This is a genomic window from Mycobacterium sp. NPDC050441 (assembly GCF_040655355.1).
Classification (GTDB): Bacteria; Actinomycetota; Actinomycetes; order Mycobacteriales; family Mycobacteriaceae; genus Mycobacterium.
Map to the genome: position 1 here is coordinate 230,002 of NZ_JBFAJS010000004.1, position 112,744 is coordinate 342,745.

General features: G+C 66.3%; 115 protein-coding genes and 1 pseudogene (2 of these 116 running past the window's edge). 65 read left to right on the plus strand and 51 right to left on the minus strand.

All coding sequences use genetic code 11. From position 1 onward, the window contains the following. On the plus strand, positions 1-722 hold the 3' portion of the coding sequence (locus AB0I14_RS13965; protein ID WP_358021879.1) for a glycogen debranching protein. It extends 619 nt beyond the left edge of the window; the window shows 722 of its 1,341 coding nt (coding positions 620-1,341); its start codon lies off the left edge, out of view; it ends in the stop codon at positions 720-722. 5 nt (positions 723-727) lie between these two features. On the opposite strand, the gene AB0I14_RS13970 is transcribed toward AB0I14_RS13965, so the two are convergent. The 5 genes from AB0I14_RS13970 to AB0I14_RS13990 form a co-directional block, all read right to left on the minus strand. Continuing rightward, complete coding sequence (locus tag AB0I14_RS13970) at positions 728-1,210, minus strand: MarR family transcriptional regulator (protein WP_358021882.1); 483 nt, start codon at positions 1,208-1,210, stop codon at positions 728-730. A 76-nt stretch (positions 1,211-1,286) separates the two neighbouring features. Beyond that, a complete protein-coding gene (locus AB0I14_RS13975) occupies positions 1,287-2,024 on the minus strand; it encodes an amino acid ABC transporter ATP-binding protein (protein ID WP_358021885.1) in 738 nt (245 codons plus the stop codon). Next, positions 2,024-3,796, minus strand: coding sequence for an ABC transporter substrate-binding protein/permease (locus AB0I14_RS13980; RefSeq protein ID WP_358021888.1), 1,773 nt, complete (start codon positions 3,794-3,796; stop codon positions 2,024-2,026). Before AB0I14_RS13980 ends, AB0I14_RS13975 begins: the two co-directional genes overlap by 1 nt. A gap of 45 nt (positions 3,797-3,841) precedes the next feature. Then, positions 3,842-4,507: a GntR family transcriptional regulator gene (locus AB0I14_RS13985; protein WP_358021891.1), complete on the minus strand. Its 666-nt coding sequence runs from the start codon at positions 4,505-4,507 to the stop codon at positions 3,842-3,844. A 110-nt stretch (positions 4,508-4,617) separates the two neighbouring features. Further along, positions 4,618-5,436 carry an LLM class F420-dependent oxidoreductase gene (locus AB0I14_RS13990; RefSeq protein WP_358021893.1) on the minus strand — a complete coding sequence of 273 codons (819 nt, stop codon included), beginning with the start codon at positions 5,434-5,436 and terminating at the stop codon, positions 4,618-4,620. Positions 5,437-5,463: 27 nt separating this feature from the next. Between AB0I14_RS13990 and AB0I14_RS13995 the strand changes: the two genes are divergently transcribed. Beyond that, positions 5,464-6,396, plus strand: coding sequence for a hypothetical protein (locus tag AB0I14_RS13995; protein ID WP_358021896.1), 933 nt, complete (start codon positions 5,464-5,466; stop codon positions 6,394-6,396). Positions 6,397-6,403: 7 nt separating this feature from the next. On the opposite strand, the gene AB0I14_RS14000 is transcribed toward AB0I14_RS13995, so the two are convergent. The 4 genes from AB0I14_RS14000 to AB0I14_RS14015 all read right to left on the minus strand — a co-directional run bounded on the left by AB0I14_RS14000 (position 6,404) and on the right by AB0I14_RS14015 (position 10,098). Continuing rightward, entirely contained in the window at positions 6,404-7,309 is a 906-nt protein-coding gene (locus AB0I14_RS14000; protein ID WP_358021899.1) for an alpha/beta hydrolase, read from the minus strand. Between the two features lie 80 nt (positions 7,310-7,389). Beyond that, positions 7,390-8,481, minus strand: coding sequence for an inositol-3-phosphate synthase (locus AB0I14_RS14005; RefSeq protein WP_358021902.1), 1,092 nt, complete (start codon positions 8,479-8,481; stop codon positions 7,390-7,392). Positions 8,482-8,538: 57 nt separating this feature from the next. Then, positions 8,539-9,084 carry a PadR family transcriptional regulator gene (locus AB0I14_RS14010; RefSeq protein WP_055120968.1) on the minus strand — a complete coding sequence of 182 codons (546 nt, stop codon included), beginning with the start codon at positions 9,082-9,084 and terminating at the stop codon, positions 8,539-8,541. A 141-nt stretch (positions 9,085-9,225) separates the two neighbouring features. Continuing rightward, a complete protein-coding gene (locus tag AB0I14_RS14015; protein ID WP_358021909.1) occupies positions 9,226-10,098 on the minus strand; it encodes a DUF1707 domain-containing protein in 873 nt (290 codons plus the stop codon). Between the two features lie 69 nt (positions 10,099-10,167). On the opposite strand from AB0I14_RS14015, the gene AB0I14_RS14020 reads away from it, so the two are divergent. Genes AB0I14_RS14020 through AB0I14_RS14030 form a run of 3 tightly spaced genes read left to right on the plus strand, consistent with a single transcriptional unit; the run spans position 10,168 to position 14,904 of the window. Continuing rightward, positions 10,168-10,590, plus strand: a complete 423-nt coding sequence (locus AB0I14_RS14020) for a DUF5318 domain-containing protein (protein WP_036443617.1) — start codon at positions 10,168-10,170, stop codon at positions 10,588-10,590. Further along, positions 10,583-13,111 (plus strand): transglycosylase domain-containing protein, encoded by a 2,529-nt coding sequence (locus tag AB0I14_RS14025; protein WP_358021913.1) that lies wholly within the window; start codon positions 10,583-10,585, stop codon positions 13,109-13,111. Before AB0I14_RS14020 ends, AB0I14_RS14025 begins: the two co-directional genes overlap by 8 nt. Beyond that, positions 13,108-14,904: a glycosyltransferase family 87 protein gene (locus AB0I14_RS14030; RefSeq protein WP_358021916.1), complete on the plus strand. Its 1,797-nt coding sequence runs from the start codon at positions 13,108-13,110 to the stop codon at positions 14,902-14,904. The genes AB0I14_RS14025 and AB0I14_RS14030 overlap by 4 nt, the downstream gene beginning before the upstream one ends. Before the next feature lie 13 nt (positions 14,905-14,917). On the opposite strand, the gene AB0I14_RS14035 is transcribed toward AB0I14_RS14030, so the two are convergent. The 4 genes from AB0I14_RS14035 to AB0I14_RS14050 all read right to left on the minus strand — a co-directional run bounded on the left by AB0I14_RS14035 (position 14,918) and on the right by AB0I14_RS14050 (position 17,628). Further along, the gene (locus AB0I14_RS14035) at positions 14,918-15,517 is read right to left on the minus strand and encodes a hypothetical protein (protein WP_358021919.1); all 600 of its coding nucleotides are present in this window, start codon (positions 15,515-15,517) and stop codon (positions 14,918-14,920) included. Between the two features lie 56 nt (positions 15,518-15,573). Continuing rightward, a complete protein-coding gene (locus AB0I14_RS14040; RefSeq protein ID WP_358021922.1) occupies positions 15,574-16,215 on the minus strand; it encodes a hypothetical protein in 642 nt (213 codons plus the stop codon). 81 nt (positions 16,216-16,296) lie between these two features. Then, positions 16,297-16,851 (minus strand): hypothetical protein, encoded by a 555-nt coding sequence (locus AB0I14_RS14045; protein WP_358021925.1) that lies wholly within the window; start codon positions 16,849-16,851, stop codon positions 16,297-16,299. Positions 16,852-16,911: 60 nt separating this feature from the next. Continuing rightward, complete coding sequence (locus AB0I14_RS14050; protein ID WP_358021929.1) at positions 16,912-17,628, minus strand: hypothetical protein; 717 nt, start codon at positions 17,626-17,628, stop codon at positions 16,912-16,914. A gap of 121 nt (positions 17,629-17,749) precedes the next feature. On the opposite strand from AB0I14_RS14050, the gene rpsF reads away from it, so the two are divergent. The 6 genes from rpsF to AB0I14_RS14080 all read left to right on the plus strand — a co-directional run bounded on the left by rpsF (position 17,750) and on the right by AB0I14_RS14080 (position 22,183). After that, entirely contained in the window at positions 17,750-18,040 is a 291-nt protein-coding gene (gene rpsF, locus AB0I14_RS14055) for a 30S ribosomal protein S6 (protein ID WP_011783131.1), read from the plus strand. A gap of 69 nt (positions 18,041-18,109) precedes the next feature. Then, on the plus strand, positions 18,110-18,616 hold the full coding sequence (locus tag AB0I14_RS14060; RefSeq protein ID WP_166907350.1) for a single-stranded DNA-binding protein: 507 nt from the start codon (positions 18,110-18,112) through the stop codon (positions 18,614-18,616). A gap of 35 nt (positions 18,617-18,651) precedes the next feature. Next, positions 18,652-18,912 (plus strand): 30S ribosomal protein S18, encoded by a 261-nt coding sequence (gene rpsR, locus AB0I14_RS14065; protein ID WP_135459648.1) that lies wholly within the window; start codon positions 18,652-18,654, stop codon positions 18,910-18,912. An 11-nt stretch (positions 18,913-18,923) separates the two neighbouring features. Next, the gene (gene rplI, locus AB0I14_RS14070) at positions 18,924-19,379 is read left to right on the plus strand and encodes a 50S ribosomal protein L9 (protein ID WP_358021934.1); all 456 of its coding nucleotides are present in this window, start codon (positions 18,924-18,926) and stop codon (positions 19,377-19,379) included. Positions 19,380-19,872: 493 nt separating this feature from the next. Continuing rightward, positions 19,873-21,258 (plus strand): replicative DNA helicase, encoded by a 1,386-nt coding sequence (dnaB, locus tag AB0I14_RS14075; RefSeq protein ID WP_358021937.1) that lies wholly within the window; start codon positions 19,873-19,875, stop codon positions 21,256-21,258. Between the two features lie 175 nt (positions 21,259-21,433). Then, entirely contained in the window at positions 21,434-22,183 is a 750-nt protein-coding gene (locus tag AB0I14_RS14080; RefSeq protein ID WP_358021940.1) for an SDR family oxidoreductase, read from the plus strand. A 23-nt stretch (positions 22,184-22,206) separates the two neighbouring features. On the opposite strand, the gene AB0I14_RS14085 is transcribed toward AB0I14_RS14080, so the two are convergent. Then, positions 22,207-23,130, minus strand: a complete 924-nt coding sequence (locus AB0I14_RS14085) for a hypothetical protein (RefSeq protein WP_358021943.1) — start codon at positions 23,128-23,130, stop codon at positions 22,207-22,209. Positions 23,131-23,384: 254 nt separating this feature from the next. Between AB0I14_RS14085 and AB0I14_RS14090 the strand changes: the two genes are divergently transcribed. Further along, complete coding sequence (locus AB0I14_RS14090; protein WP_358021946.1) at positions 23,385-24,272, plus strand: hypothetical protein; 888 nt, start codon at positions 23,385-23,387, stop codon at positions 24,270-24,272. A 51-nt stretch (positions 24,273-24,323) separates the two neighbouring features. On the opposite strand, the gene AB0I14_RS14095 is transcribed toward AB0I14_RS14090, so the two are convergent. Continuing rightward, entirely contained in the window at positions 24,324-25,682 is a 1,359-nt protein-coding gene (locus tag AB0I14_RS14095) for an MFS transporter (protein ID WP_358021949.1), read from the minus strand. A gap of 6 nt (positions 25,683-25,688) precedes the next feature. Continuing rightward, entirely contained in the window at positions 25,689-27,740 is a 2,052-nt protein-coding gene (locus AB0I14_RS14100) for an AMP-binding protein (RefSeq protein WP_358021952.1), read from the minus strand. Positions 27,741-27,881: 141 nt separating this feature from the next. Between AB0I14_RS14100 and AB0I14_RS14105 the strand changes: the two genes are divergently transcribed. The 4 genes from AB0I14_RS14105 to AB0I14_RS14120 all read left to right on the plus strand — a co-directional run bounded on the left by AB0I14_RS14105 (position 27,882) and on the right by AB0I14_RS14120 (position 32,175). Next, positions 27,882-28,661: a DUF1906 domain-containing protein gene (locus tag AB0I14_RS14105; protein WP_358021955.1), complete on the plus strand. Its 780-nt coding sequence runs from the start codon at positions 27,882-27,884 to the stop codon at positions 28,659-28,661. A 22-nt stretch (positions 28,662-28,683) separates the two neighbouring features. After that, positions 28,684-29,442 (plus strand): evbL, encoded by a 759-nt coding sequence (locus AB0I14_RS14110; RefSeq protein ID WP_358021958.1) that lies wholly within the window; start codon positions 28,684-28,686, stop codon positions 29,440-29,442. 12 nt (positions 29,443-29,454) lie between these two features. Next, a complete protein-coding gene (locus AB0I14_RS14115) occupies positions 29,455-30,102 on the plus strand; it encodes a maleylpyruvate isomerase family mycothiol-dependent enzyme (protein WP_358021961.1) in 648 nt (215 codons plus the stop codon). A gap of 93 nt (positions 30,103-30,195) precedes the next feature. Continuing rightward, a complete protein-coding gene (locus AB0I14_RS14120; RefSeq protein ID WP_358021964.1) occupies positions 30,196-32,175 on the plus strand; it encodes a peptidoglycan-binding protein in 1,980 nt (659 codons plus the stop codon). Between the two features lie 10 nt (positions 32,176-32,185). On the opposite strand, the gene AB0I14_RS14125 is transcribed toward AB0I14_RS14120, so the two are convergent. Continuing rightward, positions 32,186-33,217, minus strand: coding sequence for a fused (3R)-hydroxyacyl-ACP dehydratase subunits HadA/HadB (locus AB0I14_RS14125; RefSeq protein ID WP_358021967.1), 1,032 nt, complete (start codon positions 33,215-33,217; stop codon positions 32,186-32,188). 122 nt (positions 33,218-33,339) lie between these two features. Here AB0I14_RS14125 and AB0I14_RS14130 point away from each other — a divergent pair, with 122 nt between their 5' ends. Beyond that, complete coding sequence (locus AB0I14_RS14130) at positions 33,340-34,557, plus strand: hypothetical protein (RefSeq protein WP_358022904.1); 1,218 nt, start codon at positions 33,340-33,342, stop codon at positions 34,555-34,557. Here AB0I14_RS14130 and AB0I14_RS14135 read toward each other — a convergent pair. After that, positions 34,514-35,089 carry a PadR family transcriptional regulator gene (locus AB0I14_RS14135; protein WP_358021970.1) on the minus strand — a complete coding sequence of 192 codons (576 nt, stop codon included), beginning with the start codon at positions 35,087-35,089 and terminating at the stop codon, positions 34,514-34,516. The genes AB0I14_RS14130 and AB0I14_RS14135 overlap by 44 nt on opposite strands. Before the next feature lie 103 nt (positions 35,090-35,192). On the opposite strand from AB0I14_RS14135, the gene AB0I14_RS14140 reads away from it, so the two are divergent. Next, positions 35,193-35,609 carry a nuclear transport factor 2 family protein gene (locus tag AB0I14_RS14140; RefSeq protein WP_358021973.1) on the plus strand — a complete coding sequence of 139 codons (417 nt, stop codon included), beginning with the start codon at positions 35,193-35,195 and terminating at the stop codon, positions 35,607-35,609. 40 nt (positions 35,610-35,649) lie between these two features. Here AB0I14_RS14140 and AB0I14_RS14145 read toward each other — a convergent pair whose 3' ends face one another. Beyond that, positions 35,650-37,515: a hypothetical protein gene (locus AB0I14_RS14145; protein WP_358021976.1), complete on the minus strand. Its 1,866-nt coding sequence runs from the start codon at positions 37,513-37,515 to the stop codon at positions 35,650-35,652. Positions 37,516-37,702: 187 nt separating this feature from the next. Here AB0I14_RS14145 and AB0I14_RS14150 point away from each other — a divergent pair, with 187 nt between their 5' ends. Beyond that, complete coding sequence (locus AB0I14_RS14150; protein ID WP_358021978.1) at positions 37,703-38,161, plus strand: hypothetical protein; 459 nt, start codon at positions 37,703-37,705, stop codon at positions 38,159-38,161. Here AB0I14_RS14150 and AB0I14_RS14155 read toward each other — a convergent pair. Further along, on the minus strand, positions 38,158-39,426 hold the full coding sequence (locus AB0I14_RS14155) for an NADH:flavin oxidoreductase/NADH oxidase family protein (protein ID WP_358021981.1): 1,269 nt from the start codon (positions 39,424-39,426) through the stop codon (positions 38,158-38,160). The genes AB0I14_RS14150 and AB0I14_RS14155 overlap by 4 nt on opposite strands. A gap of 104 nt (positions 39,427-39,530) precedes the next feature. On the opposite strand from AB0I14_RS14155, the gene AB0I14_RS14160 reads away from it, so the two are divergent. Beyond that, positions 39,531-40,460: a carbon-nitrogen hydrolase family protein gene (locus AB0I14_RS14160; RefSeq protein WP_358021984.1), complete on the plus strand. Its 930-nt coding sequence runs from the start codon at positions 39,531-39,533 to the stop codon at positions 40,458-40,460. Between the two features lie 3 nt (positions 40,461-40,463). Here the strand turns inward: AB0I14_RS14160 and AB0I14_RS14165 are convergent, their stop codons facing one another. Further along, complete coding sequence (locus AB0I14_RS14165) at positions 40,464-41,141, minus strand: TetR/AcrR family transcriptional regulator (protein ID WP_358021986.1); 678 nt, start codon at positions 41,139-41,141, stop codon at positions 40,464-40,466. Positions 41,142-41,189: 48 nt separating this feature from the next. On the opposite strand from AB0I14_RS14165, the gene AB0I14_RS14170 reads away from it, so the two are divergent. The 3 genes from AB0I14_RS14170 (at position 41,190) to AB0I14_RS14180 (ending at position 42,507) form a co-directional block, all read left to right on the plus strand. After that, positions 41,190-41,582: a nuclear transport factor 2 family protein gene (locus AB0I14_RS14170; protein WP_358021989.1), complete on the plus strand. Its 393-nt coding sequence runs from the start codon at positions 41,190-41,192 to the stop codon at positions 41,580-41,582. Positions 41,583-41,679: 97 nt separating this feature from the next. Next, complete coding sequence (locus tag AB0I14_RS14175) at positions 41,680-42,018, plus strand: metalloregulator ArsR/SmtB family transcription factor (RefSeq protein ID WP_358021991.1); 339 nt, start codon at positions 41,680-41,682, stop codon at positions 42,016-42,018. Between the two features lie 3 nt (positions 42,019-42,021). Then, positions 42,022-42,507 carry an SRPBCC domain-containing protein gene (locus AB0I14_RS14180; protein ID WP_358021994.1) on the plus strand — a complete coding sequence of 162 codons (486 nt, stop codon included), beginning with the start codon at positions 42,022-42,024 and terminating at the stop codon, positions 42,505-42,507. Between the two features lie 7 nt (positions 42,508-42,514). On the opposite strand, the gene AB0I14_RS14185 is transcribed toward AB0I14_RS14180, so the two are convergent. The 7 genes from AB0I14_RS14185 to AB0I14_RS14215 all read right to left on the minus strand — a co-directional run bounded on the left by AB0I14_RS14185 (position 42,515) and on the right by AB0I14_RS14215 (position 49,609). Next, the gene (locus tag AB0I14_RS14185) at positions 42,515-43,147 is read right to left on the minus strand and encodes a DUF305 domain-containing protein (RefSeq protein WP_358021997.1); all 633 of its coding nucleotides are present in this window, start codon (positions 43,145-43,147) and stop codon (positions 42,515-42,517) included. Continuing rightward, entirely contained in the window at positions 43,144-44,676 is a 1,533-nt protein-coding gene (locus tag AB0I14_RS14190; protein WP_358022000.1) for a hypothetical protein, read from the minus strand. The genes AB0I14_RS14185 and AB0I14_RS14190 overlap by 4 nt, the downstream gene beginning before the upstream one ends. Before the next feature lie 103 nt (positions 44,677-44,779). Beyond that, positions 44,780-45,565, minus strand: coding sequence for an MHYT domain-containing protein (locus AB0I14_RS14195; RefSeq protein WP_358022003.1), 786 nt, complete (start codon positions 45,563-45,565; stop codon positions 44,780-44,782). Between the two features lie 40 nt (positions 45,566-45,605). Further along, positions 45,606-46,190 carry an ATP/GTP-binding protein gene (locus AB0I14_RS14200; protein ID WP_358022006.1) on the minus strand — a complete coding sequence of 195 codons (585 nt, stop codon included), beginning with the start codon at positions 46,188-46,190 and terminating at the stop codon, positions 45,606-45,608. Next, complete coding sequence (locus AB0I14_RS14205) at positions 46,171-46,548, minus strand: DUF742 domain-containing protein (RefSeq protein WP_358022009.1); 378 nt, start codon at positions 46,546-46,548, stop codon at positions 46,171-46,173. Before AB0I14_RS14205 ends, AB0I14_RS14200 begins: the two co-directional genes overlap by 20 nt. After that, positions 46,545-47,000, minus strand: a complete 456-nt coding sequence (locus AB0I14_RS14210; RefSeq protein ID WP_358022012.1) for a roadblock/LC7 domain-containing protein — start codon at positions 46,998-47,000, stop codon at positions 46,545-46,547. The genes AB0I14_RS14205 and AB0I14_RS14210 overlap by 4 nt, the downstream gene beginning before the upstream one ends. Further along, entirely contained in the window at positions 46,997-49,609 is a 2,613-nt protein-coding gene (locus tag AB0I14_RS14215; RefSeq protein WP_358022015.1) for an ATP-binding protein, read from the minus strand. Before AB0I14_RS14215 ends, AB0I14_RS14210 begins: the two co-directional genes overlap by 4 nt. 930 nt (positions 49,610-50,539) lie before the next feature. Between AB0I14_RS14215 and AB0I14_RS14220 the strand changes: the two genes are divergently transcribed. Continuing rightward, entirely contained in the window at positions 50,540-50,806 is a 267-nt protein-coding gene (locus tag AB0I14_RS14220; RefSeq protein WP_358022018.1) for a hypothetical protein, read from the plus strand. 22 nt (positions 50,807-50,828) lie between these two features. On the opposite strand, the gene AB0I14_RS14225 is transcribed toward AB0I14_RS14220, so the two are convergent. Continuing rightward, complete coding sequence (locus tag AB0I14_RS14225) at positions 50,829-51,566, minus strand: SDR family oxidoreductase (RefSeq protein WP_358022021.1); 738 nt, start codon at positions 51,564-51,566, stop codon at positions 50,829-50,831. A 140-nt stretch (positions 51,567-51,706) separates the two neighbouring features. On the opposite strand from AB0I14_RS14225, the gene AB0I14_RS14230 reads away from it, so the two are divergent. From AB0I14_RS14230 to AB0I14_RS14250, 5 genes are read left to right on the plus strand one after another with little or no spacing between them, the layout of a single operon-like run. Further along, entirely contained in the window at positions 51,707-52,969 is a 1,263-nt protein-coding gene (locus tag AB0I14_RS14230; protein WP_358022024.1) for an NAD(P)/FAD-dependent oxidoreductase, read from the plus strand. A gap of 28 nt (positions 52,970-52,997) precedes the next feature. Further along, positions 52,998-53,438: a RidA family protein gene (locus AB0I14_RS14235; protein ID WP_358022027.1), complete on the plus strand. Its 441-nt coding sequence runs from the start codon at positions 52,998-53,000 to the stop codon at positions 53,436-53,438. After that, the gene (locus tag AB0I14_RS14240) at positions 53,435-54,109 is read left to right on the plus strand and encodes a DUF1028 domain-containing protein (protein WP_358022030.1); all 675 of its coding nucleotides are present in this window, start codon (positions 53,435-53,437) and stop codon (positions 54,107-54,109) included. Before AB0I14_RS14235 ends, AB0I14_RS14240 begins: the two co-directional genes overlap by 4 nt. Beyond that, positions 54,106-55,263 carry a M20 family metallopeptidase gene (locus AB0I14_RS14245; RefSeq protein ID WP_358022033.1) on the plus strand — a complete coding sequence of 386 codons (1,158 nt, stop codon included), beginning with the start codon at positions 54,106-54,108 and terminating at the stop codon, positions 55,261-55,263. The genes AB0I14_RS14240 and AB0I14_RS14245 overlap by 4 nt, the downstream gene beginning before the upstream one ends. 5 nt (positions 55,264-55,268) lie before the next feature. Continuing rightward, positions 55,269-56,672, plus strand: coding sequence for an aspartate ammonia-lyase (locus AB0I14_RS14250; protein ID WP_358022036.1), 1,404 nt, complete (start codon positions 55,269-55,271; stop codon positions 56,670-56,672). A 28-nt stretch (positions 56,673-56,700) separates the two neighbouring features. On the opposite strand, the gene AB0I14_RS14255 is transcribed toward AB0I14_RS14250, so the two are convergent. Further along, positions 56,701-57,609 (minus strand): LysR family transcriptional regulator, encoded by a 909-nt coding sequence (locus AB0I14_RS14255; protein ID WP_358022039.1) that lies wholly within the window; start codon positions 57,607-57,609, stop codon positions 56,701-56,703. A 47-nt stretch (positions 57,610-57,656) separates the two neighbouring features. Continuing rightward, a complete protein-coding gene (locus tag AB0I14_RS14260; protein ID WP_358022041.1) occupies positions 57,657-59,219 on the minus strand; it encodes an APC family permease in 1,563 nt (520 codons plus the stop codon). Between the two features lie 321 nt (positions 59,220-59,540). Here AB0I14_RS14260 and AB0I14_RS14265 point away from each other — a divergent pair, with 321 nt between their 5' ends. The 7 genes from AB0I14_RS14265 to AB0I14_RS14295 all read left to right on the plus strand — a co-directional run bounded on the left by AB0I14_RS14265 (position 59,541) and on the right by AB0I14_RS14295 (position 69,364). Further along, a complete protein-coding gene (locus tag AB0I14_RS14265) occupies positions 59,541-61,667 on the plus strand; it encodes an FAD-dependent oxidoreductase (protein ID WP_358022044.1) in 2,127 nt (708 codons plus the stop codon). Positions 61,668-61,675: 8 nt separating this feature from the next. Beyond that, entirely contained in the window at positions 61,676-62,044 is a 369-nt protein-coding gene (locus AB0I14_RS14270) for a cupin domain-containing protein (protein ID WP_358022047.1), read from the plus strand. A gap of 11 nt (positions 62,045-62,055) precedes the next feature. Continuing rightward, positions 62,056-63,537, plus strand: a complete 1,482-nt coding sequence (locus tag AB0I14_RS14275; protein ID WP_358022050.1) for an aldehyde dehydrogenase — start codon at positions 62,056-62,058, stop codon at positions 63,535-63,537. Positions 63,538-63,741: 204 nt separating this feature from the next. After that, the gene (locus AB0I14_RS14280) at positions 63,742-65,157 is read left to right on the plus strand and encodes a cytosine permease (protein ID WP_358022053.1); all 1,416 of its coding nucleotides are present in this window, start codon (positions 63,742-63,744) and stop codon (positions 65,155-65,157) included. Further along, positions 65,154-66,710 (plus strand): GMC oxidoreductase, encoded by a 1,557-nt coding sequence (locus AB0I14_RS14285; protein ID WP_358022056.1) that lies wholly within the window; start codon positions 65,154-65,156, stop codon positions 66,708-66,710. The genes AB0I14_RS14280 and AB0I14_RS14285 overlap by 4 nt, the downstream gene beginning before the upstream one ends. A gap of 11 nt (positions 66,711-66,721) precedes the next feature. After that, entirely contained in the window at positions 66,722-68,401 is a 1,680-nt protein-coding gene (locus AB0I14_RS14290) for an amidohydrolase (RefSeq protein ID WP_358022058.1), read from the plus strand. Between the two features lie 198 nt (positions 68,402-68,599). After that, complete coding sequence (locus tag AB0I14_RS14295; protein ID WP_358022825.1) at positions 68,600-69,364, plus strand: L,D-transpeptidase; 765 nt, start codon at positions 68,600-68,602, stop codon at positions 69,362-69,364. A 136-nt stretch (positions 69,365-69,500) separates the two neighbouring features. Here the strand turns inward: AB0I14_RS14295 and AB0I14_RS14300 are convergent, their stop codons facing one another. Next, positions 69,501-69,986: a hypothetical protein gene (locus tag AB0I14_RS14300; protein WP_358022061.1), complete on the minus strand. Its 486-nt coding sequence runs from the start codon at positions 69,984-69,986 to the stop codon at positions 69,501-69,503. Between the two features lie 231 nt (positions 69,987-70,217). Further along, positions 70,218-71,084, minus strand: coding sequence for a DUF732 domain-containing protein (locus AB0I14_RS14305; protein ID WP_358022065.1), 867 nt, complete (start codon positions 71,082-71,084; stop codon positions 70,218-70,220). Positions 71,085-71,297: 213 nt separating this feature from the next. Between AB0I14_RS14305 and AB0I14_RS14310 the strand changes: the two genes are divergently transcribed. Continuing rightward, positions 71,298-71,744 (plus strand): hypothetical protein, encoded by a 447-nt coding sequence (locus tag AB0I14_RS14310; protein WP_358022068.1) that lies wholly within the window; start codon positions 71,298-71,300, stop codon positions 71,742-71,744. A gap of 65 nt (positions 71,745-71,809) precedes the next feature. Next, positions 71,810-72,649, plus strand: a complete 840-nt coding sequence (locus AB0I14_RS14315; protein WP_358022071.1) for an SDR family NAD(P)-dependent oxidoreductase — start codon at positions 71,810-71,812, stop codon at positions 72,647-72,649. Here the strand turns inward: AB0I14_RS14315 and AB0I14_RS14320 are convergent, their stop codons facing one another. After that, positions 72,650-73,513: a class I SAM-dependent methyltransferase gene (locus tag AB0I14_RS14320; protein WP_358022074.1), complete on the minus strand. Its 864-nt coding sequence runs from the start codon at positions 73,511-73,513 to the stop codon at positions 72,650-72,652. Positions 73,514-73,673: 160 nt separating this feature from the next. Between AB0I14_RS14320 and AB0I14_RS14325 the strand changes: the two genes are divergently transcribed. Then, positions 73,674-74,819 carry a 1,4-beta-xylanase gene (locus AB0I14_RS14325; RefSeq protein WP_358022828.1) on the plus strand — a complete coding sequence of 382 codons (1,146 nt, stop codon included), beginning with the start codon at positions 73,674-73,676 and terminating at the stop codon, positions 74,817-74,819. A 14-nt stretch (positions 74,820-74,833) separates the two neighbouring features. Then, the gene (locus tag AB0I14_RS14330) at positions 74,834-75,301 is read left to right on the plus strand and encodes a hypothetical protein (RefSeq protein ID WP_358022077.1); all 468 of its coding nucleotides are present in this window, start codon (positions 74,834-74,836) and stop codon (positions 75,299-75,301) included. Between the two features lie 9 nt (positions 75,302-75,310). Here the strand turns inward: AB0I14_RS14330 and AB0I14_RS14335 are convergent, their stop codons facing one another. After that, complete coding sequence (locus AB0I14_RS14335; RefSeq protein ID WP_358022080.1) at positions 75,311-76,384, minus strand: alpha/beta hydrolase; 1,074 nt, start codon at positions 76,382-76,384, stop codon at positions 75,311-75,313. Positions 76,385-76,459: 75 nt separating this feature from the next. Between AB0I14_RS14335 and AB0I14_RS14340 the strand changes: the two genes are divergently transcribed. Next, on the plus strand, positions 76,460-77,356 hold the full coding sequence (locus AB0I14_RS14340) for a LysR family transcriptional regulator (protein ID WP_358022083.1): 897 nt from the start codon (positions 76,460-76,462) through the stop codon (positions 77,354-77,356). Here the strand turns inward: AB0I14_RS14340 and AB0I14_RS14345 are convergent. Then, a complete protein-coding gene (locus tag AB0I14_RS14345; protein WP_358022086.1) occupies positions 77,353-77,706 on the minus strand; it encodes a VOC family protein in 354 nt (117 codons plus the stop codon). The two genes, AB0I14_RS14340 and AB0I14_RS14345, sit on opposite strands and share 4 nt — an antisense overlap. 90 nt (positions 77,707-77,796) lie before the next feature. Next, positions 77,797-77,916 (minus strand): annotated as a pseudogene (locus tag AB0I14_RS14350) (LLM class F420-dependent oxidoreductase); the annotation flags it as partial. A 174-nt stretch (positions 77,917-78,090) separates the two neighbouring features. Here AB0I14_RS14350 and AB0I14_RS14355 point away from each other — a divergent pair. After that, on the plus strand, positions 78,091-78,870 hold the full coding sequence (locus AB0I14_RS14355) for an SDR family oxidoreductase (protein WP_358022089.1): 780 nt from the start codon (positions 78,091-78,093) through the stop codon (positions 78,868-78,870). Here AB0I14_RS14355 and AB0I14_RS14360 read toward each other — a convergent pair. From AB0I14_RS14360 to AB0I14_RS14380, 5 genes are all read right to left on the minus strand, one after another. Then, complete coding sequence (locus AB0I14_RS14360; protein WP_358022092.1) at positions 78,835-79,470, minus strand: TetR/AcrR family transcriptional regulator; 636 nt, start codon at positions 79,468-79,470, stop codon at positions 78,835-78,837. The genes AB0I14_RS14355 and AB0I14_RS14360 overlap by 36 nt on opposite strands. Before the next feature lie 7 nt (positions 79,471-79,477). After that, entirely contained in the window at positions 79,478-80,701 is a 1,224-nt protein-coding gene (locus AB0I14_RS14365; RefSeq protein WP_358022095.1) for an FAD-dependent oxidoreductase, read from the minus strand. Next, positions 80,694-82,859, minus strand: a complete 2,166-nt coding sequence (gene helR / locus AB0I14_RS14370; protein WP_358022098.1) for an RNA polymerase recycling motor ATPase HelR — start codon at positions 82,857-82,859, stop codon at positions 80,694-80,696. Before helR ends, AB0I14_RS14365 begins: the two co-directional genes overlap by 8 nt. 115 nt (positions 82,860-82,974) lie before the next feature. Then, positions 82,975-85,509 (minus strand): DUF3516 domain-containing protein, encoded by a 2,535-nt coding sequence (locus tag AB0I14_RS14375; RefSeq protein ID WP_358022100.1) that lies wholly within the window; start codon positions 85,507-85,509, stop codon positions 82,975-82,977. 89 nt (positions 85,510-85,598) lie between these two features. Beyond that, a complete protein-coding gene (locus tag AB0I14_RS14380; protein ID WP_358022103.1) occupies positions 85,599-86,072 on the minus strand; it encodes a carboxymuconolactone decarboxylase family protein in 474 nt (157 codons plus the stop codon). 116 nt (positions 86,073-86,188) lie between these two features. On the opposite strand from AB0I14_RS14380, the gene AB0I14_RS14385 reads away from it, so the two are divergent. Continuing rightward, the gene (locus AB0I14_RS14385) at positions 86,189-87,046 is read left to right on the plus strand and encodes an adenylate/guanylate cyclase domain-containing protein (protein WP_358022831.1); all 858 of its coding nucleotides are present in this window, start codon (positions 86,189-86,191) and stop codon (positions 87,044-87,046) included. On the opposite strand, the gene AB0I14_RS14390 is transcribed toward AB0I14_RS14385, so the two are convergent. Further along, entirely contained in the window at positions 86,997-87,692 is a 696-nt protein-coding gene (locus tag AB0I14_RS14390) for a cutinase family protein (protein ID WP_358022106.1), read from the minus strand. The two genes, AB0I14_RS14385 and AB0I14_RS14390, sit on opposite strands and share 50 nt — an antisense overlap. Positions 87,693-87,815: 123 nt before the next feature. Between AB0I14_RS14390 and AB0I14_RS14395 the strand changes: the two genes are divergently transcribed. Then, entirely contained in the window at positions 87,816-88,193 is a 378-nt protein-coding gene (locus tag AB0I14_RS14395) for a nuclear transport factor 2 family protein (RefSeq protein ID WP_358022110.1), read from the plus strand. Positions 88,194-88,244: 51 nt separating this feature from the next. Next, entirely contained in the window at positions 88,245-88,964 is a 720-nt protein-coding gene (locus tag AB0I14_RS14400; protein ID WP_358022113.1) for a CoA pyrophosphatase, read from the plus strand. Between the two features lie 3 nt (positions 88,965-88,967). On the opposite strand, the gene AB0I14_RS14405 is transcribed toward AB0I14_RS14400, so the two are convergent. Together AB0I14_RS14405 and AB0I14_RS14410 are read right to left on the minus strand one after the other, a co-directional pair. Then, positions 88,968-89,408: a flavin reductase family protein gene (locus AB0I14_RS14405; RefSeq protein ID WP_358022833.1), complete on the minus strand. Its 441-nt coding sequence runs from the start codon at positions 89,406-89,408 to the stop codon at positions 88,968-88,970. A 111-nt stretch (positions 89,409-89,519) separates the two neighbouring features. Beyond that, complete coding sequence (locus tag AB0I14_RS14410; protein WP_358022116.1) at positions 89,520-90,254, minus strand: TetR/AcrR family transcriptional regulator; 735 nt, start codon at positions 90,252-90,254, stop codon at positions 89,520-89,522. A gap of 56 nt (positions 90,255-90,310) precedes the next feature. Here AB0I14_RS14410 and AB0I14_RS14415 point away from each other — a divergent pair, with 56 nt between their 5' ends. Beyond that, entirely contained in the window at positions 90,311-93,187 is a 2,877-nt protein-coding gene (locus tag AB0I14_RS14415; RefSeq protein ID WP_358022118.1) for an RND family transporter, read from the plus strand. Here the strand turns inward: AB0I14_RS14415 and AB0I14_RS14420 are convergent. Then, positions 93,120-93,572 (minus strand): VOC family protein, encoded by a 453-nt coding sequence (locus AB0I14_RS14420; protein WP_358022121.1) that lies wholly within the window; start codon positions 93,570-93,572, stop codon positions 93,120-93,122. The two genes, AB0I14_RS14415 and AB0I14_RS14420, sit on opposite strands and share 68 nt — an antisense overlap. Positions 93,573-93,711: 139 nt before the next feature. Between AB0I14_RS14420 and AB0I14_RS14425 the strand changes: the two genes are divergently transcribed. The 16 genes from AB0I14_RS14425 to AB0I14_RS14500 all read left to right on the plus strand — a co-directional run bounded on the left by AB0I14_RS14425 (position 93,712) and on the right by AB0I14_RS14500 (position 106,218). Further along, on the plus strand, positions 93,712-94,713 hold the full coding sequence (locus tag AB0I14_RS14425) for a MoxR family ATPase (RefSeq protein WP_358022124.1): 1,002 nt from the start codon (positions 93,712-93,714) through the stop codon (positions 94,711-94,713). 7 nt (positions 94,714-94,720) lie between these two features. Then, the gene (locus AB0I14_RS14430) at positions 94,721-95,587 is read left to right on the plus strand and encodes a DUF58 domain-containing protein (protein WP_358022127.1); all 867 of its coding nucleotides are present in this window, start codon (positions 94,721-94,723) and stop codon (positions 95,585-95,587) included. Continuing rightward, complete coding sequence (locus tag AB0I14_RS14435; protein WP_358022130.1) at positions 95,577-96,050, plus strand: hypothetical protein; 474 nt, start codon at positions 95,577-95,579, stop codon at positions 96,048-96,050. The genes AB0I14_RS14430 and AB0I14_RS14435 overlap by 11 nt, the downstream gene beginning before the upstream one ends. Next, entirely contained in the window at positions 96,041-97,003 is a 963-nt protein-coding gene (locus AB0I14_RS14440; protein WP_358022133.1) for a hypothetical protein, read from the plus strand. The genes AB0I14_RS14435 and AB0I14_RS14440 overlap by 10 nt, the downstream gene beginning before the upstream one ends. Beyond that, a complete protein-coding gene (locus AB0I14_RS14445) occupies positions 96,979-97,917 on the plus strand; it encodes a vWA domain-containing protein (RefSeq protein WP_358022136.1) in 939 nt (312 codons plus the stop codon). The genes AB0I14_RS14440 and AB0I14_RS14445 overlap by 25 nt, the downstream gene beginning before the upstream one ends. After that, positions 97,914-98,600 (plus strand): hypothetical protein, encoded by a 687-nt coding sequence (locus tag AB0I14_RS14450; protein ID WP_358022139.1) that lies wholly within the window; start codon positions 97,914-97,916, stop codon positions 98,598-98,600. Before AB0I14_RS14445 ends, AB0I14_RS14450 begins: the two co-directional genes overlap by 4 nt. A gap of 48 nt (positions 98,601-98,648) precedes the next feature. Beyond that, positions 98,649-99,248, plus strand: a complete 600-nt coding sequence (locus tag AB0I14_RS14455; protein WP_358022142.1) for a TetR/AcrR family transcriptional regulator — start codon at positions 98,649-98,651, stop codon at positions 99,246-99,248. Positions 99,249-99,386: 138 nt separating this feature from the next. Then, complete coding sequence (locus AB0I14_RS14460; RefSeq protein WP_358022836.1) at positions 99,387-100,061, plus strand: hypothetical protein; 675 nt, start codon at positions 99,387-99,389, stop codon at positions 100,059-100,061. A gap of 153 nt (positions 100,062-100,214) precedes the next feature. Continuing rightward, positions 100,215-101,738: a MorD protein gene (locus AB0I14_RS14465; RefSeq protein WP_358022145.1), complete on the plus strand. Its 1,524-nt coding sequence runs from the start codon at positions 100,215-100,217 to the stop codon at positions 101,736-101,738. 16 nt (positions 101,739-101,754) lie between these two features. Further along, positions 101,755-102,594, plus strand: coding sequence for a CbbQ/NirQ/NorQ/GpvN family protein (locus AB0I14_RS14470; protein WP_358022148.1), 840 nt, complete (start codon positions 101,755-101,757; stop codon positions 102,592-102,594). After that, positions 102,594-102,722: a hypothetical protein gene (locus tag AB0I14_RS14475; RefSeq protein ID WP_264012348.1), complete on the plus strand. Its 129-nt coding sequence runs from the start codon at positions 102,594-102,596 to the stop codon at positions 102,720-102,722. The genes AB0I14_RS14470 and AB0I14_RS14475 overlap by 1 nt, the downstream gene beginning before the upstream one ends. Next, complete coding sequence (locus AB0I14_RS14480; protein WP_358022152.1) at positions 102,707-103,414, plus strand: hypothetical protein; 708 nt, start codon at positions 102,707-102,709, stop codon at positions 103,412-103,414. The genes AB0I14_RS14475 and AB0I14_RS14480 overlap by 16 nt, the downstream gene beginning before the upstream one ends. A gap of 100 nt (positions 103,415-103,514) precedes the next feature. Beyond that, positions 103,515-103,856, plus strand: a complete 342-nt coding sequence (locus AB0I14_RS14485) for a hypothetical protein (protein ID WP_358022839.1) — start codon at positions 103,515-103,517, stop codon at positions 103,854-103,856. After that, positions 103,857-105,104 (plus strand): cytochrome P450, encoded by a 1,248-nt coding sequence (locus tag AB0I14_RS14490; RefSeq protein WP_358022155.1) that lies wholly within the window; start codon positions 103,857-103,859, stop codon positions 105,102-105,104. A gap of 40 nt (positions 105,105-105,144) precedes the next feature. Beyond that, on the plus strand, positions 105,145-105,684 hold the full coding sequence (locus tag AB0I14_RS14495) for a hypothetical protein (RefSeq protein ID WP_358022158.1): 540 nt from the start codon (positions 105,145-105,147) through the stop codon (positions 105,682-105,684). Between the two features lie 111 nt (positions 105,685-105,795). Continuing rightward, the gene (locus AB0I14_RS14500) at positions 105,796-106,218 is read left to right on the plus strand and encodes a hypothetical protein (protein ID WP_358022161.1); all 423 of its coding nucleotides are present in this window, start codon (positions 105,796-105,798) and stop codon (positions 106,216-106,218) included. Here the strand turns inward: AB0I14_RS14500 and AB0I14_RS14505 are convergent. Next, on the minus strand, positions 106,197-106,844 hold the full coding sequence (locus tag AB0I14_RS14505) for a TetR/AcrR family transcriptional regulator (RefSeq protein WP_358022164.1): 648 nt from the start codon (positions 106,842-106,844) through the stop codon (positions 106,197-106,199). The two genes, AB0I14_RS14500 and AB0I14_RS14505, sit on opposite strands and share 22 nt — an antisense overlap. Positions 106,845-107,420: 576 nt before the next feature. Here AB0I14_RS14505 and AB0I14_RS14510 point away from each other — a divergent pair. The 3 genes from AB0I14_RS14510 (at position 107,421) to AB0I14_RS14520 (ending at position 109,869) form a co-directional block, all read left to right on the plus strand. Continuing rightward, positions 107,421-107,819: an STAS domain-containing protein gene (locus AB0I14_RS14510; RefSeq protein WP_358022167.1), complete on the plus strand. Its 399-nt coding sequence runs from the start codon at positions 107,421-107,423 to the stop codon at positions 107,817-107,819. Positions 107,820-107,930: 111 nt separating this feature from the next. Then, positions 107,931-108,887, plus strand: coding sequence for a helix-turn-helix transcriptional regulator (locus tag AB0I14_RS14515; protein WP_358022170.1), 957 nt, complete (start codon positions 107,931-107,933; stop codon positions 108,885-108,887). A gap of 76 nt (positions 108,888-108,963) precedes the next feature. Further along, positions 108,964-109,869 (plus strand): alpha/beta hydrolase, encoded by a 906-nt coding sequence (locus AB0I14_RS14520; protein ID WP_358022173.1) that lies wholly within the window; start codon positions 108,964-108,966, stop codon positions 109,867-109,869. Here AB0I14_RS14520 and AB0I14_RS14525 read toward each other — a convergent pair. The 4 genes in view from AB0I14_RS14525 to AB0I14_RS14540 are tightly spaced (at most 42 nt apart) and all read right to left on the minus strand, a layout consistent with a single transcriptional unit that may run on beyond the window. Then, the gene (locus AB0I14_RS14525) at positions 109,866-110,318 is read right to left on the minus strand and encodes a 6,7-dimethyl-8-ribityllumazine synthase (RefSeq protein ID WP_358022176.1); all 453 of its coding nucleotides are present in this window, start codon (positions 110,316-110,318) and stop codon (positions 109,866-109,868) included. The two genes, AB0I14_RS14520 and AB0I14_RS14525, sit on opposite strands and share 4 nt — an antisense overlap. Before the next feature lie 42 nt (positions 110,319-110,360). After that, positions 110,361-111,371, minus strand: a complete 1,011-nt coding sequence (locus tag AB0I14_RS14530) for a zinc-binding dehydrogenase (RefSeq protein ID WP_358022842.1) — start codon at positions 111,369-111,371, stop codon at positions 110,361-110,363. A gap of 8 nt (positions 111,372-111,379) precedes the next feature. Next, a complete protein-coding gene (locus tag AB0I14_RS14535; RefSeq protein WP_358022179.1) occupies positions 111,380-112,564 on the minus strand; it encodes a sulfotransferase in 1,185 nt (394 codons plus the stop codon). 12 nt (positions 112,565-112,576) lie between these two features. Continuing rightward, positions 112,577-112,744, minus strand: partial view of an SDR family oxidoreductase gene (locus tag AB0I14_RS14540; RefSeq protein WP_358022182.1) — the end only. The gene runs 582 nt beyond the window's last position; 168 of the gene's 750 nt are visible here — the last part of the coding sequence; its start codon lies off the right edge, out of view — the gene reads right to left on this strand; the stop codon is at positions 112,577-112,579.

Consider the following 112,744-nt stretch of genomic DNA (forward strand, 5'->3'; position numbering starts at 1 on the left):
ACGCGATCATCACCGACGCCACCCAGCGGCCGAGCGACCTCGAGTACGACCGGTACCTGTGGCTGCTCGAGGAGATGAAATCCGTTCGCTACGACGATGATCTGCTTCCGAAGGTGATGAGCTTCGCGGTCGAGGACGTGTTCGTCTCGGCGATCTTCTCGGTGGCCTGCCAGGTGCTCGCCGAGATCGGGGAGGACTACAAGCGCCCGCTCGCCGATGTCCGCGATCTCTACTCCTGGGCCGAGCGTTTCCGGGTCGGCGTTGTCGAGACCGCCGACGAACGTAGTGGTGCGGCAAGGGATTACGACGTCCGGGCGAAGAAGTGGGTGGCCACCGAGACTGTCGCGCAGTTCGCCCCGCTGCTGTGCGGCGGGCTGCCGCACGAGCGCGAACGTGCCCTGCTGAGGCTGCTGGAAGGCCCGCGGTTCTGCGGGCATCCGGATTTGAAGTACGGGCTCATCCCGTCGACATCGCCGGTGTCGCGGGACTTCCGGTCGCGCGAATACTGGCGCGGCCCGGTGTGGCCGGTGATGACGTGGCTGTTCTCGTGGTGTTTCGCGCGGCGGGGTTGGGCAGAGCGGGCGTCGACGCTGCGCCGGGAAGGGTTGCGTCAGGCCAGCGACGGGACTTTCGCCGAGTACTACGAGCCGTTCACCGGGGAACCGCTGGGCAGCATGCAGCAGTCGTGGACCGCGGCTGCGGTGTTGGACTGGTTGGGGTAGCCCGGCTACTCGGACTTGGCGTGGGCGGCGGCGGCCTGATCGTTCTGGCCGGCGAGCCGCTCCAACGGGGTCAGGGCGGCGGCGAGGGTCGCGAGGTCGTCTGAACTCAGGTTGGCCAACCGGGCGGCCAGATCGGCCCGCCGGGCGGCCAGCGATTCGCGGTGCTGCACCAGGCCGCGCGGGGTGACCTCGACGAGCACGGCGCGCAGGTCGGAGGGGTCGCGGGAGCGCTTGACCAACCCGAGCTTCTCGAGCCGGCGGATCGCCACTGTGGTGGTGGGGGTGCGTACGCGCTCACGGGCGGCCAGTTCGGTCATCCGGATCGGGCCCTGGTCGAGCAGGGTGAGCAGGATCGAGAGCTGGGCGAGTGTGAGCTCCCCGGCGGTCCCCTTGTTGGTGTCGCCGCGGCGCAGCACCGAGAAAACCTTGGAGAGTACGCGCTGCAACTCTCCGGCCAGCTCAGTGACCTGCAAATCGGGCTCTACCATAATTCGCTAGTCTAACCTGTCTGACGCTGCCAGGTTGTCAGCTTGTTGCGTTTGACCCAGGGGTTTCACGGCACAGTCACAGCACTTGGGACAGGAAGCGGCGCAGCCGATCTGTCTCGGCCGCTTCGAAGATCTGGTCGGGGGTACCCGACTCGACCACCTTGCCGTAATCCATGAACACCACCGAGTCGGCGGTGGATCGTGCGAAGCCCATCTCGTGAGTGACCGCCAGGATGGTCATCCCCTCGGCGGCCAGGTCGGCGATCAACTCCAGAATTCCCTTGACCAGCTCCGGGTCCAGCGCCGAGGTGGCCTCGTCGAAGAACATCACCTGTGGGGTCATGGCGAGCGCGCGTGCGATCGCGACGCGCTGCTGCTGGCCGCCGGACAGGGTTGTCGGACGTACATCCGCCTTGTGCCGCAGGCCAACCCGATCCAGCTGCTCCAGCCCCACGGTGCGGGCATGCTCGGGGCTGAGCCGCTTGAGCTTTCGCGGGCCCAGGGCGACGTTGTCGAGAACGGTCTTGTGCGGGAACAGGTTGAACTGCTGGAACACCATGCCGATGCGCTGGCGCAGCTGGTCGGGATTGTCGGCCAGCACCGAGCGCCCGTCGAGCAGGATGTCGCCGCGGTCGGGTTCGTACAGGCGGTTGAGGGTGCGCAGCAGCGTCGATTTTCCGGATCCCGATGGGCCGATGATGGCTGTCGTCGTGCCGGCAGGTACGTCCAGGTCCACCCCGCGCAGCACCGCGTTCGGTCCGAACGACAGTTGAATATCCTTGGCGGCCAGCGCGACTGGCTGCGGTGGCGTCATCAGATCATCTCCTGGGTGGTCGCCGGGGGGAGGGGATCTTCCTCGGCCGGGGGACGGCCTCTGCGTAGCCGGTTGTCGACGAAGTTCACCAGATGGGTGAGCGGGATGGTCAGCAGCAGGTAGAACAGGCCGGCCGCGACCAGCGGCGACAGATTGCCGGTCTGCGCGTTGAGATCTCGGCCCACCTGGAACAGTTCCCGCTGGCTGGCGACCAGGCCGAGGAAGTACACCAGTGACGAGGCCTTGAGCAACGAGATGAATTGGTTCATCAGTGCGGGCAACACCCGCCGGATGCCCTGCGGAACGACGACCAGGCGCATCGACGAGGCATAGCTGAAGCCCAGGGCGCGTGAGGCTTCCAGCTGCCCGGGCTCGACGCTCTGGATGCCGGAGCGGAAGATCTCGCCGATGTAGGCCGCTGCCATCAGCCCGAGCGCAGCGATGCCCAGCGGATAGGGGCTGTTGCCGGTGAGCGATCCGACCACCGGGCCGATGCCCAGTCCGATCAGCAGGATGATCACCACTTCGGGCAGGCCCCGGAAGATGTCGGTGTAGACCCGGGCCGGCCAGCGCAGCCACCGTGACCGTGAGATGCCCGCCACGGCCAGGACCATCCCGAGCACGAGCCCGATGATGCTGGCGCACACGGTCAGGATGAGCGTGTTGGGCAGGCCGGTGCGCAGCAGGTCGGGGATCGCCTGCTTGTAGAGATCCCAGTCCAGGAACGAGTCCGCCAGTTGCGCGAGTGTTGATCTGGGCGCCACCGGGCCCCCGGCGGCGGGTTTCTCGTTGGCGGCGGCGATCGCGGCGAAGTCGGGCAGCTTGGGAACGGGTGCGGCCTTCGAGCCGGGTTTCCAGCCGGGCGGTAGTGCCCGCGGCACCCAGTCGGAATACAGCTGGGCCCACGTCCCGTCGGCGATGACGGCGTCCAGTCCGGAGTTCAGCGCATCGATCAGCGGCCGGTTCTCCTGGGCCACCGCCCATGCCACGAAATTGTCCAGACTGAAGGTGTTTTCGATGATCTGCGCCGGGTCGCCGGGCTGCACCGTGCCCGAGGCCTGCTGTGAGGGTGCCACCCAGGCGTCGATCTGGCGGGTCTTGAGGCTGGCGTAGACGGTGTTGTAGTCGGGGAACTTCACCGGCTGCAGGTGCAGCGTGTCGATGACGTAGGCCTCCTGCACGGTGCCCTGCACCACGCCGATGCGCTGTCCGGCGGCGAGCTGGCCGAAGCCCGTGATCGGTGAACCGGTGGGCACCACGAGCGAGAAGTAGCCGAAGTCGTAGCCGTTGGTGAAGCCGACGGTGCGTCGCCGGGCGTCGGTGGTGGTGATCGACGAGGACGCCACGTCGAAGCGCCGGGAGGCGGTCTGGGCCAAAAGACCCGAGAAGTCCGTGCCGACGAAGTTGACCCGCAGGCCGAGCTTGTCCGCGATCGCGCGGAGCACCTCGTTGTCGAAACCGGTGAACTGGCCGGCCGAGTTGATGCAGATGCTGGGCGGCGCGTCCGACAGCGTCCCGACGGTGAGCACGCCGGGCGTGCCGAGGCCGAGGTTCTCGGGCCGGACCGCGTCCAGGGGTACGACGGTGGCGGTGGTGTATTTGTCGGCGCCGGGTCCGGTGGCCGCGGCGGCCAGGTTGGTGGGCAGTGCGCTGGCGCTGTCCACGCCGGGTGGCGCGCATTGGTCGACGTCGGCCCCGGCCGGCGCTGCGCACACCAGCCCGAGCAGCATCAGGACTATGGTCAGCAGCGCGGCCGGTCGTCTGGCGTCCATCTGATGCAACCTAGTGGGCGGGCGCCCGGGGATGAGCGATTCCGCTCACGGGGACCGCAAGTCGCCGAACACTCCGCGCCGGGTCAGCTCGGCGATCATCACCTCGGCCATCCGCTCGGCGCGCTCGGTACAGGCCTTGCGGGCGCCGTCGGGATCGCGGGCGTGGATCGCGGCGGTCTCCGCTTCGTAGCCGGCGAGAAAATCGGCTTTGGCCTTCGGGTAACTGATCCAGAACTCAGAGGGCGCGAAGCTCTTACCGGCGCGGATGGTGGCGTGTAGGCGCGGTCCGGCGTACTCGTCGTTGATCGAGTCGCGGAACACCCAGCAGGCCTCCTGGAAGGTCTTGGTGTCCTTTGCTGAACGCATCACGCGCAACGTGTCATCGAGGTGAGCGATGATGCGCGGAGTCGGGTTGGTGGCGCAGCGAGCCGAGGCGATGCCGTTGAGGAACCCGTACAACTCGTGATGCTCGGCCACGGTCGCTTCGTCGAACCGCGAGACGAACGCGCCGCGGTGATATCGCGTCGAGAGGATTCCGTCGTGCTCGAGCTGAACCACCGCCTCCTGGATCGGTACGCGGCTGAGCCCGAGGTCACGGACGATCTCGTTGCGGTCGATGCGGTCACCGGAACGCAGCTTGCCCGTCATCACCAGATTGATGATGTGCGTGACGACCTGGTCCTTCTCCTTGACCCCGTAGTTTTTCGGCACCCTTAGTAACTTCCCCTTTGAGTCGGGTCGCACACCCCCCGTGCGTTGGCGTTGCGCCAGTTTCTCACGTGCCCGCCCGATCGGTCAGGTGAGTCGGCTCAGCTCAGCCGCTAAACTTTGCGCGCCCGGCCGTCGCGCCAGCGGCAGAGGGCCTCGGCGGCGGTCAGATCGTAGTCCGGACCGTTTACTCCGACGGTGAGGATGCTGACCCCCAGATCGGCCAGTGCGTCGGCCTCGGCGAGCATGGCGTCGATACCGCCGGACTCCTGCACGCCTGCCGAGCGCTGCACGGTCGACGGATCGCGGCCCGTGGTGGCGCAGTGCTCGGCGAGTACCTCCGCCTTGCCCGGATAGGTGCTGCGGTCGACGAATGCGTGCCAGATGTGGGCGTGCTCGGCCACCAGGCGCAGGGTCTTGCGTTCGCCCTGACCACCGATGAGGATCGGGATCTCGCGGGTGGGCGCCGGGTTGAGCTTGGCCAGCCGGGCCTTGATGCGCGGGAGCGCCTCGGCCAGATCGTCCAGGCGGCTGCCCGCGGTGCCGAACTCGTACCCGTACTCGTCGTAATCCTTTTGTTTCCAACCACTTCCGATGCCGAGGATGAGCCGGCCGTCGGAGATGTGGTCGACGGTGCGGGCCATGTCGGCCAGTAGCTCGGGGTTGCGGTACGAGTTGCAGCTGACCAGTGCGCCGATCTCGATGCGCGAGGTCTGCTCGGCCCAGGCGCCGAGCATCGTCCAGCATTCGTAGTGCGCACCGTCGGGATCACCGTAGAGCGGGAAGAAGTGATCCCAGTTGAAGGCGATGTCGACGCCGATGTCCTCACAGCGGCGCACTGCGTCGCGGATATGGCTGTAGGTGGGGGAGTGCTGCGGCTGCAGTTGTACGCCGACGCGGATGGGATGGCTCACTTCTTCAAGGTTACTCATGGGTGATTCACGACATAGGCTGATCGTGTGCAGCGGATTGCGACATTGGCGCTCGCCGTGTTCCTGGTTGCGCTGCCGATCAGCGGGTGCCGGGCTCAGTCGGCTCCCACCCAGCAGGTCACCGGCAGCTCCGCTTCGGCACCACCGCGGAACCCGGTATCCGAACCGCAGTTCCCGCGGTTCGAGGATTTCACGGCGGTGCCTGAAACCCCTTACGTGAGGCCGTACCAAGGGGTGTCGTTCTCGACGCCGAGCGGCTTGGTGTGTGTTCTGGGCGGGGACGACTTCAATTGCCACGGGCCGATACCCGGTGCTCCCGGCGGCGCGAATGCGGTCGCGGTCAGACCCGATGGTGCGCCGTGGTTCCTGAAGACGGCAGATCCGAGCCCGCAGCCCACGCCGCCGCTACTGCCTCCAGGGTCGCGGCTGTCCGTCGGCTACGTCGACTGTGTGGTCGGGCCCGACGCGTTGACCGCATGCCGGGTGCGCGGCGAACCGTTGATCGGATTCGTAGTGCGTTCGGATTCCACCACTCTCACGCCCGTACCGCGTCTGCCCGCCGGGTTTCCGGATCCCCGGCAGTACGTGTTCGACTCGACGAGGGTCTACTCCAAGCACGGTGGCGGGAAGAACATCACCGAGTACTTCGCCGTCGACGGTGACCTGCGTTGTGAGATCACGTCGTTCTCCGGTGTCCGGACGAGCTGCCGAGGTCCGATGCCCGGCCGCAGCGACAATGTCGTCAGCCTGAACATCTCGGAATTGGCCTGGGGCCGAAGCGATACCGCGACAGATCCCGAGTACGCCGACCCGCTTCCGCACCTCGACCAGGGGAGGGTGGTCAGTAGCCGCGATCCCGCGGGATGGTGCATGGCACTGTATGGGGGCGGGGTTGCGTGCAGCGACGACGGAGGTCACGGTTTCGTGATCACGTCGACCGAAAGCTGGTCGTTCCCCTAGCCGGTCGCTACTGCGTGGGCCGGGCGTCGAGGATCGCGCGCAGCAGCCGCACGAGCGCGGCCGGCTGATCGCCCTGCACGGAGTGGCCGGAGTCGGCGACGACGTGGGTGCGCTGAAAGCCAGGTGCGCTATTTGCGAACGTCTCGGCGTCCTCGTCGTTGACGAAATACGAGTTGGCGCCGCGGATCAGGGTGGTGGGCATGGTGATCGCCGGGACGTCGTCCCACAACCCGTCGAACCCGTCACCCTTGCGGAACGTGTCGTACCGCCACGTCCAGGTGCCGTCCTCGAGCTGCTTGGAGTTGTGGAACACGCCGCGCCGCAACGAATTCCGGTCCCGATGCGGGGCGGCGGCGACAGTCACGTCGAGCATGGCCTGAAACGTCGGGAAGGTGCGGTTCTCCTGGACCAGGGCGACGGTGCCCATCTGCGCCTTGGTCATCTCGTTGTGCCGTTCGGGTGCCGACGGCGTGACGTCGACGAGTGCGAGTTCGGGTACCAGCCGGGGCTCGGTCGCCGCGATCCGCAGTGCGGTCAAACCACCCAGCGACATGCCGACCACCAGTCGCGGATCGGGGGCGTGGGTCTGGAGAACCGGAATCAGGCTTGCCGCATTCAGTTTCGGGCCGTAGTCGCCGTCTTCCCGCCACGCCGAGCGGCCGTGGCCGGGCAGATCCACCGCCAGGGCAGGCTCGCCGAGGCCGAGGATGACGGTGTCCCAGGTGTGGGCGTTCTGGCCACCGCCGTGCAGGAACACGATGCGCGGGGCGGCAGTGCCGAACTTCAGTGCGCTGATCGGCCCCTGCTCGATACGCTCGACCGGCGGCAGTGGGCCACCCGCACCGATCTGTTCGGCGTTCTCGTCAAGGAGCCCGAACTCGTCAAGGCCAATGAGATCTTCGTCGGCAACCACAATCGGACCTTACCCAAAACGACTAGTGGAGTCTCAGCCGTGATGACCACGGCCGAGACTCCACTAGTCGAAAGGAAAAACTAGCCCTCGATGAAGGTCTCCAGCTCGATGCGCGCGATGTCGTCGGCGATCTGCTTCGGCGGGCTCTTCATCAGGTAGGCAGATGCTGCCTCGATGGGGCCGCCGATGCCGCGGTCCTTGGCGATCTTGGCGGCGCGCACCGCGTCGATGATCACGCCGGCCGAGTTCGGCGAGTCCCACACCTCGAGCTTGTACTCCAGGTTCAGCGGCACGTCACCGAAGGCGCGGCCTTCCAGGCGCACGTAGGCCCACTTGCGGTCGTCGAGCCACGCGACGTGGTCGGACGGGCCGATGTGGACGTTCTTGTCCTCGACCTTGCCGGCCAGCGAGCCGGTCAGGTTGGAGGTGACGGCCTGGGTCTTGGAGACCTTCTTGGACTCCAGACGCGAGCGCTCCAGCATGTTCAGGAAGTCCATGTTGCCGCCGACGTTGAGCTGGTAGGTGCGGTCCAGCGTGACGCCGCGGTCCTCGAACAGCTTGGCCATCACACGGTGGGTGATGGTCGCGCCGACCTGGCTCTTGATGTCGTCGCCGACGATCGGGACGCCGGCGTCCTCGAACTTCTTGGCCCACACCGGGTCGGAGGCGATGAACACCGGCAGCGCGTTGACGAAGGCCACGCCGGCGTCGATGGCGCACTGGGCGTAGAACTTGTCGGCCTCTTCGGAGCCCACCGGAAGGTAGGAGACCAGGACGTCGACCTTGGCGTCCTTGAGCGTCCGGACCACGTCGACGGGCTCGAAGTCGGAGATCTCGATGGTGTCGGCGTAGTACTTGCCGATGCCGTCGAGTGTCGGGCCGCGCTGCACCGTCACGTTGGTCGGCGGCACGTCGGCGATCTTGATGGTGTTGTTCTCGGAGGCGAAGATGGCCTCGGACAGGTCGAAGCCGACCTTCTTGGCGTCCACGTCGAACGCGGCCACGAACTTCACGTCACGCACGTGGTAGGGGCCGAACTTCACGTGCATCAGGCCCGGCACAGTCGTGTTCTCGTCGGCGTTGTGGTAGTACTGCACGCCCTGGACCAGGGACGATGCGCAGTTACCGACGCCGACGATGGCGACCCGGATTTCTCCTGCGTGCTCAGACATGGACGATCTCCTTACTCGTTCTGTGTGCTCGGCCTGGGGCCTTGTGCGGGTCTGTGCTCATATGTTTTCCGAGCGCCCCTGTGCCGTACGTTCGGCCGCGATCAACTCGTTGAGCCATTTCACTTCTCGTTCGCTGGACTCCAGGCCCAGCTGGTGCAGCTGACGGGTGTAGCGGTCGAATGAACTGCTGGCCCGCGCCACGGCTTCGCGCAGACCTTCCCGACGTTCCTCCACCTGACGGCGCCGCCCCTCCAGGATTCGCATCCTGGCCTCGGCCGGGGTGCGGTTGAAGAAGGCGAGGTGGACACCGAACCCGTCGTCGGAGAAGTTCTGTGGCCCCGTGTCGGCGACCAACTCGGTGAATCGCTGCTTGCCGGCATCCGTCAGCTGATACACCCGCCGAGCGCGGCGCACCTTGGTCGGTCCCAAGGGTGCGGCGTCCTCGACGATCAGGCCGTCGGCCTGCATGCGACGCAATGCCGGGTAGAGCGATCCATACGAGAACGCCCTGAACGCCCCCAACAGACCCGTCAATCGCTTGCGCAGCTCATAGCCGTGCATGGGTGACTCGAGTAGAAGACCCAGGACTGCGAGCTCCAGCATCGAGAACACCCCTTTCGACAGATCAGATGGAATTGATCGCTACGACGGATCAACACCTCGCCAAACTGTATCGCGCCGATATATTTGGTGCCAAGTGAATGCCACGATTGTCACGCTGGAGTGGCTGCCGGCGCGGCCGGCTCACCTGCTGTTGCGGTACATCCCCTTGACGGTGCCGTCGGGGTAGAGGTTGATGGTTCCGCCCCCGAAGTCGCTGCTGACGATGACCGCGATGTCAACGATGTCGGGTGTCGAGGGATCTTCGGACGGTGTGATGCGCAGCCAGGTGCTCTTCACGTCGTCGCGTTTGGTGTTGAGCGTGTCGGGTGCGCCCCGCATGACAGCGAGAGCCTTCTCGTAATCGAATGCGGCGAGGTCGACGAGTCGGTCGTCGTCGTCGACGGTGTCGGGCGAGGAGCTCGGATCGCCCCAGCCACCGGTGTACCGGTAGTAGACCTTCTGGCGGTTGTCCTGTGGGTTGGGTCGGTAGAGCATGGCCGAGTCGGGGTCGATGTGCAGCTCATAGCCCGTGGTGTTGCCGAACTTCTGGCGCATCTGCTCGAACAGTCCCTTGACCCCGTTGAGTGATTGCAGCTGTGTCGGCGGGGTCAGCACCACCGGGTCGATGCCGTCGGGCACGGCCCCCGGATCGGGGTTGAAACTCAATGGCGAGGGGGTGTTTCCATACAGACCCCAGCCGATGCCGATGCCGAGTACGACCAGCACGACGGCCGAGGCCAGCCGCAGCCCCCACCCGGGGCCGCCCGGCTTGCGGATGCGGGGGAGACGCGGCTCGGTCAGCGTCGGCATCTTCACCGACGCATTGGCGTTCTGCAGGTCCTCGACCAGCCGGGCCAGATCCCCCAGCGTCGTGGCGTTGGTGGCCGCGGACACCCGCTGGCGGTGTTCCTCCATGGACAATTGGCCTTCGCCGAGCGCGTTGTCGAGCACCTTGCAGGTGTCGTTGCGATCACTGTCCCTGGCCCGGGTGATCGAGGTCTGCCTAGTTGCCACGCCGATGATCGTAGGAGGTGTGGCGCGGTCGCGCCTCGGTGTCCAGGGGGTCGACGTACTCTGGTCATCGTGCGATTGCAGAGACAGGTGGTGGATTACGCGCTTCGGCGGCGGTCCCTGCTGGCTGAGGTCTATTCGGGGCGCACCGGCGTCTCGGAGGTCTGTGATGCCAACCCCTACCTGCTGCGCGCGGCAAAGTTTCACGGCAAGCAAAGTTCGGTGATGTGTCCGATCTGCCGTAAAGAGCAGCTCACGCTGGTGTCGTGGGTTTTCGGTGATCATCTGGGCCCGGTATCGGGCTCAGCGCGCACCGCGGAGGAGCTGGTGATGTTGGCAACTCGTTACGACGAGTTCGCAGTCCATGTGGTTGAGGTATGCCGCACCTGCAGTTGGAATCATTTGGTCAAGTCATATGTCCTGGGCGCGCCTCGGCCGCCGAAGGCACGTGGCACTCGAGGCACGCGCAAATCGGCGCGTACGGCCAGTGAATAGCGAAGGGCGCCACAGCCGGTCAGCCAACGACATCCGTAGTGCGGCTGACCGCCTTGGCGCGCGCGAGAATCCGCCGCCCCCTCGGGAGAAGCGGCCGCCGGCCCGGGATGCGCGGCCACCGGCTGAGAATGCGCCGACGGGACGGCCGAATGGTCCCGCGGGTCGTCCCGGTCGTCCGGCGGTACCGCCCGACGATCGGCTCACCACGGTGCTGCCTCCGGTGCGTGACGGCGGGCCGGGCCCGCTCGACGTCGTCAGGGCGGCGATGGACGGCACCCCTCCGCCGAAACCGCCGCCACCCAAATCTCCCCCTCCGCCGCCCGGAAGCGGCCGTGGGTCGGGGCCCTCGGGACCGACCGGGCCGGGGCCGAAGCCGACCCGGCAGTTCCACATCAACTGGAAGCTGGTCCGACGCCTGTCGATAGCCGCGGTGGTGGCGATGATCCTGCTTCCGCTGGTGACCTTCGGTATGGCGTACATGATCGTCGACGTCCCGCAGCCCGGTGACATCCGCACCAACCAGGTGTCGACGATCATGGCCAGCGACGGCAGCGAGATCGCCAAGATCGTTCCGCCGGAAGGCAACCGGGTCGACGTCGGCATCGACAAGATCCCTGAGCACGTCCGCAACGCGGTGATGGCCGCCGAGGACCGCGACTTCTACACGAATCCGGGCTTCTCGTTCACGGCCCTGTTGCGTGCGATCAAGAACAACCTGGTGGGCGGTGATCTGCAGGGCGGGTCGACCATCACCCAGCAGTACGTCAAGAACGCGCTCGTCGGTGACGAGCGCTCCGGCATCGGCGGTCTGATCCGTAAGGCCAAAGAGCTGGTCATCTCGACCAAGATGGCCAGCGAATGGTCCAAAGACGCTGTGATGCAGGCGTATCTGAACATGATCTATTTCGGTCGCGGCTCGTACGGGATCGCGGCAGCGGCCAAGTCGTACTTCGACAAGCCGGTCGAACAACTCAACGTCGCCGAGGGCGCACTGATGGCCGCGCTGATCCAGCGCCCGTCGACGTTGGACCCCGCCGTGGATCCGGAAGGTGCTGCCGAGCGGTGGAACTGGGTGCTCGACGGCATGGTCGACATGGGCGCGCTGTCGGCCCAGGACCGGGCCGGACAGGTGTTCCCGCCGACCGTGCCGCCGGACCAGGCCCGCCAGAACAACCAGACGACCGGTCCGAACGGACTGATCGAACGGCAGGTCACCAAGGAACTGCTGGATCTGTTCGACATCAGCGAGCAGGCCCTCAACACCGAGGGTCTGCAGGTCACGACCACGATCGACCCGCAGGCCCAGAAGTCCGCCGAGGAATCGGTGTCCAAGTACATGGATGGCCAGGAGTCAGACATGCGGACTGCGGTGGTCTCCATCGATCCGCACGATGGCGCGGTCAAGGCCTACTACGGCGGCTCGGATGCCAATGGCTTCGACTTCGCCCAGGCGGGTCTGCCGACAGGTTCGTCGTTCAAGGTGTTCGCGCTCGTCGCTGCCCTGCAGCAGGGCATCGGCCTGGGCTATCAGGTTGACAGTGGGCCGGTCACGGTCAACGGCATCAAGATCAGCAACGTCGAAGGTGAAGGGTGCGGCACCTGCTCGATCGCCGAGGCCCTCAAGCGGTCGCTGAACACCAGTTACTACCGGCTGATGCTCAAACTGGAACACGGTCCCGAGGACGTCGCCAAGGCTGCACACGATGCCGGCGTCGCCGAGAGTTTCCCCGGCGTCGAGCACACGCTGTCCGAGGACGGCCAGGGCGGCCCACCGAACAACGGTGTGGTGTTGGGCCAGTACCAGTCTCGGGTGATCGACATGGCGTCGGCGTACGCGACGCTGGCAGCTTCCGGTGTTTATCACAAGCCGCACTTCGTGCAGAAGGTGGTGAACTCCTCGGGCCAGGTGTTGTTCGACGCCTCCAGCCAGGACAACGGTGAACAGCGCATCGACAAGGCGGTGGCCGACAACGTCTCGGCGGCGATGCAGCCGATCGCCGGCTGGTCGCGCGGGCACAACCTGGCCGGCGGGCGGGCGTCGGCCGCCAAGACGGGCACCAACCAGCTCGGCGACACCGGTGACAATCGTGACGCCTGGATGGTCGGCTACACGCCGTCGCTTTCGACCGCGGTCTGGGTGGGTACCACCGAAGGTGTGAACCCGTTGAAGACGCCATCGGGTGGACCGGTCTACGGATCGGGCCTGCCGTCGGACATCTGGAAAGCCACGATGGACGGTGCGCTGAAGGGTACCGACAACGAGACGTTCCCGAAGCCGACTGAGATCGGTGGGTATGCGGGTGTGCCGCAGGCCCCGCCGCCCCCGGCTGCTCCCGGTACGCCGGGCGGCCCGCCGATCGCGGTGATGCCTTCGGAGACCGTGATTCAGCCGACCATCGAAGTGGCCCCGGGCATCACGATCCCGATCGGCCCTCCGACGACCATTCCGATCGGTCCGCCACCGGGAGCTCCCGTTGTGCCCGGCGCGCCGGGCGTTCCGGTGCCACCGCCGCCTCCGTGACGGACCGGGTATCGCCGGCCCCGTCGGCCGGGCTGGATTCGCCGGCTCCGCCGGCAGAAGACCGGCGGAGCGCCGACGACCGCGACCTCCCCAGCCGCAACGACCGGCTGGCCGAAGCGCTGTCACAGACCGTGGGCGGACCCGTCGGCCGTCATGCGTTGATCGGCCGTTCTCGGTTCATGACCCCATTGCGGGTGATGTTCGTGATCGCCGTTGTCTTCCTGGCATTGGGCTATACGTCGAAGGCCGCCTGCCTGCAGACGACCGGCAGCGGGACCGCCGGCCAGCGGGTGGCCAACTGGGAGAACAACCGGGCCTATTACGAGCTGTGTTATTCCGACACGGTTCCGCTCTACACCGCAGAGTTGTTGAACCAGGGCAAGTTCCCCTACAAGTCCAGTTGGGTCGAGAACGACGCCACCGGCAAGCCGCGCATGCAGTACGACGGCAGTCCGGCGATCCGCTACATGGAGTACCCGGTGCTGACCGGGCTTTACCAATACGTGTCGATGTCACTCGCCAAGACCTATACCGCGTTGACGAAGCTGGTGTCGGTTCCGCTCGTGGCCGAGGTGGTGATGTTCTTCAACATCTCCGCGTTCGGTTTGGCGCTGGCCTGGTTGGCGACGATCTGGGCCACCTCACGACTGGCCGGCCGACGGGTCTGGGATGCCGCGCTGGTGGCCGGCTCACCGATCGTGATCTTCCAGGTGTTCACCAACTTCGACGCGCTCGCGACAGCCTCTGCGGCAGGCGCGATGCTGGCGTGGGCCCGGCGAAAACCGGTGTGGGCCGGGGCGTTGATCGGCATCGGTGTGGCGGCCAAGCTGTATCCGCTGCTGTTGTTCGTTCCACTGGTGATGCTCGGGTTGCGCACCGGGCGTCTGCGTGAGGTCGGCAAGACGGCGCTGACTGCGGTCGTGACGTGGTTGGTGATCAACCTGCCGATCATGGTGTTGTTCCCGCGCGGGTGGTCAGAGTTCTTCCGGCTCAACACCCGTCGCGGCGACGACATGGATTCGCTGTACAACGTGGTGAAGTCGTTCAGCGATTGGCAGGGCTTCGATCCGGACCTGGGTTTCTGGCAGCCGCCGACGGTGCTCAACACTGTCACCGCAGTGCTGTTCGCGGCGTGCTGTATCGCTATCGGCTACATCGCACTGACGGCGCCGCAGCGGCCCCGGTTGGCGCAACTGGCGTTCCTGGTGATCGCCGCCTTCCTGCTGACCAACAAGGTATGGAGCCCGCAGTTCTCGCTGTGGCTGGTGCCGCTGGCGGTGCTGGCCCTGCCGCACCGCCGAATCCTGTTGGCGTGGATGACGATCGACGCCCTGGTGTGGGTGCCGCGCATGCTTTACCTGTACGGCGAGGCCAACAAAGGCCTACCCGAGCAGTGGTTCACCATCACCGTGTTGCTGCGTGATGTCGCGGTGATCGGGTTGTGTGCGTTGATTATTCGCCAGATCTACCGTCCGGAACTGGATCTGGTCCGGCATGGCGGGCGCATCGACGACCCCACCGGCGGGGTGTTCGACCGCGCGCCCGACGCCCCGCCGCGTTGGCTGCCCGATTGGTTGCGACCGTCGGCTGACCGCATGCGGATCGAGCCGAAGCAGGAGCCCGTTGGCCCGGCAACGGGCGGGATCAGTGGTGATGCGGCGGATAACCCGGGTGCTGCATCGGATACCCCTGAGATGGTGGAAACAACGACTGAGGCGGGGTGTTCTGAGGTGCGGCGGGAGCTCACACCGTCTCCTCGAAGTCCAGGTTCCAACGCGCAGCGATCAACGTGAGGTTCGCGCCATTTCAACCCTGGTATGGCGGATAGTACTGCGGAGCAACCGGATTCTGCTTCGCCTGGAGCCACGCTTTCGTCGACGGAAGCATCGTCAGGACCACCGTCACGATCGGGAAGATGAAGATCAGCACCGCGATCGTGACGAGGCCGCCTGCGCTGGGCTCAGTGTTTGTGAATCCTTCGATCAGAAAGACCACACCGGCCAGCATGGTCGCGGCGCATCCTCCGGCGATGAGCCCGCGGCTGATCACCTTGTGCCGCCACAGCTGTATCGCTCCGATGATGAGCGCCAGTCCGGAGCCGATACACAACAGAGCAACCACGGCAGCTGGAATCTCGGAACGATCCTTGGAGATCATCATGACGATGATCAGTGTGCCGAAGAGGAGGCCGGCCAGACCGCCCAGTAGCGCCAGGATGGCGGCGATGATCCCGGTGGCAGCGCTTGGGGCGCTCGGCGGTGCCGGCTGATAGCCGCCGGGGTAGCTGGGTTGGCCGAACCCGGGCTGGTGCGAGTAGATCGGTGGTGGGGTCTCGAACACGGGCTGTTGCGAAAAGGCCGGCTGTTCGGGAAATTCCGGACCGTTGGGCCCACTGGGAAAGGTCACAGATCCCCCTGATCGTTGAAGATTGACCGATTCGCCGTACGCGGCCTGCGTTCGGCTCAGTGCGGATATGACGGATAGTTCTGCGCGGCAACCGGATTCGGCTTCGCTCGGATCCACCGGGCCGTCGGGGTCGCCAGGGCCAGCACGAGGTTCACAGTCGGGATGGCGACCAGGATCGCGCCGCCGATGACTGGGCCGAGATCAGGATTAGGGGTTTGCCGGTCGTGGACAACAAAGGCGCCGACGGCCACCAGGAAGATGACGATGCTTGGGGTGCAGGCGCCGACGACGAGCCAGCGCCCGAGCATCTTGCGTCGAAACAGCAAGATCGCTCCAGTACACAGGGTCAGGCTGTAGGCGAGGCCGATCAGTAGCCATACGAGAGCCATATCGTCAGCGTTGCCGGTGACCAGCTCAGAGGTGGGTATCGCGGTGAGACCGAGACCGACCAGGCCGAAGAGCAGTGCCAGGATTCCGGCGGTGATCGCGGTGGCACCGCTCGGGCTGCGGGGCGGTGCCGGCTGGGCACCGCCCGGACTGCCGGGTTGCTGTGGCCACCCCGGTTGCGGATATCCCGGTTGTTGTCCGAAGCCGGGCTGGTGCGAATAGATCGGCGGCTGGACCTGAAAACTGGGCTGTTGCGAAAAGCCCGGCTGTTCCGGAAATCCCTGACCGTAGGGACCACTGGCAAAGGTCACAGATCCCCCCGGAGTCTCGAAAGTTGACGAGTCCACTGTATCCGGACTGCGAAGGGCAACGTGGTGTCGGCGGTGGCCGGGCTAGGTTGCTGCGACCAGATCCTGTTTCGCCCGGATCCACGCCGCGGTCGACGGGAGCAACGCCACCACGAGCGTGGCTATCGGCAGCACCAGACTCAGGATTGCCAGGCCGCTGATGCCGTAGGACCCGTAGCGGGCTGTCGTGGCGAGATTCAGCCCGAGGCTGATCAGGCTGCCGAGGATGATCAATGCGGAGCCGATGACGATGAGACGACGGCCGATCATCCTGCGTCGCAACAGCGCCACCGTGCCGGCCAGGAGCAAGAGTCCGCAGGCGACGCTCAGCAGGGTCGCGAGGACGGTCAGTGTCAGCGCCCCGGGGGATCTGAGGGCCAGAGTACGTAATCCCGCGTCACCGGCCAGCGCGGCGAGTCCGCTCAGACCGGCGATGCCATTGCTGAGGGTCAGCAGGGCGCCGATCCCGGCCAGGACAGCCGTGAGGATCGCCGTGACCCCGCTCGTCGAAACCTCCGGCGAGGCCGCTGCTCCCTCCGGTTGGGGTTCGGCGAGCGGATGCTCGGGGTGTTGACCCTCGGATCCTTGGGGAGAGGTCACTGCTGCTCCGATCGTGGGTGGTTGGCGGGCGCGGACATAGGTGATTCGTAGATCCCCGGCTCAGCCGGGGTACGGCGGATAGAACTGGGGCGCAACCGGATTCTGCTTCGCTCGGATCCACGCAGCGGTCGACGGCAGCAGTACCAGCACGAGCGTCGTGATCGGGAAAATGACACCCACGAGATCAGCGCCTACGCCGCGGTCGTACTCGTAGTCTGCGATGGCCGAGGGTGTCAACGTGAGGTTGATCAGGGTGCTCAGAATGGACACCGCACATCCCGCGGCCACGAGCCAGCGGCCAATCATCTTGCGTAACAACAACGTCACCGTTCCGATCAGAAGCAGCACCCCGGCAACGATGTTCAGCATCGTGATGGCGATCAGTGGCGTCCACGCGTCCCCGGCGGCACCGGCTGCATCGGACGTTTCGCCGATCATGATGGAAAGTCCGAAGGCCATGGCGATGCCGCCGACAATGTTCGCCAGGCCGCCGAGGCCGGCAAGAACACCCGCGATGATGCCGGTGACCCCACTCGGTGAGGTAGGCGGCGCGGCCGGCAGGCCATAGGGCTGCTGTTGCGGATAGCCCTGCTGTGGGTAGCTCGGCTGTTGTGCAAAGGCAGGTTGCTGCGGATATCCAGGCGGCGGCGGATAGCCGGCCTGTTGTGGATACCCAGGCTGTTGGGGGTACCCGGGTTGCTGGGGAAACCCCTGACCGTAGGGCTCATTGGGATAGGTCATAAATTTCCCCCGATCCTCAAAGTTTGACGGGCTCACCTTATCCGGATTTCGCAGATCAGGGCGCTTTCGGGTAGCCTGGGCCGGTTGCCGACGCAGGCGACCCTCCTGCCACGGACACGCCGTGGCCGCAACGACCATAGGAGGTGATGGGTTCCTTATGCGTCCATACGAAATCATGGTCATTCTCGACCCGACACTCGACGAGCGCACCGTAGCTCCCTCGCTGGAGACGTTCCTGAACGTCATCCGCAAGGACGGTGGCACTGTCGACAAGGTCGATATCTGGGGCCGCCGCCGGCTGGCCTACGAGATCGCCAAGCACGCCGAGGGCATCTACGCCATCGTCGATGTCAAGGCTGAACCGGCCACCGTGTCCGAGCTCGACCGTCAGCTGAACCTGAACGAGTCCGTGCTGCGGACCAAGGTGATGCGGACCGACAAGCACTAAAGGCTGTCAGTCGTCGGCGGGGCTACGTAGGCTTCGCGCAAACGGACATGCCTATCCCAGGAGGATCTCGTGGCTGGTGACACCACCATCACAGTTGTCGGAAACCTGACCGCTGACCCGGAACTGCGTTTCACTCCGTCCGGCGCAGCTGTCGCCAACTTCACCGTTGCCTCGACGCCGAGGATGTTCGATCGGCAGAGCAACGAGTGGAAGGACGGCGAGGCGCTGTTCCTGCGGTGCAACATCTGGCGTGAGGCGGCCGAGAACGTGGCCGAGAGCCTCACCCGGGGTTCGCGGGTGATCGTCACGGGTCGGCTCAAGCAGCGTTCCTTCGAAACCCGCGAGGGCGAGAAGCGCACCGTTGTCGAGGTCGAGGTCGACGAGATCGGTCCGTCCCTGCGCTACGCCACGGCCAAGGTCAACAAGGCCAGCCGCAGTGGCGGCGGAGGCGGTGGCTTCGGCGGCGGCGGTGGTGGCGGCGGGGCTTCGCGCCCAGCCGAGCCCAAAGACGATCCGTGGGGCAGTGCGCCCGCGTCGGGCTCCTTCAGCGGGGCCGACGACGAGCCGCCGTTCTGATCAACATCGAAATTTTTGCAAGGAAGAGATAACCAATGGCCAAGACCACTAAGAGGCGGCCGGCACCGGAAAAGCCGGTCAAGACTCGGAAGTGCGTGTTCTGCTCCAAGAAGGGCAAGGGGCAGATCATCGATTACAAGGACACTGCGCTGCTGCGCACCTACATCAGCGAGCGCGGCAAGATCCGTGCCCGCCGGGTGACCGGCAACTGTGTCCAGCACCAGCGCGATGTCGCCATCGCCGTGAAGAACGCCCGCGAGGTAGCTCTGCTGCCCTTCGGCTCGTCGACGCGGTAGGGGGTAGACCAATGAAGCTGATTCTCACCGCTGAGGTGGAACACCTGGGTGTCGCAGGCGACGCCGTCGAGGTCAAGGACGGCTACGGCCGTAACTACCTGCTGCCCCGTGGGCTGGCCATCGTGGCCTCCCGTGGTGCCGAGCGCCAGGCCGACGAGATCCGTCGGGCGCGCGAAGCCAAGTCGATTCGTGGCGTCGAGCATGCCAACGAGCTCAAGATCGCGCTCGAGGGTCTGGGCGAGGTGTCGCTGCCGGTTCAGGCTGCTGCCGACACCGGCAAGCTGTTCGGTTCGGTCACCGCCGCTGATGTCGTGGCCGTGATCAAGAAGGCCGGCGGCCCCAACTTGGACAAGCGCACCGTGCAGCTGCCCAAGGCGCATATCAAGTCGGTCGGCACGCATCCGGTTACCGTCCGGCTGCACACCGGGGTGGAAGCCAAGGTGTCGCTGAACGTCGTAGCGGAGTAGTCCGTAGCGGAGTCACTCCGCCAGCACTCAATCGCCCGGGTGGGGACCTGTAGAGGTTTCCACCCGGGCGTTGCTGCATTCTGGCGAACTCCTTGCGGGAAACGCTGGACAGCGAACCTAACTCGGTGTTAACCCGGGCGGTCCCTGTGCGCAACACAACACGCCCGGGACGGCAACCCGGCACGACACGCCGAAGAACTTTCCATACACAATTACTCACCGGCAGTATGGGACCCTGACCTGGGAAAACAACACATTGTCGTGGAACTATCCACAGGTTCTCCCCAGAGGCTCAACACCGTGACCGACACCTATCCCCACGCCATCCACAGGTTGATCAACAGGGGTGGTTTCGGGCAGCGTCAGCAACGTCTACCGTGATGCGTCGCACCTCCGTCACGGAAGCCCTGTCGGAGCCTTGTTTTACAGTTGCAGTGCCGATTCGAATACATGTTCGGGACAATCGCGAAGTCTCGGAAGGGGGTGGGAGTCCGTGGCGGTTGTAGACGACTTGGGGCATCAGGATTCCGAAATGGACGGACCTCCGCCCGCGGAGGATTTCGGCCGGCAGCCGCCGCAGGACATGGCGGCCGAGCAGGCAGTCCTCGGCGGCATGCTGTTGAGCAAGGACGCGATCGCCGACGTGCTCGAGCGCTTGCGTCCCGGCGACTTCTATCGTCCGGCGCACCAGAACGTCTACGACGCCATCCTGGACCTCTACGGCCGGGGTGAACCCGCCGACGCCGTCACCGTCGCGGCCGAACTCGATCGCCGCGGGCTGTTGCGTCGCATCGGCGGGGCCCCGTATCTGCACACGTTGATCTCCACCGTGCCGACTGCGGCCAATGCCGGCTTCTACGCCGCCATCGTCGCCGACAAGTCGTTGTTGCGGCGGTTGGTGGAGGCGGGCACCCGGGTGGTCCAGTACGGCTACGCCGGGGCCGACGGTGCCGATGTCTCCGATGTGGTGGACCGTGCGCAGGCCGAGATCTACGACGTGACCGAGCGGCGGGCCTCGGAGGACTTCGTCGCACTCGAAGACCTGCTGCAGCCCACGATGGACGAGATCGACGCCATCGCTTCGTCCGGTGGTATCTCGCGCGGTGTGCCGACCGGGTTCACCGAATTCGACGAGATCACCAACGGCTTGCACCCCGGGCAGATGGTCATTATTGCCGCCCGACCCGGTGTCGGGAAGTCAACGCTGGGACTGGATTTCATGCGGTCCTGCTCGATCAAGCACCGGATGGCCAGCGTCATCTTCTCGCTGGAAATGAGCAAGTCCGAGATTGTCATGCGGCTCCTGTCGGCCGAGGCGAAAATCAAACTGGCCGATATGCGTTCGGGCCGGATGAGCGATGACGACTGGACCAAGCTGGCCCGCCGGATGAGCGAGATCAGTGAAGCGCCGCTCTACATCGACGACTCGCCGAACCTGACCATGATGGAGATCCGGGCCAAAGGCCGGCGCTTGGCCCAGAAGGCGGATCTGAAGCTCGTGGTCGTCGACTACATGCAGCTGATGAGCTCGGGCAAGAAATACGAGTCGCGTCAGCAGGAAGTTTCGGACTTCTCCCGAAGCCTCAAGCTGATGGCCAAGGAACTTGAAGTGCCGGTGATCGCGATCAGCCAGCTCAACCGTGGTCCCGAACAGCGCACCGATAAGCGTCCGCAGGTCTCGGACCTTCGTGAGTCGGGATCGCTGGAGCAGGATGCCGATATGGTTCTGCTGTTGCACCGCCCTGACGCGATCGATCGCGAAGACCCGCGCGGCGGCGAAGCCGACATCATCCTGGGCAAGCACCGAAACGGCCCGACGGCGAATATCACTGTGGCGCACCAGCTTCATTTCTCGCGGTTTACGAACATGGCGCGCTAGGTCGCAACGCTGGTGGCTCCTCAAGTTTGATGTCCAACTGGACATGAGCGTGAGACTGGGTGAATCGGCCCGGCATCTCCGGGCGTCCTTTTCGCAACCTCGGTGCACTGCGCGACGTAATCTGTGTTACCGACACCCAAGTCGGGGCGCGGCCGCGACGAAAGGTGTTCGCACAGTGAAGGTGACAGTGATGGGGGCCAGTGGCCTCATCGGGACTCTTCTCGTCGATCTCTTGACCCGGGAGGGCGAGGACGTGGTCGCCGCGTCCCGCCGTTCCGGTGCCGACGTGCGCAGCGGCGTGGGCCTCGCCAAGGCGATCGCGGGCGCCGACACCCTCGTTGACGTCACCAACTCGCCGTCGTTCGAGGACGACGAAGTGATGGATTTCTTCGTCGGGGCGACCACGAATCTGGTCGCGGCGGCACGGGCGGCGGGGGTGGCCCACTACGTTGCACTGTCGATCGTGGGCGCCGACGACCTGCCGGACAGCGGGTACATGCGGGCCAAGGTCGCCCAGGAGCAGATCATCGTGTCGTCGGGGCTGCCGTACACCATCGTGCGGGCCACGCAGTTCCGTGAGTTCGCAGCGGCGATCGTGGCGTCGATGGTTGTCGAGACCGACGCGGATGAGGACGACGAGCATGACGTACGGGTGCCGGATGCGCTGATTCAGCCGATCGCCGCCGACGAGGTCGCGGCCTTCCTGGCCGAGGTCGCGATATCACCGCCGCGTAACCACGTTGTCGACATCGGTGGGCCCGAGAAGATCTCGTTCGCTCGGCTGGCCCGGGAGGTGCTAGCCATCCACCACGACGATCAGCGGGTGGTGGTCGATCGGCAGGCGACGTACTTCGGTACGACGCTGAAGAAGGACAGCCTGGTCACCGGGGTCGGAGCGATGATCGCCTCGATCCCCTTCGACTGATCGGCTGCTCGCCGGAGTGTGGGTTAGATGTGCCCGCCGGGGAACATCGTCTTGACGGCCTGAGTCACGGTGTTGCGGGCGGCACCTGCGTCGCCGGGTTCCAGGGAGCTGATCACCATCACAAAGCGGCGTTCGAGCCCGATCGCTCCGGTGGACACGTGCAACTGGTTGGCGCCGCTCCAGCAGCAGAACCATCCCTGTTTGACCGCGACCGGCTCGGCGTAGAGCCCGTCCGGGATGCCGAAGCGCTGCGGGTATCCGTCGGTTCCCGTCGGCGTGGATTGCGCGAGGTTGTTCACGATCACACCGGCTTGTTCAGGGGGCAGTCCGCCACTGCCGTCCAACAGTTTGTCGTAGTAGCGGACCAGATCGCTTGCGGTGCTTTGCGTGACGTCCCAGTGTCCGTTGTACGGCGCGGTGGTGCCCGTCAACCCGTATCGCGCCACGATGCGTGAGATGATGGCGTTTCCTCCGCTGCGGTCCCAGAAGGTCTGGGCCGCTCCGTCGTCGGACGAGCGCAGCATGATGTCGAGCGACTTACGGTCGGCCGCAGTGAGTTTCGTCTCGCCCTGCGATTCCTGCAGCAGCAGATCGTCGGCGATGAACAGCTTCACCACCGAGGCGATCGGGAAGGGTTGGTTGGCGCCGTTGGAGATGATCTGGCCGGTATTGCGGTCCATCACCACGACTTCGATGTCGGCTCCGGACTTGGCCGCGTCGGCGGTGGCTTGACGGGTACGGGCATCGAGTCCGTCCAATGGAGCCGTGGGCTGGGCATCGAGTCCGTCCAGTGGCGTCAACGGGACATGCGGGGCGATAACTGGTGACTGGGGGACGCTCTCAGCCGGTGGCATGCCCCAGGCCGGTGCCGCACTGCCATTGACGAGCATCGCCACGCTGACGATTGCCATGCCCGTCATCGCCGGCTTCGACGGCCGCCTCCGCATAAGTCCTCCAAATGATCCATAGCCAGGGCAGCTGGGATGGACTCTGCGCCTGGCGGGGGTCCTAGCCTAACCGGCCGCCAGGGGATCCGAGAGCCGACGTGACGCGGGCCTCCCATCGCACGTGGGTTACCTGAGAACGGATTGATCGCGCCTCCGGGCGGCGATCAGGAGGCCAATCCGATGGTTTCCTCTCAATCGGCAGGCCGGCGTTTGCCAGAATGAGGATCCGTTTGCGGTCGACGAGGTTCGTGGGGATGGAAAAGGTGAAACTGCGTCCGAGCAGGGTATTCGTCATCGGCATGATCGCTGCCGTCGTCGGGAGTGGCCTGGTGGCATGTTCGCCACGATCTGCGCCGACCGCGCTGACGGCGGATGTGCCGTTGCAGTCCGGTAAGCAGACCATGCTCTCGTTCAACGCCTTCGACTATCGGGAGATGGGCGTCGACGCGAAGAACGTCCTCTACTTGGGCGGTACCGGCGGGTTTTCGACGGTTACCCCGGGGGCAGGTCGACCGACCCCGATGAAGCCCAGCGGCAATCCCCTCGTGTCGACGTTCGGGGTTGCGCCCGACGGCCGACTGTCCTTCGTCACTCCAGATGGTGCCGTGGAGACGATCGCACCCGGGTCCACCACGCCGGAACCGTTGCCCTTCGACAAGGTGACCAAGCACGGCCGGCTGGCAGTGGGCCGGGACGGCGCGGTCTACCTGGCTGACAACGAGCGCAACAAACTGTTGAAACTCACTCCCGGGGCGACCGCTCCCACCGAGCTTCCTGTCGAGATCGTCAACGGGTTGGGGCACATGGTGATCGACGCCGACGACACCCTGTACGCAGCCATGGACGGCAAGATCGTGAAGATTGCGAAGGACGCGAAGAACGCGGAGCCGGTGGCCGGGGTGCCGGACAATGTGGGCGGCCTGGCGGTGGACGCTGCGGGAAATCTCTATGCCACCGACCGGCAGGCGGGCACGGTGTCCCGGATGCCGGCTCGCGGAGGGGACTGGGTTCAGCTGCCGTTCAACGGACTTCAGCGCCCGTCCGACATCACCGTCGACGGCGAGGGCAACGTCTATGTGATGAACATGAACCTCCGTGCCACGGATACAAGAGACACCATCGTCGTGCTCGCCGCCAAGTGATCCGACATGGACAGCTGCGTGATGTGGAGCTGCAAGTGAATGGGAATGGCTTCAACGCTGGTTCCGGCTCACCCGAATCCAGACGGCCAACCCGGACGCCAACAATGCCACCGCGACGACGGTCAGAATCGCGTTGATACCGGCACCGGTTTCCATCCCACCGTGTTGGAGCATCTCCAGCACCGTGCCCGACACCGCGACGCCGACGCCGGCCAGTGTCACCAACGCTGTCAGGGTCACTCCCGCAGCCTCGCCGGCCTGTGCCGGCGGGACTACCGCTTGAGTGGCGACCGTGGTGAAGGCATACACGAATCCCATGGTGAGGCCGCACGCGGTCAGTGCACTCACATAGGCCACCGGAGCAGCGGAAACAGTCAGTGCGGCAAGGGAAATCGCCGCCACAGTACACCCGGTTCCCATCACACGGAGGGGCGAGAACGTTGCGGGCAACCGGCCGGAGAGCGTGCCGCCCAGCGCGGCGCCGGCCGACGGCCCCAGGAACATGACGCCGGCCATCAGGGGATCGAGGCCGCGGACCTGCTGCAGGTTCAGCGTGGACAGGAAGACGGTGACCACGTACGCGATGTTGGCGACCGTGCCGGCGACGACGAGCACCGCGAAGCCCGGATTGCCGAAGAGGCCAAGGTCGACGAGCGGGTGGCGCACACGCCGCTCGACAGCCACGAACGCGGTCAGCAGGCTGACCGCGGCGATTCCGGAGCCGATGGTCGCCGCAGACAACCAACCCCACGTGGGCGCACGATCGAAAACCAGGGTGAACAGGCCGATGCCTGTCGTGATCAACGCCAAGCCACCCACATCGATTCGGCGCGGCGCGTTTTCGTCGAAAGACTCGGGTATCGCTCGAGCTCCGATCACCAGCGAGACCAGCGTGAGAGGCACCAGTAGCCAGAACACCGCACGCCAGCCAACAGTGTCGGTCAGCACACCGCCCACCAGCGGACCGGCGGCATTCCCCAGCCCGGCGATACCGTAGGCCGTGCCGATGGCCCGGCCTGAACTGTCGGCAGGGAAGGCGTTGGTCAGGACGCTCACCGAGACCGGAAAGATCATCGCCGCCCCGATACCCTGCAGCGCGCGGAACCCGACTATCGCAGCCGGCGTCGGGGCCACGGCACACAGCACCGACGCCACCGCGAACAGTGCGATACCGGCCAGCAGCACCCGACGTCGGCCGAAGATGTCCGCCACGCGACCCGCGGGCACCATGAACGCGCCCAGAGTCAGCATGTAGATGCTGACCACCCACTGCATGTCGGTGATGCTGCTGTGCAGATCCGAAGCCATCCGTGGCAGTGCCAAATTCACTGCGAAGTAATCGATCTGAACGCAGAACAGTGCGACGGCGATAGCCGTCAGTATCCAGCGAGTACTGTGACGTCCCGCCACGGCGTCCTACCCGTCGAGCAGACTGCGTTTGATGATCTTGCCGGTGGTCGTGCGCGGCAACCTGTCGAGAAATGTGACGTCGCGCGGAATCGAAAAGCGGCTCAGGCGGTTTCGGATATAGCTTTTGACCATGTCTTGGTCCAGCGAGGCCCCTTCGGCAACGACGACGAACGCGGCGAGGCGTTGGCCGAATACCGGATCGGGAACACCGATCACCGCCACTTCGGAGACCTGCGGCAACAGCGCGAGTGCTTCTTCGACGGGCCGCGGAAACACGTTCTCGCCGCCGGAGATGATCATCTCGTCGTCGCGTCCGGCGACGAAGAGCCGCCCGCTGGCGTCGAGGTATCCGACGTCGCCGGTGTCCATGAGTTGGTCTTTGATGGCAGGTGACGCTGCGTTGGTGTAGCCGTCGAACAGCATGTCGTTGCCGACGAAGATGCGACCGACAGCGCCGATGGGCACGGGATTACCCGCCTGATCGAGTACGGCGACGCGGGTACCCAGCGGTGGCCGACCGGCGGTTGTCGGGGCGGCGCGCAGGTCGGTCGGGTCGGCGATCGTTGCCCATGACACTTCGGTCGAGCCGTAGAAGTTGTACAGAATGTCGCCGAAGGCGTCCATGAACTTGATGACGGAGGCTCCGGGGATCGGTGACCCACTGCTGGCGACCACCCTCAGCGACGACGTGTCGTATCGATCGATCACTGCGGCCGGCAACTCAAGAATTCGCTGCAACATGACCGGAACGGCGATCAAGACGGTGCAGCGTTGCTGCGCAATGGTTTTCAGACACTCTTCAGCGTCGAACCGTTCCATCAGAACGACCGTCGCGCGCAGCGCGGCACTCACCTGCAGCGCGGCCAGGCCCCAGGCATGAAACAGTGGCGCGGACACCAGCATCACTTCGTCGCGACGCAGCGGCATCCGTGACAGCATCGCGGCGATTGTGCCGAAGCCTTGTGGCGTGGGTCGGCGCGCACCCTTCGGTGTGCCGGTCGTGCCGGAGGTGAGGACGACGAGCTTGCCCGGCTGCTTAGGAGGGGTCAGCGGCCCGTTGTTGGTACCGGCCGAAATCAGGTCGTCGATCGAACGCCGCTGCTGTACAGCGGAAGCGGGGCGCGTCGCAATGCGTGGAATCTCGGCGGGGAGATAGCGCACCTGCTGCTCGAACTCCTCGTCGACGAATATGGCGTCGACGGCATGGCGGCGGATGATCTCTTCGATCGGGTGCGCGGCCAGGCCGGTGTTGAGTAACACGAGGTCGGCGCCCAGCTTGCTGGCCGCCACCATGCACTCCACCATCGCCGAATGATTGCGCGCGAGGATCGCGAGCTTGCTGTTTGCGGTGAAGCCAACTGTGGCGAGGCCGGAGGCAATGCGTGTGGTGCGCTCAGCAACTTCCGCATAGGTCGACTGCCCGAGGCCGTCGATCAGCGCAATGTTGCGGGGTGATCGTGCGGCGGCGGAGGTGAGGCCGCCGGCCAGTGTGAATCCCCACTTGGACAGGGAGTTGAGCTGTCGCAGTCCGCGATCCGGTCGGGATGCCCGCACCACGCCACTGACGACCATGGTCTTGGCGACGCTGAGCTGCAGTGAACGCATGTCGCCCATGTTCACGAGTAGCGACGATTGCTTACCGGCCAAATAGTCGGCAATTCGCTGCAGGCCGTCTCGGACCCAGTTCTCGACGGCGCTGTCGTCGATCTTGGCCAGGTCAGGGTGGAGCTGGCCGATAGAGAAGGCTGTCACTGCGATCCGGGTGTCGTTCGCCCCCGGGTTCAGCCGGATCGACACGCAACTGTCGGGCATCTGGGTGGCGTGGAGCAGCATCTCCCTGCCGGAGCGGCGAACTGTCAGGTGCATCTCGTGAACTACGACCGTGCCGCGGGGGGTGGAGAATCGGACCTCGAACTGCTGCGCGTGGTCAGAGATCTGCTCGCACGAGCCGAGTCCGCGAAAGAATCGCGGATACCGGTCGGGTGACTGCAGGATCTCCCAGATATCCGGACATGGGTGATCCAGCATCACGTCGAAATCAATCACGTCACGTCGCACGGTGGTCCTGCCAGTCGATCGTGTGTTCGCTCGGCCGCCAACTGAGTGAACACATTGTGGTTCATCTGCCCGCGGTACGGAGCAGTTCTGGCCCCAACGCCGTGACACTCACCCAATGCAGCAGGGGATACGCTTCCTTTCGTGACGCCATCCGCTTCACGGCGTGAAGTCCTCAGATATGCCGCTGTGCTCGCCCCTGCGCTGGCCGTCCCGGGTGCGTTGGCCGCATCAGCCGGTACACCGACGGCCTCCGCCGACGGTCTGCAACTGGTCGATTTCGCCGACCGGCTCGTCCAGCCCGAACAGATCAAGTCCGCCGGGTTCGGCGGGGCGTTGGTGTACGTATCCGAACTACGGCCCGGCGCCACGTTCGATTTCAAGCCCGTCACCCGTGACTATGCCGACCGGCTCCGGGCGACAGGCCTGCAGATCGTCAGCTGCTATCAGTTCGGCAAGCCGGGGTGGCCGACGCCGTCGGACTTCACCCGCGGCTACGACGGCGGAGTGGCTGACGCCCAGACCGCGTTGGGGCTTCATGCCGCGGCCGGCGGTCCGGCATCCGCGCCGATCTTTTTCAGCGTCGATGAGGATATCGACGCTGCGACGTGGAAAAGCCCGGCAGTCCAATGGTTTCGGGGAATCAACTCGGTCCTGGGGGTGGCCCGCACCGGAATCTACGGCGGCCGCCGTCAATGTGGCTGGGCGATCGCTGACGGCGTGGTCGGCTCCTCGAGCAGCCCTGGGCACCGCTGGGCCTGGCAGACGAAGGCATGGTCGCGGGGTGAGCGTGAGCCGGCTGCCGTGCTGTTCCAGCGGGAAGTAGTGACGGCGTCCGATCCGGGTTTCGTGATCGACGGTATTCATGTTGACGTGAACGACGTTCTCGCAGCCGATTACGGCCAATGGGATCTCGCCCGATAATGCACCAGGAGGAATCACTGTCATGACCAACACCGACATGCTGAACGCTGCCGCCGCCACCGGTACCGCGATGGAGCAGGCAGTCGCGATCTTCATGCTGCATCCGGAGAACTTCGGCGCCAGCATCGCCGCCGGCTACCAGAACCCGTTGGCGGGGTATGTCGCCGGCCGCGGCGGAGTCCTCGGTGAGGCCACCGGCGCCACGGTCAGCGCCGTTTTCGCAGTGTTCGAACCGACCGGCCTCGCCGCGATGTGGGATGAAGGTGTCGCGGTGCGGGGCGCTGTCGGTGCAGCACAACAGTATTGGGAGCAGGCCGCCGAGTTCGGACGCAAGTACCTGGCCGGTGTCCCGGGGCTGGATCGTATCTCCGAGTTGGGCGAGAAGATCATCGCCGCGACGCCGATCGCGGGGCTGCCCCTGTTCGCGGGGTGGCGCGCGATGCCGTTGGCCGACGACGCCCCGGCGCGGGCGCTGCAGGTGATGTTCGTACTCCGCGAACTGCGGGCGGGCGTGCACTTCAACGCCCTCACGATCTCGGGCATCGCCCCGGTGGAGGCGCACATGCTCAACAAGGGGCCGCAGTACACCGCGATGTTCGGTTGGCCCGAACCGTTCGCCGACTGTGAAGACAAGAAGGACCGATACGCCGCGATCGAGCAGGCGACCAACCGGCGGATGGTCGAGATCTTTGAAGCCACTCTCGATCCGGCCGAGGCCGGGGAACTTGCCCGGCTGAGCACCGAAGCGCTGGCCTCGTTCAAGGCCGGCGTCCCGGGCTGAACCGACCGATCAATGCGGTTGAGCCGGGAGGAACGGGAGCGGGTGTTCGCGGTGGTGGCCGACGAGCGCCGGTCGATCGCTGCGTTGGTCGAAGGACTGGATGCAGCCCAGTTGGCCACACCGAGCCTGTGCGCCGGCTGGGATGTCAAGACCGTTGCGGCTCATCTGGTCAGCGATTTCACCGACGGGTTCTGGGGGTTTCTGGCCAGCGGTGTCTGCCATGGCAACATCGACCGCGGCATCGACGCGCTGGCCCGCCGCCGGGCAGAGGCTTCACCGAGCGAGATCGCCGAGACGCTCCGCCGTCGGGCCGACTATCGACTCAGCCCGCCCATCACCGGTCCGTTGTCGGGCCTGACGGATGTGTTGGTGCACGGTGCTGACATGCGCATACCTCTGGGAATTCCGCATCAGCCCGATCCGCAGCACGTCGCACGGGTTCTCGATTTCCTCACCAGCCCAACACAATTCGGATTCTTCCCGCGCCGACGCCTCCGCGGTATCGAGTTGCACGACGACGACACCGGGCGAACGTGGGGTGAGGGCGAGGCCGTTGCCGGTCCTGGCGTCGCGGTCATGCTGGCGGTGTGCGGGCGCACCGTCGCATTCGACCGTCTGTCGGGTCCCGGACTGTCCGTCCTGCAGTCACGCCTGGGGTGAATCTCGAACACAGGTAGTGCGGTACTCACGACTTTCCGCCGCGACGCCGATTGACTTGCCTTCACGTACACGGCACGTGATGGGGGAGAAGTCATGCGACACGGAAGAGACAGCTTTTTCGTCGTAGGGGAGGGCATCCTGTCGGCCGAGAACGCCGCTGAGACGGCGTCGATCGCAGGAGCGGATCCGGTGCCGCATCTTTCGGATGTGGACGAGCTCAGACAGTTCCGGTTCTCGCGCATCGGTCCGCCGGGTGTACCGGCGAGTGTGGAACTCGTGACGGCGCTGTCCGGGGCGATCACCGCGGCGGCGGCCGATACCGATGGTGAGATCCCAGCGGGATTCACCTACCTGGGTCAGTTCGTCGACCACGATCTGACCAGGGACAAGACCGTGGGTGACCTCGGATCGGATGTGACCGTGGATGAGCTCGTCCAGGGGCGTTCTCCGGCACTCGATCTCGACTCGCTGTATGGCCATGGGCCTGCTGTCGATCCGCAGTTCTACACCGATGGACTGCATCTGAAGATGGGCACCACCGCGGCCATCGGCGACCTGCCCGCCTTCGATGGGCACGATTTGCCACGGGACCCGCAGCAGAGCGCCGCGCTGATTCCCGACCCCCGAAACGACGAGAACCTGGTCGTGGCCCAGACGCATCTCGCCTTCATCAGGTTCCACAACCGGGTGGTGGGCACGATTGCCCCCGGGCCGGTGGCGGCGATGTTCGAGGCAGCTCAAGAGCGGGTGGTCAAGCACTACCAGTGGATGCTGCGCACCGACTACCTGCCGCGGATCGTCGACCCCGGGATCGTCGAGGACGTATTCACCAACGGTCGCACCCTCTTCGAGACGTCGGTGGTACCAGGGGATGCTCCGACCATGCCCATCGAATTCTCGGTCGCGGCATTTCGGCTCGGCCACAGCATGGTTCGAGATGCGTACAACTGGAATCGGATCTTCGACAACGGTGGCGGAACCTTGGGGTTCCTGTTCAATTTCTCGGGTACCAGTGGTTCGCTGACCGGCCAGTTCCCGTTGCCGTCCAACTGGATTGCCGACTTCCGCCGGCTGTACGACTTCGCCGAGGCCGGGCGCCCCGACCTGGTTGTCCAAGCAGCCAGGTTCAACAAGGCACGCAACATCGACACCCGGCTCACCGATCCCCTGGCTCACCTGCCGGCCGGCTCGTTCGGCGAGGCGAATGCCCAATTCCCGCCGCTGCACGCCAATCTCGCCTTCCGTAACCTCATCCGGGGCAACATGGTGAAACTCGCCAGTGGCCAGCAGATGGCGAAATTCGTCGGTGTCACCGAGTTGAGCGAGAAGCATATTGTGGAGGGTGACGGCGGGGGAGTCGACTTCACCGGGCTGGCTCCCGGCCTGCGCACCGAGTTCATCGACAACACACCGTTGTGGCCGTACATTCTGCGCGAAGCCGAGCTCAACGGTGGTCGGCTCACCGGAGTGGGGGGCCGCATCGTGGCCGAGACCTTCCATCGAGCCATGGAAGGCAGTACGTATTCCATTGTGCGAGACCCTCATTGGCGTCCAACTCTGGGTCCCGACCCGCTGACCTTCCGGATGGTCGATCTGTTGCTGTTCGCCTTCGAGGGTCGCGCCGACCTACTCAACCCGCTCGGGGACGAGCCCGGTCAGCAGCCCGAGATCATCGAACTGAACCGCGGCGAGGACGGACCCTTCGTCAAGATCCTGCAGCATCTGTTGCGCGCGAGGCGGTTCGCCCTGTTGGCCGACGGCATCTTCGGTCCGATCACTGAACAGGCTGTGCGCCGGTTCCAGGGCAACCAGGGCATCGTCGTCGACGGCATCGTGGGACCAGTGACCTGGACTCGGTTGTTCATCACCGTCCGCCGCGGTAGTAAGGGCGAGGCCGTCAAGGGCGTGCAGGTCCGGATGAACCTGCGTCAGGCTGCGCCGATCGCCGTCGACGGAGACTTCGGCCCCCTCACCGAACAGGCCGTTCGGGAGTTTCAGCTCAGCCAGGGCTTCGATACCGACGGTATTGTCGGTCCGATCACGTGGCGCGGGTGCGTGTCCGGACCGGCGTAGCGTCCGGCTGTCAGCGGAAGCAGATGTTCAGTGTCGCCAGGCCGAAGATCTTCTTGCCATCGGACTTCGCCGCGAGCAAGACGACGCCGGTACGGGTCTCGGGGTCCAGAGACTTGATCTTTCCGCTGAACTCGATATCGCAGCCCTCCTTGGCCGACACGATCGCCGGCTGGGACAACCGCACCGCGTAGCGGGTAACGGCACCGGGGTCGCCCGACCATGCGGAGATGAACCCGGCACCCAGCCCCATGGTGAGCATGCCGTGGGCGATCACATCGGGCAGTCCGGCGAGCTTGGCGATGTCCTCGTCCCAGTGGATGGGGTTGGCATCGCCGGCCACGCCGGCATAGTTCACCAGGTCGCCGCGGGACAGTCGGGTGTGGTGCACCCCGAGCTCGTCGCCGACCTTCAGGTCATCGAAGGACAGTGTCCCGGGCGTGCGGGTGAGGCCCGCCTCGGAGATCTGCGCCGCCTCTTCGGGGCGCACGGTCTTCTGGTAATCGGCGTCGGATGCGCCCACTCCGGATAAGTCAACGTCGTGCATCATGGCGTTCTGGACGGCGGTCATCGTCGCCGGGTTGATGTCGTCGGCGGTGACGCCGACGACGGTGGTGTGCAGCGTGTGGACCCGCTCGCCGGCAGTGTCGGTGAAGGTGTTGGTGACGGTGATCAAGTCGCGGCCGGCGATCCTGCGGACCGACGTCAGTTCGATGTCGATCTTCAGCTCGTCGCCGGCCACGATCGGCCGGTGCTGCTCGAAGACTTCCTCGGTCTGGAGGTAGGTGTCGTACCCGACGACCACCGATTCGAACATGCGCCGATTGCAGGCCATGGCCGGGGTCGACGTGAAGGTCAGCGGCGCGACCAGTCCGGAGTACCCCAGCTTCGCCGCGGCGTCGACGTCCCAGTGTGCGGGGTGGTAGTCCTGCACGGCACGGGCGTACTCGCGCACCTTCTCGCGGCCGACCAAGTAGAGGCCGTCCGCCTCGTAGTAGTGGCCGACGCGGGCTTCGAGCGCCGATGCTTCTGGTGCTGCGGTCATGGATTTGCTCAACTTTTCTATCGGCTTGTTCGCTGAAGCCGACGAAACACACTAACGTCTGGCGACCGCCGCGAGCCACATCGGTGCGTATCCGGGAGGACCTCCGCAGATAAGGTTCGGCCATGTCTGGCGTGAGTAACCCCGAGTTGGTGTCTGCCTATGCGGCCCGGCTCAACCCGTCATTGCTCGGCAGGCACGCGGTGGCCTCACCGCTGGGCCTCTGGCTGTTGTTGGCGTTGGTGGGGCCGGCCGCAGAGGGGACTGCCCGGTGCGATCTCGAGGCCGCGCTCGGCACGACCGTCGATGACGCCGCCGCCCGGGCCGCCGCCCTGTTGAGCGACCCGCACCCGGCGGTGTCCGCGCTCGCCGCAGTGTGGGACCGCAAGCTCGGGCCGGCGTTCGACGACTGGGTGCGGACCTTGCCCGATGTGGTGGCGCGGGGTCCGGTGCCTGATCAGGCGCAGGCCAATGCCTGGGCGGGGGCCGGCTCGAACGGATTGATCAACCAATTCCCGCTTCAGCTCGACGAATTGACCAGGTTGGTGCTCGCCTCCGCGCTCGCCACCGACATCGGCTGGGCGCAACCGCTGGGTACCGCTAATGAACTCGGCGGGGCCTTCGGCGAAGTGATCGGCGCGGCGTTGACGTTCCGGGATGGAATCCAGCTGATCGTCGAGACCGATGCCGCCGGTCTGGTCGCGGTGGCTGCTCCGCCCTCGTCGTCGGCGCTCGATGTCTTCAGCGTGATCGCCGCGCCCGAGGTCGGGCCCCAGGATGTGGACACCGCCGCACATCAGGTGGCGGCGATGCTGCGGGGCGATGGTCGCGCCGCGCGGCGGGTACCGGTCGAGGACCTGGTCGACGGGCACGCGTGGACGGTGACCGAGCGACGCGAACGCCGGGTCGGGGGCCCGGGCGTCTATGCCGAGTGGAGTAGTTACCTGCCGGCCTGGTCGGCGACGAGTGATCACGACTTGAAGAGTGCACCCGGGGTACCCGAGGTGTTCGACACGCTCAGCGGCTTCGCGAGGCCCGAGGACCTGCCGGTGGAGTTCGGCGCCAGGCAGTCGGCTGTCGCTTCTTATACGAGAGAAGGTTTCAAGGCGGCGGCGGTGACGGCGATCGGCATGGTCGCCGGATCCGTGCCGCAGTTCCATGAGGTGTTGGTGCGCCGGATCGAGATCCGGTTCAACCGCCCGTACGCGGTCCTGGCCTGTGCGGACCGCTCGGACGGGCCGGCGGCCTGGCGCGGCGTACCGGTGTTCAGCGCGTGGGTCACCGATCCGCAGGAGACCGTCATCGAGGAGGTCGGTCCCCCGCGGCCAGTCGCTGTTCGATGACCTTCAGCGCATGGCCCGCCCAGTCGATGTTCTCTTCCTCGAAGCGGATTCCCCGCAGCAGGGTCAGGTAGGGGCCGATGCGCTCGGCCTCGGCCAGGTAGACGTCCTCGGTACGCCCGGCCAGAAGGTGGTCCTGCGTTCGCCGGTAGCGCGCGATTTTCGCGGTAGCCCATTGCAGGCGTTCGGTGAGCGAGTCGCGGACGGCTTCGATGTTGCCGGAATCCACTGCCTGGATCTGTACCAGGAGGTCTTCGCGGATCGCCCCAGGTTTCGGCGGCACCTCGGTGAACTCGAGCAGCGCCTGCCGCCCTGCGTCGGTCAGCGAGTACAGGCGCTTGTTCGGCCGCCGGTCCTGCTCGACGAGTCGGGCCGCGATCAGCCCATCAGCGGCCATGCGGTCCAGCTCGCGGTAGAGCTGCTGGGGCGTCGCCATCCAGAAGTTGGCGACCGACGCGTCGAACCCTTTCGCCAGGTCATAGCCCGATGCTTCGCCGTCGAGGAGGGCGGCCAGGACTGCGTCGCGTAGGGCCATGAGCCGATGCTAGCAGCGAAGTGATTAATCAAAATGTTGACTATGGGAACGTGTCGCGCCTAGCATCGCGGCTAGTCGATGAATTTGGGTGATGGAGGTTCAGATGCATCCTTTCCGGGAAGCCGTGGAGGCCCGTGACGAGGCCGCGATCGAGGCACTGTTGGCCGACAATGTCGTGTTCACCAGTCCGGTGGCCTTCAAGCCATATCCGGGCAAGCCGATCACCGCTGCGATCCTGCGCGCGGTGATGCGGGTGTTCGAGGACTTCCGGTACATCCGGGAGATCGCCGACGCTTCGGGTCACGACCATGCCCTGGTCTTCGAGGCCACGGTGGACGGCAAGAAGATCACCGGGTGCGACTTCCTGCACCACGATGCCGACGGCAAGATCGACGACTTCATGGTGATGGTCCGGCCGCTGTCCGGTGCGACCGCTCTGTCCGAAGCTATGGCCGCGCAGTTCGAGCGGATCAAACAGGAAGCCGCAGAACAGATCCAGCGGGAGTCCGCTACTGCCTGATCAGCGGCACGCCGCTCCGGCTGGATCAGCGGCACGCCGCTTACGGCCTGATCAGCGTCCCCGCGTCGGAAGCCGCCTTCTGCAGTTCCGGAATCGTCATGTCGGCGTAGTCGGCGTTGACCGGTCCCGACGGGTTTCCCAGCCACGGCACCACGCCGGGGTCCGGGGTGACGCCCAGGTGGTAGGCCTGGACGCCGGGCAGGTGGTACTGGAGGAAGTTGACCAGGATGTCCGCGACGAAGATGGCGGCACCGATCGGTCCGGTGTTCAACAGCGCAGCCGAGTTCATCAGCGGGATGGCGGCGTCGGGATTGCCGATCATCACGATCGACCCGTAGTGCGGCTTGGTTCCTCCGCCGGGCACATACTCCGGCATGAACGGCTGCAGGCCGGGGAGATCGGTGGAGAAATAGGCGGCGGTGTCGCCGTAGGTCAGGACGTTGACGAACCCGGAGTCGGCGCCGTTGCCCGGCACCGTGGAGTTGAGGCCGGGGCTCTCAAAACCGATGCCGCCCACGCCCGTCTGCTGCGCGACGTATGCGGCTTCCCAGCCGCCGAGCGAGTGCCCGGTGACGAAGATGTCTTCCTTGCGGTAGCCCTGAGCGATGGCCGCGGCCTCGACCTCCTGCTCGAAGGCCACTGAGTCGATGAAGGCCTGTGGTGGGGTGTCGGTGAAGATCACCTGCGTATCGGCGATCACCTGCGAGACCGCGATCAGCGGGTTGTGCAGGAGGTTCGTGCCACCCGTCGTGCCCTGGTAGGCGATGATGATCTGGCCATCGGGTGTCACCCACGTCTTGGCGGACATGCCCGTCAGCACATTGGTCGATTCCATCTGTTTGCCGTTGACCACGAACGGTTTCAGGTCGCCCGGGGTGCCGCCCCACACGTACGCGGCGGTCGCGGCGTTGAGGAACTGCGACACCGTCGGGGTCTTGCCGGTGGTGGGCCCGTTGTAGGTCATGGTGGGCGGCACCGGTTGCACGGCAGGAGTTTTGGTCAGCCCCAGCTGACCTTCGATCTCTCGGAACGCCGCGAAGAGGGCATCGTTGATCGGCGCGAAGTTGATCGGGCTCTTCGGGCCGTTGGCGGAGCTGGTGATGTCCAGCACCTGCAGCACCGTGTTGACGATGCGGCCGGGCAGCTCCGCGATCTTGGCGATCGGCGACAGCGGCTCGGGGGGTTCTGGGGTGGTCTTGGTCGTGGTGGTGACCGCGGCGACCTTGGCGGTCAGCGGGATCGTCATCGCGGTGATGTCGGGGACGGTTCGAACAACCGCGGTGAGATCCGGCAGGGTGGCCTTGTTCGTCGGAGCCGGTGCCTGCACCAAGGCCGGCACCTGCGCCCGCGACGGCACGGAGTCCGGGAGCGCGGACGGCGTGATCGCGGCCAGGCGCTTCGCGGTGGCTCGTGGCGAGAAGTCGGACTTGGCCGGTCGCGTGCCGTCGGCGCGGAGCGGGGCGTCCATATCGATGGCCCGGAGCGGGGCGTCCGGCTTGATGTCGCGTAGTTTTCCACGGACGAAGTCGGCGATCGACTCCGGCTGCGGCGTAGTCGAATTCGGCTTTGCCGTGGCGGTCTGACCGGTCGAGGTCTCGTCGTCCGACCGCGTGGCGTCAGGGGTTGTTGTGTCGTCGAGTTTCTGGTCGTCGGTCTTCGTGGGCGACGATGGCCGGTTCGGACGGGTGCCTTGCCGCCGGCTGACCGGCTTCTTGGGCCCGTGACTGGTTCCTGCACTCGATTGGCTCGACTGGCCCGATGAGCCCGATGTACCGGGGTCCGCCCAGGCCACGGTATGCGCGCTGGTGCCCGCGATCCCGATGCCGATACCGACGGCTATGACCGACAGGCCGTACCGCAGCGGTAGATGTCCGGCGTTTTCCGGGCAGCGTGAATCGTGCACCATTATCGATGTCCCCCTTGACATTCCCCGACGCTGTTCGCATCCGCCGGTGACGGGAATGCCGGCCGCCGCGAACACATGCCGGCTCAATATATGACAGCGGCCGATGTCATTCAGGCGTTTTGTTCGGCCCGGTGAGCGCTGCAGAATTTCCGATCCGGACCCGGCCCCGCCCGTCGTAGGGTCAGGTATGCGTTCACTCAGGGGTGTCGTCGGGGTAGCTGTTGGTGTGGTGTCGGCCGTGGTGTTGGCCGCGGGATGCAGCACGACTACGGGAACACCCGTCGCGCAAACCACCAGCGCCACGACGTCCTCGCGCGATACGTCCGCACCGACTCGCACGACGACCGAGTCGCCCAAGGCGGCGGAGCCGACCGGCACACCGGTCGGAACGGCGGTGCTGATGGTCACCGGCGGGACCGCTCCGGTGACGATCCGCTATCGGATCAACGGCGGTGCGGAGCAAACCGAGTCGAATGTGACGCTGCCGTGGGAGAAGAAGTACTCCGTGTACGAGAAACTGGAGTCGGAGGTTGCCGCCGATGGCGGGAGCGAAGCACTCGGCTGCTCGATCATCATGGATGGCGACAAACTCGTGTCGTACAAGACCGAGGTCAAGCCGGTGTGCAGCTTCTCGTACTGGGGTTAGCGATCTCGGTTCGCCGACGCCGTTCGTCGCGGGCGTGGGATGGCGGCCAGGCCATTGCGGCGCACGGTCGTCATGATGCTGAGCCACCACGGTCGATCTGGATTGGGGTCGAGACCGTTGGCGATCCGATGGATCTGGTCGGTATGCCACTGCACGTCGAGCAGTGCGTCAGCGGCATGCAGGTCGATGACACGGCCCAGCAGCGACCGCGCCGCGATACGTGGTGCCCCGGCGGCCGCGAAGTGCCCGGTGTCGTCAAGGAGATGTCGGGCGGCCGCCGGGTCGATGCACAGCGGGCGGCCGATACCCACCACGTCGCACGTACCTTCGGCGAGCGCTCGATCCATGGCGCCGCGTGACCGGAAGCCACCGGTGACGGCGAGCGGCACTGTGCCGGCGTGCGCGCGGACCCGCTCGGCGTACGTGAGGAAATAGGCCTCGCGCTCGCGAGTGCTCTGCCGCGCGGCAGTTCCCATCATCGCCGGCCGCTCGAACGTTCCGCCGCTGATCTCGATCAGATCGACCTGCTCGTCGGCGAGGCGGGCGACGACTCGCTCGGATTCGTCCTCGGTGAAGCCGCCGCGCTGGAAATCGGCTGAATTCAGTTTGATTCCCACTGGGAACCCGTCGCCGACGGCTGCCCGGACCGCGCGCAGCACTTCGATCGGGAAGCGCATGCGGCGTTCGAGATCGCCGCCCCATTCGTCATTGCGCCGATTGGCCAGCGGGGAGAGAAACTGCGAGATCAGGTAGCCGTGCGCGCCGTGCACTTGGACGCCGTCGAACCCAGCGTCCTTGACGATCGCCGCCGCGGTTGCGAAACGCTGTACGGTCGCTTCGATCTCGCCGCCGGTCAGCGCGCGCGGACGTGGCGCGCCCGGTATGGCGATCGCCACCTCACTCGGCGCGACTGGGCGGGTGCGTCCGGCAAGTGGGTTAGCTTGGCGCCCAGGGTGATTGAGTTGCACCCAAACGCACGTGCCGCCCCGCTTCGCGGCGCTTGCCCAGCGCGACAGCCGATCCCGATCGCGGTCGTCCTCGATCGCGACGTTGCGGGGCTCGGCCAGGTGGAGCCGGTCCACTGTCACGTTGCCGGTGACGACCAACCCGCAGCCGCTACGCCCCCAACGGTCGTAGAGGTGCTCCAGCTGCAACGTGGGAGCGTGCTCGCGATCGCTCAACTGCTCGCTGAGCCCCGCCTTCATCAGCCGGTTGGCCAGTGTCCGCCCGCAGGCCAGCGTCAACGGCTGATCGATCCGACTCATGGCGCCCGCCGGCTACGAAGAAACCGAGGCGGGATGCCCTTCATGCTCCAAGTATTGCATGATTCCTCAGTTTTTGTAGTTCCGTTCAGTATATGGTGACGTTCATGCAGACCCTCGCGGCGGCGGTACAACTCGAGGCCGTCCTCGGAGACGTTTCCGCCAACCTGTCGGCGAGCGAACGGCTCGCCGACGAGGCCGGCCGCGCGGGAGCGAAGATCATCGCACTGCCCGAATTCTTCACGACCGGCATCGGTTTCGTCGCCGAGTTGACAGACGCTGCACTGCCGCCGGACGGAGAGGCCACCGCGTTGCTCTGCGCGCTCGCCCATCGGCATCAGGCACTGGTCGGTGGTTCGTTCCTGTGCCGCGACCCGGACGGACACGTGCGTAACGCCTATGTCGCTGCCGGGCCCAATGGCGTGCTCGGTCGACATGACAAAGATCTACCGACCATGTGGGAGAACGCTTTCTACATTGGCGGGCACGACGACGGAGTGATCCCGAACGGGGACTACCAGGTCGGTGCTGCCGTCTGTTGGGAGCTGATGCGTACTGGAACCGTTCGTCGCCTGAGGTCGCGCGTCGATCTGGTCATGACCGGATCAGGGTGGTGGTCGGTTCCGGAGTGGCATCCGCGCGCCGTGTTCGATCGGTGGGAACGCGACAATTCCGCAACCGCGCGGACCGCTGCGGCCTCGTTCGCGAAATACGTCGGGGCACCCGTCCTGCACGCCGCACATGCCGGCGAACTGAAATGCCCGATGCCCTGGCTGCCCGTCGCGTACGAGGGCCACTTCGAGGGCTCGACCCTCATCGCCGACGCAAGCGGGGTGATCGTCGCCGAACGCCGTGCAGATGAGGGAGAAGGCGTGGTCCTGGGCGAGATCGAGATCGGGCGTCGGACACCGTCGCTCGAGCCACCCGCCGGGTACTGGCTCCATTCGCGCGGTGCGCTCGCCAGCGTCACCTGGAACTATCAACGCTGGCACGGAAGACGCTGGTACCGGCACCACATGGCAAATGTGAGGGGGTAACCCTCATGCCTTCAGCGCACCGCGAACCAGATCGCGACCGAGTTCCAGGCAATGCTCAAGTTGAGTGAAGCTGAGGGCGAGGTCATCTTGGCGCAACGCGAGCGCGATCACGCCGTTCCAGGCTCCCCAGAGAAACTGCATCGTCGTGGGCACGTCGACGTCGCGAATCAGTCCGGCGTCGCGCGCCTCGGCGAGGTCGGCCTCGACGTTGCCGACAATCCGCCTCACTCTGGCTGCGATCCGCTGCTCGGCATCTTCGAGCGTCCCGCCGCTTGCCGGCTCCAGCACGCGCAGTACGACGATCCTGAACTTGTCCGGATGGTCGAGGAAGAAGCGCAGGTAGCAGTCCCCGGATTGCAGCACGCGATCGAACGGCCCGAGATCACGGTCGATCCGGGCCATGTACTCCTCGTTGACGTCGAGCGCGCGCTCGACGAGCGCGAGATACAACCCGTCCTTCGACTCGAAATGGAAGTAGACGGTTCCGACCGAAACATCGGCCGCGGTGGCGATCTCGTCGACGGTCGTTCTCGTCAACCCCTTGACGGCGAACAGTCGCTCGGCGGCGTCCATGATCGGGCCGGCCGTCCGCATCCGACGACGCTGCGCCCGTTCGCTGAGACTTTTTTCCGCCATACCGAACGCTATCTGTCGAGCACCCGAGACCGGGAGCTGACCCACCGGAATGGCTCCGCTGCCCAGAAGTGCACCGACGATTGAGGAGGATTCGTGAACGAGGCTACCGAGACCCTGTTCGAGCGCTACCACGCTGCCTGGGTGGGGCACGATCCCGATGCCATCGCACGTCTGCACAGCGCAGGCTCAGTGTTTCACGTGCACGCGGGGCAGGAGCCCGCGCGAGGGCACGAGGAGATTCGGCAAGCGGCGGCCCGGGTCTTTGAACTTGTGCCCGACCTGGGCTTTGAGCCCGTGTCCTTGCGGGTGGGCGAGGACTACTGGGTGGCCGAGTGGAAGATGACGGGAACGACGCCCACCGGCGTGCCCGTCGAGATAGACCTGGTGGACGTCGTGTCCGTCGAAGAGGGGCTGGTCACCAGCAAGCAGTCCTATGTCGACGGCGCGGCCATGCAAGCCGCGATGGCCACCAGGGGTGCCGGCTAGGCATATCACGTTGCACGACAACGGGTCTGCATGTCGTCTGACGGTGGTGGTGGCGAAGCCTTGACAACATACAACCAATTGGTTGTATATTTGGACTGTGGCTGAGAGTGATGAGGACCGGGCGGACGCCCTGTTCCACGCGCTCGCCGACCGGACCAGGCGTGACATCATGCGCCGGGTCCTGGCCGGGGAGCACTCGGTTTCCGTGCTTGCGGCGAAGTACGACATGAGCTTCGCCGCAGTGCAAAAACACGTCGCCGTCCTGGAAAATGCCGGGTTGCTCGCCAAGCGTCGAGTCGGCCGCGAGCAGCTGGCCAGCGGCGACGTGGAGGCCGTGCGATCGGTTGCGTCCATGTTGACTGAGCTGGAACAGGTTTGGCGTGGTCGCATCGCACGTATCGACGAACTCATCGCATCCGATCCCGAGGAGGACTGAACCATGCCTGTGACCGATGTCCAACACGATCTCGACACCCTGACCCTGAGCATCACCGCCGACTTCGCCGCGCCCGTGGAGCGAATCTGGCAGGTCTATGCCGACCCGCGCCAGCTCGAAAAGGTCTGGGGGCCACCGACTTATCCGGCGACAGTGGTCGACCACGACCTCACGCCCGGTGGCCGCGTGACGTACTTCATGACCGGCCCGGAGGGAGACAAGTACGCCGGATACTGGGAGATCACTGCGGTCAACGAGCCGGCCGGCTTCTCCTTCGTCGACGGCTTCGCCGATCTGGACTTCAACCCGAACCCGGAGTTGCCGGCGTCGAAGAACGTCTACACGTTCACCGAACGCGACGGCGGTACCCGCGCGGTGTACGTGAGCACATTCGAGTCCGCCGAGGCGCTTCAGCAAGTGCTCGACATGGGTGTGGTCGAGGGAGCCTCGTCGGCGATCAACCAGATCGACGAGCTGATCGCGCTCTGATCCACCCTCACGGATAGGGCAGTGGTGCGGCATCCCGCGATTTCATCAGGTGCTCCATGAGCTGGATCTCCTGCGTCTGCTCGCTGACCATGGCCAGGGCGGTACGCCGGATCGCCTCGTTGGAGCCATCGCGGGTCTCGTCAAAGGCCATCTCGGCGCCGCCCTGGTGGTGGCGGGTCATCAATTGGAGAAACAAGGCTTCGTTGGCGCGGCCGGTTGCGCGCTGAAGGCGGGCCAATTCATCGGATGACGCCATTCCCATCTGCATGCCGGTGGGCTGTCCGGTGTCATGGTGATGGGACATGCCGTGCCCGGTGGCCGCTGTTGGCGCCGTGGGGTTGAGGGGCTGACCGGCCAGCTGCAACCACCCGACCATGGTGCCGACCTCGGCTTGCTGCTGAAGTCTGATTTGGTCTGCGAGCGTGCGTATTTCGGGGGCGGCATCCGCACTGAGCAGGTCGCAGATAGTGATCGCCTGCTGATGGTGGGTCATCATCATCTGCGAGAAGGTCACGTCGGCCTCAGACATCAGTGGCGGCGCGCTGCCGTGCCGATGGGATTCGGCGAATGCGCCGAGGAACGCGGCAGCGGCGGCGACTACGACGGTGCCGAATATTCGGGCGGGTACGGAAGCGCTCATCGTGGTGGGTAGACGGTCGGGTCCAGCTTCAGGGTCATGAATCCGTTGTCCGAACACGTGACGTAGAGCAGGTTTCCCCGGAACTCCGGCGGTGACATGCACCAGTCCGCGGAGAAATCGGCCGGCTGGCCCCAGCCCGGACGGTTGCCCAGCACGATGTCGGAAAGCTGGATCTTCCCGTCGAGGGCAGCCCGCCCCACTCCGAAGATTCCGGTCAGTGGCGGGGTCGCAAGAACCGAAAGATTGTAGACGTGAATCGAATTGGGCAGGTCTTCGTACTTCTTGTCGGACTGGGCCGGTGGGTTGAAGTAGGCAAGTTCCTTGATGTGCTCGGGGTCGCGGATGTCGAAGACCCGGATACCCGACTGGATCCATCCGCAGGCCAGAGCTGTCGGATCGTCTTGCCGGTCCACCGAGCAGTAGTGCGAGTCGTAGGCGAAGACACCGTTGAATCCGCCGCTGCTCGTCCAGTTGTCCATGTTCTCGGGCAGATTGATCTCGAGTTTGATGATGTTGCGCAGCTTGAGGTCAGTGGGGTCGGAGGCGTCGAACAGTTTGACGCCTCCGGAACCGAGTTCGTCGATGGTGAAGATGTGCGGTACGCCTCGGTAGGTGACGTAGACGCTGTGCTGGGCTTCCTGCCCGTCCACCCAGGCTTTGTGGCTGTATGCCGGAAGCAGTTGGTGCATGGTGAAATCAGGCGCTACCCGGTCCTGCACAGCCGAGGTGTCGAGCACCGTCAATCCGCTGAACTGCGACATGTACATGGTCCGCCCGTCTGGTGCGAAGCCCATGCCGTGCGAGGCCCAGCCGACTGGCGCGCTCCACACCACATGCGGAGCGGTCGGATCCGTGATGTCCACCGCGCTGTTCCAGATGATGCCCCCGGCCCAGTAGGTGTTGCCGTCGGGCGAGAAGTTGCCCTCGTGGGTCAGCATCGGGATACGTACGCCGGGAAGGGAACCGGCGCCCTCGTTGAGCAGCCGGGGGTGCCGACAGTCCTGTGAGATGTCGTAGATGGAGATGTAGCCGCCGCCGAACAACAGGGGAACACCGGTTCCGACCAGCAACCCCCGGCCCGCGTGTACTTTCAGGGACTCCCACGTTCCGCCGACCATCGCCGGCTCGGTGAGCAGATCGGCCTGGACAGGGTGGGCAGGATCGGATGCGTCGATCACCTGGACGCCGTTGGTGTAGGGCCAGGTAGACCCGACGTAGGTGCAGTTCTTGTATGAAGTACTCGTGATGCCGGCGCCGGTGCCCTGGTACTGGCCCACCAGGTCGATGTTGCAGTTGTAGCCGAGAGCGCTGCGGTGGTTCTCGCGGTCCTCGACCGGCACCTCGCCTTGCAGTCCGGTCTCGACCCGGTCGCCGGGGCGGCAGAGCGCCTTGTCGACGGCGGTCGGCCAGATGTCGAATCGCGTGTCGTATCCCGGCGGAAGCTCGGCGCGGGCCGCCGGGGATGGACCCAGTCCGGAGATGGCCACGAGAAGCGCGACGCATACCGCGCGGAGGAGGTTGTCCAGCATCGACCGCATCATGACATTGCGGAGGGCCGCGGCGGACAAAAACTGTCCGATTCTGCCAGTTTTTACAGTTTGGCGGCGAAGTGTTGCGCCCGTGGACGCCGGCCTACCGGTGCCGCCCGGCCGTCGCTGCCACCGGGCGTGACTCGGCTTCATCCTCGTCAGCGCTGCGATCAGGAGCCAGCATGACGGCGGTGATCGGGACGACGAGCGCGAGCAGGCCGATCACGAAGACCGGGAACAGGAACGAGAACACTTCGGGCCCACCGGGAACCGGCATCGTGTGATCGACATCGACGCGCACGGCCGCCATCCCGGTGTAGTGCATGCCGACGACGGCGACGCCCATCACCAGGCCGGCGACGAATCGCAGACCGCGCGACTCGAGGACGAGGGTGAACCACAGCGCGGCCGTGGCGGCGACCACGGCGATCACGAAGGACAGGACGACAAGGGTGGTGTCGTAGGTCATCGTGCCCTGCATCTGGACTGCCCACATGCCGGTGTAGTGCATCATCGCGACGGCGAGGCCGGTGATGACGCCGCCGGCGAGCAGTCGCCGCAGATCGAAGCTGCGGCCGATGGTGATCAGCCCGACGAACACCGCCGCGATCGCGATCACGGCCGACGCAACCGTCCAGCCGAGGTGGTAGCGGACCATGCTGTTGGGGATCGCGAAGCCGAGCATCGCGATGAAGTGCATCAGCCAGACGCCCACCCCGCCGATGGCGATCGAGGCCATGAGCAGCCAGCGGAGGCGATCGCGTCCATTGGTGGCCGTTGCACCGCAACGGGTACACGCCAGGCCGACGACCGATCCGGTCACCGAGACGATGTACGCCAGAAACAGCAGCCAGAGGCCCATGTCGAAGTGATGTACTTGGTGATTCATGATGGGTTCCTCGAGACTGTGAGACTGACGGGCTGTGGATCTAGAGCGCTGTGCTCGGAAGGCGTTCCAGCGCAAACGAGGTGATGGCGATCAATGCGTTCTTCGCCGAATCACGTTGCCGTGCGTCGACATTGATGATCGGTACGTGCGGCGACACGGACATCGCCTCACGTAGCTCTTCGATGGTGTGGACCGGGGAGTCGTCGAACTCGTTGACCGCGATCAGGAACGGCAGGCTGCGGGCCTCGAAGAAGTCGACGGCGGCGAAGCTGTCCTCGAGCCTGCGGGTGTCGACGAGCACCACGGCGCCGATCGCGCCGTGGACCAGGTCGTCCCACATGAACCAGAACCGCCGTTGCCCCGGTGTGCCGAACAGGTACAGCACGAGGTCGTCTGCGATTGTGATCCGGCCGAAATCCATGGCAACCGTGGTGGTTTCCTTGCCAGGGATCATTTCGAGGTCGTCGTGGCCCTGCGAGGCGTCCGTGACGAGGGCCTCGGTGCGCAACGGCACGATCTCCGACACGGCGCCGACGAACGTGGTCTTGCCGACGCCGAAGCCGCCGGCAATCACGATCTTCGTCGACGACACCGTGGCGCCGGAGTCAGAGTGCGCGTAAACCACTGAGGGTCCTTTCGATCAGTAGGCGCCGTTCTGCAACGGTCGAGCGGTCGGTCAATGTGGCGTGAACACGGAGGTGGCCGCTGTCCACCAGATCGCTCACCAGCACCCGGGCCACGCCGATCGGCAGACCGGCGTGGGCCGAGATCTCGGCGATCGACGGTCGGCTGCCGCACAGCCGGACGATGACGGCGGGTATATCGCCTGGCGCGCAGTCGAGTTCACCCGAAGCCAGCAAGGCCTCCACCGGAGCTTCGATCGGGATCTCGACCCGAGCCCGGGTTCGCCCGCCGGTCAGTGTGTACGGCCGGGCGCGGCTGGCGGTCTGCTTCTGCTCGGGTCTGTCCATGCTGAGCGTCATCGAGCTCCATGGGTGGAGCGCGGGGTCGCGTCCACGGTCTTGCCGACCCGGTCGACGAGCAGGGCCATCTCGTACCCCACCTGTCCGATGTCGCACGAGGTCGACGCCAGGGTGGCCAGATATGAGCCGTTGCCGACGCCCATCAACAGCAGGAAGCCGTCGTCCATCTCGACGATCGACTGGCGCACGTTGCCGGCCTCGAACAAGCGGGCGGCGCCGGTCGAAAGACTCGCCAAACCTGATGTCACGGCGGCCAATTGCTCGGCCCGGTCAGTCGGCAGGTGGGAGTTCGAGGCCATCAACAGCCCGTCGGCCGACACCAGGATCGCATGTGACACACCGGGCACGTCACGGACGAAGTTGGACACGAACCAGTCGAGGGTGCCGGAGGTCCCTGACGGTGTTGCAGCAGACCCCGCGGACCGATCATGTGGTTGCGTGCCGGTGTTCATCGATCTCCTTCGATTCGGCGGTGTGCTGCGTCGGTTTCGGCTCGGCCCCTGCGAACGCCGGCCAGTTGTCGGCTCAGGATGTCCCGGATCGCCGCGGGATCGTTGCCCCCGTTGGCCTTGGCCTGGGGTTCTGATCTTGCCTCATCGGGCACCAGGCGCGCTCCACGTTCGCGAATCGGAAGTCCGGATGCGGTGTGCCGCTTCGGTTCCTGCTCGACAGCCTTTGCCGCAGCTGCCCAGCCGGCGTCGGCGGAGCTGGACCAGACCCGGTTGCGGGATTCGGGCGCGGTGGGATCCATCAGCCACTCCGAGGCCATCCGCTCGAAGATCGGCGCACTCTCCAAGCTCTCCGCCTCGATGTCCAGCCACGCGGATTCGTTAGCCGGTTCGGCTGCGGTGCCGGCAGGCTCCGCGGCAGCCGGGGCGGAAGTCCCGGAGGTGAAGTACGAAAGCGGATTGCCGCGCTGCGGACGTTCGGGTTCCTCTGGGGCTGCGGCAGGGGCAGGGGCCGGGGCGGTCAGCGGATTCGGGGGAGCGGGAGTGTCAGCGGGATATCCATTGACACCGCTCGCACCGGGCGAGCGTTTCGGCAGCCCGTTGACGGTGGCCCGGACCGGGGTATCCGATCCCCGCTCCGACGGCAACGACGGTGCCTTGGAGCCGGTGGTCTCGGCGAGCGCCCCGGCGGCGGCGCTCGTGAGCGCATTCCGCCCGTTTTCGGCCGTCCGCGGCCGCGACTCTGCGAACGAACCGTCGCGGAGGTCATCGAGCGTCTCGCCGATTCCGATCGGTGCGACCAGCGTGCCGGGCAGGTGCACGCTCGCCGTCACGCCGGGCCGATCGGTCAACGCCGAGGTGGTACGCAGCCGCACCGTGGCTTCGTGACGTCGCGCCAACCGGCCGACCACGAAAAGCCCCATCCGTTTGGCGGTTTCGGAGGTCACCTCACCGCCGAGTGCAAGCCGTTCGTTTGCGGCGGTCAAGTCGTCCTTGGACATGCCGAGTCCTCGGTCGGCCACCTCGACCAGCAGCCCGGCGTCGACCGCGCGTCCCACGGTGACCAGTACCGGCGCGTCGGGCGGGGAGTAGCGCAGCGCGTTGTCGAGCAGCTCGGCGACCAGGTGGCCGATGTCGCCGGCGGCCGAGCCCGCGATCGACACGTCGGCCAGGTGTCCGACCTGCACCCGGCGGTACTCCTCGACCTCGGACATCGCGGCGCGCAGCATGTCGGGTAGCGCGACGGGCGCTGACGTGCGGTGGCGTTCCACCGTGTCGGCGAGGACGAGGAGATTGTCGCCGTTGCGGCGCATGCGCGTCGCAAGATGATCGAGGCGGAAGAGGTGATCCAGCCGGGCCGGATCCTCCTCGTCGAGCTCCAGCGTCTCGATGAGGGCCAGCTGCTCTTCGACGAGTGAGCGGCTTCGGCGGGACAGCGTTTCGAACATGTCGCCGATCTGCAGTCGGACGCCGTGCTCGCCGGCCAGACGGACAGCTTGGGAGTGGATGTCGTCGATCGCGCGCGCGAGCTGCCCGACCTCTTCATTGGTGCGGAACGGCAGTGGCTGGATTTCCGGTATGCCGCCGCCCTTGCTGAGTCGGTCGATTTCTTCGGGCAGCTCGACCTGCGCCACCTTCAGCGCGCCCTGGCGCAGGCGGCCGATCGACCGGATGAGGGAGCGGCCGACGGCGAGCGCGAACACGAGGGCGGCCAGAACCGCACCGAGGATGATCGCGGTGTCACGCAGGGCATCGGACCGCAGAGCGTTGGCGCGATGGTGCAACGTGCCGTCGAGGTCGGAGGACAGGCCCTGCGTCATCGTGCGATACCCCTCGACGCTTGCCCGCATCGCGCCGGTGAACGCGGGCGCGTACACGCTGTCGTCGGACGGCTGGGTATAGGTGGCGCGACGAACGTCGGACTCCTTGGACAGCGCCGTGACCTCGTCCGTGGCCGTCAGCCGGTTGAGTCGATCGATCGCGGCCGCTTCTGCGCCTGCCGCGTCCGCGACCTCGGTGCGCAGTGCTTCCGAATCGGCGAAATCGGGCGCGGCGATCAGGATCCGCTGCGTCGTCAAAGCGCGCTGCGCCGCGAGAGCGTCCACGAGCTGGTCTGCGAGTGGGCGCACGGTGCGGTCGTCCACGGTCGCGGTGGTCGCCGCGATCGCGGAGACGACGCCGGAGGCCACGTTCTGTGCCCGCTCGGCGATCACCCGCGGGGGCATCGGCCCGGATTTGATGTCGTCGCGCAACGTCTTGGCGGTGGAGGATGCCGTCGTCAGCTCGGCGGCGACGGTCGAGTCGAACTCGGCGGACTTGATCAGGGAGTCCAAGGACTTGGCGCTCTCGTCGAACTGTGCGAGCGGTTCGTCGATCGGTGCACCCGAGGCCGCGGCGTATGCCAGGCCGTCGATCCGGTCGACCAGCCCGACCGCGGGGACCACGATCACCGCGTTGTCGGAAGCGAGGTTGAGCCGCGAGGCGGCCGACAGTTCGTTGTAGATACGGACAGCCCCGAAGGTCGCCGCGAGCATGATCGGCAACACCAGGGTCGCCGCGACTTTCCACCGCAGCGGCCAGCTTTCGATCGACGCGCGAGACGTCCGAGTCACGGTCGGACGCTCATGTTCTCCGACGCTCGGATCATGTGCATCCACAGCCGTACCACCCTTCGCCGAGCTTATTGACGTTCTAGCAGGGGAGCTCGGCCACGGGCCAGGTTAAAGGATAGGTAACGATTACGCATCGACGGGGCTAACCGCGGCGCGTTCGCTGGCGCGCTTCCTTAATTTGTGCGCGGCCCCCACATGCAAGTTTCTTGCGAATGTAAGAATGTGGGTCGGTTCTTGTCGACGCCCGTGACGGACAGTCGGGCCGAGGCGGTGAATTCGGTAGCTGGAACCTGTGGGGGCGACGATGGAACCGCCGAGAAATCGAACAGCCGCGCCGGTGTCAGCGATCGGTGGGGGTCTCCCGGGTACCGCGAGGCGACCGGTGGGGCGGGTTGTGATCGGCACTCGACGACCCGCTGTATATACGGCAAACGAGTGGCCGGTTACCGGCCGGCCCGTCGCGCAGCTTCGGTGGAGCTCTCGGGAGATCTGCGCCGTGCCGTTGAGTCCCGGAAATGAATGGCCGGGCCCGAGTCGTCCCTGTTCGTCCGAACGGGAACTGCGTCTGACGGATTCCGCTGCACTGGAGGGTGATCCGCGATCAGGGCGGTTGGGCGGGTGCCGCCGATCGGGCGGTGGGGCAGGCTGGTGTCCTCCCGGGTTGCCGTATTGCGGTCCTGCGACCCGGCCGGGAGGCGGGGGTCATTGCGTCACCGTGACGCACTTCGGCTTGCCGGAGCAGTCACAGCAAACAATGTCAAATTCAGGAATGTGAATTACGTCTCTGTTCAAGCTCTTTGGATGTGTAAACGACGTTTAAGAGGGATCCTTAAGGAGTCCACGGCCAACTCGATGCACCGTCTCAGCTTGGCCGAGCACGCTTGGCACTGAGTATGAAGTGTCGTGAAGCTCCGCTGGAGGTCATTGAACATGGCGACAAAAGCTGCCGGCTCGACGGTCATCGAGCTGGCGACGCACCCACTGTGGTGTTCGTCGCAGCGATACGCCCGTGAGCTCGCCGCGGCCAAGCGCAGGCACCCGTCGTCCTATCGGCCTGACGATGAGGATGACGGGCTCGACCCCGAGTCCCAGCGTCCGTCGCAGTCCGGACTGCGGACCAGCGCCCGGGTGACGCCTCTGGCCTGCGCCCGGGTCCTCACCTTGAATGCCGCCCGTGGCGAGGTTGTCGCGGACTGACGCCCGGAAGATCCGCGTCGGGTCAGAGTGCGCGCAGGGCCCCGCCATCCACCGCGATGGTGCAGCCGGTGATGTAGGACGCTGCGGGCGACACCAGGAATGCCACGGTCCGGCCGAACTCGGCCGGCTCGCCGATCCGCCCCAGCGGGATGTTGCCGAGTTCCCGGGTGTCGGCACCGGCGCCGCGCGCGGTGTTGAACAGACCCGGCAGCAGGCTCACCACGCGCACGCCGCGCGGCCCCAGTTCGTCCGCGATGTCCTTGGCCGCCATTGCGAGTCCCGGGCGCAGCCCATTGGAGATTCCCAGCCCGGTCAACGGGGATTTCGCCGACGTCGACAGGACCAGGACGATCGCGCTGCCGTCGGGCATCATCGGCGCTGCGGCGCGGATCAGCCGGATCGCCCCGAGAAATACTGACCGGAAAGAACTTTCCCAATCGTCGTCGGTGGCGCCCAGTGCCGTCGACAGTGGTGGGCCACCCACGCTGATCACCAGTCCGTCGAGCCTGCCCCACCTCGCGACGGCTGACGCGACGATGCGTTCAGCCGCCTCCGGGTCTCCGTTGTCGGCAGCCATTCCCTCGACCGCGCCGGGCCAGTCGGCCGCGAGTCGGTGCACCGCAGCGCTGACTTTGGTTCCCGAGCGTGACGAGACTGTGACGGCGGCGCCTTCGCGGAGCAACTCGCGCGCCGACGCGTAACCCAGGCCGTCGCTGCCGCCGGTGACTACAAATGCCTTGCCGGACAATCCCAGATCCACGCCCTCAAGCGTAGAGCGCACCCGAGCCAGCGCATCGGATTCAGAGATGAAGTACATCGAATATATGCGCTGTACAGATGTGGGTGTGCGCTGAATCATGGATGCAACGAGCTAGTCCGTTTGAACATGTGGAGGTTGGGATGTCGACCCAAGAGACCGAGGTCCTCATTGTCGGCGCGGGCCAGGCCGGCATCGCGATGAGCGAGCATCTCGGTGTACAGGGCGTGCCGCACCTCGTCGTCGAGCGGGATCGGGTTGCCGAGCGCTGGCGGTCCTGGCGCTGGGATTCCTTGGTGGCCAACGGTCCGGCATGGCATGACCGTTTCCCGGGAATGGAATTCAATGTCGATCCCGACGGATTCGCCGGCAAGGAACAGGTTGCCGACTACCTAGCCGACTACGCCAAGATGATCGACGCGCCGATCCGCACCGGAGTCGACGTCACCTCGGTCCGGAAGTACAACGGCCGACCCGGATTCCGGGTTGAGACCTCCGACGGCGTCATCGAGGCGCGCTACGTCGTGGCCGCGACCGGCGCCTTCCAGAAGCCGGTCATCCCGCCGATCGTTCCCGAGAACTCCGGACTGCACCAGATCCACTCCAGTGGATATCACAATCCGCAGCAGCTACCGGATGGCGCTGTCCTGGTGATCGGCGCCGGGTCTTCGGGCGTGCAGATCGCCGACGAACTGCAGCAGGCGGGGCGCCGGGTCTACCTCGCGGTCGGCCCGCATGACCGGCCACCGCGCAGCTACCGAGGGCGCGACTTCTGTTGGTGGCTGGGCGTTCTCGGCAAGTGGGACATGGCGGCGCCGCCGGTCGGAGCCGAGCATGTGACCATCGCGGTGAGCGGCGCCCATGGCGGGCACACCGTGAACTTCCGTTCCCTGGCCGCCAGCGGGATCACTCTGCTGGGGATGGCGGGCGCATTCGAGGCCGGCGTGATGCGCTTCGAGGCGGATCTGCGCGCCAACATCGAGGCCGGTGACGCGAACTACCTGTCGATGCTGGACGAGGCCGACGCCTACATCGCCCGCAACGGAATCGACCTTCCCGAGGAACCACAGGCCCGCATCCTCGGTGCGGACCCCGACTGCATGACCAACCCTATCCGCGAACTGGACTTCGCCGCCGCGGGCATCACGACGATCGTCTGGGCGGTCGGCTTCGCGTTCGACTATGACTGGCTGGAGGTCGACGCCTTCGACGAGAAGGGCAGGCCGCTTCACCAACGCGGTGTTTCCACCGAACCGGGCATCTACTTCCTGGGACTCCCGTGGCAGTCCCGCCGCGGTTCGAGCTTCATCTGGGGGGTGTGGCACGACGCCAAATACCTTGCCGACCAAATCGCCATCCAGCGCAGCTACCTCGCCTACAAGGCGCCCGAGCAGTCCGCCGAATAGCCCGAGCCCCGAGAAAGGAATGCCGGCCATGACCGATATCGCCACACCGACCCACACCAGGATCCGGCCCTTCAACACCAAGGAGACCTACCCCGAGCAGAATCTGGACAACGACCTGTGCCAGGCCGTCGTCGCCGGTGGTGTGGTCTACCTGCGCGGGCAGATCGGCCAGGATCTCGACACCCGCGAGTCAGTCGGCATCGGCGACGTCGCCGCCCAGACCGAGAAGGCGATGAGCAACATCGCGATGCTGCTCGACGAAGCCGGCAGCTCGGTCAAGGACATCGTGAAGGTCACCGTGTACCTCACCGACATCCGGTACCGCGAGACCGTGTACCGGATCATGGGCCGGTGGCTCAAAGGCGTCTTCCCGGTCTCGACCGGGCTGGTCGTGGAGGCACTGGCCCGGCCCGAATGGCTGGTCGAGATCGATGCCACCGCAGTGCTTTCCGAGGGCAGCGGGAAATGACGTTCTCCCTGGTTGCCCGGGATCCCGGCAGCGGCGCGTTCGGGATCGTCATCTGCTCGTCGAGCCCCGCGGTCGCCTCGCGCTGCGCGCACACCCGGGCGGGTGTCGGGGTGGTCGCTTCGCAGAACGTCACCAACCCGGCACTCGGTGGACAGGTCCTCGATGAGCTCGCCGCCGGCACAGATGCCGATGCGGCGCTGAAAGCCGCACTGGCAAAGGAAGAGTTCCCCGACTATCGGCAGTTGACCGTCGTCGACACCCACGGCAACACCGCGGTGCACTCCGGCCCCAACAGCCTGGGCGTCCACACCCACCTCGAGGGTGATCAGGCGGTGGCCGCAGGCAACCTGCTCGCCGACGAGTCGGTGATCTCCGCGTTGCTGTCCGGTTATGCCGACAGCCCTGCGACTGCCTTCGAAGGACGGCTGCTCGATGGTCTGTGTGCCGCCCTCGCCGCCGGCGGTGAGGCCGGACCGGTGCACTCAGCGGGAATGCTTGTCGTAGAGGATGTCCCATGGCCTGTGACGGACCTACGAGTCGACCACTCCGAAGATCCGATCGGGGATCTCGCCGCGCTGTGGCAGTTGTGGCAGCCGCAGAAGAACGACTACCGCACCCGCGGCATCGACCCGACACAGGCACCGTCGTACGGGGTTCCGGGGGACCGGTGAGCACCGTCGATGCTGTCGTGGCCGCGCGGGTCGGTGGGGAGCATCCGGGCCTGATCGGGTTGTCACGCGATCTCTACGATCATCCCGAGATCGCCTGGGAGGAAGTACGTTCGGCGCGGCGGGTGGCCGGGGCACTGTCCGACGGCGGGTTTGACGTCACCGAACGTTTCTGCGGACTGGATACCGCGTTCGCCGCACGGATCGGCAGTGGGGATCTACATATCGCGTTGTGCGCCGAATACGACGCGCTGCCCGGTCTCGGCCACGCCTGCGGGCACAACCTGATCTCGGCGATCACCGTCGGTGCGGCGCTGGCCCTGGCGCCGGTAGTTGATGATCTCGGGTTGACGTTGTCGGTGATCGGCACCCCCGCCGAAGAGGGCGGCGGGGGCAAGATCGAACTACTCGAACGCGACGGTTTCGCCGGCCAGCACGCGGCGGCGATGCTGCATCCGGGCCCGGTGGATGTAGCGCGGGCGCAGCCGTTTGCGGTGTCGCACAGCCACATCGAGTACAAGGGAAAGTCCGCCCATGCCGCGGCGTATCCGGAACGCGGTGTCAATGCGGCTGATGCGTTCACCATCGCCCAGGTCGCCATCGGTCTGCTGCGCCAACAACTGCCGTCGTCGGTGCGGGTGCACGGCATGATGACCCGCGGTGGCGAGGCTCCCAACGCGATCGCCGAACGCACCGAGGGCCGCTGGTATGTGCGCGCCGAGACCCTGGCCCAACTTGCGGAGGTCGAGCCGAAGGTGATGCGCTGCTTCGAGGCGGGCGCGCTGGCGTCGGGCGCCGAGCTCACCGTGGTGCCGGAGTCCAAGCCGTACGCCGAATTCCGCACGGATGAGGAGCTTCTGGCCTGTTATGAGCGTCGCGCGACGGCGGCGGGCCGGCGGTTTGCGTCGGGGCCGGACACGATGATGGCGCGGGCCTCGACCGACATGGGCAACGTGTCGCAGACCCTGCCCGCGATCCACCCCTATATCGGGATCGACTCGTTGCCGGCGGTCAACCATCAACCTGAGTTCGCCGCAGCCACCCTCACCGCGGCGGCCGAGACGGCCATCGCGCAGGGGGCGCAGGCGCTCGCCGGCACGGTCGTCGACGCCGCCACCCACACCCCCATCCGTCGCCGACTACTCACCGCGGAGTGAAATCCATGTCCCTGACCCGTACCGAGCATGATCTGCTCGGCGATCATGAAGTGCCCGCCGAGGTGTACTACGGCGTGCACACCGCACGCGCGTGTGAGAACTTTCCGATCAGCGGGGTCCCCATCTCACGGCACACCGATCTGGTGATCGCGCTGGCCTCGGTGAAACAGGCCGCCGCCCAGGCCAATCTGCAGCTCGGTCAGCTCGACCCGCAGATCGCTGAGGCGATCATCGCAGCCTGTGTCGACATCCGCGGCGGTGCGTTGCACGACCAGTTCGTGGTCGATCAGATCCAGGGCGGGGCAGGCACGTCGACCAACATGAACGCCAACGAGGTGATCGCCAACCGCGCCCTCGAGATCCTCGGCCGCCCGCGCGGCGACTACGGCAGGATTCATCCGCTGGAGCATGTCAACCTGGGGCAGAGCACCAACGATGTGTACCCGACGGCGGTGAAGGTCGGGCTCGGGATGGCGGCGCGCGCGCTGGAGGCGGCCTTGCGGGGCCTGGCACAGCGGTGTGCCGCCAAGTCGGTGGAGTTCGCCGACTTGCTCAAGCTGGGCCGGACCCAGTTGCAGGACGCGGTGCCGATGACGCTGGGCCAGGAGTTCGGCGCGTTCGCGGTCACCGTGATCGAGGATGCCGATCGGCTTGGTGAGGCGATGGCGTTGATCGCCGAGATCAACCTGGGCGGCACCGCGATCGGCACCGGGCTCAACACCCACCCGCAGTACGCGGGGCTGGTGTGTGAGCAACTGCGTCAGATCACCGGCCTGCCGTTGACCACGGCCGGGGATCTGGTGGAGGCCACCTCCGATTGCGGGTCTTTTGTGCAGTTGTCCGGGGTGACCAAGCGTGCCGCGGTGAAGCTGTCCAAGATCTGCAACGATCTGCGACTGTTGTCCTCGGGCCCGCGTGCGGGCCTGGGGGAGATCAATCTTCCTGCGGTGCAGGCCGGCTCGAGCATCATGCCGGGCAAGGTGAACCCGGTGATCCCCGAGATGGTCAACCAGGTGGCTTTCGAGGTGATCGGCAATGATCTGACCATCACCATGGCCGCCGAGGCCGGGCAGTTGCAGCTCAACGCGTTCGAGCCGATCATCGCCCGTGCCCTGCTGTCTTCGCTCAACCACCTCACGGCCGCGGTCGAAGTACTCGGTGAGCGGTGCATCGAGGGCATCACCGCCAACGCCGACCGGATGCGTGAGGCGGTGCTGGGATCGGCCAGCATCGCGACCGCGCTCAACCCGGTGCTGGGTTATGAGGCCGCCACCGCGCTGGTCGCCGAAGCCATCGCCACCGGATCATCCATCCCCGACCTGGTCCGACGTTCCGCGCTGCTCGACGAAGCAGTCCTGGTCCGGATGCTCAGTCCCGAAAACCTCTGCCGCCCCAACGAACTCAGGTAGCGAGAGAGGTCTGCGCCGAGGATTGCGATCAGTCGGTGAAGATTGCGCGTGCGGTCTCGGCGACTGCACGCGCCCGGGCTGTGCTGCGCACCGATTGCAGCCGGGCCAGCACGATCGGCAGACCCGGCAGGTTGTCACGGATGGGCACGGCGCTGACGGCGCCGCCGTCATAGGTGCCCGCGTGTGCCGGTAGCTGGTTGAGGATCGAGAAACCGTGCCCGCGGGCCACCAGGCCGCGCACCGCCTCATAGCTGGCTGATCGATACCGGATTCGCGGTGTCACACCGGCTTTGGCGAGTATCGATTCGAAGTAGTCCCGGCTGTCGGGCAGGTCGAGCAGGACCATCGGCTCGTCGGCCAACTCGGTCAGTTCGATGGATTTACGCTTGGCCAGCCGGTGGTCGAGCGGCAACGCCACATACGGGGCGGCCACCCCGAGTTGCTCGGCGTCCACGCCGGCGCCGAGTCCCAGGTCGTAGGTCAACGCCAGCTCCGCGGTGCCGTTGCGCAGCACGCTGGGGATCGCGTCTGCGGACGTCTCGATGACCTCGACCTCGAGGTCGGGATGGCGAGCCGCGAGGTCGGACAGCAAGCGCGGCAGGACGAACGGGGTCAGGGTGACGAAGCAGGCCAACCGCACCGTGCCGTGCACCTGGTCGACGCTGCCGCTGGCGCTGTCGAGCACCTCGTCGAGGTGCGCCAGCAGAGCACGGGTATCGCGCAGCATGTCCTCGCCGGCGGCGGTCAACGCCAGCCCGCGGGCGCGGTGCCGGATGAACAGCTGTGTGCCGATCTGCTGTTCGAGCTGGCTGATGGCGGCCGAGACCGCCGACTGTGCGATGTGCAACTCGTCGGCGGCCTTGGTCATGGACAGATGAGTGGCGGCTTTCACGAAGTACCGCAGCTGAGTGAGCGTGACGTCGGGACGTCTGCGCATACCGGTACTCCCTACTTGCTCCTCTTCTGGGACGCGGGGTACCAGCATTACAGCTGTGCGGCTTCCTTACCAGGAACTCCGGTTTCCACGTCGTCCAGCGGTGCGGTGTCGGGGCGTTCGGCCCGCACCGGCCGGGCCCGCAGGTAGCCCACCGCGCCGAGGAGACCGAGCACCGCCAGGGTGCCCAGCGTGAACACCTCGAATGTCACTTGGCTGACGCCCCAGGTCTCCTGGAAGTCGTAATCGAGCCCGAACAGGCGCTCCAGGGTGCCCGGGAACACCGCGACCCACGAGCCCAGCGCCACCCACGCGAAGCACAGCCCGCCCAGGATGCGGAACCCGGTGTTGCCCGTGGGCACCCGGAACGGCCGCACCACCTCGGGGAAGCGGGTGCGCAGGCGCACCGCCGCGGGGATCGCGATCACGTAGCTCAACAGGAACGTGGAGATCGAAATGCTCAGCACCACAGCGAAGATCGATGCCGACGATCCGGTGACCTGCATGGCGACCAGGCAGAACACCGTGGCCACCGTGCCTGAAAGCAGGTTGACGCGTACCGGGGTGCCGAGCTCCGGATGGAACCGGCCGAAGAAGCCGCCGAAGAACGCGCCGTCGGCCGCGGCCATGGCCTGCATGCGGTCGCTGATGATCATCCACGCCGATCCCTGGGTCATCAGCACCACGGCGAAGATCACCGCGGTGGTGGTCAGCATCGCCGGAGCAGCCGGGCCGTACACGCTGAAGACCTTGGCAACGGCTTCCATGAGGCCGCCGATCCCGGTGATGTCGTCGGCGGGCAGCACGATCAGGATGGCGAAGATGGGCAGCAGGTAGGCGGCCGCGGCGATGCCCGCCGACCGGGCGATCGCGAAGGGAACGTCGCGGGCCGGGTTCTTCATCTCGCCGGCGGCGCTGTTGCCCGATTCGAACCCGAGGTAGGAGAACAGCAGCAGCGGGGTGACGCCGAGCAGGCCGCCGAGGGTCGGGGCGAAGTCACTGGCCGACAGTCCGGCGACGCCGTTGCGGAGCGCGTAGATCACGGTGGTGACGAGAAAGACTGCGAGGAAGAGGATCTTGAGGATCGCGCCGATGTTCGGGATCCATTTGCCGTGCTGCAGGCTGATGATGGCCGCCAGCACGGTCAGCCAGATGAACACGAGCTTGAACGCGTAGTCGACGAGCGAGCCGTGCTCGAAGGGTGTCACGTACGTGCTCCAGACCTCCGAGGCGATGAAGGCCATCGATCCGCCGACCCAGACCGGTTGGGTCACCCAGGTCAGCAGGGAGGCGATCGCCGCGGCCGGTCTGCCGAACGCCTTTCGGCACCAGACGTATACGCCGCCCTCGCCGGTGAACGCGGCGCCGGTCTCGGCGAAGATCAGGCCGTAGGGCACCAGGAAGAACACCGCGAGCACGAGCGCCCAGGTGAAGGTCTCGGCACCGAATCCGGAAACCTGACCCAGCGCCTCGATCGAGACGACGGCCGCGACGATCAGGAATACGATGTCGAGCCGGCCCAGGGATTTCTTGAGGTGCTTGACCTCACGCTCAGCCTGGGCGGTCTGCGACCCCACGGCCGGTTCGGATGCCGGATTAACTGCTGGTTCCACGACGACCTTCTGTTCTTGCTGTGGATGTGATGGCCCCCACACTGACGGGTGGTGCACGCAGCTGTAAAACATCAGTTTCCGTGAATCCGAATCAGAAATTCCGATGAAGTCTCGATGGGCCACCCGCGCATCGAGGCCCTTTGTCGGAGTCTCACCAGGCCGGGGATTGCATCGTCAAATCAGATGCAGAACCGCTGAAACCACTAGTTGACCTCTGTTAGTGATCGCATGACCATGGCTGATAACCGCGTGAGCCACGTCACGCACAGCCCCCGAAAGCGCACTGCGCCTGCCGTCTGAGAATTCTAGGAAGAGACCCCCATGCGAGACCCCCGGTACGACATCCTGTTCGAGCCCGTGAAGATCGGCCCGGTCACCGCGCGCAACCGCTTCTACCAGGTACCGCACTGCAACGGGATGGGCTACCGCGACCCATCGGGCGAGGCCTACATGCGCCGGATCAAGGCCGAGGGCGGGTGGGCAGTGGTGTGCACCGAGCAGGTCGAGATCCACCCCACCTCCGACATCGGTCCGTTCATCGAACTGCGTCTGTGGGACGACCAGGACATCCCGGCCGTCGCCCGCATCGCCGAGAAGATCCACGAGGGCGGCGCCCTGGCTGGGATCGAGCTGGCCCACAACGGCCTGAACTCACCGAACCTGATCAGCCGGGAAACCCCGCTCGGCCCGCAGAACCTGCCCGTGGTGTCGTGGAACTACGACCCGGTGCAGGCCCGTGAGATGACCAAGGCCGACATCGCCGACATGCGCTTCTGGCACCGCGAGGCGGTCCGCCGGTCCCTGCAGGCCTCCTACGACATCGTCTACGTGTACGCCGGCCACGCCATCGGCGGGCTGCACCACTTCCTGTCCCGGCGTTACAACAACCGCACCGACGAGTACGGCGGCAGCCTGGAGAACCGGGCCCGCCTGCTGCGCGAGATCCTCGAGGACACCCGCGAGATGTGCGACGGCAAGGCCGCGGTCGCCTGCCGCATCACGGTCGACGAATTGCTCGGCGACGAGGGCATCACCCGCGCCGAGATCGAGGACGTGATCGGCATGCTCGGCGAGCACCCCGACCTGTGGGATTTCGTGCTGGGCAGCTGGGAGGACGATTCGGTCACCTCCCGGTTCGGCCCGGAGGCCGAGCAGGAGCCCTACGTCCGCGGGCTGAAGGCGCTGACCACCAAACCCGTTGTGGGCGTTGGCCGTTTCACCTCGCCGGACATGATGGTGCATCAGGTCAAGACCGGTGTGCTGGACCTGATCGGAGCGGCCCGGCCCTCGATCGCGGATCCGTTCCTGCCGCGCAAGATCGAGACCGGCCATCTCGAAGACATCCGCGAGTGCATCGGCTGCAACATCTGCGTGTCCGGTGACTTCACGATGTCCCCGATCCGCTGCACCCAGAACCCCACCATGGGCGAGGAGTTCCGCCGTGGCTGGCATCCGGAGAAGATCCGGGTCAAGTCCAGTGACTCGTCGGTGCTCGTCGTCGGCGCCGGCCCGGCCGGCCTGGAAGCCGCTCGCGCCCTGGGCAATCGCGGGTACACCGTGAGCCTGGCCGAGGCCACCCGCACCCTGGGCGGCCGTGTCGCGCGCGAGTCGAAGCTGCCGAGCCTGTCGGCCTGGATCCGCGTTGTCGACTACCGCGAATCGCAGCTCGCCAAGCTCGACAACGTCGACGTCTTCATGCAGAGCGAAATGACCGCCGACGACATCATCGAGAATGACTTCAACCACGTCGTGGTCGCCACCGGTGCGGGTTGGCGTACCGACGGTGTCGGCCGCTGGCACACCAAGCCGCTGGAGATCAGTGAAAACCCAGCGGGTGCACAGATTCTTACCCCCGACGACATCATGGCCGGTACCCGGCCGCGCGGCCAGCGCGTCGTGGTGTTCGACGACGACCACTACTACCTGGGCAGCGTCATCGCCGAGCTGCTCGCCAAGGAAGGCCTCGACGTCACGCTGGTCACCCCGGCCGCGCATGTGTCGCAGTGGACCACCAACACCCTGGAGGTCGCCCGCGTCCGTAAGCGGGTGATCCGGGCCGGGGTCGACGTGCGGACCAACACTGCCGTCACCGCGGTTACCGCTGACGGTGTGCGGACCGCGTGTGTGTACACCGGCGACGAAGGCTCGCTGAGCGCCGACTCTGTCGTGATGGTCACCGCCCGGCTTCCGCACGACGGGCTGTATCAGGAACTGCTGGGGCGGCAGGCCGAATGGGCCGGTGCCGACCTGCTCAGTGTCCGTGCCATCGGCGACGCCTGGGCACCGGCCACGATCGCCGCCGCGGTCTGGTCCGGACACCGCTACGCCGAGGAACTCGACGAACCGCAGCCCGTGGGCCCGGTGCCGTACCTGCGCGAAACCTCCGAACTCGCAACCGAACCTGTCATCTACCTACCCATCACGCCGGTTCAGCCGGTGAACGTCTAAGGAGACATATGTCCAACCCCGTAGCCCTCATTCCCGCCGGGCCCGATGCCGTTGCGGCCATGACCCCCAGCAGCTACGTCACCCCCGAGACTCTGCGGGAAGGCAATCCGGCTGAGAGCGAGGCCGTGCACATGGCCAGCTCCGATGAGAAGTTCACCATCGCTTCGTGGCGTGCCGAGCCCTATGCCGAATTCATCGAGAGCTATCCCGGTGACGAGTACACCCGGGTGTTGGCGGGGTCGGTCACCCTGACCGGCGAGGACGGCGTCGCCCACACCTTCGGCGCCGGGGACTCCTTCACCCTGGCCAAGGGCTGGCGCGGCGAGTACCGGGTCACCGAGCCCCTGGTCAAGCAGTTCGCGATCTACATTCCCTGAGAGGCAGACAGATGACCACGCTCGATGACTGGACCCGCCTGGCCCAAGAGATCTCCCCGCGTACGGAGGTTTTCATCGACGGCAAGTACCGGGCCGCGGCTTCCGGGGCGACGTTCGACTCGATCAATCCCGCCACCGGTGAATTGATCGCGCCGGTGGCTTCTGCCGACGCCACCGATGTCGACGCCGCCGTGGCCTCGGGGCGGGCGGCCTTCGAATCGGGCGCCTGGTCGAAAACCTCGCCGTCACAACGCAAGCGGGTGCTGCGGGCTCTGTCCGACCTGATGATGGAGCACAGCGAAGAGCTGGCGCTGCTGGACTCGATGGATATGGGCAAGTTGGTCGCCGAAGCGCATGCCGTCGATGTCCCGTCTGCCGCAGAGCTTTTCGCCTTCTACGGCGAGGCGGTCGACAAGCAGGCCGGTGAGATCGCCCCCACCGAGCCGGGCAACCTCGCCCTGGTGACGCGGGAGCCGCTCGGTGTCATCGGTGCAGTGACCCCGTGGAACTTCCCGCTGGATCTCGCGGTGTGGAAGCTGGCCCCAGCCCTGGCAGCGGGCAACTCGGTGGTGCTCAAACCTGCCGAGCAGGCGCCGCTTTCGTCGATCCGGCTGGCCGAGCTCGCAGTCGAGGCCGGTTTGCCCGAAGGTGTGCTCAACGTCGTTCCCGGCCTCGGGCCCACCGCCGGTGAGGCGCTGGGCCGGCACCCGGATGTCGACGTCATCGCCTTCACCGGGTCGACCGAGACCGGCAAGCACTTCCTGCGCTACGCCGCGGATTCCAATGCCAAGCAGGTCTGGCTGGAGATGGGCGGCAAGAGCCCGAACCTGGTGTTCGCCGACGCCGACCTGGACTCCGCCGTGGACAAAGCCATCTTCGGGGCGTTCTACAACCAGGGTGCGGTGTGCTCGTCGAACTCCCGGCTGATGCTGCACGAGTCGATCGCCGAGGAGTTCCTCGCCGAACTGGTCAAGCGGACTGCAGATGTACGTCCGGGAAATCCGTTGGACCCGGAGTCGACGCTCGGCGCCTTGGTCGACGAGAACCACATGCGGCGGGTCGTCGGGTTCATCGACCGGGCCCGGGCCGACGGCGAGATCCTCACCGGTGGCACCCGCGAGACCGTCGGCGGCCGTGGCTGTTTCGTCACCCCGACGATCGTCACCAACCTGCCTTCGACCGCCGAGCTGATCACCGAGGAGGTCTTCGGCCCGGTGCTGGCCGTGCAGACTTTCGTCGACGAGGCGCAAGCGATCGCGATGGCCAATGACACGATCTACGGCCTGGCGGCTTCGGTGTGGACGCGTGACCTGTCGCGGGCACATCGGGTCTCGTCGGCGCTGCGTGCCGGCACGGTGTCGGTGAACACCGTCGACGCGCTGAGCCCGCAGACGCCATTCGGCGGGTTCAAGCAGTCCGGTTTCGGTCGCGACCTGTCGCTGCATGCACTCGACAAGTACACCGGTCTGAAGACGACGTGGATCGCCTTCTGACGAATATCCTTGCCTGCCAGTTATTTACGTCGAGAAGAAACAATGTGGAAACAATTCCTCAATGCTTTCGTCATCACAAAAATAGATGAATAACGCCGGAATTGTGCGTTTTATATTCGCAGCTACATCGCGAATACTGCTCGGAGTCGGAATTCAATTTCCGATAAGTCATCACAAGGTCTCGCAGAAGAGAGCAGCCGTCAGATGAACGAAAAAGCGCCGGTGTCCGCGCCGGTTGAACAGCGGACCATCGAACACGTCCCGGTCGACGAACGCCACGGCCGCGCCCGTGACCTGTTCACCGTCTGGTTCGGCTCCAACATCATGCTGCTGACCATCATCACGGGTGCGCTCGCGACCACGGTGTTCGGCCTGCCACTCTGGGCCGGCGCCCTGGCGATCGTCCTGGGCAACGTCATCGGCGGCGTCGTGATGGCACTGCACGCCGCCCAGGGTCCCCAGATGGGTGTGCCCCAGATGCTGCAGACCCGAGCGCAGTTCGGCTCCTACGGCAGCCTGCTGGTGGTCGTCCTGGTGGTGTTCATGTACCTGGGCTTCTTCGCATCCAACGCGGTGCTCGGCGGTCAGGCGCTGGCGAAGGTGACTGGTCTGCCCACCAACCTGTCCATCACCATCATCGGGCTGATCAGCGTGGTGGCCACCATCGTCGGTTACCGACTCATCCACCGCGTGACCGCGTTCCTCTCCGTCGTGGCGGGTGGAGCCCTGGTCATCGCGTTCGTGTGGATGATCGGGGTCAACGGCGTACCCGCGGGCACCTGGCACACCAGCGGATTCAGCTGGGCCGGGTTCATGGCCACCTTGTCAGTGGCGGCGCTGTGGCAGATCGCCTACGCGCCCTACGTTTCCGATTACACGCGCTACATGCCCAAGGACACCGGCCAGCGGGCGGCGTTCTGGGGCACCTACGCGGGGTGCGTGCTGGGCTCCGTGCTACCGATGCTGCTCGGTGTCCTGGTGGGGGCTGCGTTGCCGGACAACGACACCCTCGACGGGCTGTCCACGCTGACCCATGGGGTGAGCACCGGGGTGTTCGCGATCTTCGCAATCGGTATCGCGGCCACCAATGCGATGAACCTCTACTGCGGCTCCCTGTCCACGATCACGGTGGGCCAGAACCTGTTTCCGCGCTGGCGACCCGGTGCGGGAAGCCGTGCCGGGACCGCGATCGTGTTGTTCGCCATCGCGATTGTCCCGGCGCTGGTGAGCGCGGAGGACTTCCTGGCCAACTATGCGAACTTCCTGGCCCTGCTGCTGTGCGTGCTGATCCCCTGGACGGCCGTCAATCTCGTCGACTATTACCTGCTGCGGCACGGCGTCTACGACATCGATTCGCTCTTCGAACGTGACGGTGGGCGCTACGGGAAGTTCAACTGGGTCGCGATCGCGTGCTATTTCATCGGCATCGCAGTGCAGATTCCCTTCCTGTCGACCACGTTGTTCACCGGGGTCGCGGCCAACGCTCTCGGCGGTGTCGACATCTCGTGGATCGTCGGGCTGGCGATCATCTGCCCGATGTACTACCTGCTGATGCGTTCCAAGCTGTCCGCGCCGGTGGCGCGGCCGGTCGCTGCCTACGCGGAGGAGTCGGCGGCATGAGCCTGAGCGACTATCTGGTGATCGGCGGCGGAACTGCTGGATGCGTTGTGGCATCGCGTCTTTCGGAGGACTCCTCGATCACGGTCACAGTGCTCGAAGCAGGGCCCAACGACAAGGACGAGCCCCGGGCCCGGGACATCCGGCGATGGGCACAGATGCTGGAGAGCGAGTACGACCTCGACTATCGCAGCGTGCCGCAGCAACGCGGCAACTCCGGGATCAGGCAGGCCAGGATGCAGATCCTGGGTGGCTGCTCGACGGCGAACACGATGATCACGTGGCGCCCCCTGGCCGCCGACCTCGACGAATGGGCCGCGCTGGGTGTCACGGGTTGGGACACCGCCTCGGTGCACGAGGCGTTCGACCGGATCCTGGCCCCCGTGGAGCCCGTCGCCGACAAGGACCGCAACCCGTATGTCAGCGACGTGGTGGACGCCGCCCGGCGGGCGCTGGACCTACCCGCCCGCCGGGGCTGGAACTCCGATCCCGATTTCGCCGCTACCGGCGTCGGCGCGGGGTTCTTCGAAATCGGCTACACGCCGGCCAGTCACCTGCGGTCCTCGACTTCGGTGCACTACCTGCACGAAGCGATCGCCGATCGCGACAATCTCGTGGTCGAACACGGTCAGCATGCCGAACGGCTGCTCATCGAGGACGGCAGAACGGTCGGGGTGATCACCCGCGACGACGAGGGCAACCTCCGCGAGTTCCGGGCCGAACGCGAGGTCATCGTGTGCTGCGGCGCCATCGATTCGCCAAAGCTGCTGCAGCTCTCCGGAATCGGGCCCAGCGACGTGCTGGCCGCGGCGGGCGTCGAAACCGTCGTGGATTCCCCGGGCGTGGGCGAGAACCTGATGGATCACGCGGAGGGTCTCATCGTCTGGGAGGCCGGAGCCGATGTCCCCGACACCTGTGCGACGGGCTGGGACGCCGGTGCCGCGGTACGCCTGTCCGCCGTTGGTCCCGCGCGACCCGAGGTGATGATGCACTTCCCGGTCGAAGCGGTCGCCGACCACGCCGTCACCTACGGCGCGACGATGCCCGACCGCATTGTGTCGATCGCACCCAACGTGGCGAAGCCGAGCAGCCGTGGACGGGTATGGATCACTTCAGGCGATCCCGCCGAGAGTCCCTCGATCGACTACCGGTACTTCACCGACCCGGACGGCCACGACGAGTCGGTCCTCATCGCCGGTGTCCGGCTGGCCCGCCGGATCGCTGCGGCGGAGCCGATGGCCGATTGGATTGTCCGCGAAGTGTTCCCGGGTCCTGAAGTGCAATCCGACGCGGACCTGTCCGAGGCGTTGCGCGCGACCCACCAGACCGTGTACCACGTCTCCGGAACCTGCCGGATGGGCGCGGACGACGATCCGATGGCGGTGTGCGATTCCCGGTTGCGGGTGCGCGGCGTGGACGGTCTGCGAGTCGTCGACGCATCGGTGTTCCCCACCATCCCGTCGGTGAACCCGGTGGGAACCGTCATGGCGGTGGCCGAGCACGCCAGCGCCCTGCTGCTCGCCGACCGTCAAACCGTCAGCGCAGGACGAGCCTGAAGGGTCCAGCAATGGTTGATTTCGCTCCTCGCGTCGGCGGGTTCGCCGACCGCATCTTCACCAATGCAGCCGTATTCCGAACCGCCGGTGCCGACCCAGCCGATACCGTGGCCGTCCATGACGGCCTCGTCGTCGGCGTGAGCCGGGGCGTCGACCGTGACATGGTCGGAAAAGACACGGAGATAACTGATCTCGGCGGTACGAGCCTGCTGCCCGGGTTTGTTGACGCGCATGCGCACCCGGTCGCCGCCGGTATGGCGGCGCTACGATGCGATCTGTCCGGTCTGCCCCATCGCCGTGAGGCCTATCTCGCTGCCATCGCCGACTATTCCGCAGGCAATCCCGGCGGGACCGCTATCGCCGGTGCCGGTTGGTACGGTGACGCCTTTCCCGACGGGTTCCCCACCCGCCATGACATCGACTCCGTCGTCGCCGACCGGCCTGTCATCCTGACCAGCCACGACTATCACGGCGCCTGGGTCAACACCCGCGCGCTGGAGCTCGCCGGAATCACCGCGCGCACACCTGATCCCGTCGGCGGGCGGATCGTCCGCGATGCCACCGGCGAACCCACCGGCGTGCTGCTGGATCGCGGGGGTGACGCCGTCAACGCTCTCATCCCGGAGGTGACCCCGGAGTTCATGCGTCGCGCCCTGCTCGAGGCGCAACGCCGGTTGCATTCCGTCGGCGTCACGGGCTGGCAGGACGCCGCCGTGGGTGCGGAGTTCTTCGGCCTGAAAGACAACTTCGCCACCTATGTCGATGCCGACGAGGCGGGCGAGCTGACCGCTCGCGTGGTCGGCGCACTGTGGTGGGAGGCGGAGCGGGGCGCCGAGCAGCTCGGCGACCTGTGTGCGCGCCGGAGTCTCACGGGCCATTCACGTTTCACCGCGAGCATGGTCAAGGTCATGCAGGACGGCATCTGCGAGAACTGCACGGCCGCGATGCTGGCTCCCTACCGTGCGGTGGCCGGTCACGACATGCCCAGCGGCCAATCGTTCATCGATCCCGAGGACCTGCGCAAGGTCACTGCCCTGCTGGCCGGTGAGCGATTCGGGATCCACATGCACGCGGTCGGCGATCGCGCGGTGCGGGAATGTCTCGACGCGCTTGAGCATGCGATAACCGAGCACCCGCAGTTCGATGCCCGCCATCAAATCGCGCATCTGGATGTGGTCGATCCACACGACCTCCCGCGGTTCGGCCGACTCGGCGTCATCGCCAACATTCAGGCACTCTGGGCGCGACGGGACAAGGAGATCGTCGAACGCAAGCTCCCGCTGCTCGGACCGGACCGAGAACCCTGGCATTTCCCGTTCGCGTCCATCCAGCGGCACGGAGGCACTTTGGCCATGGGCAGCGATTGGCCGGTCACCGATCCGAATCCGTTGTGGGCCATTCATACCGCTGTGTACCGCACCGGCACGCATGCCGATCCGCACGCCATCGGCGACGGCGTCTTCGACACTCCGCTGCAGCAGCAGGAAGGCATCACGCTGCATTCGGCGATCCACGCGTACACCGCAGGGTCGGCGTATGCCAACCACCAGGACCGGACCGGGCGCATCGCCGAAGGCATGCTGGCCGATCTTGTCGTGCTCGACGGGGACATCTTCGCTGTGGAGGACATCGGGACGATGCGGGCTGTCGAGACCATCGTCGGCGGTGAGACTGTCTACCAGGCTGACTGACAGCCGCGGCGGAGAAGCACCAGCGTTCCTCGTGGCCGAAACGTGACGAATGCTTGACCGAATTGTCTACGTGTGACTACACATTCGGACGGCCGCGGGCCAATACCATGACATCGTTCAAGATCATGGGGGCATCGCAGAGGGATCGGTTTGATGCGCGCGGTAGTTCAGGGTGTTCTCGTATTGGTCGTGGTCGTCATGACCTATTTCTCTGGGAGTTCGAACAGCGTCGACACGGCGGCGGTGAGTCTTCCGCTGACGTCGACCATCGAATCGATCGCGCCCGCCGAGGGCGCCGTCGTGGGTGTGGGGCATCCGGTGGTGGTCACGTTCAAGAACGCGGTCACCAACCGCCCGGTCGTCGAACGCGCCCTCGGGCTCAAATCGACACCGGCGCGTACCGGCACCTACGAGTGGCTCGACGCCAATGTCGTGTCGTGGAAACCGGCCGAGTTCTGGCCGGCGCACAGCACCGTGATGCTGTCGGTGGGCGGCATGCGGACCGAATTTCAAACGGGCCCAGCGGTTATCGGTGTCGCGGATATCTCCGACCACACCTTCACCGTGACCGTCGACGGAATCGGTGAAGAGCCGCCGATCGATCTGCCGGCGCCGCACCATCTGCCGCACGCCGGCGAAGCGGGTGTGCTGCTGGCCTCCATGGGGCGTCCGGAATATTCGACTCCCGTCGGCACCTATGCCGTTCTGGGCAAAGAGCGCACCGTGAAGATGGACTCGAGCAGTGTTGGCATTCCCGTCGATGCTCCTGACGGCTATCTCCTGGATGTGGATTACGCGGTCCGCTTCACCCAGCGCGGTCTGTTCGTGCATTCTGCGCCTTGGGCCGTGCCGTCGATGGGGCTGGACAATACGAGCCACGGCTGTATCAGCCTGATCCCGGCTGCCGCCGAGTGGTACTTCAACACGGTGCACATCGGTGATCCGGTGATCGTCCAGGAGTAGCCAATCCTGCTGCGAGGCAAGCCAAGGCAGGCAGGTCGCCAAGCAGGCAAGCCCAAAGCGCCCCGTTACACCCAAAGGCACAGAAAAGGCGCCTGGCTCGTGAGCCAGGCGCCTTTCGCGACGCTAGGGGGATGGACTAGCCGGCGGCTCCCTCCGCGGGACCGGGCAGCGTCGGCGTGCCGGCGACCGGTCCGCCGCCGGGTGAAACGGTCGGCACACCCTTACCGGTCGCGGTACCGGCCGCGATGACCACCGGAGCAGCGATGGGTGCCGGTGCTGCGGGGACGGGAGCGGCGGCCGGTACGACCGGCACCGGTGGCGGTGCGAGGGGCACGGGCGGAACGATCGGTGGCGGTGGTGCCAGCGGCACCGGCGGTGGGGCAACCGGTGGTGGCGCCAGAGGTACCGGAGGAACGGCTGCGGGAGCAATCCCCGCGGCTTCCACTGCCGGCGCGGCGCACGGCGCACCGGGCGCTGCGGCCCCGTCGACGCATTTGTATCCGCCGGTCTTGAGTGGCAGCGCTGCCGCGTGCGGGCTCAGCGTCATCGCGGCCACCACTGCTGTCAGGCAAAATCCGGCGCCGACAGCAGTTTTGACGGTGATGTTGGCAAAGGTGGTCATCCCGAGAGACTCCCTTTTTCGTGCGGAAAATTACATCGGTGAAAATTGTGTCGAGCTGAACCGTAGAGCTGGCCGAAATCGGTGTCCACACAAGTTCTCAGATGGTTGCGGGGTTGACACGTGAGCGAGCTGTACTCGTGACCGCATCGTTGCCAACCGCCGGTGTTCGCCGTGATATGTAAGGTGCATCGACAGCGCAAAACGTGCGTCAGGGCGTGATTTTCGCAAACATCACTGGCCGAGCTGCATCAGAATGCCTTTGGCCACAAGCTGTTCGAAGCTATAGCTGAACTCGCCACGCCGGCCGACCGAAAGGACGTAGCGATCCTGGCCTTCGGTCAGCGGCACGGTGAAGGAGAAGGTGCAGTTGGCATTACCGCTCTTACCTGGCCCCAGCGTGGTGGTGGCCAGGACGTCGCCTTTGCCGTTCTTGACGGTGACGGGAGTGCCGGGGTTGACGTCGCCGTATCCGTTTGCGCCCTGGCATTTTGTCCCGTCGGAGACGATACCTTCGGCTCCGGAATTGTCGGTGAGTACGAAAGTGCCCGTGACGTCGGCTTTTTCGAGGATGTGGAAGCCTTGGGAGAAATGCGGGCAGAAGGTGTCGACGGCGATCTTGTCGGCGAGCAGGCCCTGCTGGGGTTCGCCGTCTTCCAGTTGGCGGCAGACCTGCCGACCGTGGGCGACGGCGTTGGCATCTGAATTGAACTGATCACTGAGCCCGGCATCCTTCAGTGCGTTGAGGTAGCCGGCTTCCGGCGAGGGTGGTGGCCTGCGGCCTGCCACCAACAAAACCCAGACCACAGCTGCGGTCATCACGATGATCACCGCGGCGGCGGTGGTCCCCAGCCAGGTCGCCCTGATGCCCGACGTCTTCAGTTCGAGGTAGTCGGGCAGCATCCGCCCGCCATCCGGGTCGGTCGATGCGCTTCTGCCGTCACGTACCCGATTCGTGGGATGCCCGGTGACGAAGTAGCGGCCTTCGTGGCGCGCGGTGGGGTCAGGGCGCCAACCGGTCGACGCGGACCCGTGGATCTGCCCACAGCGGCTGCAGGTGTCGGCAGTGTCGAGGGGTGATCCGCAATACGGGCAGGTCATAGCGGGCGATCCGCCACCGGCAATCGACAACGGTTCGTCAGCGTCATCGTCGGGCCATCTGTCATCACTACCCGTTATATGCCGGTCGGCCCGGTTGCACAGCGGGCCGCTGATATTGGCTGTGCGAAATGCCGTGGTGCGGGTCCGGCCGCCGCACATTTGGGGTAGCGCGGTACTCGCGCCCACCGGGCAGCGGTGCCCAACACTTCAGTGATGGCTGATGTCAAGCTCGTATCGCTCATCGCCGTAGACGTGGTGGTGGCGGTGGCGGCGCCGATCGTGGCGGCCGCGCGGTCGTCGTACTGTCCGCTCCAGGTCGGGGCCGCCCTCGTCGGGGTGTGGACCTTCCTGATGGTCTGGGCCATCCAGCATCATCGCAAGGCGGACCGAGAGCGGAACCGCACGGCGGTGCGGGATGCGATCGTCTCGGCCTTCGTCACGACCTACCTGATGGTCGTCAGTTGGAGCTTGTTCTCGCGGGCGGCTACGGGCCATGAGATGGGGAACCTGGACCCGCTCGCCCAAACCATGCTGGCGCATTTCACCTATCTGACCGGGATCGTGGTCGCTGCCCACGTCGGTGCCGGTGCACTGGAAGCGGTGGGTGCCAGGCGCTCGGGCAGTCAATCGGACGACGGGGGTGCAGGCACCCCCTCGTGACCTGCTGAGCAGTCGCACGAACCCCGGAAGCGGGGCCGCGGATCCGCCTGTATACCGTGCTTGCCATGACACGGGTGACAGTGATCACAGGCGGTGCAGGTGGCATGGGGTTGGCCACGGCCAAGGTTGTCGGCCGCGACCAGACAGTGGTGTTGTGCGATGTCCGGCAGGACCGCCTCGATGGCGCCGCCACCGCCCTGGGAGACCTGGGAATCGCGGCCAGGATCGTCAATGCGGACGTCACCGACCGGGACGCCGTCGACCGGCTGTTGGAGACGGCCGCAGGGCTCGGCACCGTCGGCGCGGTCATTCACGCGGCCGGGGTCAGCCCCAGCATGGGCGATGCCGAGTACGTGATGAGGACCAATGCGCTGGGCACGCTGAACGTGAACGAGGCGTTTTTCGCCGCCGCGGCCGAGGGCGCGGCGATCGTCAACGTGGCATCGATGGCGGCGCACCTGTTGCCCGAGGAAATCATTCCTGTCCAGCAGTTTCCGCTGGCGCTGCAGGACCAGGACCGGTTCCTCGGCGAACTGCTGGCGGCGTGCAGCATAGCCCCGGAAGACATGAGATCGGGCATCTCCTATGCCATCAGCAAGGCCTTCGTGAAGTGGTACAGCTCGTCGCAGGCTGAGCGGTTCAACGGTCGTGGCGTCCGGATCGTCTCGGTTTCCCCGGGCTCCATCGACACCGAGATGGGCCGGTTGGAGGAACAGGCCGGCGCAGGCGCCATGGTGGCCGACGCGGCCGTGCCGCGGTGGGGCAAGCCTGAGGAGATGGCTGATCTGCTGGCCTACTGCGCCAGCGAGCGGGCGGGTTACCTCACCGGGACGGACATCCTCAACGACGGCGGTGTCGTCGCCTCGATGCGGGAACGCGCCCGGTTGGCCGCCGGCATCAGCTAGTCAGCCGAACTCCAGCAGCGTGTAGGCGCCCCGAATCTGCTTGGTGGGCTTGAACTGCCAGAACGCCGGAAATGCGGTGCGGAAGAACCATCCGCGTCCGCTGGGCATCGGCAGGTCGTGCACGGCCTTGATACCGGGCACGGTATGGGCCAGGTTCGCCAACTCGGCGGGTGAAAGGCTGAACGGCATCGGTGGCACGCGGTAGTGCCGTGAGGACCGCATGCCATTGGGTGCGAGTTTCTTCACCAGCACAGGCGGCAGGTCGAAGATCATCTGTCCTCCGGGAAAACGCTTGGCACACTCGGTGATCAGGCCGAGCGCTTCCTCGGGCTGCAGGTACATCAGCAGTCCCTCCGCAGTGATGAAGACCCCGTCCGCGGCGTCCACCGTGTCCATCCAGCTGTAGTCCAGCGCGGACTGCGCCCGGGTGACGATGCGGTCGGAGGTGGGCAGCAGCTGCTCGCGCAGTTCGATGATCGGCGGGAAATCGACGGTCAGCCAATGGAAGCGGGCTCCGGGCAGTGACGCGTCGAGCCGCCAGAAACTGGTTTGCAGTCCCTCTGCCAGTGCGACCACCGTGGCGGATGGATGTTTGCTCAGGTACTGCCGGGCCGCCTTGTCGAAGGCCAGCGAACGCAAGGCCATCTCCTGCCCCTTGCGTCGCCCGAACTTGTCGAAGTCGAAGGCGATGGCGTCGGCCAATTGGACGGCCATGGGATCATCGATGATGGCATGGGGGTGACGGGCCTGAACGGCCCGGCCGTTCAGCGTCAGCAGTGCGGTTTCCGAAACGCCGGTCAAGAGGCCGGCATCGACCTTGTCGGGGACCGTCTCGGGGGTCTGCTCGCCGTCTGCGTGCTCCACGACGGCAACGCTACCGGCGGACGCGTAGTCGATGACTCACTGTGGAGTTGGGATCGCGTGTGCGGCGGGTACCCCCTTGATGCCACCGGTGACCAACACAGGAGATTGCCATTTGATTCGTAAGATCAAGCAGGTCAAGAGGAAAGACGACGGCGCCGGTGTGGGCCGTCGTGCCGCGTTCAAGCTGTCGCTGTTGATCACCGCCGGTCTGTCGGTGGCCAGGTCGCCGTCGGCCCACGCCCAGATCGACGGACACGGGGCCCGCTGGTCGCCCGAGCGGGCGCACCGCTGGTACGCCGCACAGGGTTGGCTGGTCGGCGCCAATTTCATTCCGTCGAACGCGGGCAATCAGCTGGAGATGTTCCAGGCCGAAACCTATGACCCGCAGCAGATCGACAATGAGTTGCGGATCGCCCGGTTGGCGGGGTTCAACACGGTGCGGGTTTTCCTGCATGACCAGCTGTGGGCACAGGGCCACTTGGGCTTTCAGAACCGGCTGGCCCAATTCGTTGCTCTGGCCTCGAGCCACGGCATCAAACCGCTGTTCGTGCTGTTCGACTCCTGCTGGGATCCATTTCCCCGGTTGGGGCCTCAGCGGCGGGCGCGGCCCGGGATACACAACTCGGTGTGGGTGCAGGGTCCAGGCGCGCAGCACCTGGACGATCATCGGTACCGGCGAACGTTGCGCGAGTATGTCGTCGGCGTGATCAGCCAATTCCGTCATGATGAGCGGGTGCTGGGGTGGGACCTGTGGAACGAGCCGGACAATCCCGCGGCCAACTACCGCGAGGTGGAACGACAGGACAAGGTGGCCCTGGTCGAAGAGTTGCTGCCGCAGGTCTTCGGCTGGGCGCGCTCGGTCGATCCCGTGCAACCGTTGACCAGCGGTGTGTGGGACGGCCCGTGGGCGGACCCGAAGGCGCGTAGTCGGATGGCCACGCTCCAGCTCGACCTCTCCGATGTGCTGACCTTCCACAGCTACGACCATCCGGAGGGGTTCGAGGCCCGGATCGGCGAGCTCGCGCCGATGGGACGACCGATCCTGTGCACCGAGTATCTGGCGCGGGGCGAGGGCAGCACCGTCGAGGGCGTGCTGCCGATCGCCAAACGACTCAACGTCGGCGCGTATAACTGGGGCCTGGTCGCGGGTAAGACGCAGACCTACCTGCCGTGGGATTCGTGGGACCGGCCGTACAAGGCGCCGCCGGGGGTGTGGTTCCATGACTTGTTCCATGCCGATGGCCGGCCCTACCGGGACGGTGAGATCGGCACGATCCGGAAGCTGACCGGACGGCCGTATCCCTGACGACGGGACTGACCATGACGGGTGAGAAGCGCACCGCGCCGGCGCTGTGGCTGTTCTTCCTGGCGTTGCTGTTCACCGGATGCTCGACACCCGACGCCTCGCCCACCGGGGACAGGTCGCCGGTAGGGCAGGTCTCCGCGGCGACGGCCGCCGAGTTCGGTGACGTGGCTCTGCCCGCGGGCTCCGAGGTGTTGGGCGCGGATTCAGACTCTGGCATCGACACCCGCTACCGGTTGGCGTTGCGGATGACCGCCGCACAGTTGCGCGAGTTGTTGTCCCAGTTCAAAGAACAACCCCGGGCCTCGGAGATTCCCCGCACCACACCGGTGATCGCCGGACCGCAGTTGTCCGACGCGCCGAATCCGCTCTACGCCCAGGATCGGGTCACCACGACGGCCGGGCGGACGGTGTACCGCGACATCATCGTCGACGAGCGGTCACCCGATGAGGTGTACGTGCACCTGTCGATGTTCACCACCTGAGTGGTGACCTCAGCGGCCCATCCGGCTGACATCGGCGATGGCGGCGACGAACTGTTCCGGCGCTTCCTGGGGCACGTTGTGTCCGATGCCGTCCAGAACGCGGTGTTCGTAGGGCCCGGTGTAGAGCGCGCGGTAGCCGGCCCCGTCCTTGGCTGCACCGTCGAAGTCGGATCCGATCGTGATCGTCGGCACGGTGACGGGCGGCTTGCCGGCCAGTCGTGCTTCGTCGGCGTCGTAGCGGGCTTCGCCGGGCGCCAGGCTGAGGCGCCACCGGTAGTTGTGCACCACGATGTCGACGTGGTCGGGATTGTCGAACGCCGGGGCGGACAGGTCGTAGGTGGAATCGTCGAAATGCCACAGCGGTGAGGCCTTGGTCCAGATCAGCCGGTTGAACTCCTTGGTGTTCTGGCGGTAGCCGAGTTCACCGCGCGGGGTGGCGAAGTAGTACTGGTACCACCAACCCAATTCGGCTTCCGGTACCAGCGGCTTGAGGTTGGCGGCCAGGTTGACGGTGATGTAACCGCTGACGGCGACCAGTCCCGCGCAGCGTTGCGGCCAGAGCGCGGCAACGTTGTTGGCGGTGCGCCCGCCCCAGTCGTATCCGCCCAGGACGGCGTTGGGGATGTTGAGCGCGTCCATCAGCGCGACGACGTCCCGCGCCAACGCGGCCTGCTGGCCGTTGCGCACGGTGCCGGCGGAGCGGAACCGGGTCGAGCCGAAGCCGCGCAGGTAGGGCACGATGACGCGGAAGCCCTGCTCGGCCAGCAGCGCCGAAGCGTCGGCGTAGCTGTGGATGTCGTAGGGCCAGCCGTGCAACAGGATCACCGGGTGACCGTCGGCGGGGCCCGCCTCGGTGTAACCGACGTTGAGTTCGCCGGCGTCGATCTGCTTGACCGGGTTCATGGTGTGCGACGGCTTCGAGGGGATCATGGCAGGTGGCCTCGACGATGTCGCAGGTTCGGGCGACGTGCCGCAGGCCGCCAATGTCGCCGCACCGGCGGCGGCCGCCGTGAGGAAGCCGAAATTCCTTCTGCTCAAACCATTCACCGTTGCTGCTCCTTCTCGCGGGCTCGTGCTGTCCATTTCACCGCCGCCTGGCCATCAAGTCCAACGATTGAATCTGATCAGCCTCATCGACGCGATAGATAGGCTGGCACGGTGGAGTTGAGACAGATCGAACACTTCATCGCCGTGGCCGGCGAGCTGAGTTTCACCCGCGCAGCTGAACGTGCGCACGTAGTGCAGTCGGCGTTGTCGACCTCGATCGCCAAGCTGGAGCGCGAGCTCGGGGTGGAACTGTTCGACCGGTCGCGGCAACGGATCAGTCTGACCGCCGCAGGGGAGGCCTTCCGGCCGCACGCCTACGAGGTCCTGCACGCGGCCCGCGCAGCGGCCGAATCCGCGGGCCAGTTCCGGGGATCGCTCATGGGCACCGTTGAATTCGGCTCGCTGATCTCCTATGGGCCGGTCAATGTCGGCCGCGCCCTCGGGGACTTTCATCGTGCCCACCCGTCCGTGCGGCTGCGATTGCGGCTGAGCCAGTCCGGCGCATCGGCCTATCTGGCTGCACTTCTGGAGGGCTCGCTGGACCTGGCCCTGGTATCGCTACCCAACCGGTTCCCGGCACAGCTCGATATGAAGCTGCTGTTCGAGGAACCGATGGTGTTCGTCTGCCGTGACGACCACGCCCTGGCCCGTCGTCGTCGCCTCGATCTTGGTGACCTGGCCGGCGAGGACCTCGTCGGCTTCCCACCCGAATTCGGGCTGCGGCGTCTGATGGATGAGGCGTTTCACCTCGCCGGTGTGCAACCGCAGACACAGTACGAGGTTCCGGCCGGGTTCGCCGCGATCGCCGAACTGGTCGGCAATGGCCTGGGCACGGCTTTCATGCCGGTGTCCGAGGCGCGGCGCTTCGGGGATCTGCGAGCTGTCGCACTGCGTGACCCGGCGGTGTGGCAGGTCTACCTCGCCGCCCCGCCGGTCGAGCGGATGACGCCGGCCGCGGCGCGGTTGGCCGAAACCCTGCTCGATGCCGCGGCTTCGGCGCCCGGCTAGCGGGCCAGCGGGCTGTAGAACACCAGGCCGTTGCCCTTGTTGTCGTAGACCACGGCGCGGCGTTCATGAGCGTCGTCGTACGGGTGCTTGATGATTCCGCCGCCACTGGCCTCGATGGCCTTGGCCGCACCGTCCACGTCGGCGGTCTTGATCCCGACCACGACCTGGCCTGGGATCGGATGGTCCACCGCGGTGGCCAGAGCAAGAGTGAGCGATCCACCGTCGAGCGCGGCGAAGTGCGCTCCGTCGCGGAACTTCAGTGGCATTCCCAGGGTTTCGCTGTAGAAGCGGATCGACTCATCCAGGTCGTCGGTCGACAGAATGATCATCCGTACGTCGTGGTCGCTCATCAGTTGCCTCCTATGGCTGAACGCTTTCAGGTTAGGGGCTGCACGGGTGCGGACATAGGGACCTTGGTCCATCTGGGTCCCCTGCCAGTTCTAGGGCACCTTTGGCGTGATCTCCTCGATCACCCATTGGGCGTATTCGAGATATTCGTCGACACCGCTCACCGCCGGCAGCGGCACCGCACTCACTGTGACGCCCTGTTCCCCGAGCCAGCACCACGGCTGCATCGTCGCCTTGAGTCGCAGCATGTGCGGCAGGTTGAAGATGAATTTCACCCGGGCTCCATTCGATCTTGCATGGGTCGGCGTGCAGAACTCTACATATATAGAGATTTTGTGGGGTAGGTTGTCCGGAATCAAGCCGAACCACAGGAGAGCTCGCCGACGATGACGCTGCAATTGGATCTGTCGCACCGGCGGGTGGTGATCACCGGCGCCGGACAGGGTGTCGGCCGCGGTCTCGCCGATGCCTTCGCTGCCGCCGGGGCCACGGTGCTGGTCAACGACCTCCGGGGTGACCGGGCCGAGGCTGTGGTCGCAGAGTTGCGAGAAGCGGGCGGGGATGCGGTTGCGGTGCCCTTCGACGTCACCGACTACGAGGCCGTCACGCAGGCAATCATAAGGACCGGCCCCGTCGACATTCTGGTCAACAATGCGGGCAATGCCGGGGCCGAGGGATTCGCCGCCCGGATGCCGTTCGCCGAAACCTCACCCGCGGAATGGAATCCCTTCCTGCAGGTGAACCTGTATGGCGTACTGCACTGCACGCGTGCGGTGCTGCCGACGATGGTGGAGCGGCAGTGGGGCCGGGTCGTGACGATCGTGTCGGATGCGGGCCGGACCGGGGACGCCGGCGGCGCGGTGTACGCGGCGGCCAAGGCCGGTGCCGCGGGTTTGACGCGGTCGATCGCGCTGGAGAACGGCCGCTACGGCATCACGGCCAACAACATTGCGCTGGGCACCATGCGAACCCCGCTCACCGAACCGCTGTGGGCTGAGATGGCCGACTCCCCGCAGGCCAAGGCGATCCTGTCGCGCTACCCGATCCGCCGGCCCGGGCTGCCCGAGGATGTCGCCTATCTGGCGGTACTGCTGTCCAGTGACCAAGGCTCCTGGATCACCGGCCAGACGCTACCGGTCAACGGCGGCTACTCCTTCGCGATGTGAGCCAGCCGGGGCCGCCGCAACGATCGCGGTGATGATGTCGTGGACTTGTTCGTCGGAGGTGATCGTGCGGTCGCCACGGGCCAGGGCGAGCATCAGCCCGCTGATGAAAGTCAGCAGTACATAGGCCTTTTCATCGATCAGCTCCGGATCGGTATCGGCTGGACAGAGGCCGAGCACGACGTTGCGGTGCAGTTCGAAGAACTGCTCCTGGTTGTGGCTGAACGCCTCGGCCAGCCCCGCGTCCCGGCTCGACGGCATGACGAGCTCATAGCGGGCCTTGCTCCGGACCAGGCGCGCCCCGGTGCCGGACCGGATGACCAGCCGGGCCAGGCCGGCCGCAGATGATGGGCCGTCGCCGCCGTTCTCCGATCGGGTGGCCGCGGTGAGATCGGCCAGGTCGAGGTCGGCGATGCGGTTGGCCGCCGCCCGCACCAACGCCGCGCTGGTGCGGAAGTAGAACGACGTCGTCCCCTCGGCAACCCCGGCCTTCCGATCGACCTTGAGGTGGGTGACGCCCTTGATGCCCTCGCGGGCGAGCAGAGTGATTGCCGCGTCGCACAATTCGCGTCGCCGTTGTTCGGGGTTCTGTTTGCCTCCCACGCTGCGCCTATCGGCGGGCCGGCGCGGCGACGTGCTCGGGGCGCACCCCGGTGCCGACCAGGTACGCCGGAATCGCGGTGAGTTGGGGGAACTTTCGGACGACGTTCAGCAGTGCCCCGGGCGGGCGGATCTCGGCGCCGGCCATCACCGGCGCAATCACCTGACGATGCAGGATGCGTTGGAGGCCTTGGGTGATGGTGGTGGGTAGGGTGCGCCGGCGCTGCACTGAGGCCAGGTCGGACTCGGTGACCCGGTGCTCGCGCAGCGGCTGGTACAGCAGGCGCGCGGTTGCGACGGCGTCCTGGATCGCGACGTTGATGCCGACCCCGCCGACCGGGGACATGGCGTGTGCGGCGTCGCCGATGCACAGCAGGCCGTCGCGGTGCCACCGCGGCAGGCGGTTGAGCTGAACGTCAAGATGTTTGACGTCGTCCCAGGAAGTGAGCGCATCCGGGTCGGCCTCTGGGATCAGCTCGGTGAGCTCGGCATGGAACGCGTCGAGGCCGCGGGCCCGCAGCTGGGCATCGCTACCCTTCGGGATCAGATAGGCGACCTGGAAGTAGCCGGTGCGGGGAATCATGATCAGCGCGCGTCCGGGCGCGGTGCGCGGGATCAGCGAGTACTGGCCGTCCTCGGTGCGCGGCAGTCGGAACCACCACACGTCGAAGGGCACTGGATAGTCCCGGGTCTTCAGCCCGGCTTCCCGCCTGACCAGTGACGTGCGTCCGTCGCAGGCGACGGTGAGATCGGCGCGCAGTTCACCGTCCCCGTCGGGGCCCGTGTAGCGCACCCCGGTGATGCGTTCACCGTCGCGCAGCAGTCCGGTCACCTCGGTCCGCATGCGCAGGGTGAAGTTGGGATCGTCCTTGCCCGCGTCGGCCAGCAGATCGAGAAAGTCCCACTGCGGAACCATCGCCACGTACGGGTGGGGCTGGCGCAGCCGACGGAAGTCGACGAGCGTCACCGGGTCACCGTCGACGGTGAACTCGCCTTTCTCCACCTTGCTGTAGCCGATCTTGTTGAACTCGCCGAAGAGCCCCAGCTCGTCGAGCATGCGCATGGTGCTCGGATGCACGGTGTCGCCGCGGAAATCGCGCAGGAAGTCGGCGTGCTTCTCCATGACGGTGACCGCCACCCCGCACCGGGCCAGGATCAGCCCGAGCATCATCCCGGCGGGCCCGCCGCCCACGATCGCGCAGTTGGTGGATTCCAGTCCGGGGGCATCAGGCATGTGCGAGTCCGTTCAACGCTTCGGGTAGCGGTTCGGTGTGCAGCACACCGAGGCGCTGCGTCGCGCGGGTGAGGGCGACATACAACTCGGCGGCACCCCGGTCGCCGTCGGCCAGGATGTGTGCCGGTTCCACCACGAGCACCGCGTCGAACTCAAGGCCCTTGGTTTCCGACGGTGCCACCGCGCCCGGCACGCCGGGCGGGCCGATCACCACGCTGGTGCCGTCCCGGGTGGCTTCATCCCGGACGAATTCCTCGACAGTCGAGGGGATTTCGGCGGCGGTGAGCCGCCGTGACCACGGCTGTACCCCGCAGGACCGGACGGACTCCGGCGGGTTCACCCCGGGGGCGAATTCAGCCAGCAGCGCCCCGGCCACCGCCATGATCTCGGCCGGAGTGCGGTAGTTGACCGACAGCGTCCGGTAGATCCACCGGCCCGGCACATACGGCTCGAGCATCGCGTCCCAGGACCGGGCACCGGCGGCTGACCGGCGCTGGGCCAGATCGCCGACCACCGTGAAGGACCGGCGTGGGCAACGACGCATCAGCACCCGCCAGTCCATCTCGGACAGTTCCTGGGCTTCGTCGACCACAACATGACCGTAAGTCCAATCCCGGTCGGCTGCAGCGCGTTCGGCGAGTTCCCGGGTGTCGCGCTCGAGGAATCGGTCGGCCAGGTCCTCGGCGTCGATCAGGTCGCTGGCCAGCAGGTGGTCCTCGTCGTCCATCAGATCCTCGCGGGCGATCATCAGGTCGAGCACCCCGGCGGCGTAGGCGGCTTCCTCTCGGCGTTCGAGTTCCGCGGCCTCCTCGCCGGCCTTGTCACGGCCCAGCAGGTCGACCAACTCGTCGAGCAGGGGCACGTCCGAGACGGTCCAGGCGCTGCCGTCGGCGCGGAACAGCCGAGGGTCGGCGCCGGCCGCAGCCAATCGTTCCGACGACGAATACAGCGGGGCCAGCAGGGTCTCCGGGGTCAGAATCGGCCACAGCCGATCGAGAGCCGCAGCGAATGCGGCGTTGTCGTCGAGCTCGCTGACCACGCTGGCCCGCAGTTCCTCCCATGCCGCCTTGTCCTCGCGGCTCAGCCAACCCTTGCCGATGCGGGCGACCGCACGTTCGGTGAGGACATAGGTGACGATGTCGCGGAACGTCGCACGGGCCTCGTTGTGCGGCAGCCCGGTTTCGCGGGCCTCCTCGATCGCCCATTGTGCGGTTTCGGCGTCGATGCGCACCGTGACGTCGGGCAGTTCGATCAGGATCGGCTCGTCCGGGACTTCCTGGCGGTCGGCCACGGCGGCGGCCAGCACGCCGAGGATCTTCAGCGAACCCTTGATCGCGGCCGCCTCTGGCGTGTCCTCGGCGGTGACCTGTAGACCGGGCACCAGGTCGCCGGGTGTCATGAACACCGCATCGGACTCACCCAGCGAGGGCAGCACCCGTCCGATGTGGTTCAGGAACGCCTCATTGGGCCCGACCACCAGCACGCCGTGACGTTCGATCCGCTCCCGGTGGGTGTAGAGCAGGTAGGCCACCCGGTGCAGCGCCACCACGGTCTTGCCGGTGCCCGGGCCGCCCTCGACCACCAGCACCCCGGTGTGTTCGTTGCGGATGACCTCGTCCTGTTCGGCCTGGATCGTCGCGACGATGTCGCGCATGCCCTCACCGCGTGGGGCGTTCACCGCGGCCAGCAGTGCGGCATCACCCTCGTCACCCTCGGCGGGTCGGCCCAGCACCTCGTCGGTGAAGTCGAGCACGCGGCGGCCCAGGGTGCGGAACTGGCGGCGCCGGTGCATGCCCTCCGGGTGGGCCCCGGTCGCGGTGTAGAACGGCCGCGCCAACGGTGCCCGCCAGTCCAGCAGCAGCGGTTCGTAGTCGTCCTCGCGGTCGAAGATGCCGAGACGCCCGACGTAGAGATGTTCTCCGGCAATGGTTTCCAGCCGACCGAAGCACAGCCCATTGTCGGCCACGTCGAGCCGGTTGGCCTCCTTGGCCAGCGCCCGCACCTCGGCGTCGCGTTCCACGGCGGAGCCGCCGTGCTCGCGGAGGGCGGTGCGATAGCGGTCACGCACCCGGACGCGCTCGGCATCCAGGCGGGTGTAGAGCCCGTCGACATAGCTCTGTTCGGTTTGTACTTCGATGTCGTGCTCGTCAGTTGGCACGTTGCCCACAGTTCCCTCGCTTATCCGTGGCTTGATCCGGCCAGCGATTGTGCGCCATCACCGGGGCCTTGCCGCAAGGCCCCGGGGTCGCGATAAAATTGGGGTCAGCAAGCACTCACCCCATCCGGCCCGCATCCACGATACGCAGCACCGCGGCACCTTCTTCGTCGCTGGCGGCCAGGTCCACTTCCACGTCGAAGCCCCAATCGTGATCTCCGGCCGGATCTTCGAGGATCTGTCGCACCCGCCACATCTGCGGCTGCCGGTCGAAGATCAGCAACGCCGGGCCGCGCGCGTCGGCTCCGGTGCCCACTTCCGCGTGTTCGTCGAAGTACTCCTCGCCGACTTCGGCCCAGCGATCGGCCGTCCACCCGGATGAGGCGTCCAGCGCGCCGAGATCGTCCCAGCGGGCGCGGGCGAACAACTCCACCCGCCGGAACAACGCGTTGCGCACCATCGCGGTGAACGCCCGCTCGTTGCCCGTCAACGGGCGCGGTCGGGCCGGCACGGCCACCGGTGCGTCGTGAGGTTGGTCCGGGCTGGTCAGCTGCTCCCACTCGTCGAGCAGGCTGGAATCCACCTGACGCACCAATTCGCCGAGCCACTCGACGATGTCGGCCAGCGCTTCGGTGCGGGCGGCCGTGGGTACTCCTGAGCGCAGCGCCTTGAACGCATCGGACAGGTAGCGCAGCACGGCCCCTTCGGAGCGGGTCAACCCGTAGACGCTGACGTACTCGCGGAAGGTCAGGGCGCGCTCCCACATCTCGCGCACCACCGACTTTGGAGACAGGTGCCCGTCGGCCGCCCACGGATTGGTCTGCCGGTACACCTCGTAGGTGTGCCCCAGCAGTTCGGCCAGCGGCTTGGGATAGGTGACCTCGTCGAGTAGTTCGATGCGTTCCTCGTACTCGATGCCCTCTGCCTTCATCTCCGCCACCGCTTCGCCCCTGGCCTTGTTCAGCTGGGCGGCCAGGATCTGGCGGGGATCTTCCAAAGTGGATTCGATCACCGAAACCACGTCCAGCGCATAGGTTTCGGCTTCGGCGTCGAGGACATCGACCGCGGCCAGCGCGAACGTCGACAGCGGTTGGTTGAGCGCGAAGTCCGGCGGGAGGTCGACCGTCAGCCGGTAGCGGCGGCCGTCTGCCTCGGGTTCGGCAAGCCGTTCCACGACACCGGCCTGCAGCAGGGAGCGGGCGATGCCGACCGCCTCCCGGATGTGCCGAAGTTGACGTTTGCGTGGTTCGTGATTGTCGGTGAGTAGGCGACGCATCGCCGCGAACGGGTCACCGGGGCGGTCGACGACATCGAGAATCATCGCTGTCGACACCCGCATATTGCTGGTCAATGCTTCGGGGGCGGCGTCGATCAGCCGGTTCATGGTGTTCTCACCCCACGGCACCATGCCCTCAGGGGCCTTGCGCCGCACCAATTTTCGACGCTTCTTCGGATCTTCGGCCACCTTGGCGAACTGTTTGAGGTTCTCCACCTCGTGGTCGGGCGCCTGCACCACGACAGTGCCCGCGGTGTCGTATCCGGCGCGCCCGGCCCGCCCGGCGATCTGGTGGAACTCGCGGGCGTTGAGCAACCGCATCCGGGTGCCGTCGTATTTGGACAGGGCAGAAAAGACGACGGTGCGGATCGGTACGTTGATACCGACACCGAGGGTGTCGGTACCGCAGATCACCTTGAGCAGTCCGGCCTGGGCCAACTGTTCCACCAGCCGGCGGTATTTGGGCAGCATACCGGCGTGGTGGACGCCGATGCCGTGCCGCACCAACCGCGACAGCGTGGTCCCGAACGTCGTGGAAAACCGGAAACCGCCGATCATCTCGGCGATCGCGGCTTTCTCCTCCTTGGTGCTGACGTTGACGCTCATCAGGGCCTGGGCCCGCTCCAGCGCGGAGGCCTGGGTGAAGTGCACGACGTAGATCGGTGCCTGTTTTGTGTCGAGCAGGTCGGCGATGGTCTCGTGCATCGGCGTGGTGGCGTACGAGTAGAACAGCGGGACCGGCCGTTCGGCACCGGCCACCAGCGCGGTCTCCCGCCCGGTGCGCCGGGTCAGGTCCTTGCGCAGGAATTCGACGTCACCCAGCGTCGCCGACATCAGCAGGAACTGGGCCTTGGGAAGTTCCAGCAGAGGCACCTGCCATGCCCAGCCGCGGTCGGGGTCGCCGTAGAAGTGGAACTCGTCCATGACCACCAGGCCGATGTCCGCGTCGGCGCCTTCCCGCAGCGCAAGGTTGGCCAGGATCTCGGCGGTACAGGCGATGATCGGGGCGTCGGCGTTGACCGAGGCGTCCCCGGTGAGCATTCCGACGTTGGCCGCCCCGAACACGTCACAGAGGGCGAAGAACTTCTCGCTCACCAGCGCTTTTATCGGTGCGGTGTAGAAGCTGGGCCGGTCGGCGGCGAGTGCCGCGTACAGCGCACCGGTGGCCACCAGCGACTTGCCCGATCCGGTCGGCGTCGCGAGGATCACGTTCGCCCCGCTGACCAGTTCGATCAGCGCTTCCTCCTGCGCCGGGTACAGCGTGGTGCCGTTTGCCTCGGCCCAGGCGGCGAAGTCGGTGAACAGCGTGTCGGCGTCGTTGCCCTTGGCGCGCAGCGCCGACAGGTCGCTCGGATCGTCGAGCAGGGGAGTGGTCATGTTGGTAACCAGCGTGCCAGTTCGCCCGTGCCGCCGTTCGCCCCGGTCGGCACCCATACGGTGCGCCGACCGGGACTGCTTGAGCGCCGTTATCCGAACTGGCCGGGCTGGTAGTCGCCGGCCGGCTGCTGGATGATCACGTTCAGGCGGTTGACGGTGTTCATGAAGGCGATCAGGCACACCAGCGCGGCCAATTGATCCTCGTCGTAGTGCTTGACCGCATTCGCCCACACATCGTCGCTGACCCCGCCCGCCGCGTCGGCGATCCGGGTGCCCTGTTCGGTCAATTCCAGGGCCGCGCGTTCGGCCTCGGTGAACACCGTTGCCTCCCGCCACGCGGCGACCAGGTGGAGGCGCTGCTGGGTCTCCCCGGCGAGCACGGCGTCCTTGGTGTGCATGTCGGTGCAGAATGCGCAGCCATTGATCTGGCTGGCGCGCAGCGCCACCAATTGCTGTGTTGTGTCGGGGAGTGCCGAGTCCGTGATCACCTTGCCCGCCGAGGTGACGTACTTGAGCATCTTGACGGCGGTCGGGTTCTCGAACAGGTTCAATCGAGCATCCATGGTGCACTCCTATGTTGAAGGTGGCTATACACCCTCAAGACACCTCGACTCGACGAAATGTGACATGTGCCGGTGGGCTGGGTGATCGTCGCGTGCCGGATAATCAGCGGGTGCAGATGCCGACCACCCTTGAGTTCGTCTTGTTGGTGATCGTCGTCGTGCTGTTCGCGGCGTTCGTCACGTTCCTGGTGCTGTTCATCGTGAGCCGCCGGCAGCTGACGAAGGCCCGGCGCGAGATCGAGAGCATGAAGCTCGAGGACGAGGACCGCCGGCGGAGGCGCCGTCGCGGCGTGGCGCCGTTTGCGATCAAGACGGTGTTTCAGACGGCGGACATGCTGATCACCAAGGGTCTGGGCGCGACGGTGCGCAACTCGATCGAGGACCTGGCCGGGTGGGCCCAGGTCGAACGCCCGGATCTGGCCCGGCTGACCGCAGATGGCCGTGTCGTCATCGTCTTCTCCGACATCGAGGGCTCGACCGAGTACAACGCCGCGATGGGTGACCGGGCCTGGGTGAAGCTACTCGAGAAGCACAACAAGCTCGTTCAGGCGCGGGTCGACAAGCATGGCGGTCACGTGGTCAAGACACAGGGCGACGGATTCATGATCGCGTTCGCCGACGCGGAGAACGCGGTGCGATTCGCCACAGATGTGCAGAGCGCGCTCGCGGAGAATTCCCAGCGCTGGCAGGCGATCCGGGTGCGGATCGGCGTGCACATGGGCACGTCGGTGCGCCGGGGTGACGATCTGTTCGGGCTCGACGTCGCGATGGCGGCGCGCGTCGCCAGTCAGGCCGACGGCGGCGAGATCCTGGTCAGCGAACCGGTCGGTGACGCGGTCAGGCATCTCGACGACATCGTCCTTGGAGCGGCCCGCGAAGTGGAACTGAAGGGCCTCCCCGGGACTCACCGGCTCTATCCGGTGCTCAGCGCCGAGCAGCCGGCGCTGGAGGCGGCGGTTGGACGTGACGCGTGACCCATTGCGCGGCGAGCTTGATCAGGCCCGATTTCGGATAGCTGACGTGCGCGTCCCAGTCCCGGCCTAGCGAACAGATGGGGTCGTTGGTGTTGCACAGGTCCGCGGTCCTGGCGCCGAAGTCCGGGCTCATCCGGGTCAGCGGCTGGCCGAGGCGCGCCGACGGGTTGCCGAAGACCACCACCGAGGCGACCCGTGGGACAACCGCGGCGGGCAGCGGGGCCGTGTAGCCGAGGCCGGCGATCGGCGAGGTGGCCACGACGTCGACGACGGCCGCGCCCTGCGAATAGCCGCCCATCACGATCTTGGTCTTGGGGCATCGTGCCGCGGTGGCCTGGATGCGCTTGCTCATGTCGGTGGCCCCGGCGGCGGCCTTCATGAAGTCCCACGATGCGGGGTACTGCACCGCGTAGGTGCCGATGGTCGAGCCTTTGACCATCGGGCCCAGCGTGTCGACGAATGCCTTGCCGACATTGCCGATACCGGCGGGCTCGTCGGTGCCACGGGCGAAGACGACTTCGATGTCGGGACAGTCCGGCGCGGCCGAGGACACGGGAGCCGCGATCAGGCACACCGCGGTGGCGGCACCGACTGCTGCGATGCTCGCCCGGCGGCCCGCGTGCCGGGCCCACCTACCGACAGGCATGCTTCTCCTCGACCTGGACGTGTCCGCTCCCGCGTGAACCACCATCCCCAGCTATCACTTCTACCACTGTTTCAACAGTGGTGCCCAGACATAGCGGATCCGTGCAATGGGTACTCGATCACCGTGACCACTCCAGTTCTCGACGAACTCCTGCACATCGAACGCGCCGGGTGGGATTCGCTGTGCGAGTCGACCGGCGCCGACTTCTACGGTGATCTGATGCTGCCCGACGCCGTCATGGTCCTCGCGAACGGCATGGTGATGGATCGGAACACCGTCGTCAGCGCGCTGGCGCAAGCCCCGCCGTGGCGTGCCTACGAGATCAGCGGAGTGCATCTCATCGCACTCGACGACGACAATGCCGCCCTCGTCTACATCGGCACGGCCTACCGCGACGGGGACGAGCCGGCGTTCGTCGGCGCGATGTCCAGCGTCTATCACCGGGTCGACGGGGTGTGGAAGCTCACGCTGTATCAGCAGACCCGCAAGGCCGAACAGTAGGCCGAGTTACCTCGCCGGTGGCGTCGCCCGCGTCCCGCATATGGTCGAGCGGTGACGATCGCCTATGACGAAGTTCTGCGGGAACGGGTCGGGGTGCATCTGGCGGGGCACGAACGCCGCTCGGTGACCGACCCGACGAAGCGGCACGCGGCCGTGGCGGTGGTCCTGGTCGATTCCGAGGTCGGTGAGGACCGGGTGGATCCGGCTCCGGTCGACGAATGGATCGACGGCCGCCCGATGCCGGAGCCAGGGCTCGACGGCCGCATGGTGGACGTGTCGGGTGGGGCGGCTTTTCTGTTGTGCCGCAGGACTTCTCGACTTTCCTCGCACGCTGCGCAGTGGGCGTTGCCCGGCGGCCGGCTGGACCCGGGTGAAACCGCGGTCGAGGCCGCGCTGCGGGAACTGGACGAGGAGGTCGGGGTCAGCCTGCCCGGCTCGGCGGTGCTGGGACTGCTCGATGATTACCCGACCCGCTCTGGTTACGTCATCACCCCGGTGGTGATCTGGGGCGGCGGGCGGTTGGACCTGCGGCCATCCCCCGACGAGGTGGTGGCGGCGTACCGGGTGGGCTTGCACCAGCTGCAGCGCGCGGATTCGCCGCGGTTCGTCACGATTCCGGAGAGCCCGCGCCCGGTGGTGCAGATTCCGCTGGGCAATGACCTGATCCATGCGCCTACCGGCGCGGTGCTGCTGCAGTTGCGGTGGCTGGCGCTGGAGGGTCGCACCGATCCGGTCGACGAGCTCGAACAGCCGGTCTTCGCCTGGAAGTAGGCCTCAAGCCTCGTGTCCTGGCTTGAGGTCGGCCACGTCGGTGAGGTTGACCCAGGGCTGCGGCTCGTCGGGCGCTTGGCCGTCAACCGGATTCAAGAGGTAGCCGACGTGGTCGCCGAGATCGAACCGGTCGAGGATGGCGCCCACGAACCAGGCCGGCGAGGCATCGAGGATCGGTGCTCCGGCGGGGCCGGCATGCCAGCGGCATTCGGCGAACTTGTCGACGTCGTCCCCGGTCTGCCCGCCGAACCAGCGGGCCAGCTCCACATCGTCACGAGCCAGCAGGTGCACAGCCAGGTGGGTGGCCGCTTCCGCGACGGCGAAGGTGTGGTTCTGCTTCGAGATCCCGACGAGGAACCGCGGTGGATCGATGCTGGCCTGCGTGGTGAACCCGACCAGGCAGCCTGCCGGCCCGTTCTCAGCCCGTGCCGTCACGACGAACATCGGGTAGTCGATGAGCCCGACGAACCCGTCGAAACCTTCCCAGCTCTGCACCACCACACCATTCTCGGCCGGCGGTGCCCGTTTGGTGCCAACCTTGCCGGGTAGCCGGCGCTAGGGGCTGCGGGTCCGGCGCCCGCGCCGGACGGTGGCTGTCGCGGGCGCGCTCGGGTGCGGCGGCGCCGACGGTGTGTCCATGCGCTGAAACGACTGCTGGATACGTTCCCGGTCACCGCCGAGGCCGACCAGGAGGTTGGTGATGTGCGGTGCCAGCACGCGCGAGACACCCCCGCCGTCGGTGCCGAAAACACCGATGATCTCGGCCAGGACGTAGCCGTGCATCATGGTCCAGATCTGGGCGGCCACGGCCACCGGATCGCCCTCGTCGATGGCGCCGATGTCCATGCAGCGCTGTACGAATGCCGGGATCTGGGCGTACACCGAGTTGATCTCGGACAGGGCCGCCGGATGGCCGTCGACTGTGAGGTCGCGGCCTATCGGCAGCGTGATGGACGGCGAGGTGATTCCGAACATCAGCCGGTACCGCTGCGGATAGGTGAGCGCGTATTCGCGGTAGGCCAATCCAGAGGCGAGAAGGTCGGCCACCGGATCGTCGGTGTCCGGCCGCCGGCGCAGGTGTTCGCCGAAACGGACGTAGGACTCCCGGACGAGCGCCTCGTACAGGCCGGGCATGCCGTCGAAGTGGGTGTAGACCGCCATCGTGGAGGCGCCGATCCGCTTGGCCAGCATGCGCGCGTTGAGCGCCTCTGGCCCGCTCTCCTCGAGGACGTGCAGGCTCTCCTCGATCAGGCGCTCGCGAATTCCCATGGTGTCCATCGTCCTGGACATGCTGCCATAACAATGTTATACCTCCCAATAACATTGTTATGGATGGTGGGGGAGCCATGCTGGAGACCATTGCCCGAGCGACGAGCAGGTACGCACTCCTCGTCATGGCCGCCTGGGTGCTGCTGGCCGGCATCGGCAACATCGCGGTGCCCCAACTCGAGCACGTCGTGAAAGAGCAGTCCCGGGCCTTCTTCCCCACCGACTCCGGTGCCACGGAGGCGGCGCAACGGATGGGCACGCTGTTCGGGGATTCCGACAGCAACAACATCGCCTATGTCGTCCTCGAAGCCGACCGGACCTTGGGGGACGCCGACCGCGCCTACTACCGCACCCTGGCCGACCGACTGCGCACCGACACCCCCGGCGTCGAATCGATCATGGATCTGTGGGACGACCCTGCCGCCACGGCGGTGTTCGAAAGCCAGGACCACCGGGCGGCCTACCTGATGGTGCGGCTCTCCGGACAACTGGGCAGCACCACCGCGACCGACGCCGTGGCCGCGCTGCGCACCGCAGTCGATGCGCCTGACGCCCCGGCCGGACTACGCCTCCACGTCACCGGGCCCGGGCCCAGCCTGGTCGACGAATTCGCCGCCCTGGACGCCCAATTGGCGAGGATCACGGTGCTGACCGTCGGAATGATCGCAGCACTCCTGCTTTTCGTGTACCGCTCGCCGATCACCGCGGCCGTCCCACTCGCCTCGGTGGGGTTGGCGCTGGCGGCCGCGCGCCCGGTGGTCGCGCTGCTCGGCGAGCACGGCGTGATCGAGGTGTCGGTGTTCTCGGTCGCGTTGATGTCGGCGATGGTGCTGGGCGCCGGTACCGACTACGGCATCTTCCTACTCGGCCGCTACCACGAGAACAGGCGGGCCGGCATGGCGTCGCCGGATGCCCTGGCCGACGCCTACCGGCGGGTGGCCCCGGTGATCGCCGGATCATCCGCCACGATCGCCACCGCGCTGTTCTGCCTGACCTTCGCCAAGGTGAATTTTCTGCGCAGCGCCGGGATCCCCAGTGGGATAGGTGTTCTCGCGGCGATGCTGGGGGCGCTGACGTTGACGCCCGCATTGATCGGTTGGTTCGGCCGGCGCGGATGGATCGAGCCGCGTGCGGCGCGGGCCAGTCGACGGTGGCGCAAGATCGGCACCGCCGTCGCCCGCTGGCCAGGGCCGATCCTGGTGGTCGCCGTCGCTGCACTGATCGTCTGCACGTTGCCGCTGCTGGGCGCCAAGATCAGCTTCTCGGAGCTGTCCGCACAGCCGGCCGGCACCGACTCCAGTCGCGGATACCAGGCGGTCCACGGCCGCTTCCCGGACAACCGGCTGTTGCCCGAGATCGTCTCCATCGAGGCCGACCGCGACCTGCGCAATCCGGCCGGGCTCATCACGATCGAGCGGGTCACCAGAAAGATCCTGGAGGTACGCGGGGTGCGTACAGTGCAATCGGCCAGCCGGCCCGCCGGGACCCCCGTACGCCAGGGCACCTTGACCTACCAGGCCGGACAGATCGGCGAACAACTCGACGGCACAGCGCAATCCGCGCTCAACGGGATGAACTCCGTGGACACCGTCACGGCGACCATCGGCCGGCTAGACGGCGCCCTCGACGGCATGCAACGCGGGCTGAGCGGCGCCGTCGACGGCCTGAACCGGGTCGGGGCCGGCTCGCAGGACATCGGTGCGGGCATGACCGGACTGCAGGGCAATCTCCAGACAGTGTCCGGATATGCCGATCCGCTACGCCAATTCGTCAGCAACAACCCCGACTGTGCGGCCAATCCGATCTGTGCGGCGGTGCAGAAGATCGTCACGCCCCTCGACGACGCGGTGAGCTCGACGGGGACCCTCGCCGGCGGTGCAGGCGCACTCGAGCAGGGTGCGGCCAGTGCCACCAACTCACTCGACGGAGCGGCCAGGGGCGTCGCGACGATGCGCTCCGCGTTGACCGAGCTCCGCAGCCTCACCACCACCCTGCGCTCCAGCCTGGGCTCGGTCGGCCCGCAGATGCAGCAGATGACCGGCTACCTGTCGCAGCTGAGCACCGACTTCGACGGCAGTTCCGAGGGCGGGTTTTATCTGCCGCCAAGGACTTTCGATGATCCACAGTACCGCCGGGTGATGGGCATGATGTTCTCCCCGGACGGTCACGCCACCCGGTTGCTGGTCTACGGCGACGGTGAGTCCTGGGGCCGTGACGGCGCTGATCGATCTGCCGAGATCCGCATCGCCGCGGCCGAAGCGCTCAAGGACACCCCACTGGCGGCCAGCGGCGTCGTCGACCTCACCGGAGTCGGCACTGCCACCGCAGAACTCATCACCTACGTGCAGCACGACTTCACCCTGCTCGTGATCGCCACGCTCATCCTGATCTTCGGGATCGTGGCAGGCATGCTGCGCAGCCCGGTTGCCGGGATCGTGGTGCTGGCCACCGTCACCATCTCCTACGCATCGGCGCTGGGGGCCAGCGTCGCCGTCTGGCAGTACCTGTTCGGACAACCCCTGCACTGGGCGGTCCCCGCCTTGGCCTTCATCGCCCTGGTCGCCGTCGGTGCGGACTACAACCTGCTGCTGGCGATGCGGTTGCGCGACGAGGCCGGGGCCGGCGTCCGAATCGCGACGATCCGGGCCTTCGCCGGTACCGGCAGCGTCGTCACGATCGCCGGAATCGTGTTCGGGCTGACCATGTTCGCGATGCTGGGCGCCAGTGTGGTGACGATCGCCCAGGTCGGGTCCACCATCGGCATCGGCCTGTTGATCGACACGCTGGTGGTGCGGACCTTCGTGGTGCCGCCGATCGCCGTGCTGCTGGGCCGTTGGTTCTGGTGGCCCCGGCGGGCCGAGCGGTCCGACAGGTCCGACAGGTCCGTCAGGTCGACGAACCAGTCCCGGCGTGAATGCCGCTCAGCAGACCGGTCAGCTGTCCCACTTCGATGAGATAGCCATCCGGATCGCGCATGTAGCAGCGCACTTCGGCCTTTCGATCGATGGGTGGGGTCAGAAACTCGGCACCTTTCGCGCTCCATTCGCGGTAATAGGCCTCGATGTCGGCCACCCGGATGTTCAGGAAGCTGGTCGCGGTGCGCGGATCAGTCGGCGGGTGCAACGTCACGTCGGGCTTGTCCGGTGTGGGACCACCGCCAGGGTTCATGATCAGCCAACTGTTGGCCAGCTTGACGATGCACGGGTCTTCGGCCATCACCACCTCGCCGCCGAGCACGTCGCTGTAGAACGTTCTCGATCGCGGCACGTCTGCGACGGTGAGGAAGTGGGTCAGCAACAGACCCGTCTCCGGGTTCGGTAGCAAGTCTTCGCGCTTCATCTTGATTCCCTTCCGATCGTGCAGTGGTCTGCAATACCCGTGCGAGTACCTCAGCTAATCTGCCGCGGCAGCATCGCGGGCATGACTTCGGCAAAGTCTGGGTACATACGCCGGGGGAGGGCGAATACCGGAAGGACTCATGACGGCACCGCGATTGCAGGTTGACCAGCGCGACGCCGCCGAAGCCCAGCGCATCGCGGGCGCGGTGACCTCGGCGTTCGCCACCCGGGTGGTGGGCCAGGGCCATCTGCGCGAATCGATGTTGGTCGCGCTGCTCGCCGGCGGACACCTGCTCATCGAGAGCGTGCCCGGGCTGGCCAAGACCACGGCGGCCCGGGTGGTGGCCGAGTCCATCGACGGCAGCTTCCGGCGCATCCAGTGCACACCGGATCTGTTGCCCAGCGACATCATCGGAACCCAGATCTACGAGGCCGCGCACAACTCGTTCGCCACGCAGCTGGGCCCGGTCCACGCCAACATCGTGCTGCTCGACGAGATCAACCGCTCCAGCGCCAAGACCCAGAGCGCCATGCTGGAGGCGATGGAGGAACGCCAGACCACGATCGCCGGCGTCGAATATCCCATTCCCGAGCCGTTTCTGGTGATCGCCACCCAGAACCCGGTCGACCAGGAGGGCACCTATCCGCTCTCGGAGGCCCAGACCGACCGGTTCATGCTCAAGGAGATCGTGGGCTACCCCTCGGTCGAGGAGGAGGTCGAGATCGCCGCCCGGATGGACGCCGGACTCTACGACCGGGATCACCGCGCGGCTCCGGTCGTCACGATCGACGACGTCCGTCGTGCCCAGGACATCGTCCGGCAGGTGTATCTCGATCGCGCGCTCGTCGAGTACGCCGGCCGACTGGTCGCCGTCACCCGCGAGCCCGAACAGCACCTGCCGGCGAACGTGGCCAGGCTGATCGAGTACGGGGCCAGCCCGCGGGCCACCCTGGCCTTCTGCCGGACGGCCCGGGCGCTGGCCGTGCTGCGCGCCCGCGACCATGTGGTGCCCGACGACATCGCCCGGTTGGCGCACCGGGTGCTGCGGCACCGGCTGATCCTCGGATTCGAGGCGGCCACCGCCCGGGTCACCCCCGATGTCATCGTCGACGCGGTGTTGCGTGCGGTGCAGGTCCCGTGAGGCCGCGATGGGCAGGTATCTGGACTCCGCCAAGGCGTATGTCGGCCGCGACGCCGGCGGTCTGCTCGAGGGTGGCCGCTACGCCCTGGTCCACACCCGCAGCCTGGAGTTCGACGAGTTGCGGCCCTACGTCCCCGGGGACGATGTCCGCGACATCGACTGGAAGGCCACGGCACGCTCCGGGCACACCCTGATCAAGCGGTTCGTCTCGGAGAAGCACCACAAGGTACTGGTGGTCGCCGACGCCGGCCGTAACAGCTGCGCACTGGCCCCGTCCGGTGAGCTGAAAAGAACTGTGGCACAGAACATCATCGGCGGGATCGGATTGATGACGTTGCCCCGGTCCGATGAGATCGCGATGGTGCTCGGTGACCACCGCGGCACGGTGGACATCCGGCTGCGCCGCGGCGAGACCCATATCGAGAGCATGCTGCACCGCTTCCACCATCACGCCACCGACCACCCCGGCCCGAGCGACATCCTGGTTCAGCTCGAATGGGTGGCCCGTCACTACCGGCACCGGTTGTTGATCTTCGTGGTGTCCGACGAACCGGAGGTCACCGACCGGCTGGCCGAAGTGCTTCGCCCGCTGACCGCCCGCCACGACGTGCTGTGGGCATTGGTCGGTGACATGCCCGCGGTCAGCGGGCACCGGGACACCGGCCGTAGCTATGAGATCGCTGACGGCCGTCCGATCCTGGCCGACCTGGACCGCGACGTCGTCCAGGCCTATCTGCGCACCGAAGCGCAACGGCGCGAACAGCTTTCCGAGTTCCTGACTTTGCAGCGGATACCGCACGCCCGGATTCCCGGCAGTCCGCGGATCAGGGCGGCCCTGACGGCGATGACCGGGGTGTACGCCCGTGCCGGATGACCTGCTGCGCCATGTGATCGGCCCGACGCCCTACTCGCCGGAGTGGCTGTGGACCGCGATCGGCCTGATTCTGCTGCTGTGCGCCTGGTACGCGGCAGTCTTCGTGCTGACATCGCGACGCCGTCCGGTGCGCGATCTCCCGGTCGTCGGCGCCGCACGGACGGAACTCCTGCGCCGCCGATCGGTCCGGGCGATCCGCCGCATCGGAAACCGTTACCGTGCGGGTGATCTGAGCCCAGCGCGCACCGGGGCAGCGCTGAGCCGGGAACTCCGCGCCTTCCTGCACGCGGCCACCGGGGTGCAGGCCCAGTACATGCAGGTCGACGACATCGCAGACAGCTCGGCCGGACCGGCCGCGCCGATCCTGGCCGAGCTCACCGACATTCAGTTCAACCATCGTTCCGTGCTGGATGCCGGCACGGCCAGCGACACCGCCGAGGAGTTGATCCGCGGATGGACCTGATCTGGTGGGTGGTGGCGATCACCGGTTGCCTCGCACTCGCCGGGTGCGTGGGCGTGGCCCTGCTGCTGAGGCAACCGATGGACCCGGACCGGCTCAGACCACTGGCCAACACCGGGCGGCTCACCCGGCTGCCCCAGTACGTGCGGACCGCGCGGCTGCGGACCATTGCGGCCGTCGTCGCCATGGTGCTGCTGACGGTCGCCTTCGCGGGGTCCGTACTGGCCGCCGCGCGCCCCACCGGACTGCCGTCGCTGACGCGCACCGTCCAGGCCGCGACACCCGAGGACATCATGGTGTGCGCCGGGGGCCCGGTGACCGACCCCGCGGTCAGCGCCACACTGCAGTACTTCGCCGATCGGGCCCGCTTCTTCGGGACCGAGCGGATCGGGCTGACCTCGGCCAACCGCCGCGTCATCCCGCTCACTCGGGACTATCAGTACGCCGCAGCACAATTCGCCGCCGTCGGCCGGCAGGATGGTGACCGGCCATTGGTCGCACCGGTGTCCTACGTCGATTACGCCGCCACCGTTCAGGACGTGCTGGCGATGTGCCTGACCGGCTTCCCGTCCTTTCCGGAACCGTCTCCGCAACGACGGTCCGTGATCTACGTCGGTCCCGAATCCCTGCCCGGCTCAGCCGAATCCGCCCCGCTGTTCACCGAGGATCGGCTCCGGGACCTCGCGGTGACAGCAGGTGTTCAGGTCAACGCGATCACCCCCGGATCCGGCGAGGGGACGGTGGCCGCGCTGACCCGCAGCACCGGTGGGAGCTGGTTTTCTGATTCGGCCGATATCGCCGCACATCTGACGCAGATCCGGAACCATCCGCCGAAGGCGGGGACGACCGGCGACAACACGGACGTCATCTCCGCCGAGACCCCGGCGATCCCGGTATTGCTCGCATTGCTGGCGTTGGCGGTGCTGTGGTGGTGGCCGGTGGTGATGCGGCGATGAGCCTGGAGCCGATCCTGCCACCGCTGCTTCTCGCAGTGCTCGCGGTGGTGCTCGTCGCGGCGCGGGTCATCACCTTCGGGCGGGTCAGGGCGCAAGGTGGCGGCTGGGCGTCGGTGTGGCGCTGGTCATCGCTGACGGCGGCCGGGGTGCTCCTGCTCGCGGCCGCGCTCGGCCCCACGGTGGGCGGGAGCCACGACACCGTGCCCCGGCCCGCCGGTGACCGGGAGCCCAATATCTTTGTGCTCCTGGACCGTTCTCCGCAGATGTCACAAGTTGGCGCCGATGGCCGCTCTCGGATGGCGGCGGCCCGAGACGATGTCGCGGCACTGATCGAACGGTATCCCGATGCCCGATTCGCCCTGATCGGGTTCTCCGACCGTCCGTCCGTGGTGTGGCCGCTGTCCGCCGATACCTGGAGCCTGCGGCCGGTGGTGGCGGCGACGGATGCGTACGCGGCGACGCCGGATGCCAATGTCGGTGCGGGCGCCACCGTGCTGCGCTACCAGCTCATCAGCGCCGTGCAGCAGTTTCCGAGGGCGCAGAACCTGGTGTTCTATCTCGGTGCGGGTGCTCCCGAATCGCAAGCGCCGCAACGGGAGTTCCAACTGCCCGAGGATGCCGTGGACGGCGGCGCGGTCCTGGGCTACGGAAACGCCGGCACCCAGGCGCTACGTGGAGTCGCCGGACAGATCGGGGTGCCGTTCGTGCCGCGTGCCGGCGTGATACCGCTGGACGTTGCGTTGCCGGCCGACAACACGTCGGGCCAGAGCCCCGCCGCTGTCCCGGACCGCGCCGCCGTCGAGCTGTACTGGGTTTTCGCCGGGGCCGCGGCGCCGCTCATCCTGATCGAGCTCTATCTGGTGCTACGGGGATTCCGCCGCATGCAGTCGATCGATGTGGGGTCCGGGCCATGAACCGGGCGCGTCGCAGGCTGTTGCTCTACTCCGCCCCGGTGGTGGTGATAGTGGTGATCGCCGCCATCAAGCTGCTGTCGGTCGTGGTGATCGGCCACTCGGCGGCGGCCGATTTCGCCGACCGCGACACCGCGGCGCTGGCAGGCGACGTGGCCAGGCTGCAGGTGCTGAACATCGTCGAGCCGGGCAAGGCGGACCATGCCGCAGGCGCCCTGGCGGTTCTGGAGAACCGGCTCGACGACGCCGACCGCCACTTCAGCGCGGCGATAGCCAGGCTTGATGCCGATGAATCATGTTCGGCCAGGGTGAATCTGGAACTCGTGCGGGAGACTCTCGGTGATCGCGCTGTCGCGGCGGCCGATCCTGAACTGGCGCTCACCCGCTACCTGGCAGCCCGCGAGGTGGTGGACAGCGCTTCGGGCGGATGCTTTGCGGGCAACACCGATCCGGACCCGGATCGGCGAGCCATCCGCAATGACGCGCCGGCACGGTTGAACAGCAAGATCGATGCCGCCTCCGCAATCTCGCCGCCACCGGCGTCGTCCCCTCCTCCGGCCGCCCAGGCACCGCCACCGGCAACGGCGGGTACGCCCACCACGGAGCCGCGGAATCGGCTCGACCCGACCGTCGGTGATCCGTTGGACCGGCTGCAACAGATCCTGCGCGATGCGGCGACGGGTTAGATTCGGGTGAGTCGGGTTCGTTGAGTCCGGTCGACGCGAAGGAATGGAATGGCTGTGGCAGACGGGTTGTCTGCGCGTGAGGCGAAGCGCCTGCAGACGCGTGAGCGGTTGATGGGTGCGGCGATCGCCGAGTTCAAACGTGCCGGGATGGCGGAAGCGGACGTGGGAACGATCGTGACTGCGGCGGGTGTCGCGCACGGCACGTTCTTCTTCCATTTCCCCACCAAGGAGCACGTGCTGCTGGAACTCGAGCAGCGCGAAGAGGTGCGCATCGCCAAGCAGTACGCCCAGTTCCTCAAGAAACCGCACAGCCTGGAGGATGGGCTGCGCGAGTCGATGCGGCTGGTTGTCGGCCTGGAACGCCGGCTCGGCGGCGTCCTGTTCAAAGACTTTCTCGCCCTGCACTTCTCGCAGACCCGACCCCCTGCGCCGGACAGTCAGGAACACCCGGTGATCTCCGGGGTGGCACGCGAGATCGAGTCGGCCCAGCAGCAGGGTGAGGTCGCCGCCGACGTCAACCCGTGGAACAGCGCGGTGTTCTTCCTGCTCGGCTTCTACGCCCTGCTGATCACCACCAACGACTGGCCCACCCGCGACGCCCTGCTGGACGACTACGTGGTCAGGACCATGCGCAGCCTGACGCCCTAGACCTACCCCGCGGGGCCCCTGTCGAGCCGGCGAATCGTTGACTATAGTCAGTCAACAGTTCGGGACCGGCTTACAGGAGGACCCTTGAATCTGCCGACGCTCAGGCTTCGTCGCACCGCCGTCGCGGGCGAGGGCGCCCTGCGCGGTCAGTCCCCGGCCGACCACGACGAGCAGTCCCGGACTGCGCAACGGCAGGCCGACAAGTGGCTGATCGTCGGATCGCTACTGATCGGCAGTGCCGTCCTCGGCATCTTCGGGCTGCCCATCTTCCTGCGCGGGGTGTGGTTGCTCCGGCGCGCCCAGCGCGACGGGCTGTCGGTGCGGCCGATGATGGTCACCCTGCTCGGTTATCTGGTCATCATCGACGCCGCGATCAATGCGATGGGTTGGTCGCTGGACCTGATCGGTAACCACTCTCTGCTGGCGAGAGTGCTTTTGACCGGCTGGGGCAACATGTTTGACGCCGGCTACTTCTGGCATTTCAACGAGCTGTGGGTGGGCGGCGCAGGTGGGCCGGGGGAGAAGGCCTGGGAGGTCGCCCTCATCCTCACCGTCTTCACCATGCGGATTGCTGCGGGCATCGGCTTTCTGCAGATGAAGCGCTGGGGTCAGCAGTGGATGATCGTCACCTGCTGGATGGGCGTGGTGATCTGGTGCGGCTACGTGTTCAACATGACGATGTTCGCCGACGTCCGCTACGCCGGGGTGATCTTCCCGGTCATCGGCTGGTGGCTCTACGACATCTTCTACATCACGCCGTTCCTGGCGATCCCGTACCTGCACACGGTCAACCGTGAGATCTTCACCGACTAGCACTCGAATATTGACTTAAGTCAGAGATTTCTACCCCACGAGGAGGGCACATGCTCTGGGAGATCTGCCGCTACATCGGTGCCTGGGGCGGCACCGCCCTGATCATCTGGTTCTGGTACTGGATGTTCTCGAACATCGGCACGTTCTGAGCCGATGGCCGACAACGATGCGATCACCGTCGAGCGCAGCTGCGCGCTGACCGCCGTTGCGCTGAGCGGCGGCCGCCGTGCCGGGGTGCGGCTGGTCACCGGTGAGCACCGCGGTTTCGGGCTGAACGCGGCCCTCGACTTCGTGCACGTGCCGTACCCGCCGCCTGGCGTCACCACGTGGACCAGGCGATCGTTGACCTGCGGTGTGGCACTGCAGTGCGCGCCGTCCAAGGACCGAATGGTGAACTACCGGCTGGGCGAGCTGTCCGGACGGGAATTGCAGGCCCTGACACTGGTGGAGGCGGGGGTGGCGCTGGCCTGGATCACCGCCCGGTGGCCCGGCCTGGTCACCGAAATCCGGAGACTGCTACCGGAATTGGATCCCTCCGATGCCGACCTGCCGGCCGCCGACATGCTGCGGAGCGCGGTGGAGCTGGCCCGTCACGGCGAGCCCCTCGACGTCGACCCGCTGTTGGGCCGGCTGCCCGTCGCTCACACCGCCCCCAGCGGACTGACGGACGGGTTGCGGCGCAGGTTCGGCCGGATGCCGTGGACCAGCACCCAAAAGCGACTGCCCAGGCCCTATTCCGTGCCGGTCGGCGGGGACGGCGGAGTGCGCAATCCCAACCTTCCGCCGCCGAGCCGGCCGCAGGACAACGATCTCGACGTCACCCCGCAGCACCGGCCGGGGATTCCGTACCCGGAGTGGAACGCGTGGACCGACAGCTTCCTGCGCGATCACGTGGCCGTCGTCGAGCACGCCAAACCGCCGCGCGGCCGCCAGTCCGCACCGGTCCCGGCCGATCTACGGGCCTGGTTCTCCGAACACACCCACCGGGCGATGACCGATCGGCTGGAGGACGGCTCGGACCTGGACGTGGATTCCTATGTCCGCCACCACATCGACCTGGCCACCGGCGAAGCCGGGGAGCCCCGGGTGTTCCGGGAGTTGTTGCCCAGCAGCCGGGATGTGTCGACCGCGCTGCTGCTCGACGGGAGTTCGTCGCTGGGCGTGCACGGCGGGCGGATCTTCCGGCTGGAACTGGCCTGTGCGGATGCGTTGTCCCAGGCGATGACCCACGCCCGGGAACGTCACGGCATCTTCGTGTTCACCGGCAACACCCGTCACCGGGTGGAAGTGCAGTGTCTCAAGGACTTCGAGGATCGACGGTTCGTTCCGCCGAGTGCGGCCGGCCTGGTCACCGGTGGATACACCCGCCTGGGCGCACCGGTGCGGCACCTGACCAGTCGGCTGCTGGCCCAACCGTCGGAGCGGCGTCTGCTCATCGTCATCGGTGACGGGCTGATCTCCGACGAGGGCTACGAGGGCCGCTACGCCTGGGCGGACACCGCGCACGCGGTCGAGGAGGCCAACGACGCCGGTGTCGCCGTGTACTACGTCGGCGTCGGGCCGACCCGCGTCGACCCGCTGCCCGAGGTGTTCGGACCCCGGCGGTCCCAACGGATCCGCCGCGTCGAGGAGTTGCCGCGCGTGCTGGCGCATGTTCATCGCGAGTTGGTCGCATGAGGACGGAAGGAACTGAATGAGCACCGGGCACATGGTCGCCGCCGGAGCGGCTCCGATCACGTACTGCGCCAACGGCAACGAGATCCAGCTGTTCGAGCAGGCCTACGCCCGCCGGATCCCGGTGATGCTGACGGGGCCGACCGGCTGCGGCAAGACCCGCCTCGTCGAGCACATGGGCTCGTTGCTGCAGCGTCCGGTGGTGACGATCAGCTGCCATGACGACCTCACCAGCTCGGATCTGGTGGGCCGGTTCATGGTCACCGGAGGCGACGTGGTGTGGACCGACGGGCCTCTGACCCGCGCGGTCAAGGCCGGCGCCATCTGCTACCTCGACGAGGTGGTCGAGGCGCGCCACGACTCGCTGGCCATCCTGCATTCGCTCACCGATCATCGCCGTGCGCTCTACCTCGACCGGGCCGGCGAGGTGGTGCAGGCCCCGGAGACCTTCATGCTGGTGTGCTCCTACAACCCGGCCTACCGCAGCTCGCTCAAGGAGCTCAAACCCTCGTTCCGGCAACGGTTTGTCACCCTGCCGATGACCTATCTGCCGCCTGATCGCGAAGCCGCGGTGATTGTCGCGGAATCCGGAGTGGACTGTGACACCGCCGCGCGCCTGGTGGCCTGCGCCACCGCGATCCGCAGCGCCGATGCCGCATTCCACTTCGAGCCCCCGTCGACCCGCGTGCTGGTCACTGCCGCGCAGCTGGTCGCGGAGGGCGCCACCGAACTGGAGGCCGCTGAGGCCTGTGTGCTGGCACCGCTGAGCACCGACGGGGCCATCAACGACGGGCTGCGCGAGGTCGCGGCGGCCGGCCTGCTCGACGGTGCGGTCCGAAATCGAGGAAAGGAAGTCTGATGAACGAACAGGAGCGAAAGCGTAAGCGCGCGTTGATCGTTCTGCAGGTGGTCATCTACGGCTACCTGTTCGCGATGTTCTGTATCCAGCTGTACATGTCGTTCGCCCGAGGTTGGTGGGAGCTGTGAGTCTCCCACTGTCCCAGGAATCTTCGGTGACCCTCGAAGATCACCACGAGGAGTCCCGGCTGGCCCAGCGCCGGGCCGACAAGTGGATGATCGTCGGGGCCCTGCTGATGGGCATGTGGATTCCCGGCCTGATCGGATTCCCGATCTTCATGCGCGGGGTGTGGCTGCAGCGCCAGGCCCAGCGCGCGGGATTGTCGGTGCGCCCGATGATCGTCACGCTGATCGGCTACCTGGTGTTGATCGACGGCGCGCTCAACAGCCTGGGCTGGGCACTTGATCTCGTGGCCAACCACACCCTGATCAACCGGGTGCTGATGGTCGGCTGGGGCAACATGTTCGACGCCGGCTACTTCTGGCACTACAACGAACTGTGGGTCGGCGGCTCGGCCGGGCCGGGCGAGAAGTCGATGGTGTTCGGCATGATCATCACGGTCTTCGCGATGCGCTGCGCCGCCGCCATCGGCTTCCTGCAGATGAAGCGCTGGGGTCACCAGTGGATGATCGTCACCTGCTGGATGGGCGTGGTGATCTGGTGCGTCTATGTCTTCAACATGACGATGTTCGCCGACGTCCGCTACGCCGGGGTGATCTTCCCGGTGATCGGCTGGTGGCTCTACGACATCTTCTACATCACGCCGTTCCTGGCGATCCCGTACCTGCACACGGTCAACCGCGAAATCTTCACCGACTGAACAACTTCGAAAGGAGCGCATTGTGTCGACATCTGCTGAAACCGAACAGGACGCGGCCGACGAGGACCTGCCCCCGGGCACCACCCCGTACTACGCGAACATGCACAAATGGATCAAGCGGGCGGTGTTGGTGTGCCTGGTCGCCCTGGTGGTGGAGGGCGCGTTCACGCTGCCGTTCATGGCGGTCTACTACGGTTATCCGACGCTGAGCATGACCCAGATCTGCAGCGAGCTACTGAAGGTCCGATACTCCGACGACACGCTCGAGTGCAAGCATCCCTACCCGATGTTCGGACCTCCCGAAGGGGCCGAGGGTAAGGACACCGCCCGCGATGAGTGGGGTATCCAGCCGACACCGAAGTACGACCGGTTGGGGTTCCGCGAGCTGGTGCGCCGCTACGAGGAACGTCAGGCCCGCCAGGCCCAAGAGCCGGGCAAGTAGATGCCGAAGTCGCCTCACGAGCACGCGCTCAACTGGGATCTGCGTCACGAGGACTTCAACGATCACGACCTGCTGTACGAGGTGTATTCGGTGATGCGCCAACGGGCGCCGATCGCACATACCGCGGCGCCGTTCTTTCCCACCGACGGTGCGTGGGTCGCACTGGGCTATGACGAGTGCTATCGGATTGCGCAGGATTGGGAGCACTTCTCCAGCAATCCGACACCCGAGGGGGCTCGGCAGGCCGGCGGTGATCTGGTGATCACCCTCGACCCGCCGCGGCAGCAGAAGTTCCGCAAGGTGCTCAACCCGTACTTCTCCCCGGCGCGGATGAAGGCGCTGACACCGCAGATCCGGGCCGAAACCGACCTGCTGATCGACGCGTTCATCGAACAGGGGCGGGGGGATCTCGCCCAGGTCGCTTGGCAGCAGCCCGGCATCGTGTTCTTCAAATATCTGCTCGGCATGCCCGTCGGCGACGTCCCGTTGTGCCTCGAGTTGGTCGACACCGCCCTCAACGGCGCCGTCGAGCAGGACCGGATGCTGGCCTGGGGAAGGTTGTATCAACATCTGCACGATGCGGTTTTGGCCCGCACCGCCCAACCTCCGCGCGATGACATGATCGACGTGCTGCTGCGCGCCGAGATCGACGGTGAACGGTTGCCGTTCAACGACATCGTCGCCAATGCCATCCTGCTGGTCCAGGCCGGTCTCGAAACTACCGCCAGTGCAATGTCTTTCGCGTTCCACTACCTGGCCACCCACCCCGGCGAACGTGACCGGCTGATCTCCGAACCGGAGATCCTGCCAAGGGCTGTCGAGGAGTTCGTCCGGTTCGCCGGATCGATCCACAGCCTGCCCCGCACGGTGACGAAGGACGTCGAACTGAGCGGACGGCGGCTCTGCCCAGGTGAGGCCGTCGTGCTCAACTACGCCGCGGCCAACCGGGACGCCACCCAGTTCCCCGATCCGGACCGCTGCGTGCTGGACCGCTCGGCCAACCGCCACCTCGGTTTCGGGGCCGGAGTACACCGGTGCCTCGGTTCCAACCTCGCTCGTCTGGAGTTCGCCATCGGACTCGAGCAGGTGCTGACCCGGATGCCCGACGTCGGTTTGGATCCCGGCGGCACCGCGGTGTTCCACGGCAATTCCGTGACGCGGGGCTACCGCGGGATCCCGGTGGTGTTCTCCCCGGCGGAACCGGTTGTATTGCGGGGACCTAACGATTCGGCGCTGTCTCAGGGTTGACGCCACCGTAAGCAGCAAAGCCGTGGTTCAGTGGTAACCGATGTCTGGTACCTGGTCCCCGCGTCGCTGTCTCACCGCTGCGGTGACGGCGGGTGTCACGTTGCTCGCGGTGGGGATGCCCTCGGCTTCGGCCGCGCCGGCCAGTGATGCGCGCGGGTACGTCGACTCCACGGCGCGGTGTGCCAGTGCGGACGCGACCGTGTTGTTCGGCAGCACCGACGCCTCCAGGGTGGCGATCTGTTCGGTGTCGGGCGGCAAGTACGAGTACCGCGGTGTCCGCCTGCGCGACGGCGCCAAACTGGTCGTGCCCGCGACGCGCAACGACGACGGCGCGTTCCGTGTGGAGAACGCCGGGATCGAATACCTGGTGACGGCGAAGTCGCTGGTGCTCAGTGTGGGGGAGAAGGTGATCCGCGAGGAGGCGATGATCGACTTTCACCGCCCGGGAGCGCCGGTGCCCCAGGACTCGGCGAAGTCTCCCGGTGCGGCTCCTGCCCCGGCGACCGCGTCGCCCACACCCACGACGCCGTTGCCGCCGCCGCTGGCCGCCGAAGTCGGAGGGGGCGGCGCTCGTCGCTGACCCGCTGACCCGCTGACCCGCTGACCCGCTGAGCAGCGCATTTGCCCGAGCAGTTGAGGGCAATTGATGAAAATGATAATCATTAACGGTATGTGTGCATGTTCGCCGACCTTGCAAACGGCTGATCTGGACCGGATGCTGGACCAACTCAGGCCGGGAACAACCTGTCTCACCGTTCCGCTCGTCGACGATGTCGTCCAGGTCGGCATCGGCGGCGACTTCGAATCCACCACGGTCGCGGTCACCGTCACGGCGACATCGGTGCGGGTCCGGCGGGTCGACGGCAGGCGCCTGCAGGTGCACATCGTCGAGGGCTGGTCCGATGTGAGCGCGCCGGGGGTGGCGATCCCGGTGTTCGACGAGCCGGTGGACGTTGTGATGCTCGAACGCTGCGACGGACGATGGGGCACCGGCGCCGGCCTGCGTGCTGTCCGGCTCGCCGACCTCGATCGGTTCGTCGGCACGCTCACCCGGTTCGCCCTGGCCAAGCAGTTCCGCGCCGGTGGCCTTGATCAGGCGGTGGGTGCGGCGTAGGTCTGTAGGTACTGGGTCAGTGCGCGTTGGCCCTCGGTGAGGATCGCGCGGTCATTCTCGGGGCCGGCGTGAAAGGCCATCTCCAGCAGGCGATCACCCATCTCGACGGCGACCATCGTCACCAACGGATCAGTGCCCTCGCGCAGCAGCCCCCAGTGCAGCAGGCCGGCATGCAGCGCGTTGGCGAACTCGGCCCGGCGCACGCGCGGATCGGCGAGCTGCCCGCTGGCCAGGCTGGTGTAGTGCAGGTTGACCAGGTGCGGATGGTTGCGCAGGTGTTCGTAGTGGAATTCGAAGATGCCGTGGGCGACCTCGGCCAGGCTGGTCGGCGCCAGTGCGGCCAGGACCGCTGCGCCTTCGGCGTCGCGCCGGTCGAGGTGGTCGGTGACGATCTCCTGCAGGATCGCGTCGCGATTGGGGAAGAACTGATAGACCGTCGCGACCGGGACATCGGCGCGATGGGCGATGGCGCGGGTGGTGACGGCGTCGACGCCCTGGGTCTCGAGCAGCTCGAGTGCTGCGGCCCGGATTCGCTCGACGCGTCGTCTGCTGCGCTCCTGTACTGGTTGGCGGCGCCGTAGGGGCTTGTGGGTGACCACCTGGAAATCGTCGCACATGGCCAACATGAACCCAATTCATGTTAATGATTGTTCGAGTGATCCGAGATCGGCCAGATGACCGCACCGACCTGGTTCGCCAAGGCTCCAGAAATGAACTCCGCGCTGCCGCCCGGTGGCCCTGCGCCCGGCATCGCTGCAGGTAGTCGCCCGGAGCCGGGCAGGATCTGGCGGTCCAGAACTCGTCGGTGGCCACCGAGCTCGCGACGGTGCTCGGTGCTGGGCGGGCGGGGTCGTGAAGGAACTGGGCGCCGACGGATATGTCGCGGCACACGGTCGCTACCTCGCGTGGTTGAACTCACAGGGTGCGGGCGTCAACAAAATTCACGCTCGGGTCATTAAACGAACTTCTTCGCCGTCGGCCTCATCCAGGTAACGAAATGCTTGTCGGTCCAGCCCGTCCCCGGATTTGACGAAAAGTGGTGCGGCCAAGACTAATTGCTGCACAAGGCGGTTCCGGTCAGGAAAATTCTGTCGAGGTGCGGGGATGCCGATGGCGATAATCTCAAAACGGTTGAGCACACAGCCGGTCACTGGTCGAGGGGCATTTCCGCCCCTGTAGCTATGCGATGGGTCGTAACCACCATGACTGCTGCTCATATCTCCGGTCCGTTGCGGTCGGTTCCGCCCTCCTGTGTCGGCATCATCGGCTGCGGCGCCGCGCGCGTCTCGGCCCATGTCCGCGGCCCGGCCACCGTGGTGGTGGTCGAAGGGGAAATCGACATCCGCAACTCCGACGCTCTCGGAACAGCGATCCGGCGCCTGTGCCCGTTGGCGACTCCGCTCGTTCTCGATCTTCGTCCGATCGCCTTCATCGGCGTGCCCGGTTTCCGGGAGCTACTGGCATTTGCCGGTGAATGCGACCGCGCGCAGATCTCGTGGTACGTGGTGGCCGGCGATGCTCTACGGCCGTTGCTGCGGGTCTTCGCTGACCACGGGTTGCCGGTCGTCGATTCCAGCGGTCCGGCTCGGGGGTCGGCTTGAGCCGGCGTGGAGATTCGCCGATCGTGGTTTACAACGTAAGCTTTGCAGGTAGGATCATGGTTTCGGGGTCAAGCCAGTGCCCCGCCGCCGGGCCAACTCAAGCGAAACCTGATGACCGCGTACGAGAACTTGGATTTCACCAGCGCAGATCTCGGAGCCACCGAGGATTTCCTCGTGCGCGCCTACGCCAAGATGTCCATCGGCCGGGGCCGTGGGGAGCGGTCATCGACGCGCATAGTTCGCAGGTGGTTGGGGCCGATCAGTTTCGACGAACTGGACCTCGACTACCACTTGTCCTATGACGCCGATCCGCTGAACAAGATCTGCCTGTGCCGAGTGCATTCGGGACGTATCGAGGAGAACTTCATCGGCGAGCCCCAGGATGTGTTCAGCCCGGGTGACGTCACCTTGTATTCGCCGCCCGAATTGCCGTATTCGGGCCGCGTCTGTCAGGCGAACTACGACCTCACGATGTTCGATGTCGAGTTGTTGGACCGCGTCGCGACTTCCGCCCCCGGCGCTCCGGGGGTGCCGGTGCGACTGACGGGTCATCGCCCGATATCGGCGAAGGCGGGTTATCAGCTCAAGGTCGCGATCGAGTATGTGCGTTCGGCGGTGCACAGTCAGACCGGGCCGGTACCGCCCTTGGTGGTCTCGACCAGTACGTCGATGCTTGCGGCCGCCGTGGTCTCGACCATGCCGACCACAGCCGGGCTGGATCCCACCCCGACCGATCGGCGCGACGCCAAGCCCGCGCTCCTGCGCCGGGCGATCGAATACCTCGAATCCAATGCCCACCGCGATATCGCGCTTGCCGACGTCGCCGACGCGGTCTACGTCACGCCCCGTGCGCTGCAGTACATGTTCCGCCGGCATCTCGACGTCTCGCCGATGGGATATCTGCGCCGGGTGCGGCTCGACCTCGCGCATCAGGAGCTGTGCAGTGCCGATCCGGCGACCTCGACCGTGCAAGGCGTCGCGGCCCGCTGGGGGTTCGCCCACACCGGCCGCTTTGCTGCCGCCTACCGGAGCGCCTACGGTCAGAACCCGTCAGACACCCTGAAGTGAGCTGGACGGCAGGACCCGATTCCGGCGCGGGTACCGTCGATGTCGCTTGTTCGCAACGAGTCCCAGAAGGAAAACCGTGTCGATACTGTCCACGCCGATGTTGGCCGATGCCCTGGCCCGGTTGTTCTCCGTAGGGGTGAGACCGGGGCCCATGCGTGGCGTTCGGTTCCCCGAAATACCAGGCCGCACAACGATGATCGCTATCCCGACCCGTCACGGTGACGTTGCCGCCACGGTGTATCAGCCCGAGGCCGGCGAGGAGAAGCCCGCGGTGTACGTGAACGTGCACGGCGGTGGATTCGTCGTCGGGCACCGAGAGCAGGACGACCCGTGGTGCCGTTTCCTCGCCGAACACGCGAATATCGTTGTGGTCAACGTCGATTACCTGCTGGCCCCGCATCACCGGTTTCCGACTCCCGCCGAGCAGATCTATGACGTGCTGAGCTGGGCCTCGGCGCCTGACCGTGACTGGGATGGCAGCAGGTTGTGTGTCGGCGGGCAGAGCGCGGGCGGCAGCTTGTCCGCGGCGGCCGCGCGGCTGGCGTTGGAGGGTGGCGGGCCGCAGATCGCACTACAGGTCCTGCACTACCCACCGCTGGATCTGGTCACCGCCACCAAGGACAAGCACTCTCCGGTGGGCGCCAAGGCCGTGTTGAAGCCGTGGATGGGCGAGGTGTTCGACACCGCCTACATTCCCGATCGCGCCCGGCGCACCGATCGCCTGGCGTCCCCGGCCTGGGGCGCAAACGCCGACGGAATCGACGGCATCGCCCCGGCGCTGATCGTCACCGCCGAGTACGACAGGCTGCGCGACGAGGCCTGGCGGTACGCCCAGAAACTCGACGCGGTCGGCGCCCTGGCCGAGTATCACGAGGTGCCCGGCGTCGATCACGGCTACAACATCATGAGCAACGCCGGCGACGTCACCCGCAAGGTCTACGACCTGATCGCAGGGCACGTCCGCCGCGCCACCGGCAATTAACCCAGCGTGCTGTGCAGGGCCAGGGTGGCCGCGACAGCGTTGGCCGCCTCGGCGCCCTTCTTGACGAAGTGCTTCGTGAAGTAGTCGATGTGCTCGTCGTGCTCATGGAAATGGTGCGGGGTGAGCACGACGGAGAACACCGGCACGTCGGTGTCGAGTTGTACGCGCATCAGCCCGTCGATCACCGCGGTGGCCACGAAGTCGTGGCGGTAGATGCCGCCGTCGACGACGAGACCGGCCGCGACGATCGCCCGGTAGCGCCCGGTCAGTGCCAGACGCTTTGCGGTGAGCGGAATTTCGAACGCACCGGGCACTTCGAAGAATTCCAGCGCATCGCCGGCGATCCCGTGGGTGCCGATCTGTTCGGTGAATCCCTCACGGGACTTGTCGACGATGTTGCGATGCCAGGTGGCTTGCACGAACGCGATCTGAGTGGCTGCGTCAGACATGTAGCGACGCTATCGCACCCGGGCCACCCGCGGATAAAAGCATCAGCCGAACGTGACCACCACCTTGTCTGCCGCGCCGGGTGTCGATGCCAGCTCAAGGGCGTCGTTCACGTCCCGGAACGGGACGGTGTGACTGACGATCAGCGCGTAGCGCTCCCAGTTGGCGACGAGATCCTTGGTCACCTCGAAGATCTCATCCGGGTAGCCCATCGATCCGACGATGGTGAGCTCGCTACTCATCACGTTGATGAATTCCACCGGGACCGGTTCTTTGTGGACGGCCACCACGCCCAGCGTCGCACCGTGCCGCGCGGCAGCCAGCGCGGTGGTGATCACCGCCGGTGCGCCCGCGGCATCGAGATAGATGTCGGTGCCTGCCCTTCCGCCGAACCTCGCCTCGCCCTCGCCGTGCAGTTCGATGAGCCTCGCCACGACGTCCGCGTCGGCGGTGTTGATCACTGCGTCGGCACCGATCTGCAGGGCTTTCTCCAGACGTGCCGCGATCAGATCGACGACGACGATATGGCTGACGCCGACCGACCGGAAGGCTAATACGGCACCGAGTCCGATCGGGCCGGCGCCGAATATGACGACCTTGTCGCCGGGCTTCGGTAGGCAGCGGTTCACCCCGTGCCGCGCCACGGCCATCGGCTCGTTGAGTGCGGCCACCTCCCACGGAATGTGGTCGGGGATCACCTCGAGGCTCACCCCGCGCTGCGCGTCCTCGATCAGCAGATAGTCGGCGAGGGCACCGGTGGCGCCCCCGTTGCCGATGATGCCGCTGGGCGCGGCCATCGGATTGATGACTACGTGGTCACCGACCTCGATACCCGTTACGCCGGAGCCGACCTCGATGATCTCGCCGGCGGGTTCGTGGCCGAGCGGGGTGTGGCCCTGCCGGGGCGGGATGCCCCCGATCGCGATGTACATCGCATCGGATCCGCAGATCCCGCACGCCCGCATCCGCACCAATACGTCGTTGGCGCCGATCTGCGGGCGGGGCGCGTAGAGGGTTTCGGCGGTTCCCGGTCCGGTCACGGTCGAGACCTTCATGCCCGGGGTCATGGCGTGGCCTCCAGTTCGATGTCGAACGTGTCGAGGTATTCGGCGAAGATGGGCCGCAGCACGTCCACCGATAGCCCGTACTGGTCGAGGCTGTAGGAGTTGGGTCCGAACCGGTCCTGCGGGTGCTCGCCGAGCCAGGTTCTCATCCGGCCCTCGACCTCGGGTGTGAGATCGTCCCCGGCCCAGTCGTAGATGCGTCGCATCACCCCGATCGGGTCGCTCATCATCTCGGAGTAGTACATGTGGAAGAAGCGGTCGTCGCCGATGCGATCGCGGGCGCGCAGCGGGCGTTCCACGTGAAACTGCATCTGCGTCATAGCATTACGTCCCATTGCGTGCAGGTCCATCGCCTCGGGCTTCAGCGTCATGCCTTTGGGTAACTTCCACAGATTGCCCAGGGAACCCGTCGCCTTGTAGGGGTCGCGGTGCGCCCAGATCAGCCGCGCGTCCGGGAAGACCTTCAACAACGCATCGATGTGCACCGAGTGCGACGGCATCTTGAGGCTCCAGGCGCCCGGTGCTGTGGACTGCAGGACCTGAAGGTAGCGCTTCTGGTACTCGTAGGTGCTCGTCAGATCGGTCTCGTGGAACAGCCACTCGGCGTAGCGCGAGGTGGCCAGGTACGAGTCCCATGACAGGCCCTTGAAGTCCTGGTTGTGGATGAACATGTCCTCGGTGGGACCGTCGGCGTCCTCCCAGTGCGGCAGCGCCATGTTCGCCGACGTCACCATCTCCAGGATCTTGCGCTGCTCTTCCAGCAGTGCCAGGCAGCGGGGATCGGTGCGCAGCATGTCGGTGGTGGCCGGTGGGATCGGGTCCACACACTGCCAGTGCACCAACGATCGCCGGGCGGGATCCTGGTCGAGCAGGTAGCTGATCACCGTGGTACCGGTGCGCGGCATGCCCAGCACGATCAGCGGGCGTTGCACCGGCGTGTCGAGGACCTCGGGATGGGACTGGATGTAGTCGTGTACCTGCAGGCGCCGTCCCAGTGCTGAGACGCAGTCGGAGATGATGCGGTTGCGGCCGGACTCGCTGTACGCGGGCGAGCCGTTGATCTCGTCGAGGAGGATCGTCAGTCCCTCGCGCCAGGAATCGGAATCCACTTCGGACAGACCGGTTTTCCCGGCGGCCAGTTTGAGGACGTCGTCGGCGGTCGAGACGTTGTCGTATTCGCTCATTGTCCGGGCCCGTCAGACCGTCAGGTATCCGCCGTCGACCGCGACGGTCGTCCCGGTGATGTAGCGGGCGGCGTCGGTACACAGGAAAAGGACCGTCGGCGAGATCTCGTCGGGCATCCCCATCCGGGCCATCGGGGTGTGGCGCATCTCTGGCTCGAGCATTTCGGGGATGGCGAGCAC

Coding starts and splice junctions, on each gene's coding strand:
- AB0I14_RS13970 (WP_358021882.1), bottom strand. CDS start 1,210: ATGGTAGAGCCCGATTTGCAGGTCACTGAGCTGGCCGGAGAGTTGCAG.
- AB0I14_RS13975 (WP_358021885.1), bottom strand. CDS start 2,024: ATGACGCCACCGCAGCCAGTCGCGCTGGCCGCCAAGGATATTCAACTG.
- AB0I14_RS13980 (WP_358021888.1), bottom strand. CDS start 3,796: ATGGACGCCAGACGACCGGCCGCGCTGCTGACCATAGTCCTGATGCTG.
- AB0I14_RS13990 (WP_358021893.1), bottom strand. CDS start 5,436: ATGAGTAACCTTGAAGAAGTGAGCCATCCCATCCGCGTCGGCGTACAA.
- AB0I14_RS14005 (WP_358021902.1), bottom strand. CDS start 8,481: ATGTCTGAGCACGCAGGAGAAATCCGGGTCGCCATCGTCGGCGTCGGT.
- AB0I14_RS14010 (WP_055120968.1), bottom strand. CDS start 9,084: ATGCTGGAGCTCGCAGTCCTGGGTCTTCTACTCGAGTCACCCATGCAC.
- rpsF (WP_011783131.1), top strand. CDS start 17,750: ATGCGTCCATACGAAATCATGGTCATTCTCGACCCGACACTCGACGAG.
- rpsR (WP_135459648.1), top strand. CDS start 18,652: ATGGCCAAGACCACTAAGAGGCGGCCGGCACCGGAAAAGCCGGTCAAG.
- rplI (WP_358021934.1), top strand. CDS start 18,924: ATGAAGCTGATTCTCACCGCTGAGGTGGAACACCTGGGTGTCGCAGGC.
- AB0I14_RS14085 (WP_358021943.1), bottom strand. CDS start 23,130: ATGCGGAGGCGGCCGTCGAAGCCGGCGATGACGGGCATGGCAATCGTC.
- AB0I14_RS14090 (WP_358021946.1), top strand. CDS start 23,385: ATGGAAAAGGTGAAACTGCGTCCGAGCAGGGTATTCGTCATCGGCATG.
- AB0I14_RS14110 (WP_358021958.1), top strand. CDS start 28,684: ATGACCAACACCGACATGCTGAACGCTGCCGCCGCCACCGGTACCGCG.
- AB0I14_RS14115 (WP_358021961.1), top strand. CDS start 29,455: ATGCGGTTGAGCCGGGAGGAACGGGAGCGGGTGTTCGCGGTGGTGGCC.
- AB0I14_RS14120 (WP_358021964.1), top strand. CDS start 30,196: ATGCGACACGGAAGAGACAGCTTTTTCGTCGTAGGGGAGGGCATCCTG.
- AB0I14_RS14125 (WP_358021967.1), bottom strand. CDS start 33,217: ATGACCGCAGCACCAGAAGCATCGGCGCTCGAAGCCCGCGTCGGCCAC.
- AB0I14_RS14130 (WP_358022904.1), top strand. CDS start 33,340: ATGTCTGGCGTGAGTAACCCCGAGTTGGTGTCTGCCTATGCGGCCCGG.
- AB0I14_RS14135 (WP_358021970.1), bottom strand. CDS start 35,089: ATGGCCCTACGCGACGCAGTCCTGGCCGCCCTCCTCGACGGCGAAGCA.
- AB0I14_RS14140 (WP_358021973.1), top strand. CDS start 35,193: ATGCATCCTTTCCGGGAAGCCGTGGAGGCCCGTGACGAGGCCGCGATC.
- AB0I14_RS14145 (WP_358021976.1), bottom strand. CDS start 37,515: ATGGTGCACGATTCACGCTGCCCGGAAAACGCCGGACATCTACCGCTG.
- AB0I14_RS14150 (WP_358021978.1), top strand. CDS start 37,703: ATGCGTTCACTCAGGGGTGTCGTCGGGGTAGCTGTTGGTGTGGTGTCG.
- AB0I14_RS14155 (WP_358021981.1), bottom strand. CDS start 39,426: ATGAGTCGGATCGATCAGCCGTTGACGCTGGCCTGCGGGCGGACACTG.
- AB0I14_RS14160 (WP_358021984.1), top strand. CDS start 39,531: ATGCAGACCCTCGCGGCGGCGGTACAACTCGAGGCCGTCCTCGGAGAC.
- AB0I14_RS14180 (WP_358021994.1), top strand. CDS start 42,022: ATGCCTGTGACCGATGTCCAACACGATCTCGACACCCTGACCCTGAGC.
- AB0I14_RS14185 (WP_358021997.1), bottom strand. CDS start 43,147: ATGAGCGCTTCCGTACCCGCCCGAATATTCGGCACCGTCGTAGTCGCC.
- AB0I14_RS14190 (WP_358022000.1), bottom strand. CDS start 44,676: ATGCTGGACAACCTCCTCCGCGCGGTATGCGTCGCGCTTCTCGTGGCC.
- AB0I14_RS14195 (WP_358022003.1), bottom strand. CDS start 45,565: ATGAATCACCAAGTACATCACTTCGACATGGGCCTCTGGCTGCTGTTT.
- AB0I14_RS14205 (WP_358022009.1), bottom strand. CDS start 46,548: ATGACGCTCAGCATGGACAGACCCGAGCAGAAGCAGACCGCCAGCCGC.
- AB0I14_RS14210 (WP_358022012.1), bottom strand. CDS start 47,000: ATGAACACCGGCACGCAACCACATGATCGGTCCGCGGGGTCTGCTGCA.
- AB0I14_RS14220 (WP_358022018.1), top strand. CDS start 50,540: ATGGCGACAAAAGCTGCCGGCTCGACGGTCATCGAGCTGGCGACGCAC.
- AB0I14_RS14230 (WP_358022024.1), top strand. CDS start 51,707: ATGTCGACCCAAGAGACCGAGGTCCTCATTGTCGGCGCGGGCCAGGCC.
- AB0I14_RS14235 (WP_358022027.1), top strand. CDS start 52,998: ATGACCGATATCGCCACACCGACCCACACCAGGATCCGGCCCTTCAAC.
- AB0I14_RS14240 (WP_358022030.1), top strand. CDS start 53,435: ATGACGTTCTCCCTGGTTGCCCGGGATCCCGGCAGCGGCGCGTTCGGG.
- AB0I14_RS14250 (WP_358022036.1), top strand. CDS start 55,269: ATGTCCCTGACCCGTACCGAGCATGATCTGCTCGGCGATCATGAAGTG.
- AB0I14_RS14255 (WP_358022039.1), bottom strand. CDS start 57,609: ATGCGCAGACGTCCCGACGTCACGCTCACTCAGCTGCGGTACTTCGTG.
- AB0I14_RS14265 (WP_358022044.1), top strand. CDS start 59,541: ATGCGAGACCCCCGGTACGACATCCTGTTCGAGCCCGTGAAGATCGGC.
- AB0I14_RS14270 (WP_358022047.1), top strand. CDS start 61,676: ATGTCCAACCCCGTAGCCCTCATTCCCGCCGGGCCCGATGCCGTTGCG.
- AB0I14_RS14275 (WP_358022050.1), top strand. CDS start 62,056: ATGACCACGCTCGATGACTGGACCCGCCTGGCCCAAGAGATCTCCCCG.
- AB0I14_RS14280 (WP_358022053.1), top strand. CDS start 63,742: ATGAACGAAAAAGCGCCGGTGTCCGCGCCGGTTGAACAGCGGACCATC.
- AB0I14_RS14285 (WP_358022056.1), top strand. CDS start 65,154: ATGAGCCTGAGCGACTATCTGGTGATCGGCGGCGGAACTGCTGGATGC.
- AB0I14_RS14290 (WP_358022058.1), top strand. CDS start 66,722: ATGGTTGATTTCGCTCCTCGCGTCGGCGGGTTCGCCGACCGCATCTTC.
- AB0I14_RS14295 (WP_358022825.1), top strand. CDS start 68,600: ATGACCTATTTCTCTGGGAGTTCGAACAGCGTCGACACGGCGGCGGTG.
- AB0I14_RS14300 (WP_358022061.1), bottom strand. CDS start 69,986: ATGACCACCTTTGCCAACATCACCGTCAAAACTGCTGTCGGCGCCGGA.
- AB0I14_RS14305 (WP_358022065.1), bottom strand. CDS start 71,084: ATGACCTGCCCGTATTGCGGATCACCCCTCGACACTGCCGACACCTGC.
- AB0I14_RS14310 (WP_358022068.1), top strand. CDS start 71,298: ATGGCTGATGTCAAGCTCGTATCGCTCATCGCCGTAGACGTGGTGGTG.
- AB0I14_RS14315 (WP_358022071.1), top strand. CDS start 71,810: ATGACACGGGTGACAGTGATCACAGGCGGTGCAGGTGGCATGGGGTTG.
- AB0I14_RS14330 (WP_358022077.1), top strand. CDS start 74,834: ATGACGGGTGAGAAGCGCACCGCGCCGGCGCTGTGGCTGTTCTTCCTG.
- AB0I14_RS14335 (WP_358022080.1), bottom strand. CDS start 76,384: ATGGACAGCACGAGCCCGCGAGAAGGAGCAGCAACGGTGAATGGTTTG.
- AB0I14_RS14345 (WP_358022086.1), bottom strand. CDS start 77,706: ATGAGCGACCACGACGTACGGATGATCATTCTGTCGACCGACGACCTG.
- AB0I14_RS14355 (WP_358022089.1), top strand. CDS start 78,091: ATGACGCTGCAATTGGATCTGTCGCACCGGCGGGTGGTGATCACCGGC.
- AB0I14_RS14365 (WP_358022095.1), bottom strand. CDS start 80,701: ATGCCTGATGCCCCCGGACTGGAATCCACCAACTGCGCGATCGTGGGC.
- AB0I14_RS14375 (WP_358022100.1), bottom strand. CDS start 85,509: ATGACCACTCCCCTGCTCGACGATCCGAGCGACCTGTCGGCGCTGCGC.
- AB0I14_RS14380 (WP_358022103.1), bottom strand. CDS start 86,072: ATGGATGCTCGATTGAACCTGTTCGAGAACCCGACCGCCGTCAAGATG.
- AB0I14_RS14385 (WP_358022831.1), top strand. CDS start 86,189: ATGCCGACCACCCTTGAGTTCGTCTTGTTGGTGATCGTCGTCGTGCTG.
- AB0I14_RS14390 (WP_358022106.1), bottom strand. CDS start 87,692: ATGCCTGTCGGTAGGTGGGCCCGGCACGCGGGCCGCCGGGCGAGCATC.
- AB0I14_RS14405 (WP_358022833.1), bottom strand. CDS start 89,408: ATGTTCGTCGTGACGGCACGGGCTGAGAACGGGCCGGCAGGCTGCCTG.
- AB0I14_RS14410 (WP_358022116.1), bottom strand. CDS start 90,254: ATGTCCAGGACGATGGACACCATGGGAATTCGCGAGCGCCTGATCGAG.
- AB0I14_RS14415 (WP_358022118.1), top strand. CDS start 90,311: ATGCTGGAGACCATTGCCCGAGCGACGAGCAGGTACGCACTCCTCGTC.
- AB0I14_RS14420 (WP_358022121.1), bottom strand. CDS start 93,572: ATGAAGCGCGAAGACTTGCTACCGAACCCGGAGACGGGTCTGTTGCTG.
- AB0I14_RS14425 (WP_358022124.1), top strand. CDS start 93,712: ATGACGGCACCGCGATTGCAGGTTGACCAGCGCGACGCCGCCGAAGCC.
- AB0I14_RS14430 (WP_358022127.1), top strand. CDS start 94,721: ATGGGCAGGTATCTGGACTCCGCCAAGGCGTATGTCGGCCGCGACGCC.
- AB0I14_RS14440 (WP_358022133.1), top strand. CDS start 96,041: ATGGACCTGATCTGGTGGGTGGTGGCGATCACCGGTTGCCTCGCACTC.
- AB0I14_RS14450 (WP_358022139.1), top strand. CDS start 97,914: ATGAACCGGGCGCGTCGCAGGCTGTTGCTCTACTCCGCCCCGGTGGTG.
- AB0I14_RS14455 (WP_358022142.1), top strand. CDS start 98,649: ATGGCTGTGGCAGACGGGTTGTCTGCGCGTGAGGCGAAGCGCCTGCAG.
- AB0I14_RS14465 (WP_358022145.1), top strand. CDS start 100,215: ATGGCCGACAACGATGCGATCACCGTCGAGCGCAGCTGCGCGCTGACC.
- AB0I14_RS14470 (WP_358022148.1), top strand. CDS start 101,755: ATGAGCACCGGGCACATGGTCGCCGCCGGAGCGGCTCCGATCACGTAC.
- AB0I14_RS14475 (WP_264012348.1), top strand. CDS start 102,594: ATGAACGAACAGGAGCGAAAGCGTAAGCGCGCGTTGATCGTTCTGCAG.
- AB0I14_RS14485 (WP_358022839.1), top strand. CDS start 103,515: ATGCACAAATGGATCAAGCGGGCGGTGTTGGTGTGCCTGGTCGCCCTG.
- AB0I14_RS14490 (WP_358022155.1), top strand. CDS start 103,857: ATGCCGAAGTCGCCTCACGAGCACGCGCTCAACTGGGATCTGCGTCAC.
- AB0I14_RS14495 (WP_358022158.1), top strand. CDS start 105,145: ATGTCTGGTACCTGGTCCCCGCGTCGCTGTCTCACCGCTGCGGTGACG.
- AB0I14_RS14505 (WP_358022164.1), bottom strand. CDS start 106,844: ATGTTGGCCATGTGCGACGATTTCCAGGTGGTCACCCACAAGCCCCTA.
- AB0I14_RS14510 (WP_358022167.1), top strand. CDS start 107,421: ATGACTGCTGCTCATATCTCCGGTCCGTTGCGGTCGGTTCCGCCCTCC.
- AB0I14_RS14515 (WP_358022170.1), top strand. CDS start 107,931: ATGACCGCGTACGAGAACTTGGATTTCACCAGCGCAGATCTCGGAGCC.
- AB0I14_RS14525 (WP_358022176.1), bottom strand. CDS start 110,318: ATGTCTGACGCAGCCACTCAGATCGCGTTCGTGCAAGCCACCTGGCAT.
- AB0I14_RS14530 (WP_358022842.1), bottom strand. CDS start 111,371: ATGAAGGTCTCGACCGTGACCGGACCGGGAACCGCCGAAACCCTCTAC.
- AB0I14_RS14535 (WP_358022179.1), bottom strand. CDS start 112,564: ATGAGCGAATACGACAACGTCTCGACCGCCGACGACGTCCTCAAACTG.